This window comes from Mesorhizobium sp. M1066 (genome assembly GCF_040318635.1).
In the GTDB taxonomy this organism is placed as follows: domain Bacteria; phylum Pseudomonadota; class Alphaproteobacteria; order Rhizobiales; family Rhizobiaceae; genus Mesorhizobium.
The window spans coordinates 305001-417445 of the sequence record NZ_JAMYMR010000002.1; the positions used below are offsets into that span (position 1 = coordinate 305001).

Below are 112445 nucleotides of genomic sequence, written 5' to 3' on the forward strand. Positions count from 1 at the left end.
AGGAAGGAGCCCTATTGCCGCCGCATTGCCGTTCGACACCAAAGCCAACGAAAGTGGGCGCCGCCGACGGAGCAGCGCCTCTCTTATGAGCCCTCCTATATAGGAGTGTGCGATGGGCCTTGCAGAGAAGGAACACCGCCCCGCCTGGTAGAGCGCTCTATAAGAGAAGTGCTTGGGGGCAATTCGTTCGGAGCCTGGCGCTTCGTTGACTTCACCTGCCATGACAGGCAAATGTCACGGCCACAACAAAAGCGACAAGCCGTTCCGCCCGGGGAAGAAGCAGCCTTTCTGGATGCCAGACACGGAAGATGTCATAGCCGAACTCGGCAACGAGCCGCCGCTTATCGCGGATGGCCGCAGCGGCCCGCCCGACCGGCGCGAGGTTTCTGCACGCTGGCTGTCGGGAACATTTCTCACTGGCGTGACCTCGAGCGTGCTGATGGGCGTGGCGCTGTTCGCCGCCCTTGACGGCCGTCAGCAGCTGGCCACCCCACCCGAGATCGCCGAGTTGATCAGCCTTGCCGGCAACGGGGATTCCGGCGAAGTCGCCAAGACCACCAGGCTGGTGGCGCCGCGTCAGATCGCAAAGGCCAAGGACCGCCGCCGCATGGAAGTGTCGATGGTCACCAAGGTCGGCGACCGCGATGTCATCCACACCATGCCTTTCGTGCAGATCAAGATGGCCCTTGCCGCCGGCCACACCACCAGCCGCGCCTACCCACCCTTCGACCCGATGCAGGTGTTCGGCGACGACAGCGACGACAATGCCCAGCCGGCGACGGCCTCCGCCGCTTCCGGCCAGATCTACGGCGCCAAGGTCGAAAGCGAGATGAGCCTGAAGACCGTCGATTTTCCGATCGACACCGCTTCCTTCGACGAAAAGAGCGACCTCTCCGCCGACGAGGTGGAAAAGGTGGTGCGCGAAGCCGGCACCGACCTCAGCGACGGCGCGGTGCAGGTCGCTTCGCTCCATTATGTCGACCCGCAGCGATTCGGCGAAGCTTTTGCCGAGAGCATGGCCGGCTCCTACGACGTCAAGATCGTGCCGGAAAACGTCTCGGTGGCGCCCCGCGCCACTGTTGACGACCAGGCGCCTGCTTTTGCCGAGGAAATCATCCCCTTCACCAAGGATCTCGACGTCACCGAGGCTTTTGCCGATTCGGGCTACACAGGTGAAGATGCCACCGGAATGGCCGAAGCGATCGCCAAGTTGCTCAATGCGACGGCGCTCAAGGCTGGAACCGTACTGCGTGTCGGCCTCGAGGTTCACGGCGATGCCGCCAAGGTCGTGCGCACCAGCGTCTACGACCGGACCCAGCACATCGTCACCATCGCGCTCAACGATCGCGGCCAGTATGTGCCGGCGCAGGAACCGGATCCGAACCCCGAATTGCTGACGGCCTTCGATGATTCGTCGGCGCCGGTCGTGGTGCGCGGCAACCTGCCCAACGTCTATGACGGCATCTACCGCGCTGCCTATTCCTACGGCATGTCCAAGGCGATGACGCAGCGGTTGATCAAGCTGCTGGCGTCCGACGTCGACTTCCAGTCCCGCCTCAGCCCCGCCGACCGCATCGAAGTCCTGTTCTCGCAGCCCGACGGCGACGACCAGACCTCGGACAACTCCGAGCTTCTTTACGTCTCGGCGACGTTCGGCGGCCAGACCCGCAACTTCTACCGGTTCCAGATGCAGGACGGCGGCACCGACTATTTCGATGAGGACGGTTCGAGCGCCGAGCAGTTCCTGTTGCGCAATCCCCTGCCCGCCGGGAAATTCCGCTCCGGTTTCGGCGCCCGCAGGCATCCCATCCTCGGCTATGTCCGCATGCACACCGGCGTCGACTGGGCAGCCCCCATCGGCACGCCGATCATCGCCGCCGGCAACGGCACGGTCGAGAAGGTCGGCTGGGCGGGCGGTTACGGCAAGCAGATCATCATCCGCCACGCCAATGGCTACGAAACGTCCTACAATCACCAGAGCGCCTTTGCCAAAGGCATCGAACCGGGCGTGCACGTCCGCCAGGGCCAGACCATCGGCTTTCTCGGCCAGACCGGCCTCGCCACCGGCCCGCATCTTCACTACGAGCTGATCGTCAACGGCACCAAGGTTGATCCGATGCGTGTCCGCCTGCCGGTCGGCAAGGTGCTGAAGGGCGATGACCTCGTTGCCTTCAAGCGCGAGCGCGAGCGCATCGACGAACTGCTGAAGCAGGAAGACAGCGATTCGCTGAAGGTTGCGAGCGCCAAGATCGACGGTTGACCCGCTTCAGCCTGGCGTATCTTCGGCCTGTCGCGGCCATGGCAATCGCTCACCGGGAATGGTCGTCCAGGCGATGACAGCCGCAAGCAGGCAAAGCAGCGCGGTCACCGAAGAGACCGCGGCAAAAGCGGCGTCGCTGGCGGCGAGCCTCGCCGCATCGATGGCCGGCGCAAGCCCGGCTGGCGCCGGTTCACCAAATCCTGGGATGCCCAGCGTTGCGCTCGCGTCCAGCGCATTCGCGTAAACCCATGCGGCAAGCGAGCCCATCGCCGCCACCGCGATCAAACCGCCGATGCGTGAGACGGCATTGTTGATGCCGGAGGCCGCCCCCGTGTCCTTGTCTTCCACCGCCGTCATGATCGCGGTCGACAAAGGCGATACGACCAGAGCCATGCCGAGCCCCATCAGGCCCATCAGCGGGAATGTTCCGGTCCAGAAATTATGGATACCGGCGTAGGTGAGCAAGGCCAGCCCGGCAAACGCAAAAGCCACGACCAGGCTGCCGCAGGCGATCGGAAAACGCGGTCCGATCCGGTCCGACAGCTTGCCGACAGGTCCCGACAAAAGCGCGATCGCTGCCGACAAGGGCAGGAAGATGAAGCCGACCTCGGCCGTGCTCAGTCCCCAGCCGGCGATCAGCAGCATCGGCAGATAGAAAAGGTTGGCCGAAAGCGCGAAATAGAGGAAGAACGTCGCCACATTGGCACCGGCGAAAGCAGCGACACGAAACAGGCTGAGGTCGATCATCGGCTCACGCTGCCGAAGCTCGAAGAAGATGAAGACAGCCAGCAATACGACGCCTGCGGCAATGCTCGGCCCTGCCATGAGGCCCTCGCCGCTGGCGCTCATCGAGGTCAGCCCATAGGCAAGCGCGCCGAAGGCCAATGTCGCGAGCGCTGCACCGCCGAGATCCAGGCTGCGTTTCTCCGTCGGCGTATCGGCTGGAACCTTGGCCAGCAGAAGCCAGATCGAAATAAGCCCGAGCGGCAGGTTGATGGCGAAGATCGCCCGCCAGATGCCGTCGCCGAAGGCCGACAGCACGAAACCGCCGAACACCGGGCCAAGTGCCGTGGTCAGCGCTGAAGCCGCCGCCCAGATGCCGATAGCGCGGCCGCGTTCTTTCTTCGGGTAGGCCTTGGCGATGATGGCGAGGCTGCCGGGCACCATGATCGCTGCGCCAATGCCCTGGACGGCACGAAATGCGATCAGCACAATGGCATTCGGCGCCAGCGCACAGGCAAGCGAAGCGACGATGAACAGCGCAATGCCGGCCACGAAGGCGCGGCGTAGGCCGAATCGGTCGCCGGCGGCACCCCCGGCCAGGATCAGCGCCGAGAGCGTCAACGCATAGGCATTGGAAATCCACTGCGCCTCGGCAAGGCTGGCGCCGAGGTTGACGCGGATCGCCGGTGTGGCGATGGCCAGGATCGAGCCGTCTATGAAGCCAAGCGCCGAGGCCAGGATTGCCGCGATCAGCACAAATCGCCGCTGCGACTGCGGACAGAACGTCCCATTCCTGACCGGGCTGGTCAGCGGGACGGCGGCAGCTTTACTCGGTGAATGCATGAAATCTTGCTTAAACCCCTGGCTCACCGGCAACAACCAGCCAGTGGCTTGCAGTCGCTGAAACCAGCCGTTTGGCCAGGGTTGCACCCTGTCAGGGTGCAAACGGCACAGTCATGCCAGCCCCGTTACGTGCAGCCGGCGGGGATTTCGATGAGGCGACCACTTGAAAGCTCGGCTTCATCCTGATCATGCAGCTGGTCTATGCCGCCGCACTTCACAGTTCACTGCTGCGCAAGGCTATCGGCTGAAGGTCCGCCGACAAACTCCACCGTGACACCCGGTGAAACCAGCTTGGCCAACTCCCGCGCATCCCAGTTGGTCAGGCGTACGCAGCCATGGCTTTCGGTCTTGCCGATCTTCGACGGATCCGGCGTGCCGTGGATGCCATAGGTCGGCTTGTCCAGGGCGATCCAGACCGAGCCGACGGGACCGTTCGGCCCAGGCGGAATGGTCAGGACCTTGTCGTTTTGGCCCTGCTTGAAATTGATGCTGGGATTGTAGGTGTAGTTCGGATCGAGCGCGACGCGCGACACCGTGTGAATGCCGGACGGTGACGGCGTGTCCGATGAGCCGATAGTTGCGGGATAGGCCGCGACCAGTCTGCCGCCGGCATCATAGGCGAAAACCTCTTTCTTGTCCTTGTCCGCGACGATGCGGGCCACCGGCGTCGAAACCAGTTTTCCGAAATTGGCGACCTTGACGATCGTGCCGGGGCGATTGAAATCGACGTCCGGGTTGAGCGCTTTGAGATAATTCTCGTCCATGTGGAAGCGCTCCGCGAGCGCCTCGGTCACCGACGTGTAACCCATGCGGTCGAGTTGCGCCTTCTGGCTGTAGTCTTCCGGGATCGACGCGACATAGGGACCGGCCGCATCCTCCGCTGTGATCGTGTAGTTGGCGAAGGCATCGCCGCCGGATTGCGCAAGTGCCGCCTGGATGGCGACCGCGTCGGTCGATCGCAGATTGGCGCCGGTGATCTGGTTGTAGGCAGCGAGCGCCTTGTCGACATTCGAACCGAAACGCCCGTCGATGACGCCAGGCGAAGCGCCACCCCGGTCGAGCAGCACCTGAAGGGCGGCGACATCCTGGCGCGCTCCCAGCGAAAGTGCCGGGGCAACAGTGGTCTTGTCGCCAGCCTTTGGTGGCAGAGCCGCCTGATCGGCGGGTATCGCCGGCTGGGCAGGGTCTATCGAGGCCTCGTTCAGCGGCTGGCGCTTGATGGTGCCCGGCTTCGCCGGCTGCGGCGCGCCGGGATAATTGTCGTCGTAGCTGCCATTGTCCTGCGGTGGGGGAGGATAGGCTTCGACGGAATTGTCCCCATAGGGATCGTACTCGTCCGCCGGCGGTGGGATAACGCGGCCTTCCTCTTCCAACTGCTGGCGGCGGAACCGCGCCATGTCTTCCGGATCGTCGAGATAGTAGCGGTCGTCGCCGTCGGGGGCGCGGCCCAGTTCGCGCAGTCGTGTCTCCCGGCGCAGGGCACGGCGGTCGAGCCGGGTCTGCGGCGGCTGGATGGCGATGACCTTGCCGGTATCGGCATCGACGATGACGCGGTTGCCTCTAGCGTCGTAGTAGATGTCGAGATTGCCGTCCTGGGCGATAAGGATGCCCCCGGTATCGGCGGCACGGACAATCGGTGGTGCGCTGTCCTGCGTTGGGGCAGCGATTGCATTGGCAGACAAAAGCCCGCCGGCAAGTACCGAAAGGGTGAAGATCGTACGCAGCATAGTGGCGAAACTCTCCGGTCCGTAATTGCCGCCGCCCGGCATTGTTCTCTGGCGAAGCCCCTCGCCAGCAAACCAGTTACCCACCATATGGTTCCAACATGAACCGGGCATGAAGATGGCGGTTTTCCGGCGCCTCGAGGAATATAGACTAGCTTGCGGCAAGTCCCAATTCCTTGCGCGCCTGCCTGGTCAGTTTCAGGGCTACAAGGCGATGGCTCTCGCGCAAATAGTCCTTCAGCGCGGCATCATCCATGCTCTGGCTTGTCCGACGCTGGATCCATGTCATGCCGCGCGAGGCAAGATAGGGCGCGGGCCGCAGGCCCGGCTGCTCCTTGAGCACGTCATAGGCGATATCGGAGCATTTGAAGGTGACGAAGAGCTGCTGGCCCTGGTCCCAGCCGCCGATCGCGAAGACCTTGGCCCCGACTTTCCAGACATGGGCGCCGCCCCACTGGACGACATGGCTCGTCGCGGGCAGCGAGGCGCAGAAGCTGTTGTAATCGTCCAGTGTCATCCGCGCCCGCTTTTTTGCGCATGTCGCCCAAAAGTGGCCCCGGTTTTGGGAGAACGACATGCATATGACAAAGACCTAAAAAGCCGCGCGTCCGGGATGGACGCGCGGCTTTGGATCAGGCTGCCACTTCCGCCGCCACAATCGTTGGCTTCGAGCGGAAGTTCAGCCGGTCGGAACCGGCTGTCACCTTGACGGTCGAGCCGTCGAGGATGTCGCCGAGCAGGATCTTCTCCGCCAGCGGGTCCTGCAATTCCTTCTGCATCACTCGCTTCAGCGGTCGCGCGCCATAGGCAGGGTCGTAGCCCTTGGCCGCCAGCCAATCGACCGCCTCCTGGTCCAGCGAAAGTGTGATCTTGCGATCGACAAGCAGGCTCTCCAGCCGCTTGAGCTGGATCTCGACGATGCGGCCCATATCCTGCCGGCGCAGCCGGTGGAACAGGATCACCTCGTCGACGCGGTTGAGGAACTCCGGCCGGAACGACGCCCTGACGACACCCATCACCTCGTCGCGAACCAGATCGACGTCCTGATCCTCGGTGAGATTGACAAGATATTCGGCGCCCAGGTTCGACGTCATGATGATCAGCGTGTTGCGGAAATCGACCGTGCGGCCCTGCCCGTCGGTCAGGCGGCCGTCATCGAGCACCTGCAACAGCACGTTGAACACATCGGGATGCGCCTTCTCGATCTCGTCGAACAGCACGACCTGATAAGGCCGGCGCCGCACCGCTTCGGTCAGCGCGCCGCCTTCCTCATAGCCGACATAGCCGGGAGGTGCGCCGATCAGCCGGGCGACCGAGTGCTTTTCCATGAACTCCGACATGTCGATGCGCACCATCGCGCTCTCGTCGTCGAACAGGAAGCTCGCCAGCGCTTTGGTCAATTCGGTCTTGCCGACACCCGTCGGCCCGAGGAACATGAACGAGCCGATCGGCCGGTTCGGATCCTGCAGGCCCGCGCGGGCACGCCGCACGGCTTTCGAGACAGCTTGCACCGCCTCGCCCTGGCCGACGACGCGCTTGCCGATCTCATCTTCCATGCGCAGCAGCTTGTCGCGCTCGCCCTGCAGCATCTTGTCGACCGGAATGCCGGTCCAGCGCGAGACGATATGGGCGACATGATCGGGGGTGACCACCTCTTCGACCATGCCGGCTTTGCCGTCCTGGGCCTCGGCCTCCTTCAGCTTCTTTTCCAGCTCCGGGATCTTGCCATAGGCAAGCTCGCCGGCGCGCTGGAATTCACCCTTGCGCTGGGCAATGGCAAGGTCGTTGCGCGCCTCGTCGAGCTGCTTCTTCAGATCGGCGGCAAGCCCGAGCTTCTGCTTCTCGGCCTGCCATTTGGCGGTGATCTCGGTCGATTCTTCCTCAAGGCCGACGAGTTCCTTTTCCAGGCGGGCAAGCCGATCCTTCGAGGCGTCGTCCGTCTCGACCTTCAGCGCCTCGCGTTCGATCTTGAGCTGCATGATGCGACGATCGATCTCGTCCAGTGCCTCGGGCTTGGAATCGACCTGCATGCGCAGCCGCGATGCGGCTTCGTCGACTAGGTCGATCGCCTTGTCCGGCAGGAAGCGATCGGCGATGTAGCGGTTGGACAGCGTCGCCGCCGCCACCAGCGCCGAATCCGAAATGCGCACCTTATGGTGCTGCTCGTACTTCTCCTTCAGACCGCGCAGGATCGAGACGGTGTCTTCCACCGTCGGCTCGTCGACGAACACCGGCTGGAAGCGGCGGGCAAGCGCTGCATCCTTCTCGACATGCTTGCGATACTCATCGAGCGTAGTGGCGCCGACGCAGTGCAACTCGCCCCGAGCCAAAGCCGGCTTCAACAGGTTCGACGCATCCATGGCGCCATCTGCCTTGCCGGCGCCGACCAGCGTGTGCATCTCGTCGATGAACAGGATGATGTTGCCGTTGGCCGAGGTGACTTCGGAGAGCACGGCCTTCAGCCGCTCCTCGAACTCGCCGCGATATTTGGCGCCGGCAATCAGCGCGCCCATGTCGAGCGCCATCAGCTGCTTGTCCTTCAGCGATTCCGGTACGTCGCCATTGACGATGCGCAGCGCCAGGCCCTCGGCGATCGCCGTCTTGCCGACGCCGGGTTCGCCGATCAGCACGGGATTGTTCTTGGTGCGGCGCGACAGCACCTGGATGGTGCGGCGGATCTCGTCGTCACGGCCGATCACGGGGTCCAGCTTGCCGGCACGGGCATCCGCGGTCAGGTCGCGCGCGTATTTCTTCAGCGCGTCGTAGCCCTGTTCGGCACTCGCCGAATCGGCGGTGCGGCCCTTGCGGACATCGTTGATGACCTGGTTGAGCGCCTGCGCGGTGACGCCGGCCTTGGCCAGTATGTCGGCGGTCTTGGCCGATTTCTCCATGGCGAGCGCCTGCAAGAGCCGCTCCACCGTGACAAAGCTGTCGCCGGCATTCTTGGCCAGTTCCTCGGCGGTCGAAAACACTTTTGCCAGCGGCTGCGCCAGATAGAGCTGGCCATTGCCGCCCTCGACCTTGGGCATCGCTTCGAGCGCCGCCTCGACGCCAAGCTTGACGTCGCGGACGTTGCCGCCGGCGCGTTCGATCAGCGACGCGGCCAGGCCCTCATCGTCGTCGACGAGCACTTTCAGGATATGTTCAGGAGTGAATTGCTGATGGTTGCGGGAAAGCGCCATAGTCTGCGCGGACTGGATAAAGCCGCGCACGCGCTCTGAGTATTTCTCGAGGTTCATATCTGTCTCCTTCCATCACCGGCCCGCTTTGCGGCACCGGATCCGATTGCGGTGACGGACCCGCCCATTCGAGCCGGGTCCAGTTGAGGCTGATATGGTGCACAAGCTCCGAACCCTCAAGACGTCTCGATATCGGCAACTTCATAATATTGCACGGCCGCCCAAACGAAAACGGCGGAGATTTCTCCCCGCCGTTCCATGTCTTGAGGTGCCGTTCGATCAGTTGTCGATATCGACATTGACCGGCTGGGCATTGCCGCTTTCGACCGGGGCCGCCTCGGCACTTTCGCCACCGCCATCAACCTGATCGGCGTTGACGCGCGGGCGGCGCGGACGACGCGGACGACGGGCAGCCCCGCTTTCGGCGGCCGCCTCGTTGAGTTCGGCCTGGGCGGCAAGACCTGCCGGGGAAAGATTCTCGAACGACGGAGCCGGTTCGGCCGGCGCTACAGATTCGGTCGGCGAAACGGCTTCGCCCTGAACCGGGGTCTCGTTGCCCTGGGGCTGACCACCTTGTTCCACGGGTGAACCAAAGTCGCGCTGGCCGTTCTGGCCATAACCGCCATTGGGGCGACGATCGCGATGGCGCCCGCCATTGTTGTCGCGGCCACCATTGTTGCGCCCGCCATTGTTATCGCGGGCCTCGCGGCCACCTTCCCGGTTGAGCGCAACCTCGGCAGGCATCCCTTCGATGACCGGCTGCGGGCCGGCGCCATGGTTGATCACCGGGATCTGGACGTCGGAAACAGTGTTGCTGTTGTTGTTGCCGCCATTGTCGAAATCGTCGCGATCCTCGTCGCCGTCATCGTCGAAATCATCGCGATTCTGCTGCGCGTTCTGGATCGGCATCTGCGCCTGTGCGGCCGCGATGATGCGATTGTAGTGCTCGGCGTGCTGGAGATAGTTCTCCGCCATGACCCGGTCGCCGGAGCTGTGAGAATCGCGGGCAAGGGTGGCGTATTTTTCGGCGATCTGCTGAGCCGAACCGCGGATCTTCACATCCGGGCCATTGCTCTCGTAGTTGCGCGTCAGGGGATTAGGCCCCTTGCGGTTGTTGTTGTTATTGTTGTTGTTATTGTTACCACCGCCGCCGCCACTATTGTTGCGACCGCGCATGCGCCTGTTCTGCTGTTGTGGCCTCATCAAACTCTCTTCATTTTGAAATTTTCGAAAAACTCTTCACGAACGGAGGCGCTCATGCAGCCAGCCGTTTCGTCTCTTCACCGGCGTTCGCCCGCATCGATTGCGTTGGCGCCACGTGCCATCCTGTTCCGGTTACATCACTTGCCGGACGATTCCCGCACGAAGCTTGGGCATCGTTTGCGCAAGAAGGCAGCTATTTCCAAGGAAAACCGAATCGCTAAGAGCACTGCCTGCTTCGTCTCATCCGGTTAAGGCGACCCTAGCCGCATTCCCCGGCATTGCCAAGCGCTTTTTTGCACTGCGTCAAGGCTTTATCCTTTCAAAGACAACAACCCTGTCGTTTCCACCGAGGTCACGAAAAGCACCGCCCGGCACATAGCCGGCTGCAGCGAATATCTCGCAGACCTCGTTGCGTTGCGTATGGCCGATCTCGACCGCAATCTTGCCTTCAGTTTCCAAAAACCTTGCCGCTTCCGCAGCGATGGTTCTGTAGGGGTTCAGACCGTCCGCGCCGCCATCCAAGGCCAGGCGCGGGTCGAAATTGCGGACTTCGTCCTGCAGATTTCCAATGTCTTCCGTGGTTATATAGGGAGGGTTTGCGACAATTACATGGTACCGGCCAGAAACTTTTTCGAACCAGTCCGACTGCAGCGTCGTGAACCGGCCTGCAAGACCCAGTTGCCCGGCATTGCGCGCCGCCGTCGCCAGCGCACCCGCGGACAGATCGACGCCCGTGGCGTTAGCCGTCGGCACGACACTGAGCAGCGCCAGCGCAATGGCGCCGGTGCCGGTGCCGAGATCGAGGATGCGGCACTCGCCTTCCCGCGCCGCAACTGCCTTGACGAAGGGCAATATTGCCTCGACCAGCGTTTCGGTATCCGGCCGCGGCTCCAGCGTTTCCGGCGACAGCGACAGGCGCAAACCGTAGAATTCACGATAGCCGAGGATGCGATGCACCGGTTCGCCGCCAGCGCGGCGTCTCAAGGCGGCATCGATTTCGGCAACAACGCCGGCGCCGAGCTTGCGTTCGGGGTCCGCAATGGCTTGCGTGCGCGTGGTGCCGGAAAAATGCTCGACGATCAGCCTCGCATCGAGCGCCGGATCATCGATAGCGGCAGCGGCAAGCCGAGCCTGCGCTTCCCGCAGCAGCGGCCCGAGTGCATCGGGCAGGTCAGTCATCGATGCCGATGTCGGCGAGCAATTTCGACTGGTGATCGGCGATCAGCGCGTTGATGATCTCGTCGAGTTCGCCCATCATTACCCGGTCGAGCTTATAGAGCGTCAAATTGATGCGGTGGTCGGTGACGCGGCCTTGCGGGAAATTATATGTGCGGATGCGTTCCGAGCGGTCACCGGAACCGACCTGCGACTTGCGCGATTCGGAACGCTCCTCGTCAGCCTTGCCGCGCTCCAGATCATAGAGCCGGGCCCGCAGGATCTGCATGGCCTTGGCGCGGTTCTGATGCTGCGATTTCTCCGCCTGCACGACCATGATGCCGGTCGGCAGATGGGTGATGCGGACGGCCGAATCGGTGGTGTTGACGTGCTGGCCGCCCGAACCCGAGGCGCGCATCGTGTCGATGCGGATGTCTTCGGCCCTGATGTCGATGTCGACCTCTTCGGCTTCGGGCAGCACCGCGACGGTTGCCGCCGAAGTGTGGATGCGCCCGCTCGCCTCGGTTGCCGGCACGCGCTGCACCCGGTGCACGCCGGATTCGAACTTCAGATGCGCAAAGACGCCCTTGCCGGACACGGTGGCGATGATTTCCTTATAGCCGCCGGCATCGCCATCGCTGGCCGAGGCGGTCTCGAAACGCCAGCCGCGTTCGGCGGCGTAGCGCTCATACATGCGAAACAGGTCGCCGGCGAAAAGCGCGGCCTCGTCGCCGCCGGTGCCGGCGCGGATTTCGAGAATGGCGTTCTTGTCGTCGGCGGCATCCCTGGGCAACAGCAGGATCTGGATGTCCTTCTGCAACGCCTCGATACGGTCCTCGACCTCGGGCAGCTCGGCCTCGGCGAGCGCCCGCATCTCGGCATCGGTGCCCTTGTCTGCAAGCATGGCTTCGAGGTCGGCCTGCTCACGCTCGGCCAGGCGCAGTGCCCTGACCTTGGCAACCATGTCCTGGATTTCGGCATATTCGGACGCCATGCGCACATAGGCATCCGGCGCCGGGCCGGCTGACATCTGCGCTTCGAGCATCTCGAAACGCTTGACGACTTGATCCATACGATCGCGGGGCAAATTGACCATGATGAGGCTGCTATAACGGGATCGAACGGTCGTCGGCAAAGGCCTGCAGCAGCGCTCGCATCGGCAAGCCCTGTGCCGGAGCCATCAGATTGTCGTCGAAAAACGCCTTCAGCTCGTCCAGCGGCAGTTCCGTCAGCATCGCCTTGACCGGACCGATCGATGCCGGCGACATCGAGATCGAACGGAAGCCGAGTCCGATCAGCGCCATCGCCGAAATCGGCTTGCCTGCGAGTTCGCCGCACAGCGTCACCGGCGTATTGTTGCGGACGCCGGCATCGGCGATCTGCTTGAGCACCCGCAGGAACGGCGCCGACAGCGTGTCGAAGCGGTTGGCCAGTTGCGTGTTGCCGCGGTCAACGGCCATGACGAACTGGAACAGGTCGTTCGAACCGACCGAAACGAAATCGACCGCCTTCATCAGTTCATCGAGCTGGAACAGGAGCGACGGCACTTCCAACATCGCCCCCAACTTCAGGCTGGTCGGCAAATGATGGGCAAAGCGCGAGAGATGCCGCACCTCGCGGTCGATGATCTCGCGTGCCTGGGCGATCTCGCCAAGCTCGGTCACCATTGGCAGCATCAGCTTCAATTCGCGGCCGCCGCTGGCCTTGAGCAACGCGCGGATCTGGGTGCGCAGCAGGCCCGGCCGGTCGAGCGTCAGGCGGATCGCCCGCCAGCCAAGCGCGGGGTTCTCTTCCTGGATCGCGCCCTTGAAATAGGGCAGCACCTTGTCGCCGCCAATATCGATGGTGCGGAAGGTGACCGGCTTGCCGCGCGCCGCTTCGAGCACGTCGCGGTAAAGCTTTTCCTGGGCCTCGGCCCGGGGAAAAGTGGAAGCGACCATGAATTGCAGCTCGGTGCGGAACAGGCCGATGCCGGCCGCACCCGCTTCGGCAAGCTGCGGCAGGTCGACGGCAAGACCGGCATTCATCAACAGATCGACCTGGACCCCGTCCCTGGTCGTCGATGGCTTCTTGCGCAGCTCTCGATAGACCTCTTGCCGGCGCGCCCTGAAACGCACCTTTTCGGCGTAGGCGGCCTCGAGATCTGGCTGCGGCCGCAAATGGATCACGCCCTCTTCGCCGTCGACGATGATGGCATCGCCGTTTTCCGCCATGGAAACGGCGCCCTTCATCTGGCCGGCGACGGGAATGCCCATGGCACGCGCGACGATGACGACGTGGCTGGTCGCGGCACCATCCTCGAGCACCAGCCCGCGCATCTTGTCGCGGGGATAATCGAGCAGCTCGGCGGCCCCCATCGAACGGGCGACGATGATGGCGTCCTTCGGCAGCGATGCCGCGACATCTTCCGGCCCGCGCCCCATCAGCTGGCGCAGCAGGCGGTTGGCGAGGTCGTCGAAATCGCTCATCCGCTCGCGCAGATAGGGATCGGTCATGTGCAGCATGCGGGCGCGCATGTCGCTCTGCACCTTTTCCACCGCGGCTTCCGCCGTCAGGCCGTTGCGGATGGCCTCTTCCAGCCGTCGCACCCAGCCACGATCGTTGGCGAACATGCGATAGGCTTCCAGCACCTGGCGATGCTCGCCCTCGAAGGCGACGTCGCGGCGTTCCAGCATGTCGTCGATGGACAGCCTGAGCGAGCTGAGTGAGGTCTCGAGCCGGCGGACCTCTTCCTCGCTGTCTTCGTTGAACAGATTGGTGACGACGATGCGCGGCTCGTGCAGCACGACATGGCCAAGCCCGACGCCTTCATTGAAGGACAGGCCGGTGAAGCTGACAGGACGGCGCAGATCGAGTTCGAGGCCGGGCCGGGTCAGCCGCGCCAGATCGCCGGTGGCGATCATCTCGGCGATCACCATCGCCGTGGTTTCCAGCGCCTCGACTTCGTCGTCGCGGTAGTGGCGCATGGTCTTGTTTTGCACCACCAGCACGCCCAGCGTACGCCCTGCCCGCAGCACCGGCACGCCGAGGAACGAGTTGTAGATCTCTTCCCCGGTCTCCGGCAGATAGGCGAAGGCAGGGTGTTCCTGCGCATTGGACAGGTTGAGCGGCCGCGCGCTGGCGGCGATCGTGCCGACCAGGCCTTGGCCCAGCCGCAACTGCGCCAAATGGACGGCGTTCGGGTTCAGACCTTCGGTGGCGTAGAGTTCGAGCACCGAATCGGCGCGCAGCACATAGAGCGAGCAGACTTCCGCGACCATGTTGGAGGCGATGTCGCGCACAATCCGGTCAAGCCGCTCCTGCGGCTCCAGCGGCTCCTGCATGAGCTCGCGGAGCCGTTTGAGCAAAACGCGCGGGCCACTGGCCTGATCACGCATCGCGGCTTGTTCTCCAATGGGCATTCTGCCCGCCGCAGTTTCCACCGCGACCGGCGCACACGCAACAACTCAAATCGTTCTCGCTACTGCTTATCCAGACCGTAGACGGAATGCAAAGTACGAACCGCAAGTTCCGTATACGGACCGTCGATCAGGATCGAAATCTTGATCTCGGAGGTCGTGATGGCGCGGATGTTGATCGATTTGTCGGCCAGCGCCTTGAAAGCGGTGGCGGCGACGCCGGCATGGCTCCTCATGCCGATGCCGATGACCGAAACCTTCGACATGCCGGCTTCCGACTGCACGACGTCGTAGCCGATCTCGGCTTTTAGCCGTTCAAGCACGGCCAGCGCCTTGTCGACATCGCCCGACGGCACGGTGAAGGTCATGTCGGTGAACTTGCCGTCCTCGGAAATGTTTTGGACGATCATGTCGACATTGATGTTGGCCTCGGCCAGCGGCCCGAAGATGCCGGCGGCAACGCCCGGCCGGTCGCCGACCCGGCGCAGCGAAATCTGCGCTTCATCCTTGGCGTAGGCAATTCCGGTGACGACCTGCTGTTCCACGATCTCTTCCTCGTCGCAAATGAGCGTTCCGGGCGGATTGAGCAAATCCCCCATTCCGGGCGCGTCGGGATCGTCGAAGGACGACCGCACGAAGGTACGCACCCTGTGCACCATGGCAAGCTCGACCGAACGCACCTGCAGAACCTTGGCGCCGAGCGAGGCCATTTCAAGCATTTCCTCGAACGAGATCTTGGCGAGCCGCCGCGCCTTGGGCTCGATGCGCGGATCGGTGGTGTAGACCCCGTCGACGTCGGTATAGATGTCGCAGCGATCGGCCTTGACCGCCGCGGCGATGGCGACAGCACTGGTGTCGGAGCCGCCGCGGCCGAGCGTGGCGATACGATTGTCCGGGCCGATGCCCTGGAACCCGGCGATCACCGCCACCTGGCCCTCGCCGAAGCGCTTGATCAGGAACGCGCCGTCGATGTCGAGGATGCGCGCCGCTCCATGCGCATTGTCGGTCTTGATCGGGATCTGCCAGCCCTGCCAGGAGCGGGCATGCACGCCCATGTTCTGCAAGGTGATCGCCAGAAGGCCGGCCGTGACCTGCTCGCCGGAAGCGACGACCGCATCATATTCGCGTGCGTCATGCATCGGCGAGGCCTCACGCGTCCAGCCGACCAGTTCATTGGTCTTGCCGGCCATCGCCGAAACGACCACCGCCACCTCGTGGCCGGCGTCGACCTCGCGTTTGACGTGACGCGCCACGTTGCGGATGCGGGCGATGTCGGCGACCGAGGTTCCGCCGAATTTCATCACGATGCGCGCCATGGGAGCGAAATGCCTTTGCCTGAAGCCGGACCCGGCCAAAAGCCGGAATCCCGAAAAGCGGAAGGCCGGCTGACGCCGGCCGCTGAATGCGCGGCCTCCTTAGCCAAATGATGAAGGTTTCGCAAGGCTGGCGGCCGATTGCCGGTTCCAGAAGCCGGCATATTGCCTTCCGCCCCGCCTCCGCCTACGAAATGCTGCCTGCGGGGAATTCTTTTGGTTCGGCATAACAGATGATGATTGCTCGTCTTCGACGCGCCATGCGATGGCAATCGCTCCCGCTTGTCGCCGGCTTTGCCGTGCTGGCGCTGATTGTCGGCAGCCGTGCCATGCTGGTCGAGGAACAGCGGGCCAACCGCGCCGCCGCGCGCGAGGCAATCGAATATCAGCAATTGCTTTCGGGACTGCTTTCGCTGGCGCAAGATGCAGAGAGCGGCCAACGCGGCTATCTGCTGACCGGCGAGAAATCCTATCTCGATCCCTATCAGCGCGCTGTCGGCGCCATTCCGGGGCAACTTGCCCGCATCGACAGCTTGACTGCCCCTGACGACCAGCTCGTCCAGCAGATCAGCCATATGAAGGACGCGCTTTCGCAAAAGCAGGCTGAACTGGCCGAGACGATTGCCCTGTACGACCAGGGCAATGCGACGAATGCGCTGGATCTGGTTCGCAGCGGCCAGGGCAAGGCCCTCATGGAGGAAATCCGGACCAGCATGGATACGGTCCGACGCATCAGCGCCGCAGCCGTCGCCGCGCGCGATGCGCATACCGACCAGGTCGAGGCCTGGTTACGCATCGGTTCGGTGGCGGCGCTGCTGGCGATCTTCCTGCTTGCCGGCTACGCGATCAGGGAATCGCGCCGCCGCTTCCGTGAGGTTGCCGTTGCCCAAGATGAGTTGGTGCGCAAGAACGTCGCCCTCGGCAAGGAGATCGAGACACGCGAAAAGGCCGAATCCCAGATCCGCCAGATGCACAAGATGGAGGCTGTCGGCCAGCTTACAGGTGGCATCGCCCACGACTTCAACAACATGCTGGCGGTGATCATCAGCGCCATGAACCTCGCCCAGCGCAAGCTGGCGCGCGGCGAGCACGACATCGCACAATTGGTCGATGCGGCGATCGATGCCGCGACCCGTGCCGCCAATCTGACGGCCCGACTGCTCGCCTTCTCGCGCCAGCAGCCGCTGGCGCCGCAGATCGTCGATGCCAACCGTCTGCTGACCGGCATGTCCGACCTGATCCGTCGGGCACTCGGCGAAACCATCCGCATCGAAACGGTGCTGGCGGGAGGCTTGTGGAAAACCCATGCCGACCCGAGCCAGATCGAGAACGCCGTTCTCAACCTGGCCGTCAACGCGCGCGACGCCATGGGCGATGATGGCAAGCTGACCATCGAGACCGCCAACAGCCATCTCGATGAGAGCTACGCCGCCGCCCATGCCGAAGTCGCGGCCGGCCAGTATGTGATGATCGCCGTCAGCGACACCGGTTCGGGCATGACCCCCGATGTCATCGCCAAGGCCTTTGAACCCTTCTTCACCACCAAGCCGGTCAACAAGGGCACCGGCCTGGGATTGAGCCAGGTGTTCGGCTTCGTCAAACAGTCGGGCGGCCACGTCAATATCTATTCCGAACCCGGCGAAGGCACGACGATCAAGATCTACTTGCCGCGATATTTCGGCGCCGAAGAGCCGGCCGTGCCCGCCGGGCGGGGCGACAACCCCTCCGCACCGGTCACCGAAACGATCCTTGTCGTCGAGGATGATGCCCGCGTGAGGGTCTCCACCACCGAGGCCATACGCGAACTCGGATACACCGTCATTCATGCCGCGAGCGGCGAGGAAGCGTTGCAGAAACTGGCGGAGCGCCCGAACGTCGGCCTTCTGTTCACCGACATCGTCATGCCCGTCATGAACGGCCGCAAGCTGGCGGAAGAGGCCGTTGCCCGCATGCCGCAGCTGAAGGTGATCTTCACCACCGGCTTCACCAGGAACGCCGTGGTCCACAATGGCGTGCTGGATCACGACGTGCATTTCCTTGCCAAGCCCTTCACCATCGAGCAACTGGCGGCGAAACTGCGCGACGTGCTCGGCACGACGCAGGGCGCAGCGGATTGATCACAATCGCTTCAGTCTGACGCAGCCGCGCTTCTCCACAGGCCGGGATAGTCGACAACGAAGCCGTGCGGCGAGATGTTGAGGGTCTCGTCATAGCCGAATACCGGCGCGGCATAGGCGTAGCGAACCGTGTCGAGACGCCGATAGATCTGATCGAGGCGCACCAGGCTCAGTTCAGGGAAAGTCAGGTAGGCGGCCGGGGCAGGCGTCGCCTCGCCGATGCCGAGGCCATACCGGCGGATCGCCAGCAGGTTCGATGCCGGTGTGAAGCCAAGATCGACATCGACAAGGCCGTCGACGCCCTGCTGGACTTCGCCATTCAGCGTCCACTGGCCGTCCGAATCGCGTTCGATCGCATAATGCAGCTTGCGGGTGCCGAGAAAGCCGTCGATCCGCGCTGAACGCGTGCGCCAGCCGACATCGCAGATCACCTCGTAGGCAAGGAAGCACGGCTTGCCGTCCTGGATTAAGATGGCCTGTCCCTCGAGACTGTGCCCGACATTGGTCTGCGAAAGCAGGCAGGCATCATGGCCCTCCACGTCCAGCCGACGCCAAAGGATCGAAGCCGTCATTGTTGTCATCGTCACCTCCCTAGAATTCGAAACGATGCCTCGTCCTTCGCCCGCCAAGCCAACCGTGTTTCACCGCGGCGTTCGTCAGCTGACATGCCTTGACAGAATCCGGCTCCCTGCCGGCAGAGGAAAATTGTTGCCTTGACATTCGCAGTCTCACGCCCGACTTCCTAGCGCATGACCCCGAAATCGAAGTCGATTTCGGAAAGGATCATGCGCAGAATCTAAAGTGCTACAGCGTCCTTTGCGCGTCCAAGAGGACGCGCCGCGCTGTAGTGTCGAGGAGACCTATCGATGCCAGAGCCCCGACGATCGACGATCGATGCCGGAGAAGTGGAACGCTTTTCCGCCCTTGCCGCCGAATGGTGGAACCCGAACGGCAAATTCCGTCCCCTGCACAAATTCAATCCGGTCCGGCTGGCCTATATCCGCGACCAGATAGCGACGCGCTTCGGCCGTGACCCGCGCGCTGCAAGGCCTTTCGAGGGCCTGCGCATCCTCGACATCGGCTGCGGCGGCGGCCTTCTGTGCGAGCCGATGGCGCGGCTTGGCGCCGAGGTTGTGGGCGCGGATGCCTCCGAAACCAACATCGAAGTGGCCAAGCTGCACGCCGCCGAGGGCAATGTCAGCGTCGACTACCGCGCCACGACGGCCGAGGACCTTGCCGACGCCGGCGAGAAATTCGACGTCATCCTCAACATGGAAGTGGTCGAGCATGTCGCCGACATCGACCTGTTCGTCGCCAAATGCGGCGAGATGGTGCGGCCCGGCGGCATCATGTTCGTGGCCACCATCAACCGCACGCTGAAGGCGCTGGGCTTAGCCATCATCGGGGCCGAATATGTGCTGCGCTGGCTGCCGCGCGGCACCCACCAGTTCGGCAAGCTGGTGCGCCCGGAAGAACTCGAAAAGGCGCTTGGCGGCGCCGGCCTGACCATCGTCGACCGCACCGGCGTCACCTACAACCCGCTGGCCGACCGCTGGGCGCGGTCGAAGGACATGGACGTCAACTACATGGTCCTGGCGGAAAAAGGCTCGGTCTGACCTTGTTCTGAATTCAACGGCCTGTAGCCGCCGCGCCAGTAGATCAGCGCCTGGCCGGCATCGGACGTGCGCACGGCCTCGACCGAACCGATGACTATGGAATGCGTGCCGCGGTCGATCATCTCGTCGAGGCTGCAGTCGAAGGCAGCCACCGCGTTCGAAAGCAGTAAAGCTCCGGTCTTGAGCGTCATCCATTCGGCGCCCTCATAGCGGTCCTTGCCCTTGATGCCGCCAAAGCCGGAGAACCGCTCGGCCACGCGCTGATGCTGGGGGCCAAGCGAGTTGACGCCGAAATGCCGGTAGCGTTCGATCACCGGCCAGGTCGACGACGACCGGTTGACGCAGGCAATCACCTTGGGCGGTTTGGCCGACAGCGAGACGACCGAAATGACCACCAGGCCGGAGCGATCCTCGCCGGTGCCGGCCGTGATGACGCTGACATTGCCGACGATCAGCCGCATCGCGGCGCGAAAATCAGCGACATCGACAGGAGTTCCCTCGAGAACCTTTGCTTCGGTCATGGCTTGCTCCAAAAGCAATTCCAGGAAAAGTGTGAAACGGTTTTCCCGGGAAAAGCGCATAGCGCTTTCCCTAGGGAATTGCGACAAAACAAAAAGAAGTAGAGCGGTTCTGCGTTTCCGTGAAACGATGAATCGCTCTAGGCCGCCGACTGCATGGCGGCCGCTGCGATGCGGATGCCCCGCTGCTCGAGGATGGGCAGAACGGTGTCGCGAAAATATGGGAATTCCTCGACATAGTCGACAAAGGACAGCGTCGAACCGCGAAACCCGGCCTCGTGCAAGGCGGTGATCCCGTCGGCGACCTGTTCGGGCGTGCCGGTGAGCGGGAAGCCGCCATGGCCCGCCGCCATGCGGTCGCGGATGAGCGCAAGAAGGTCATGCGGGAACGACTGCGCATGGGCAAATTGCAGCCGCACCAGATTGTCGACCGCAGCCCAGTCGGCATTGGTGCGGCCGAAATGCTCGAGATAGTCCTTCGCTTCCTTCTCGATCGGCCGGCAGACGACATGGGCGAAGGTCAGCACGTCGACGGTGCTGCCCGAGGCGACCGCCTGTTGCTTCAGCGCCGCGATCTCGTCCCTGGAGCGTGACAGGTCGATTGCCGGCGTGAACAGGAAATCGGCGTTGCGGACCGCGAACTTGCGCCCTTCTTCCGAGCCGGCGGCGTTGAGGATCGGCAGGCGCGCCGACGGGCGCGGATCGCCAAGCACGTTCTTCAGCTTGAAATAGGTGCCGTCCCAGTCGAACGCCTCGGTGCGACCCCACAGCGCCCTGACGATGTCGAACCATTCCTGTGCATAGCCGTATCGGGTGATGTGATCGTCGGGCAGTGTCAGCCCGAGCGCTTCATATTCGGGTTTGTTCCAGCCGGCGACGATGTTGAGGCCGATACGGCCGCGGCTGATCTGGTCGATCGTCGCCAATTGCTTGGCGACGACGACGGGGTGATTGGCCGCGGTGTGGGTGGTGGCGAAAACCGTGATGTTGCGGGTCAGCGCCAGGAGACCGGCGGCCCAGGTGATCGTCTCCAGCACATTGCCGTGGAAATTCGTCTCACCGCCATAGCCGATCCAGCGGGCGATCGGCAGCATGAAATCGATGCCGGCCTCATCGAGCAGCTGCGCCAGCCGCAGATTGTTGTCCCAGGAACTGACCCATCGTTCGGGGATCTTGGTGACGGTCATGCCGCCGGAACAATTGGACGCGAAGGTTCCGAGAAGGAAGGGCTGCGCATTGGCCGCGATCTTGTCGAGCATGCTCATCGGCGGTGTTCTCCTCATTTTTTGATTATATTTTATAATAGAAAGTCTATCATAAAATCATATGGACGCAATCGGCCGGATCGGCGCATGCTGCCGGGCGGGGAGACAGGATGAACGACCGCCGTAAACCTTTGGAAACACAAGCCAAGCTGCTGGATCGCGGCTGGCATCTGGCGCGCACGCCGCTCGAAATCGACGTTGCCGAAATCGAATATGCGCTGATGCGCTCCTATGAGGCTTTCGGCCACTGGCAGGCCGAATGCCTGGCGACGGTGATCGAGTTTTCCGTCAGCGGCCCGGAAAACACGCTGCTCCACATCATCAGGATGAACGATCGGCCAAAGAGCGTCCGCGACCTGGCGCAGATGACCAACCGCGACGACATCCCCAACATCCAGTACAGCCTGCGCAAATTGCTCAAGGGCGGCCTAGTCAAGCGAACCGGCAGCGGCAGGGCCGGCGTCACCTACGAGGTCACGCCGCTTGGGTTTCGAGTGACCGAACGCTATGCCGACATCCGTTCCGTCCTGCTCATCGAAGCGGTGACGCGCGTCCCCGAGATGGCGGCCAAACTCGAGGAAGCGGCGCGGACGCTCGAACTGATGACCGGCATCTATGAGCAGGCGGCCCGTGCCGCGGCCACCCACCGTCGCAGGCACCCAAGGCCGGAACCCGGTGGCGAAGAGAATGAAACCGGCGACGGCTGAGGCGCCAAGGTGTTCACGCCGCCTGGCTTTGCGCCTTCAGGCTGGTCTGGCTTTGTGCCGTGGTGGTGATGAAAACGCCGGCGGTGATGATGACCGCACCCGCCCAGGTCAGCAGCTGATAGTGCTCGCCGAGGAAGATCGTGCCGGCAAACAAGCCGACGGCCGCCGCCACATAACCGATCTGGCTGAGATAGACCGGACCACCGACCGCCTGCAGTCTGAAGAAGAAGGCAAACATCGCCGACGCCGACGCAACCTGCGCGACCACCACCAGCGGCACGCCGCCGAGTGGCACGAAAGCCTCGCCGCCGAACAGGAGAAGAATGCCGGCAAACAGCATCGCCGCTGACGCCAGATGGCTGCCGACGGCAAGCTCGATCGGGCCGGTGCCGTTCGGCCAGTCGACCGTGCGGTAGATGTTGCCGACGGCAAGGCTGACCGGAATGAGCAACCCCATCGCCACCCAGAACAAATCGGCCGGCTGGCCGGCCTCGCCGCGCGTGACCGCCACCATGACGGCGCCGACAAAGCCGACGGCGATGCCGACAATACCCAGCATGTTGGGACGCCGGACGCGCTGCAGGATCGAGAACACCAGCGTGATGACAGGCGACAGCGTGAACATGATGCCGGTATAGCCGGCTCCCAGATGCGGGATGGCCGAGAACATCAAGAGATTGGGGACGGCATAGGACACCGCCGCGGTGACGAAGAAGTAGCGCAGTTTGTGCGCGGTGAGCCGGACACGCTGGCCGCAAGCCAAGAGCACGCACAGCAGGACGCCGCCGGCGCCGAGCGAGATGACGAAGGCCCAGACCATGGCCGGCACGCCGGCGGCCGTGGCGAGCTTGCCGAAGGGCAGTGTCAGGCCGAGCAGGCCGCCGGTGACGACCAGCAGGCCGAGCGCCGAATCCCAGAGAAGTTTCATTGACCGAATCCTGTAGCGCGGCTCTTGGCCGGCATTGCACGTTACGATAAGATAATGGAAAGATTCTTAACGTCAAGATAAATAATGGTGAGACAATTGGACAGGGCAGCAAGAGCGATTGAGCAATGGAAGCGGGAGCGGCCCGATCTGGACGTCTCGCCGATGGCTGTGCTCGGGCGGCTGAACGAGGCCGCCTCGCTGATCGCCCGCGAGCGCCTGGCGCCGCTGTTTGCCCGTTATGGATTGCAGCCCGGGGAATTTGATGTGCTGGCCACACTGCGCCGTTCAGGCTCTCCCTACGCGCTGACGCCGACCGCCCTCTATGAAGCGACGATGGTGACGTCAGGCGCCATGACCAACAGGCTCGACCGGCTCGAGACGTCCGGATTGATCCTGCGCGGGCCGCATCCCAACGATAGGCGCGGCATTGTCGTGAGGCTGACCGAAAAGGGCTTGGCGCTGGTCGACGAGGCCGTTACCGCCCACGTTGCCAACGAGCACGCGGTGCTTTCGGGCCTGACGCAGGCGGAACGCGAAACGCTATCTCGGCTGCTTGAGAAATTGATCGGCAGCGTCAGCTAGCCGGTCAATTGCGATCGTCCGGAAACACCGGGATCGGCATGAACTCGACGCCGTCCTCGGCCAGGCTCTTGGCCTCGTCCAGTGTCGCCTCGCCATAGATGCCGCGCGGATCGCTTTCGCCGAAATGGATTTTGCGCGCTTCCTCCGCGAATTTGTCGCCGACATAATCGGCATTCTCGCGCACCTTCTCGGCCATCGCCTTCAGCTGCGCCAAGGCCTGTTTCTGCGCCTCGCCCATGGCGAGCGCTATCGTTTCCTGCTTGCGCGCCGTTGAGACGGCCGGCGCCATCAGCGCTTTCCGCACCTTGTGCGAGCCGCAGGTCGGGCAATCGACGAAGCCGCGCTTCTTCTGCGTGTCGAAATCGTCATTGCTGCGAAACCAGCCTTCGAATTCGTGCTCGTGCTCGCAGATCAGGGCAAAACGGATCAAGAGGCTGCACCCCTGAGACGCGGCGCCTCGCCCAAGCCGGCATTGACGGCAAAATCCCGCGCATTCCTGAGATTGGGGATCTTCTTGCGTGCCGCAAGCGACTGCGCCGGGTCGATCTCGGCGACGATCACCGCCGGCTCGTCATGCGTGGCTTCCGCGATGATACGGCCCCACGGATCGACGATCAGCGAATGACCGTAGGTCTCTCGGCCATCCTCATGCAAGCCGCCCTGCGCGGCGGCAACGACATAGGCGCCATTCTCGATGGCGCGCGCCCTGAGCAGCACGTGCCAGTGCGCCTCGCCGGTCTGGCGGGTGAAGGCGGCGGGTACGGAAAGCAGGTCGGCGCCGGCCAGTGCCTCGGCGCGGAAGAGCTGCGGAAAGCGCAGATCGTAGCAAACGGCGAAGCCGAGCTTTGCACCCTCGATCTCGGTGACGACGGCCTCGGTGCCCGGTTCGTAGGCGGCGGATTCGCGCCACGACTCGCCATTGTCGAGGTCGACGTCGAACATGTGGATCTTGTCGTAGGTGGCGAGCGCGGCGCCGTCCGGCCCGAACAGCAGCGCCCGGTTGGCGAGCTTGCCGTCGGCGCGTAAAATGGCTGTCGAGCCGATATGCAGGAAGACGCCGAGTTCCTTGGCCAGCTTGCGCGCGGTCGAGACGACGATATCCTTGTCCTCGGAGGTGAAGGAGGCGGCGCGCGCTTGCCTGTCGCGGATCAGCGCGCCGGTCATTTCCGGCGTCTGGATGTAGGCGGCACCTTGGCCAGCTGCTTCACGCACCAGCCGTTCGAGATCGACGGCGTTGCGCTCGGGGCTCTCGCCTGAACGCATCTGGATCGCAGCGGCTTTGAAAACACCCATCGTCATTCCCTTAATTCGTCGCGCCGTTGGCGAGCAGTTTGTCGAGCCGGCCTTCGGCCTCCAGCTCGTGGAGATCGTCACAGCCGCCGACATGCGTATCGCCGATGAAAATCTGCGGAAAGGTCGAGCGGCCATGCGCCCGGGAGATCATCTCCTGGCGCAGTTCCGGCGAGAAGGAGGCATCGTGCTCGGTAAAGGCTATGCCCTTGCGCTCGAGCAGCCGCTTGGCTGCCGTGCAATAGCCGCACATCATGCGGGTGTAGATCGTGACATCGGCCATGACGAATTTCCGCGGTTCGTTGCCGACTTATATAGTCGCGGACTCGTCCGCCCGGAAGTCCCCCGGCAACACACGCGCAAAGGTCAGCACGTCGACGGCGGCCGCACCTCCCCTTTTCAGCGCCTTGGTGGCGGAACGCACCGTGGCGCCGGTGGTGTAGACATCATCGATCAAAAGCACCCTGCGGCCGGCGATCTCGATTTCCGCCTCGGCGGGTACCCGAAAGGCGGCCCGCACATTTTCCTCGCGTTCCCCGCGCTCCAGCCCGACCTGCTGGCGGGTGAGTTTCACGCGCCGCACCGCCGAGGGGGCGAAGGGCAATTCACTGAGCGCCGAGACCGCCCTTGCCAGCTCCGCCGACTGGTTGAAGCGCCGCCTGAAAAAGCGCCGCCAGTGCAGCGGCACCGGCACCACCACATCCGCGTCGGCGATGAGATCGGCACCGGCGCGAACCATCCAGCGCGCCATCCATGGTGCCAGATCCGTGCGATCCTGGTATTTCAGCCCCTGCACCATCTGTCGGGCAACGCCGGAATAGGCGACCGCCGCCCGCGCCCGCTCGAAAGGCGGCGGATCGGCAATCGCCTCGGCCGACAGAAAGCCTTCACCCATATGGTGGGTGAACGGCGTGCCCATGACCGCGCACCATGGCCGCTCCAGCAGCCTGAGCTTCGGCCAGCAGGCGCCGCACAGCACGCCCGGCTGCGAGACATGCCGGCGGCAACCGGCGCAGACCGGCGGAAACAGCATACGCGCCGGCCAGCCGACAACCGACCGGGCCAGGTTCGTGATTCCGATGGACTTGATCTTGGGCATCGGATCGGCCACGTGGTTGCTCCTGCACGCCACTATATCAACGATCTCGGAGCGTGGACAAACAAAGGATCTGCCCGTTGCAGCCGATAATGGATACCTCTCTGTGGCTGGCGCACAAGCGGCGCGCCCTTGCCCATCCGGTCGACGGCGCGGACTTCCTGATGCGCCGCACGGCCGAGGACCTTGCCGACCGGCTGGGCGCCGTCGAGCGCAGGTTCGGCAAGGCGGCTGTGCTGTTTTGCCAGACGCCGGCGGCGGCCGAAACGCTCGCCGAAAGCAGCAAGGTCGCCGACATTGTCCGCGTCGAGGCGGACACGGCTTTCCTGAGCGGTGGCGATGTTGGCTTGATCGCACCGCTCGAAACCGTGCCGTTCGAAGCGGAAAGCCTCGATCTGGCGGTGTCGCTTCTGTCGCTGCAGGCCATGAACGACATCCCCGGCATGCTGATCCAGATCCGCCGTGCGTTGCGGCCGGATGGGCTTTTCCTCGGCGCCTTTGCCGGCGCCGGCACGCTTTTCGAGTTGCGCGAAAGCCTGCTTTCGGCCGAGACCGAGCTTTACGGCGGCGCCAGCCCGCGTGTCGCCCCGTTCACCGACGTGCGCGATGCCGGTGCGCTGCTGCAGCGCGCCGGTCTCGCTCTGCCGGTCGCCGACGTCGAGACGGTGACGGTGCGCTATGCCAGCCTGTTTAATCTTATGGCGGATTTGCGGGCCATGGGCGAAACCAATGCGCTCACCGATCGCAGCCGGCGGCCAGGCTCGCGCAAGCTGTTTGCCCGTGCTGCGGAAATCTACGCCGAGCGGTTTTCCGACCCCGACGGGCGCGTGAGGGCAAGCTTCTCGATTGTCTGGATGTCCGGCTGGGCGCCCGACGCATCGCAGCAAAAACCGCTGAAGCCCGGGTCGGCCAAGGTCTCGCTGAAAACAATCCTGGAGGCGCCCGACGGGCAATGATCCTGCCCGCAGGCGCGGAAAAGCCGGATCAGGGAGTGGGTGCGAAAGCGTTCGCAAGCTTGCTGTTATTGTCGCTGAACAGCCAGATGATCCCGTCGCGGACCTCACCGATACCGCCGACGATGGCCAGCGACAGCACGGCGATGATCACGCCATATTCGACGGCCGTGGCGCCGGTCTCGTCGTTCAGAAAACCCTGCAGCACTGCTTTCATGGCCTCAACCCCTCTGTCCGGGAACTTACAGCCGACCTGTTAAGAAAGGTTAACGGCAAAGGCTTAACAGGCGATGAAACCGCCGCCTTTGCGAAATCTCTTAACCATGTCAGCAGTCGCCGCTGCTCCTGCCATTGGACCTGATGATGCAGACCGAACTCGGCTGCGGCTGCAGCACGCTGCGGCGCAGCGTGTAGGTTTCGCGATGGCCGATCGAGCCTGTGGCCGCCATGTCGAGCCCGCCGAAACCATCGCGGGCCGACAGCGATCGTGTCTGGCTGTCGAGGAAAGGGGTTGCGATCAGCGCCAGCGCCACCGCGGCCGAACCGAACAGCAGCGTGATGCGCAATATGCCCATGCCCGCATCGGCGGCGCGAAAGCTGCGCTCGGGCCGGATCGAGTCCCAATCCCTGTCTAGGCTCATGCTATCGCTCCCCGGCAAATCGACGGCGCGGCCGCGAACGGCCATGCTTCAATTTTTCACGACGAGATAAATCTTCCATTAACGCTGACTGATACAACGCCTCGGCCAGGAACCGGCCGGACGCGAGCCTCAGAGCAGATCGATGAGGAACGGGATCAGCGGCGCATCGGCCGGTGGCATCGGATAGTCGCGCATCTGCTTCGGCCGCACCCATTTCAGCGTCTGCCCTTCCCTGGGCTGGGCTATGCCCCGAAAGCGGCGACAGACGAACAGCGGCATCAGCAGGTGGAAATCGTCGTAGGAATGACTGGCGAAAGTGAGCGGCGCCAGGCACGGGATGTCGGTTTCGATGCCGATTTCCTCATGCAGTTCGCGAATGATGCATTGTTCGGGCGTCTCGCCGGGCTCGACCTTGCCGCCGGGGAACTCCCACAGCCCGGCAAGTTGCTTGCCCTGAGGCCGCTGCGCCAGAAGCACCCGGCCATCGGCATCGACCAGCGCGCAGGCGGCGACCAGGAGCAGGCGCTTGCCGGCGATCGTCCCGTCACTCATGCCATCACATCATTCATGCCATCACTTCATTCATGACCCGGCGGCCGGCGGTAGTGGTAGCGATAGACTTCCTCGAAGCCGAGCGAATGGTAGAGCGCCAGCGCCGGCACATTGTTGGCCTCGACCTGCAGCCAGGCTTCCCGTGCGCCCCGCAGCCGTGCCCATTTCAGTGCCGACAGGATCAGGTTGCGGCCGTGACCCTTGTTGCGTGCCGACTTGTCGGTGGCGACCTCGAACAGGCCGGCGAGATCGCCGTCATGCACGCAGATCAGCGTCGCCAGCGCTTCGGCCCCATCTTCGAGCGCGAACAGTCCGGCCTCGGGCTGGATGGCGCCGATGATCTCCGACAGGCCGGGCCGCAGCGAAACGTCCGAACCGCTGACCTTGAGCGACGCGCCGATGAAGCGGCTGATGTCCTTGAGCGGAATCTGGTCCATGGCGTCGTCGAGCTGCGCGTCGGCCAGCGGCAACCGCATGACCAGCGACTCGTCGAAGCGGCTCCAGCCCTCGCGGTCGAGATGGCCGGCGAGATCGGGACCAGACAGCGGCGACATGCGGAACGTCAGCGGCCTTCCATAGGCATCGAAACGGCGGCTGGCCCGGCCAATACGGTCGGCCATGTGCATGATATCGCCGGGATCGAGCGGATTGACCGAGTTCAGCCGCTTGGCCGGATGGCCGGCGGTCAGCCGCACCACCCAGGTGCCGTCATAGTGGACGGCGGCTGCCGGCCAGGCGCGAAAGCCGGCCGCCTCGTAGCGGCGTACGATCGCGAGCATGCTTGCCGGATGCCTGGAGCTCAAAACCGTCAGCTCCGATAATCGCCATTGATGGCGACATATTCCTTGGTGAGATCGCAGGTCCACACCGTCGCCTTGCCGCGGCCGATGCCGATATCGGCACGGATGCGGATGTCGTCGCGCTTCATGTAGGCTGACGTCGCGGCCTCGGAGTAGCCGGGGTCGCGCTCGCCTTCATGCGCCAGCCTGTTGTCGCCGAACCAGATCGACAGCCGGTCGCGATCGGCGGGTTCGCCGGCCTTGCCGACGGCCATGACGACGCGGCCCCAATTGGCGTCCTCGCCGGCGACCGCCGTCTTGACCAGCGGCGAATTGGCGATCGACAGCGCGATGCGCTTGGCCGAGCGCGCCGATTTGGCGCCGGTGACGGTGACTTCGACCTGCTTGCGGGCGCCCTCGCCGTCGCGCACCACTTGCAGCGCCAGCGATTTCAGCACCTTGCCGAGTGCCCGGCGGAATGCGCCAAGGCGGGCATCCTTTGCATCAGAGATTGCTGGCGCACCGCGCTTGGCGGCCTTGCCAGTGGCGAAGATCAGCAGCGTGTCGCTGGTTGACGTGTCACTGTCGACGGTAACCGCGTTGAAGGTCTTGGCCGTGCCACGCGACAACAGGTCCTGCAGGACAGGGGCGGCGATCGGCGCATCGGTGGCGATGAAGGAGAGCATCGTCGCCATGTCGGGCGCGATCATGCCGGCGCCCTTGGAAATGCCGTTGATGGTGACATCGGCGTCGCCGAGCTTGACGGTCGCAGTCGCCAGTTTCGGATAGGTATCCGTGGTCATGATCGCCTTTGCCGCCTCGGTCCACAGCCCGGGCTTGCCGTTGCTGACCAGTCCCGCGAGCAGATGGCTGAATTTGCTGGTGTCGAGCGGCTCGCCGATGACGCCGGTGGAGGCCAGGAAAACTTCGCTTGCCTTGCAGCCGGCCGCCTTCGCCGCCGCCTCGCCGGTCAGCGCGGTCGACTCGCGGCCTTTCTTGCCGGTGAAGGCGTTGGCGTTGCCGGAATTGACGACCAGCACCCGCGCCTTGCCTGCGCCGAGATTCTGCCGGCAGAAGTCGACCGGCGCCGAGGGGCATTTCGATTTCGTGAACACGCCGGCGACCGCGGTGCCTTCATCGAAGATCATGGTCAGCAGATCGGTGCGGCCCTTGTACTTTATCCCTGCCTCGGCGGTGGCGATGCGCACCCCCTCGATTTCTGGCATTTTCGGGTATTTCTTCGGCGCAAGCGGCGAAATCGTCGTGGACATGGAGGCCTCGGGCGGGAAAAATCGCAGGGGAAGGCCGGTTTGCCCGATAGACCGCGCGGGCGCAAGGGCGTTTTCGTCGCTCTTGCCCGGGAGCTCGAACCCGCTCGTGGTTAGGCCTGCATTTCAAATCCGATGGCGTCGCCGGGGCCGATGGCGTTATGATCTGCCCCATGGGCGGCTTGCGATCCTTGCATGGGCATTTCTGGGACTTTTGCTGCTGAGCGCGGATGCGCAGCCGCAACGGCGGGTAGCGCTTGTCATCGGCAACGGCACTTACGCCGAAGCCGGCACGCTGGCCAATCCTGTAAACGACGCCCTCGACATCGCCGACAAGCTGCGCTCGATCGGCTTCGAGGTCATCGAGGGCAATGATCTCGGCAAGCGTGAACTCGAACGCAGCATCGGCGCGTTTTCCGATGCGCTCCAGGGCGCCGGCGTCGGGCTTTTCTATTATGCCGGCCACGGCCTGCAGGTCGACGGGCGCAACTACATCGTGCCGGTCGACGCCAGGCTGGACGTACCGGTCAAGCTGCAGCTCGAGGCCGTGCCGATCGACGAAGTCCTCGACATCATGGAACAGCAGACCAAGGTCAGCCTGGTGTTTCTCGATGCCTGCCGCAACAATCCATTTGCCCGCAGTCTCAGCCGTACCGCCACCACGCGCTCGGCGAAGGCGCTGGCCGGGCTGGCGCAATTCGATTCGACGCGCGGCTCGTTCATCGCCTTCTCGACGGCACCTGGCGCTGTCGCCATGGACGGCAGCGGACGCAACTCGCCCTTCGCCGCCGCCCTGCTGCGCCACATCGCCGAGCCCGGCCAGAGCATCAACGACATGATGATCGCGGTGCGCCGCGACGTGGTTTCGCAAACCCGCGAAACCCAGCGCCCCTGGGAGCAGGGATCGCTGCTCGAACGCTTCGAATTCGTCTCGGACGGACAACCCGCAGAGCCACAAAGGCCGGCCGCGGCGCCGGCCCCTTCGACGGAAGTCGCCGCACTTGAACGCTCTGTCGGCGAAGACAAGGGATCGATCGAGAAATTCCTGCGCCAGGACTATCTGACGCCGGACACCAGGGCGATGAGCGAGACCGTCAAACGGCTCTACGGCCCATCCGCCATCATCTTCGGAACCCGTTACGACGCCGACGCCATCGTCAAGGTCAAGGCCGACTGGTTCGCGCAGTGGGCCTCCTGGTCGCTAAGCATGGAGGCCGGCAGCCTGGAAGTCGCTCCGCAGGGCGAAGATCGCGCCGAGGCAGTCTTTGCGATGCGCTACGACTATCTTCCAAAGGACACGTCGGCGGCACGCCTGACCGGCAAGGCGCGCGTCGCGCTTGGGCTGGTCAGGGCCGGCGGCGGCTGGCGTATCGAATCCGAGACATCGCAGGCGATGCAGTAGGCGCGATCCCACGGCCAGCCGGGCAAGTTAAGCCGGCAGCGTCTCATGGCGATAGGAATTTTTTCTTGACTCGGTGAGGGCAGCTATGCTACATTTTTGCCCATGGTGCTGATTTGCGCCAGTGACCCGCCGCCCGGCGGGTTTTTGCGTTTAGAGCTTCGCAACCGACACGCCGGTAGACTTCCAGAGAATAAACTTAACCCCTGCCGCTACCATCCCTTCCTGAAGCTTGAAACGCGCCGTTTCGTTTGAGCGTCGGGGCGCCTATATTGCCGGCGATAGTGTTGGCGAGGAGACAGAGATGGCCGAGGACGCCGATCCGGCGCGCAGATCGATCGGTGCGCGGCGCAACCCCGACAGCGCCGATGCCATTCTCGAAGCCGCCGAGGCCGTGCTGGTCGAAGCCGGTTATGCCGGTTTTTCCATCGAAGCCGTGGCGCGGCGGGCCCGCGCCGGCAAACCCACCATCTATCGCTGGTGGCCGAGCAAGGCGGCGTTGCTGCTTGAGGTCTACCAGCGCCAGAAGCGCGTCGATGTTCCCGATACGGGCCGGCTGGAGGAGGATCTCGTCGGCTTCCTGAAAAACCTGTTCGCCCACTGGCGCGAAACATCGTCGGGAAGCGTGTTCCGGTCGCTGATCGCCGAGGCACAGTCGGACGAGGCCGCTGCCGCGGCCCTTGCCGACTACTCACTGGGCCGACGCTCCCATACCGGCCAGATCATCGAACGCGCCAAGGCAAGGGGCGAAATCCCGGCCGACATCGATTCAGCTGTTGTCGCAGACCTCATCGCCTCCTTCGCCTGGAGACATCTGTTGACCAACCGGCTCGACGAGGACGAAGCCACCATCGGCAAGGCGGTCAACTACGTGATGCGAGGCATAGCGGCGCCCCGCCCCCTGAAAATACGGCAATGAAAAAGGGCGCGGCAACCCCTGGCTGCCGCGCCCTTTTTCAAGGAGCTATCAGTCTTACTTGGCGCTTTCCAGCGTATCGACCGTCTTTTTCAGGTTCGCGTCGGGGATCTCGATCTTGGCGCCGGCGCGCAGCGACTTGACCAGCGCGAAATACTTGTCACGGATGACCGCCTGCTTGGCCTGGTCCTTGACGTCGTCGAAGGCCGGCGGCTGCTTGGTGCGCTTGTCCTCGAGCTTGATGACATGCCAGCCGAACTGCGTTTGCACCGGCTGCTCGGTGTATTTGCCGACCTCGAGCGCGGAGGCCGCCTTGTCGAACTCCGGCACCATCTGGCCAGGTCCGAACCAGCCGAGATCGCCGCCGCTGGTCTTGCCCGAGGGATCGCTGGTGTGCTCGTTGGCGAGCTTCTGGAAGTCAGCGCCGCCATCGAGCTGCTTGATGATGGCCTCGGCCTCTTCCTTGGTCTTCACGAGGATGTGACGGGCATGCAGCTCATTGGTGGGCGGCGTGTTGGCGATTTCCTGGTCGTAACGGGCGCGGACCTCGGCGTCGGTGACCTTGTCGACGACGCCCTTCTCGACCATCTCGCCATGCAGCGCGCGCTGCTGCAGGAAAGCCATGCGGCGCTGGAAGTCGGGATCCTTGTCGAGCCCTGTGGTGACCGCCTCGGCGGCCATGACGCGGATCTCGATGGCAGCCGAAAGGGCGGCGGCACGGCGCTGCTCGGGCGGCAATTGCGCGAACTGCTGCGACAATTCCCCTTCGGCAAGCACCAGATCTGCTTCGGTCAGGGGCTGGCCGTTGACGGTGGCGATAACCTTATTCGGATCGACCGGTGCCGCGGCTGGCGCTGCTGCATCCGCCGGAGCGGGAGCGGTTTGCTGCGCCATCACAGGCGAGAGCGAAAGGGCCGACAGGCCGACGGCCAAGCCAAGGCTGGCGAGCGACGCGCGGCGGAACAACAGGGACATAGGGCGACTCCGGTGGGGATTGTTAAGAGGGGTGCTTCCAGATCGGCCAGATTGTGGCGGAATTTGGCGCAGCCAGCAGGGCCGGCGCGGCGTTGACATCAGTTGAGCCCCCTCTTATCTGTCCAACGACTTTGCGTCCAGAACCGTTTTCCGGGCGCTTTTTGTGTTTGCCAGTGTTCACTAATGTGTTTGCCGGTGTTCACGTGGAATTGATGGGGCCGGCCGGCGCTCATCTCAAGATTGAGAATTCTATCGAAAGGACCATCGGATGGTCAGTCTCGGCGGTCTCGCCCGTAAGGTTTTCGGTTCCTCCAATGACCGTCGGGTCAAATCGACCCGGCCTCGTGTCGAGGCGATCAACGCCATGGAAAACGAGATGCGGGCGCTTTCCGACGAGGAGTTGGTCGGCCGCACCGCGAAATTCCGCCAGGACATCGCCAACGGCGCCACGCTCGACGACCTGTTGGTGCCTGCCTTCGCCACCGCCCGCGAGGCGGCGCGCCGCGTGCTCGGCATGCGCCCCTTCGATGTCCAGCTGATCGGCGGCATGGTGCTGCACAATGGCGGCATTGCCGAGATGCGCACCGGCGAGGGCAAGACCCTGGTCGCGACGCTGCCGGTCTACCTCAACGCGCTCGCCGGCAAGGGCGTCCACGTCGTCACCGTCAACGACTATCTGGCCACCCGCGACTCCGAATGGATGGGCCGCGTCTACAAGTTCCTCGGCCTCTCGGTCGGCGTCATCGTCCACGGCCTTTCCGACGAGGAGCGCAGCGCCGCCTACGCCGCCGATGTCACCTACGCCACCAACAACGAGCTTGGCTTCGACTACCTGCGCGACAACATGAAATACGAGCGCGCCCAGATGGTGCAGCGCGGTCACAATTACGCGATCGTCGACGAAGTCGATTCCATCCTGGTCGACGAGGCGCGCACGCCGCTGATCATTTCCGGTCCGCTCGAGGACCGTTCGGAAATGTACAACACCATCGACACCTTCATCATCCAGCTGCAGCCGCAGGATTATGAGATCGACGAGAAGCAGAAGACCTCGATCTTCACCGAGGAAGGCACCGAGAAGCTCGAGAACCTTTTGCGCGACGCCGGCCTGCTCAAGGGCGAGTCGCTCTACGACGTCGAGAACGTCGCCATCGTCCACCACGTCAACAACGCGCTGAAGGCGCACCGGCTGTTCCAGAAGGACAAGGACTATATCGTGCGCAACGGCGAGATCGTCATCATCGACGAGTTCACCGGCCGCATGATGCCGGGCCGCCGCTATTCGGAAGGCCTGCACCAGGCGCTCGAAGCCAAGGAGCATGTGGCGATCCAGCCGGAGAACCAGACGCTGGCCTCCGTCACCTTCCAGAACTATTTCCGCCTCTACAAGAAGCTGTCCGGCATGACCGGCACCGCGCTGACCGAGGCTGAGGAATTCGGCAACATCTACGGCCTGGAAGTCACCGAAATCCCGACCAATCTGCCCGTCGTGCGCATCGACGAGGACGACGAGGTCTACCGGACGGTCGAGGAGAAATACAAGGCGATCGTCAGGGAGATCCGCGAAGCCAGCGCCAAGGGCCAGCCGACGCTGGTCGGCACCACTTCCATCGAAAAGTCCGAGCAGCTGGCCGAGCGCCTGCGCAAGGAAGGTTTTACCGATTTCGAAGTGCTGAACGCCCGTCATCACGAGCGCGAGGCGGCGATCGTCGCCCAGGCCGGCAAGCCAGGCGCTATCACCATCGCCACGAACATGGCCGGCCGCGGCACCGACATCAAGCTCGGCGGCAATGCCGAGATGCGCATCGAGGAAGAACTCGGCGACATGCCGGCCGGACCCGAGCGCGAGGCGCGGGAAAAGGAAATCATTGCCGACATCGAGCGGCTGAAGGAAAAGGCGCTGGCCGCCGGCGGCCTCTACGTGCTGGCCACCGAACGCCACGAATCGCGCCGCATCGACAACCAGTTGCGCGGCCGCTCCGGCCGTCAGGGCGACCCCGGCCGCTCGAAATTCTTCCTGTCGCTGCAGGACGATCTGATGCGCATCTTCGGCTCCGAGCGCATGGACGGCATGCTGCAGAAGCTCGGCCTCAAGGAAGACGAGGCGATCATCCATCCGTGGATCAACAAGGCGCTGGAAAAGGCGCAGAAGAAGGTCGAGGCGCGCAACTTCGACATCCGCAAGAACCTTTTGAAATATGATGACGTCTCCAACGACCAGCGCAAGGTGGTGTTCGAGCAGCGCATCGAGCTGATGGACGGCGAGGGCCTCTCCGAAACGATCGCCGAGATGCGCGAAGGCGTCATCGACGAGATCGTCGCCAAGGCCATTCCCGAAAATGCCTATGCCGAGCAGTGGAACGTTGCCGGGCTGAAGGCCGAGATCGCCGAGTTCCTGAACCTCGACCTGCCGGTCGAGGACTGGGCCAAGGAAGAGGGCATCGCCGAGGACGACATCCGCGAGCGCATCGCGCAGGCCGCCGAAGCCGCCGCCAAGGAGCGCGCCGAGCGTTTTGGCCCCGAGGTGATGAATTACGTCGAACGCTCGGTGGTGCTGCAGACGCTCGACCATCTGTGGCGCGAGCACATCGTCAATCTCGACCATCTGCGTTCGGTCGTCGGCTTCCGCGGCTACGCCCAGCGCGATCCGCTGCAGGAATACAAGGGCGAGGCGTTCGAGTTGTTCCAGGCCATGCTGGGCAATCTGCGCCAGGCCGTCACCGCGCAGCTGATGCGCGTCGAACTGGTCCGCCAGGCCGCTGAAGCACCGCCCCCGGAAGCCCCCGACATGTTCGGCACGCATATTGACGGCACAACCGGCGAGAACGACTTCGAAGGCGGCGAGACCGCCCTCCTGGTCCGCCCGGAGACAACCGCCATCGTCGCTCCCGAAGACCGAGATCCAAACAACCAGGCCACCTGGGGCAAGGTCGGCCGCAACGAGGCCTGCCCGTGTGGTTCGGGGAAGAAGTATAAGCACTGCCATGGGGCGTTTGCGTAAGGGACGCTTCCCTTCTCCCCGTCACTATACGGGGAGAAGGTGCCGGAAGGCGGATGAGGGGCGGCGCTGACGGTCGCGATTAGCCGATCTCCCCACCCGTGGGGGAGATGGCCGGCAGGCCAGAGGGGGGCGCTGTCCCGCCTGCGTTTAAAGGGTCGGTATCCCGATCGTCGTGGTCTTGAACTTTACCCGTAGTTCGCCGTCAGCCACGCTCACCAAAAACACCGATTTTGGTTCTTTGTAAGCGCCAAGCTTTTTGTATCTTTCGCATAGATCAAGCAACTTGCGCGCATCGGCCGATACCTTGACGCGCCACGCCGGCGATGAATTCACCAGAGAGCCCATAATCGGTGTCTCAACCATAATGCCGCCGGCAGCAGGCGAGAGGATCGTATCCTTCGGGATGCTGCCCTTAGCGCCAACAGGTGCACGCCGCATTTGCGGCAACTTCGATATAGCTTGATAGAAGTCGAGGGCGCTGACTTCGACCGGCGGATGGGCAAGCGTTGGGGACTTGACCGTCATCGTTTTGCACCCTTCATCGCTTCGGTGATTGCCACCGTTTCGACGCTCACGCGCGTTACCCGCATCAGCAGGTCGACCACCTTCTCCTTGTAATCAGAGAAACGATATGTGTTGAACTTCTCGCGGATGGTTGGGTCTTTCGGCGTCTTTTCCTTGTATTGGTCTAGAACCCAGTCCAGCGCCGAGCGGTTGCCGAGCCGATAATGCCACGCCTCCTTCGGAACGCTGGAAAGCTGCGTCTCACTGTCGAGACGAATGATGCCGCTGTCACGGTCGGCCTTGAGCAGCGCCTTAGGCGCAACGCCCGCCGCACGTGCCTTCTCATCCGACGTGTCCAGCCGCTCCAGCGGCCACGGCTCGACCGTCTCGTAGTCTATATGCAACTCCATCAACTTCTTGCCCCACTCGGCCCATCGCCAGAAATCAGGATAGAACGGGACGCGCGGAAACTCGCGCTTCAGATTCAGCACATACTTTTCCTGATACACCGGATCATGCAGCACGCCGTAGACGTAGTGGAATATGTCGTCCTTGGAGAGAGCGATGATCTTGCGCCCCTCAGGGGGCACGCCCCCTCCGTCCTTACCATACGCCTTCCGGAATTCCCTCAGCGCCCAGTCGGTGATGTTATCGACGCACTCGCCGGAGGCGCTGTAGCGGTAGCGGGGCATACCGAAACTACTTCCATTGCCGGTCTTCAATAGGCAAATATCGAATGGCGCCAATACAGCAAGAGCAGAGAAGGGCTGATTGGCCTGCATTCCGTGGAACGCGATTAGAGGAGGTCTCACTCCGCGCGCCAAACTGAAGGGCTTGAGGGCCGATGACTTGAACAAAATACTAATGAGGTCAGCGCTGTAGAGGAGTGATTTTCGAACGAATGGCCGAAAACTGGCGTCCTGAACGTTTTCTAGGTCAATCGATCTTAAACCCTCTGACTTGAATCGACGCTCGATTTCGCGATCCCACTTTAGTTCGTCGTAGTCAGCGGCACCTGAACGTATCCTTTCAATCTGGCGGACAAACCAATTGGTCTTTGTCAGCAACTCAGCGTCGCTGTGCGCGTACAGCCATTCGTCTTTCTTAGTTTGAATACCGTTTGTGAAAACACGGAAAATAGCCCCATCGCCGGCACCACGCTTACCGCTCTTCACATTCTTACTAACGGTCGGGATGAATTCGTCCCAGTCACCACTTGACTGATCGATCCAAACTGCCTTCTTGTCTGGCTCAATGCGCTCCATCGACATAGTCGAAAGGCGCGCGTTCGACAGAAAGCTAAGCTTCTCATCTGCGGTATCGAATTCCGGTCGCCGCGCATAGAAAATCTTGCAGCCCTTCTGCTTGTGGCGTTTTACCAGAAGCGAGATCGTCACGCCGGTCTGGATGCCGAAGACGTTGTTCTTGGTCCCCGACAGCTTCGGATTGGCGCGGACATCGCCACCGAGATCGACAAGGTAGACTTCGTTAAACTCCTCCACGACGGACCGTCGAAATCCGTCGAAGGCCGCCTTTTCGATGAAGTTGCGGTTGGTGATCAGCGCCAGCACACCGTCGTCATGCAACCGATCCGACGCCCAGCGGAAGAACCTAGTATACATGTCATAGACCGAGTTCTTGTTCTGCGCCGTGCCTTTTCGGATGTAAGTTTCCTTGATGCGCTCATCGATCCGGCGATAGGGGCGGTTTGGATTGCGGCTGTTGAAGCCTTCCTGCCACGCGTTGTAAGGCGGATTGCCGATGACGACGGAAATTTTCCGCGCATTCTGCCGTTTCACACGCGCGACGTTCTCGTCCGAAAGCCCGGCAAACATGTCGTGTTGATAGCCGGCCTTGATGCCAAGCCCGGCCACATTGTCCAGCGTGTCGACAAAGCAGAGGTTAGGGAACTCCGCGAATTGGCCCGAGATCGCGGCGTAGGTCGCCTCGATGTTCAGGTTCGCCACATAGTAGGGCAGGATTGCCACCTCGTTGGCGTGCAATTCGTTCTTGTATTTGTGCGCCAACTTTCGTGGCTGGCCGCGAAAATGCTCCAACAACTCGCAAATGAAGGTACCTGTACCGGTCGCCGGGTCGAGGATCTCGACGTGCTCGTCAATAAGCTGTCTGCCAAAATGCTTCTGTGTCAGCCAGTCAGCGCCCTCAATCATGAACTTCACGATCTCGTTCGGCGTGTAGACAACACCCAGCCTGTCGGCCTTCTTCTTGTCATAGACCTTATAGAAGTTCTCGTAGATCAGTTTCAGGAATTGCTGCTTTTCCTGATGGCTTGAAATCAGCGCCGCATTCGCACGGATCGTCGCGTAGTAGGTCTCCAAGCCCTTGAGTGTTTCGCGTTTCACCTGGCCAGTGAAGAATTTCGCCTCCAGCGCATATAGCTCTTTGGCGATGTTGTTCTCGTGATGGAAGTCACTGTTATCGAAGACGTGAGCAAAAATTTCCTCTGTCAGGATATGCTGGATCAGCATCTCCCGCACATCGGCTTCGCCGACCGACGGGTTGATCGTGTCCTTGGCATGCTGGAGGAACTTGTCAGCCGCCGTGCGGAAATCTGGATTTTTGTCATAGGCGGCGTCAATACGTTCGCGAAGTGCTGTCAATACAGCCGGAATGTCGTGCTTGAACTGTTCGACCGCCTTGCGGAAGTCGCGGATTTCCTCGCGCTCATACTTGAAGAACAGCGAAACCAGCTTCAGCAGTTTTTCGGTGTCCGTCATCGAACAGCGAAACACTTCCTGCCGATTCTGAATCAGGACCGCCGTGCCCGAATTCTCGAAGATGATGTTGTCTTGAGGATAGCCTTTCGCCAGCTTCTTTCGGATTTCGTCATCGAGATCATCCTCAGTGTCCTTGGCTTCCCAGTAGCCAAGCGGCACGCGGAGATCATGCAGGATCGTTCCATCGGGACGGATGCGGTTCTTCTGCGGAGATAGAAATTCGTACTGGCTAATAAAATGCAGATTGTTCTGCCGCGACCAAGCTTTCAACAAATCCTTGAAGGCTTCCGAGATCACACCCTCGGTAACTGATCCCGAGAACTTCCTTAGTCTGTCGATTTCGTTGAGATACTGCTGAATTAGAAGTTGCGACATGTTTCCCCCAAAGCGCGCGCATTAGAGCGGGTTTCGCGCTTTCGGGAAAGTGCTCGAATGCTCTTTGTGGCCTCGTACTTGCGTTTATCTTGCCACGCGCCGCTGGTGAGCGTGGCACAAAATCTCCCAATGCCGGCGCCGCCCCTCATCCGCCTGCCGGCACCTTCTCCCCGTATAGTGACGGGGAGAAGGGGAAGCTCACCCAACCGTTTCTTAATGTGTCTCCGCTACACCAAAGCGTGAAAAGAGGCGGAAAACGGAGAGAAATCGGGGTGCGCTTTTCCGCGGCCACGACAGCCGGGCGGTTCTTGCCGCAGCGTTTGGCGCTGCGCATGGAGCCGTTGCTTGGCCGCATCGACGCCGTGCTGTTCACCGCCGACGAGCGCGGCGAGGCCGGCCGCATGTCGGTCATCGCCTTCTCCATCCGCATCGTCAGCGCCGTCATCGCCTTCATCAGCCAGGTGCTGATGGCGCGCTGGATGGGCTCGTTCGAATACGGCATTTTCGTCCTCGTCTGGGTGACGATGGTCATCGTCGGCAACCTCGCCTGCCTCGGCTTCCACACATCGGTCATCCGCTTCATTCCCGAATACCGCGAGCGCGGCCTGATGGACGAACTGCGCGGCATCGTGCTGGCCAGCCGTCTGTTCGTGCTGATCGCCTCCACGCTCATCGCCGGGCTCGGCGCGCTCGGCGTTTGGCTGGCGGCGCCGTGGATCGAAAACTACTATGTGATCCCGTTCATCCTCGGCGTCATCTGCCTGCCGATGATCGCCATGTCCGACCTTCTGTCGGGCCTGGCACGCGCCAACAGCTGGGCGTTGTTTGCCCTGTCGCCGACCTATCTCGTGCGGCCCGTGCTGATCCTGCTGTTCATGGCGCTGATGCTGTTCGTGGGCTACGCACCCGATGCCAGGACCGCCATCTTCGCCTCGATCGCCGCCACCTACGCCACCACGCTGGGACAACTCGTCGGTGTCACCCAGCGCATGGAAAGGCAGATCCCGGCAGGGCCGATGAAGGTGCATTTCGCGCAATGGTTCATCGTCTCGCTGCCGATCTTCCTGGTCGAAAGCTTCTTCTTCCTGCTCACCAATGCCGATGTGCTGATGGTCGGCGCCTATATGGACCCCAACGACGTCGCCGTTTATTTCGCCACCGTGAAGACGCTGGCGCTGGTGCATTTCGTCTACTTCGCCGTCAAGGCCGGCGTTGCCCAGCGCTACGCCCAGTTCACCCATGGCGACCCGCAAAGGCTTGCCGCCTTTGCCCGCGAGACGGTGTCGTGGACGTTCTGGCCATCGCTGTTGATGGCGCTGCTGGTGCTGGCGCTCGGCGAGCCGATGCTGGTGCTGTTCGGCCCTGAATTCACATCAGGCTATCCGCTGCTGTTTCTGCTCGTCTTCGGCGTCGTGGCGCGGGCCGCCGTCGGCCCCTGCGAAAGCCTGCTGACGATGAGCGGCAACCAGAACATCTGCGCCGCTGTCTATGCCATGACGCTGGCCTTCAACATCGCCCTCAATGTGGTGCTCATCCCGATGTTCGGCCTGTGGGGCGCGGCGATGGCCACCGCCTTTGCCATGATCTTCGAAGCCGGCGCGCTCTCCTTCACGGTGTGGCGCAAGCTCGGCATCGTCATGCTCATCTTCGTGCCTGCCAAAGGAGCCGCGTGATGGCTGCCATCCCGTTGCTTGAGGAAACCAGCGGCGGCACCGCCGGCGCCATGGTGTCCGGCCTTGCCGGGCTGACCCGCGACGCCGACCCCGCCCATATCGAGATCCTCGCCAACAACCGGCCCGAGCGCAAGCTCGCCATCTACCCGGCATCGGCAGGTTTCGACCTGGTGGAGGAGCTGGATTATCTCTGCGCCCGCACGGTCGAACCCAACGTGTTCTTCAACCCGCGCTTCCTGGCGCCCGCCATGCCGCGGCTGGAGGATCGCGAGGTGCGGCTGGCGGTCATCCGCGACGGCGACGAATACCGCAACCGGCTGCGCCTTCTGGTGCCGTTCTCGGTGGAGCGGCCGGTGGTGCCGCTCGGCGTTCCGGTCATGCGCACATGGTCGAGCCCGTTCGGTCCGCTCGGCACGCCGCTGGTCGACCGCGACGACCCGGTCGGCGTCGTCGAGGACTTCTTTGCGATGCTGTCGCGCCCGCATCTCAAGCTGCCGAAAGTGTTCGTCCTGCCCGACATCCGGCTCGATGGCCCGGTGGCGAGCCTGCTTGCCACCGTGGCCGAGGCGCGCGGCCTGACGCTGGTCACCACCGGCCAGAGCCAGCGCCCGGCGCTGGAGAGCGAGCTCGATGGAGACGATTATCTGAAGGCCTCGCTGCGCTCGCACCATTATCGCGAGTTCCGCCGCCTGAAGCGGCGCCTTGGCGACCTTGGCAAGCTTGAGCATGTCGTGGCGCGCGGCCCCGAAGACATCCGCCATGCCATCGAAGGCTTCCTGTCGCTGGAAGCGGCCGGCTGGAAAGGCCGCGAACGCACCGCCATGGCCATCGACCGCTTCCGCGCCGCCTTCGCCCGCGAAGCCGTGCACCGGCTGGCCGAACAGGACATGTGCCGCATCCACTCGCTGACGCTCGACGGCCGCACCATCGCCTGCCTGATCGTCTTCGTCGAAGCCGGCATCGCCTACACCTGGAAGACGGCCTATGACGAGACGCTGGCCAGCTATTCGCCCGGCACGCTGCTCATGATCGAGGTGACCAGGCAGCATCTCGACGATCCCAACATCATGATGACCGATTCCTGCGCGGTGCCCGACCATCCGGTGATGAGCCGGCTATGGGCCGAGCGCAAGCCGATGGGCACCCTGGTGATTGGCCTGGCGCCGGACGCCGACCGCCTCACCCGCCAGGCGGCCTCGCAACTGCACCTCTACCGCGAGACCCGCAACATGGCCCGCCTGCTGCGCAACCGCATGAAGAGCTTGCTGGGACGGCGGTGAGAAAAGGCAGGGTGCGGTTCTGGAGAATGGCACATCTTCGCTGCAATATTTGACGGGTGGGTGACCGGGAATTTACTTCGGTTGCCAGCAGGCAAACGCGAATATTGATCTCTGCTTATAAAAAACGAGATTTCTCGCAGAAATTTCCAGTGAAAGCTGATAAGACCTACTCGCATTCTTGTTCTTAATTCACGATAATCTAGTGATTCGGTAGCGATGAGAGAGAAATGTCGCTGAATCATGAGGCCAACGGCGCCCGGCACATCAGTGCGGAGGACAGCGCCGTTGTCCGAAGGGCCGACGAAGACTTCGAAGAACTGATTCGAAGCATTCGAGCCGCAACGCATCAAGCTTTGCCTCTCTTCGAAGAGGAGCCCGTGACCGGATTGGCCCAGTCAGACACGCTGGCCGCCTCCCTCGGCTCGACTTCGGCCCGGACGGGCTCGAGCCAGGCCCGCGCCATGCGCGGCTCCTCGCTCTTGTCCAACGATAGGCTGGATCCACGTGCCGATGACGACTTGGCGTGGTCGTTGGTTGACCACGATGCCGACGCTCCCGATACCGACAAATGGGAATTGCAGGAAGAGGTGGCGAAGCTGCAGCGCTTGCAGGATCGCACCTCGAAAGAGCTTGGGCGAAAATCGCGCGAACTATCGATCGCGAGTAAGACAATCGCCGACCTGGAGGTCCAACTCAACAAGGCATGGCAGACCATTGCGCAAGCGGACAGGCATGCCGGCCAGCGCGCAACGCGGTTCCTCGAAGCGAATGTCGAGGTCGAGCGTCTGGGCCGGAACCTGGCGCGCGTGTCGGGGCAACTTCGCGACGAGATCATCGCCAGGCAAGCCGCCGAGCAGGCGCGTGAGGACGTTGCATCGCGGCTCGCCAGCTTGCAACAGGCCGCCATGCTGCTTCGTTCAAAGATCGCGGATTACCAGCTCCACAACGAAGGACTGACCGGCAAACTGTCTGCGCAGATGCTGGTGCAGCAGGACCTGCAGGTGCGGCTGTCCACGGTCGAGCATCAGCGCGGCGTTCTCGGCGATTGCGCCGCCACCGCGCAGGTACGGGCCGCCGAACTTGAAAAGAGGTTGCGCTCGCTCCAGCGCAGCGCCGCCGATCAAAGCGTGGTCCGCGCAACGCCGAGCGTGGGGCAGCGCGCCGAGGACGTGGCCGAGCATCGGCGCCAAACCTCGGAAACCGAGATTGCGACGTTGCGCCAGGAGCGCGACGCGGCGCGCCGAGACTATGGCGCGGTGAAGGTTCAACTCGCCGATCTCCGCTTGCGCGACATGACCGACGAACTCGCGCATGCCCGTTGCCGCGACGAGAACCGCCAGCTTCACCACAGGCTGGAAACGCTGACACGCCAGGATCGGCCCAGCGAACCAGCAGCCGGTGACGATCTCGAACGGGCATTCGACGAATTGCTGGCGGCTGGCGAGCTTGGCGCGGCCAATGACGGCGATCCCACCGCGACGCGCAAGGCGTCTTGATCGCGTTCGGGATTTGCCACCCACAGCTCGAAGAGTGAAGGGTGGTGCCCCTAGCCGGAATCGAACCAGCACTCCTTGCGGAACTCGATTTTGAGTCGAGCGCGTCTACCAATTCCGCCATAGGGGCTCAGGCCGGGCGGCCTGGATGGCGCGGGACTATACGGTTGGAGGGCTGTTCGTCAACTGGCCAATTCTCCAGTGCCTCCAAGATGCGACCAAACTGCGCCTTTCGATTTCGTGACGGGGCTGCCATTGTGCAGCGCGGAAAATCTTTCTAGACAGGCGGCGCATCAAAAGCGCGGCACGTCTGCGGGGACGGATGGCGTGCTCTGGGTCTTTGTTCGGTGCATGCCGTTACACCCCAACCTGCCTGCGCAATGGAACGACACGCATTAGGAGTGCCGATGCTTCGCGGACTTTACGACTGGACCTTGTCGCTGGCGGCCCGCAAATCCGCCGAATGGTGGCTGGCCTTCATCGCTTTCGTCGAGAGCTCGGTGTTCCTGGTGCCGGCCGACGTGCTCTATCTGCCGATGGCGCTGTCGCGGCCGGACCGCGCCTACCGCTATGCATTGATCGCCACCGTCGCCTCGGTGCTGGGCGGCATCGCCGGCTGGTTCATCGGCCACTACGCCTATGACGCGGTGGCGAGGCCGATCCTCGAATTCTACGGCAAGTACGACGAGTTCGAGCAGCTGCGCGCGGGGGCAGGTGTAGGCTTCATCGTCCTGATGCTGATCACGTCGGGCGCTGCCCACCTGCCGCCGATCAAGGTGGTGACGATCCTGTCCGGCGTCATCGGCGTCAATTTGCTGTTGTTCGTGGTGCTGGCGATCGTGGCCCGCGGTGGCCGTTTCCTGCTGCTCGCCTGGCTGCTGCGCCATTATGGCGAACCGATCCGCGAATTCATCGAAAAGCGCCTCGGCCTCATCGCCGGCGCCGGCGCGGCTGCCCTGATTTTGCTCTATATCCTGGTCAAATACGCGTTCTGAACAGAACCATTGCGAGCCGGACGGACCGATTGAAATGACAGCGACCATGAATGCCGACACCGGACGCCAGCGCACGCTAACCGCCTTGTTCCTCGCCGTTGCCATGGCCGCCACCGTTGGTTCGGCGCTCGGCTTCCAGTATCTCGGCGGCTACATCCCCTGCCACCTCTGCCTCGAACAGCGCACGCCCTACTATATCGGCGTGCCGCTGATGGTGCTGGCGGTGATTGCGTCGATGCTGCACGCACCCAGCTGGCTGACGCGCGGCCTGCTGGCCGTCGGCGGCATCCTGATGCTCTACGGCCTCTATCTCGGCGTCTACCACTCCGGCGTCGAATGGCAGTGGTGGGCCGGCCCGACCGATTGCACGGCGGGCGCCGGACCGGTCGACACCGGCGGCAAGGGCGTGCTCGACGCGCTCGACAAATTCGTGCCGCCGTCCTGCGACAAGGCCGCCTTGCGCATCCTCGGCCTGTCGCTGGCCGGCTGGAACGCCATCGCCAGCCTGATCCTCGCCGCCGTAGCCTTCCGCGGCGCCCTCACCCGCGACTAAGCCAATTCGATTGAACGGCGCGACGCAGAGTTCGAGCAAAAATTCGCCAGGCTGAGTCGGATGGCGCGGCGTTCGACGTCCGAGCAAGATCGACCCCCACTCCGTCTCGGCTTCGCCGAGCCACCTCTCCCCCGATCGACGGGGTAGAGGAAAGGCGCGAGCCTATTGAGCCAGCGCGCCTTACGCTGGGCTCCCTTCCTCTCCCTCCGGAGGGGGAGAGGTGGCTCTGCGAAGCAGAGACGGAGTGGGGGAAGCCGGTCCTTAAGCGCGAAGCCGCTGATAGGTGAGCGCCACCGTGCTGGCCCGATACCGGGGAGTGGTAGGCATGTGAATCGCTCCAGACGGCCAGCCGCCCGAATTCTCGAACGATCTCAAGGCTCCAGTTCGACATCCCAGTAGAGATAATCCATCCAGCTCTCATGCAGATGGTTGGGCGGGAACAGGCGGCCATTGTTGTGCAGATCGTGCACCGTCGGCTGGAAAGGCTTCTGCAGCGGCCACATCTTGGCATGCGCCGGCATCATGCCGCCCTTCCTCAAATTGCAGGGCGAACAGGCGGCAACGACATTCTCCCATGTCGTCGCGCCGCCGCGATGGCGGGGGATGACGTGATCGAAGGTCAGATCCTCCGGCGTGCCGCAATACTGGCACTGGAAGCGATCGCGCAGGAAGACGTTGAAGCGGGTGAAGGCCGGGTGCCTGGAGGGCTTCACATAGGCCTTCAGGCTGACCACGCTCGGCAGCTTCATCGAGAAGGTCGGCGAGGAGACGGCGTGCTCGTATTCGGCGACGATGTTCACCCGGTCGAGGAACACCGCCTTGATCGCATCCTGCCACGACCAGAGCGACAAGGGGTAATAGCTGAGCGGACGGTAATCCGCATTCAGCACCAGTGCTGGAAGCCCATCCGGAGATACGGCAACCGTCACGTGTTCACCTCCTTGGTTCCAGACCCGAACGGCGCGGATACTGTAAGCCCGACATGACAGGGATGTGAAGCGGATTGTCGCGTCGCTGAAGCGCCAAAAATGCGTGATTTTTATGATTTTTTGCGGATTCAGGCCGGCGGCGCGGCGTCCCGCCCTCTGGTTTCACGATAATAGGACCAGAAAAGCCGCGATGCGACACCTCGCCACGGGCTCCATGATTCGGCCAGTGCGATCAGGGTTTTCTCCGGCGGACGCGGCTCGATGCCGAGCGCGTGGCCGACCGCGCTCTGCAGCGCGACGTCGCGCGCGGGGAAGATGTCGGGATGCCCGGCGGCGAATAAGAGATACACTTCCGCCGTCCATGGGCCGATGCCGGACACCGCCGTCATCGTCGTGATCGCCTCCTGGGCATCGAGCGAACAGAGGTGATGAAGGTCGAGGCCATCGACCACGGCCTGGGCAATTGCGATCAGGCCGCGCTGCTTGGGCCGCGACAGGCCGGCCTCGCGAAACATGTCCTCGCCGGCGGCCAGGATCGCTTGCGGCGTCAGCGGATCGACGAGCTTGGTCAGCCGGCCGAAGATCGCATCGGCACTGGCGCGGGACACTTGCTGCGAGACGACGATCGACGCCAGGCTTCGAAACCCCGGCTCGGACAGCCGCAGCGGCACCTCGCCGGCCATGCCGCGCACCTTTTCGAGGCGCGGGTCGATCACGCAAAGCGCATCGAGCCCCCGGGCAATGTCGTCTGATGTCACGATACGCTGCATGCTTTCTTGTTCCTCGACCGTCGACAGGGTAGCAATTGGCGAAGCGCCGCAAAACACGATTGCCGCCTGAGAGATGACACTCCTGACATTCCGCTTCGCGCCCAGCCCCAACGGCGACCTGCATCTCGGCCACGCCTATTCGGCGCTGCTCAACCAGAAGCTGGCGGCACGGGCGGACGGACGCCTGCTGCTGCGCATCGAGGATATCGACACGACGCGCTGCACGCCCCAATTCGAGGCCGGCGTGCTTGCCGACCTCAAATGGCTGGGGCTTGGCTGGGAAGAGCCGGTGCGGCGCCAGTCCGAGCATTTCGCCGAATACCAGGCGGTGCTCGAGCGGTTGATCGCGGACGAATTCGTCTACCCCGCCTTCATGAGCCGTGGCGAGATCCGCGCCTTCATCACCGACAGCGAAAAGCGTGGGCGCGATTGGCCGCGCGATCCCGATGGCGTGCCGCTCTATCCCGCCGCCGACAAGGCGCTGCCGGTCAAGGAACGCCAGCGGCGGATAGCCGAGAATGCACCCTTCGCCTGGCGGCTGGATGTCGATGCCGCCATGGCGCGTGTCGGCAAGGATTTGTCATGGGTCGAGTTCGTCGATAACAGCCTTTCCGCGACGCGTTCCGTCGAAGCTCGCCCGCGAGACTGGGGCGACGTGATCGTGGCGCGCCGCGACATCCCAACCAGCTACCACCTCGCGGTCGTCTTGGACGATGCGCTGCAAGGCGTCAGCCATGTCGTGCGCGGGCAGGATCTGTTTTCCGCCACCGGCGTCCAGCGCCTGCTGCAGCAACTCCTCGGACTGCCGCAACCGGCCTATTTCCATCATCGTCTGATCCTCGGGACGGACGGACGAAAACTGTCCAAAAGCCTCGGCGACACCAGCCTTGCCGCCTTGCGCCATGCCGGCGCATCGCCTGACGACATCAGGCGGATGGTCGGGTTTTGAGCCCGCGAGATCAGACAAACCACCTGCCAAATGCGCCGGCCGTTGAATTTCAGTGATGTATGGATCAATGGTTTCGCTTTGCGCGTCGGGTTGAAGCGCATTAGAGCAGCGCCACGGTCAACTCCCCCCAACACGGCGGTCTCCGGAACATGCACAGCATCAAGCGGTTCATCCCCGCCACCTTCGTCGTCCTGTGGGCGACCGGCTTTATCGGCGCGCGCTACGCCATGCCGTGGGCGGAGCCGTTCACCTTCCTCGCCGCGCGGTTCGTCATCGCCGCCATCCTGCTGGCCGTCCTGATGCTTGTGCTTGGCTCGAAGAGAGCCACCCGCGAGGAGGCGCTGCATGCCACCGGCGCCGGCATCCTGATGCACGGCGTCTATCTCGGCGCCGTGTTCTGGGCCATCCACAGGGGCATGCCGGCCGGATTTTCGGCCCTCATCGTCGGCCTGCAGCCGCTGATCACGGCGGTGCTTGCCGGTAAGTTTCTCGGCGAGGCGATCCTGCCGCGCCACTGGCTTGGCCTTGGCATCGGCCTCATCGGCATCGTCATCGTGCTGTGGCCGAAGCTCGGCGCGCTCGGCGGCGGCGTGACCGCGGCGACACTGACCGCCTCGCTGGTCTCGGTGCTCGGCATGAGCGCCGGCACCATCTGGCAGAAGCGCTTCGCCTCCGGCGGCGACCTCGTCGCGGCGACCATGTGGCAATATGTCGGCGGTGGTTCGCTGATGCTCCTCGCCTCGCTCGCCTTCGAAACCCACACGGTCATCATCAATGGCGAACTGATCTTCGCCATGGCCTGGCTGGTGCTGGTGCTGTCGCTCGGCGCCATTTTCCTGCTGATGGTGATGATCCGCGACGGCGAGATGTCGAAGGTGGCGTCGCTGTTCTACCTGGTGCCGGCGGTGACGGCGGTCATCGCCTGGGCACTCTTCGACGAGCAGCTCAACGCGCTGCAGATCGTCGGCATGGCGATCACGACCTTCGGCGTTGGCCTGGCAACGGCTCGGCAGGCCAAGGGAATTGGGGAAGTGAGGAAGTGAGGAAGTGAGGAAGTGAGGAAGTGAGGAAAATGGGGCCATCTGGCGCTGAGTGCTTCTTCTTCAATTCTTCAATTCTTCAATTCTTCTAATTCGGCCTGTCATCCCACCCGCGCACGCGCCTCCAGATAGCGACTGATCGCGGCGTTGAGCTCGCCGCCGAGGATGAAGATCGCCGAGACCATGTAGAGGAAGACCACGGCGATCATGATCGAGGCCAGGCCGGCATAGGTCGTCACATAGGACGAGAAGTGGTCGAGATAGGTGGCGAAGATGGTCGAGCCGATAAGCCATGCCGCCAGCGTGAAGACGATGCCCGGCACCAGCGAGACGAAGCGGCGCTTGCCCGCCGGCAGCCAGAAATGCACGGCAAACAATCCGCCGACGATGACCGCTGAGGCGATGACGTAACGCCACAGGGTGATGGTGCCCATATAGGGCTTGATCCAGTCGATATGGGCTTCGGCGAGCCGCGCCAGCAGCGGCGCGAACACCAGGAGCACGCTGATCGCCAGGAAACCGGCCGTGGCGATGAGAACGAAGATGATGCTCTGCACCCGGCGGTAGATGATGCCGCGCGTTTCCGAAACGCGATAGGCTCGGTTGAGCGACGTGCGCAGCGCCTCGATGCCGTTCGACGCAAAATAGGCCGCAAGCACCACACCATAGGTCAAGAGGTCGGTGCGCCTGACGGTCAGCACATTGAGCACTTCGCGCGCGATCGGCTTGGCGATCTGTTCGGGCCAGGTGTCGAAGACCAGATGCACGGCCGTGTCGGAGAACGCCTGCGCGCCCAGGAAGCTCGCCAGCGTCGTCGCGAAGATCAGGAACGGGAACAGCGCCATCAGCGATGTGATCGCCAGATGGCTGGCCATGGCCCAGCCGTCATCGGTGTTGAAATGGCCAAGCGCGTCGTAGAGAACCCGCTTGAGGGCTACGATCTTCCGCAACAAGAACCGCGCCCTCCAATTGTCTCCACGCCGGGAATATGGGAAGGGATTGCGGCAAATGGCAACCCTTGGCGAAACCACGAACAGTCCGGCGCAGAAGTTGCGCTCGATTATCATCACCGGTGCGTCTTCGGGAATAGGCGCGTACTGCGCCCGCGCGTTGAAGGCGGAAGGCTGGCGGGTGTTCGCAACGGCGCGCAAGCCGCAGGACATCGCCGCACTCGAAGCCGACGGCATCGAGGCCTTCTATCTCGATTATTGCGAGCCGGACTCCATCGCCGCGCTGGTGGCGGCGGTGCTCGACCGCACCGGCGGCCGGCTCGACGCCCTGTTCAACAACGGCGCCTATGCGCAGCCGGGCGCCGTCGAGGATCTGCCCGTTGCGGCGCTCAAGCAGCAGTTCGAGGCGAATTTCTTCGGCTGGCATGATTTGACCCGCCGGCTGGTGCCGGTGATGCGCCGCCAGGGTCAGGGCCGCATCGTCCACTGCTCGTCGATCCTTGGCCTCGTCCCGGTGCGCTTCCGCGGCGCCTATTCCGCGTCGAAGCATGCACTGGAGGCCTTGATGCTCTGCCAGCGCCAGGAACTGGCCGGCAGCGGCGTCCACGTTTCGCTGATCGAGCCGGGGCCGGTGAAGTCGAAGATCGCCAGCAATGGCCTCATTTGGTTTCTCAGCAACATCGACCACGAAGATTCCGTGCACCGCGTGGACTATGCGGCGCAACTCGAGCGGTTGCGGGCCGGCGGCAGCCAATCGGCCTTGAAGCCAGGGCCGGAAGTCGTTCATGCGGCGCTGCGCCATGCACTTCTGTCGCGGCGCCCGCGCCCGCACTATGTGGTAACAGTGCCGGCCAGGATCGGTGCGGTGCTCAAACGCATCCTGCCGGCATCGATGCTCTACCGCCTGATGGCCAAACGCGCCTGAACGCCAAACAACTGGAACGAAACAATGGCAACCGTCTTCAACATTCTCGCCATTCTGGTCATGGTCGCCGTTGCGGTCGTGCTTGTTCGCGGCCTCATCAACATGATGCGCGGCGGTTCCGGCGTCACCTCGAACAAGCTGATGCAGGCGCGCGTCATGCTGCAGGCCGTGGCGCTGGTGCTGATCCTGCTGGCGGTGTATTTCACCCGCAAGTGAGGATGCCGGCGGCCGGGGAGGCGAAATGGTCAAGCTCAACAAGATCTACACCCGCACCGGCGATGATGGCACCACGGGTCTCGGCACCGGCGAGAGGCGGCTGAAATCCGATCTGCGGGTAGACGCTTACGGCACGGTCGACGAGGCCAATGCCTGCATCGGCATCGCCCGGGTCCACACGGCCGCGACCCATCCCGCGATCGATGCCATGCTTTCCCGCATCCAGAACGATCTGTTCGACCTCGGCGCCGATCTCGCCGTCCCCGACGACGGCAAGCCGCTCGGCTATGAGCCGCTTCGCATCGTCGCCGTGCAGACCGACCGGGTCGAGAAGGACATCGACCTGCTCAACAAGGAGCTTCAGCCGCTCAAATCCTTCGTGCTCAATGGCGGCACGCCGGCAGCGGCGGCACTTCACCTTGCCCGCACCGTGGCGCGGCGGGCCGAAAGGCTGATCGTGGCCCTTGCCCAGGACCCGGACGAACACGTCAACCGCGACGGTCTGAAGTACATCAACCGCGTCTCGGATTTCCTGTTTGTCGCCGCCCGGGCGGTCAATGACAACGGAAACGCCGACGTGCTATGGGTTCCCGGCAAGAACCGCTGATCGTCGAAAGCGGAAGAGGGCCTGGGGCATGTTCATCCCGCTTTACGACACCAACAGGCTGCGCCACATCCGCCTGCAATATGTGACCATCGGGCTGATCGTGGTCAACGCCCTGGTCTACCTTGCCACCGCGCTCGGCGGCGAGAGTTTCTCCAATGCCGCCGTGCTTGGTCTCGGCTTCATCCCGTCGGTCGTCCATGACACCGCCGAGCTCGATCCCCGTTTCATCGTCATCCCCGAAAGCCTGAGCTATCTCACCTATTCCTTCCTGCATGCAGACATCTTCCATCTCGGCGGCAACATGCTGTTCCTGTGGGTGTTCGGCGACAATGTCGAGGATGCGCTCGGCCACATCCGCTACCTCATCTTCTACCTGTTGTGCGCGATCGCCGGCGCCGCTTTCCAGGGCCTCGTCGCCTGGGATTCGCAAGTGCCGCTGATCGGTGCCTCCGGCGCCATCGCCGGCGTGGTCGTCGCCTATCTGATCCTTTATCCCAGGGTGAAGGTCTGGGTGCTGGCCTTTGCCCGCATCCCGCTGCGGATTCCGGCCTTCATCCCGCTCATCTTGTGGGTGCTGTTCCAGGTGGTGATGTTTGCCGCCGGCGGCGAGGACCAGATTTCGTGGGCCTGCCATATCGGCGGCATCATTGCCGGCGCCGTTCTGGTGCTCGTCTTGCGCAGCCGCGGCGTGCCGCTGTTTGCCGGCGCCGACGAGGACGTCGCGCCCACCGCTCCCGACCAACCGCCGGTTGCCACGGAACCGCTGATCCCCGACCCGCCCGCCGCGACACCGCGCTGGGGGCGAGGAAACGCTTCCAGTTCGGACTGAACCGATTTGAGCGGCTTGCAGCGTATTGACGTGCAGGGTTGCCCCAACTACGGAAACGTCACCGCCGCAACCTAAGGCGGGCAAAGACCAGAATTTCCATCCGGCCAGAATTCCATCCGGCCAAAATTCAGTCAGGAATGTCGGCTTTCGACAACTCAGAAAGGGCGCAGGCTGTTATAGCGCGCCCAACTAGCGTGAAGAGGTGACAGGCAAATGAAGATCCTTGTACCCGTGAAGCGGGTTGTGGATGCGAACGTCAAAGTTCGCGTGAAGGCTGATGGTTCGGCGGTGGAGCTCGCCAACGTCAAGATGGCGATGAACCCGTTCGACGAAATCGCGGTGGAAGAAGCAATCCGGCTGAAGGAAGCCGGCAAGGCGGAAGAAATCATCGTCGTCTCAATCGGCCCGCAGCAGGCGCAGGAAACACTGCGTACCGCACTCGCCATGGGCGCCGACCGCGCCATCCTGGTCAAGACCGATGAACAAACAGAGCCGCTCGGCGTCGCCAAGGTGCTGAAGGGCGTCGTCGACGCCGAGCAGCCCGGCCTCGTCATTCTCGGCAAGCAGGCGATCGACGACGACTCGAACCAGACCGGCCAGATGCTGGCGGCACTGCTTGGCTGGGCGCAGGGCACCTTCGCTTCCAAGATCGTGCTCGACGGCGACAAGGCCAAGGTGACGCGCGAAGTCGATGGCGGCCTGCAGACCGTGGAACTGAAGATGCCGGTGATCGTCACCGCCGACCTTCGCCTCAACCAGCCGCGCTATGCCTCCTTGCCCAACATCATGAAGGCCAAGAAGAAGCAGCTCGACGAAAAGACCCCGGCCGACTACGGCGCCGACGTCAAGCCGCGGTTGAAGGTCATCAAGACCGAGGAGCCGAGTGGCCGCAAGGCAGGCGTCAAGGTCAAGAGCGTCGCTGAGCTGGTCGACAAGCTCAAGAACGAAGCCGGCGTGCTGTAAGCGATCGGGAAAGGAACAAGAAAAATGGCTATTCTCCTCATCGCAGAACACGACAACGCAACGCTTTCCGACCAGACCGCCAAGGCGCTGTCGGCCGCCCTGCAGATCGGCTCGGACGTGCATGTGCTGGTTGCCGGCAAGGGCGCCAAGCCGGCAGCGGACGCTGCCGCCAAGCTCAAGGGCGTGAGCAAGGTGCTGCTGGCCGAAGCCGACGAACTCGCCGAGCGCCTCGCCGAGCCGACGGCAGCACTGGTTGTGTCGCTGGCGGGCGCTTACGACACCATCATCGCGCCGGCGACCTCGTCGGGCAAGAATGTCGCGCCGCGCGTGGCTGCGCTCCTCGATGTCGCGCAGGTGTCCGAGATCATCGAAGTCGTATCTCCCGACACCTTCAAGCGGCCGATCTATGCCGGCAACGCCATCCAGACGGTGCAGTCGAGCGACGCCAAGAAGGTGATCACGGTCCGCACCGCCTCCTTCCAGGCAGCCCCCGAAGGCGGCTCGGCGGCGGTCGAGGCTGTCAAGGCAGCAGCCAACCCCGGCCTCTCCACCTTCGTCGAGAACAAGCTTTCCGAGACCGACCGTCCGGAACTGACCTCGGCCAAGATCATCATCTCGGGTGGTCGTGCGCTGGGTTCGGCGGAGAAGTTCCAGGAGGTCATCCTGCCGGTCGCCGACAAGCTCGGTGCCGCCGTCGGCGCCTCCCGCGCCGCGGTCGATGCCGGCTATGCGCCGAATGACTGGCAGGTCGGCCAGACCGGCAAGGTCGTCGCCCCTGATCTCTACATTGCGGTGGGCATCTCCGGTGCCATCCAGCACCTCGCCGGCATGAAGGATTCGAAGGTCATCGTCGCCATCAACAAGGACGAGGAGGCGCCAATTTTCCAGGTTGCCGACTACGGCCTCGTCGGCGATCTCTTCGTCATTCTGCCGGAGCTGCAAAAGGCGCTTTGACGCTTTCTGCCAAAGCGTATTAAATGGTGAGGGTGGGGTAGACGAAGTCGCCCCGCCCTTTTAGTTTGCACCGCACAAAAAGCAGGCCGCAAAGGCTAAAAGCAATTCCAGCAAAAGTGCGCAGCGGTTTTCCCGGGAAAAGCGCGTAGCGCTTTCCCTAGGGAATTGCGGTAAAATAAAAAGGTGGAGCGCTTTCGCAGTTCAAGCGGAAGGGCTCAGGACGGGATCGGTGTAATGAGCAAGATCGAGACGATCGGCATCATCGGCGCGGGCCAGATGGGCGGCGGCATCGCCCATGTCTCCGCGCTTTCGGGCTACAAGGTGCTGATCTACGATATATCGCCCGACCGCATCGAGAAGGGCATCGCCACCATCAGCGGCAACATGGCCCGCCAGGTGGGGTCCGGCAAGCTCGACGAAAAGGTTCGCAACGACGCGATGGGCCGCATTTCGGCCGCCCCGGCGATGGCCGATCTTGCCGGCGCGGATCTGGTGATCGAAGCGGCGACCGAGGACGAGACGGTCAAGCGCAAGATCTACGCCCAGCTCTGCCCACAGCTCAATCCCGAAGCCATCCTGGCGACCAACACCTCGTCGATCTCGATCACGCGGCTTGCCGCGCAGACCGACCGGCCGGAGCGGTTCATCGGCATACATTTCATGAACCCGGTGCCGCTGATGAAGCTGGTCGAGCTGGTGCGCGGCATCGCCACCGAGGACCAGACCTTCGAGGCAGCCAAGACCTATGTGAAGCAACTCGACAAGACGATCACGGTCTCGGAGGATTTTCCGGCCTTCATCGTCAACCGCATCCTGCTGCCGATGATCAACGAGGCGATCTACACGCTCTATGAGGGTGTCGGCTCGGTCGACGCCATCGACACCGCCATGCGGCTCGGCGCCAACCATCCGATGGGGCCGCTGCAGCTGGCGGATTTCATCGGGCTCGATACATGCCTGTCCATCATGCAGGTGCTGCATGATGGCCTGTCGGACTCGAAATACCGCCCTTGCCCGCTGCTGGTGAAATATGTCGAGGCCGGCTGGCTCGGCCGCAAGACCGGGCGCGGCTTCTACGACTATCGCGGCGAGCATCCCGTTCCGACGCGCTGAGCCCATCGTCGGCGCAAATCAGGGACAAGCCTTTCGGCGGTGACAGGCTCGATCAGGAGGCCGCTGCCAGCGGCTCTGTCAGGCCATCCACGATCTGTGCGTCGGGCGCCACGGAGACACAGCCACGGCCGGCCGCCTTGGCCGCATAGCAGGCCGCATCGGCTCTCGCGATGATCTCGTCGACCTCGCCGCAATTGGCATTGATCGCAGCCAATCCGATGCTGGCGCCGATCACGTGAGGACGGCCGTCCCAGGTGAAATCCAGGCCGCCGATCGCATCGATGATGGAGCGCGCCGCGATCTTGGCGCCGGCTGCCGAACCCGATTTCAGAATGACAGCGAATTCGTCGCCGCCGAGGCGAGCGACGATGTCGTCTGGACCAAGCACGCCGCGAACCGCCTCGGCAACCCGCTTCAGCAGCGCGTCTCCCGCCGCGTGGCCACCCGTATCGTTGACCAGTTTGAAGTGATCGAGATCGATGAACATGAACTGGTGCCCGCTGGCTCCGACCGACTCTGTCGTGTCGCCGGTCGACTTCCTCGTGTCGGCGGTGCCATCCTTGCGGGCCTGACCGACCAGTTCCTCCATGGCTCGGATGAAGCTCGAGCGGTTGGCAAGGCCGGTCAGCGCATCGTGTGCCGCGGCGTGCGCCAGTTGGCGCTGCAGCGCGCGCGCATCGGTAAAGTCCTGGAAGACGATGACCAGCCCGCAGAATTCGTTCCGTTCGTTGATGATCGGCGACACGACCTGACGGATGCTGCAGCGCGTGTCGTCGCGCCGGATCAGGACGGCGCGGCTGTTCTGGTCGGCCGGCGCCTGAACGCCAACCGCGGGCCGGGTCACGCCGATCCTGTGCCCCGTCTCCTCGTCGACCGCCCAGTAGACATGGCCAAGCATCTTGCCGAGGGCCTCGCCGCCGGCAATCCCGGTCAGCTTTTCGGCGACCGGGTTCATGAAGGTGATGCGGTTTGCGGCATCGGTGCAGATGACGGCATCGCCGATCGATTGCAGCGTCACCCTCAGCCGCTCCTTTTCATCGGCAAGCATTGCCGCCGACACAGTGAGGCGCTCTTCGGCCTCCTTGCGGCGGGTGATGTCGGTCAGGCTGCCAATGGCCCTGATCAGCCGTCCATCCTCGTCGCGTTCGATAGCCTTGCCGCGGTCGAGTATCCACATCCAGTGGCCATCCTTGTGGCGCATCCTGAACTCGGCCTCAAAGAACGGTGTCTTGCCCTCGAGATGAGCGCGATCCGCTTCGGCGACAATCTCGCCATCGTCGGGATGGATCATCGTCAGCCAGCGGTCGGTGTCGCCATCCAGCTCGCCATCCGCATAGCCCAGCATCTTGACCCAGGTCGAGGAATAGGTCGTGCCGCCCTTGCGCATGTCGAGGTCCCAGACCCCTTGGCCGGCGCCGGCCAGGGCGAAATTCCAACGCGTTTCCGCCTCGGCAATGCGCGCCTCGGCCTGCTTGCGCGCGTCGATGTTCTCGATTTGGGAGACGAGATAGAGCGGACGGCCGCTGTTTTCATCGCGAATGACCGAGCCGGCAAGATGGGCCCAGACGGGCGTTCCGTCCTTCCTGAGATAGCGCTTCTCGAAATGGAAGGAATTGACCGTGCCCGCCTTCAGATCGTCCATCGTCTCCCGCCCGATCTGCAGATCGTCGGGATGCGTGATCTGGAAGAAAGTCAGCGCCTCGATCTCTTCGCTTGTGTAGCCAAGCATGGCGGCGAAGGCCGGATTGGTCTGGCGGATGCGCCCGTCAAGACCGACAACCACGATACCGATCGCCGAATCCTCCATGGCGCGGCGGAAGCGCAGCTCGCTCTCGGCGATCTGCTGGCGATCCCTGCTGATCCTGCGGATGGACAGGGCGGCGAGGAACAGCGCGCCCACCGCCACCGCCACAGCGATCTGCAGACAGAGCTTCAAGGCTTCGGTGCCGAAATCCAGGCGCGACAGCAGGATTGAGGTCGCCAGCACGCCCAGGCCGGCGACGAGCAACGCCAGCCCTGCATGCCCAAGAGATTTTCGGCTGGCCAATCCTCGCCACATCACGATACGTGCCACCCCCGTGCGCAAACGCATGTCAGACATCAACCTTGACGGATCGATTTTAAGGAAAGGTTGCGTCCGGCCTGCCGGCGCCATCGCTAACCGGCAAACAATTGCCGGCATGATTAAGGATCGGTGTGCATGGGCTCGCGATCGTGGCGGAACGCTACCAGCGCACGAAAAACCGTCCGCCGAGCGCGCCGAGCAATGCGAGCGCTGCAATGGCTATCGTGTACCAGGTGGCGACGAAAAGCGGCGAGTCGTCGAAGCAGTGCGCGGCATAGAAGGTTGCCGCCAGCCCGCCGGCTAGCAGGCCTGCCACCGCGCCGGCAAGCATCGGCCGTGTCGGCGCCCCGTAGCGCAGCATCCACAGGAAAATGGCAAGCGGGCCGAGGCCGATCAACGGGATGAAGCCCATGCAGATCATCATGTTGGAGCCGACCATTTTGGTTCCCCACAGCGCCTCCGGCACCATGAAAAGCTCCAGAAGCACCGCCACGGCTACCAGCACTGGCGCCGCAGCCATCCAGGCCATCGCCCGGCCCGTAGAGGCACCCGGCGTCGACAAGGCGCGGATCAGGGCAAAGGCGCTGACGGCAAGCACGATGGTGAAAACAAATTTGGAGAGGAAGCGCATCGTGTGCGCGGCTGCCATGAAGTCCGGGCGCGGGCCGATGGTCAGCAGGAAAACGACGGCCGCGATCACCGCTGCCGCGCCGGCGGCCATCCACCAGGCCGATTGCAGCGGCATCGCCTTGCTGCCTGCATCGGCGTCCAGCGCCTTGATGAGATTTTCCGTCCTCATGTCATTCCCGCCCGAACCGCCCCTGCCCGAATCGCTTGGCTATCGCGGCAAGTCCGCGATGCAGCGACACACGCACCGCCGTCTCGCTGATGCCGAACTTTGCCGCCGTCTCGCCGATGGACCGCCCTTCCACCGATACGGCCGAGACCACGGAGCGTTGTGCCGGCGACAGGCCGTCCAATGCACGGTTGATGTCGCGCTCGCTGACGGTCTCGGTTTCCGGCTCGGCGAACGTCTCGGCGATATCATCGACGTCGATCTCGATGCGTCGTCCGCGCCGCCGGAACGCATCGATCAGCTTGAAGCTGGCGATCGCATAGATCCACGGCAACACCGGCGCATCCTGGCGCCAGGTATGCCGTTTCACATGAATGGCCAGCAAGGTTTCCTGCACGATATCCTCGGGATCGACCCCGCCCTGCACGATCTTGCGCCGGGCAAAACCGCGGACCATCGCGGCAATCCGGTGCAGAAAGTCGGCGTAAGCCCTTTCATCTCCCGCGATCGCGGCCCGCATCAGCCGGGAAAGTTCGGCCTCGTCCTTGCCGCTCACAAGAGTTCACTCCCCGATTTTCGCGTCTCGGCGCTGATTTGTTACGTGGCCGGCGAAATAATGTCCAAGCCAAACTGTCGGCAAATCACGAAAGTTTGCGGCACCGCCGAACCGGGAGCATCACGCGGAATTGTCCGTCCGGCACCGACCTTTGCACGTCAGCGACCGATTGAAGCACATCGACAATGTTGACTACTGCTGTCAGGTATCGATAGGTGCAGCCGTGACAGACCAAAGCCCCGAAATCGAGGACAATGCCATGAAATATGCTCTTTCCACCCTCGCCGGCGCCACCGCGCTGGCAATCAGCCTCGTCGCCGGTCCGGCAAAGGCGGAAGAGGATGGCATCATTGTCTACAACGCTCAGCACGAAAGCCTGACCAAGGCGTGGGCCGAAGGCTTCACCAAGGAGACCGGCATCAAGGTCACCGTGCGCAATGGCGGCGACAGCGACTTCTCCAACCAGATCGTCGCTGAGGGCACGGCTTCGCCGGCCGACGTGTTCCTGACGGAAAACTCGCCGGCCATGGTGCTGGTCGAGACGGCCGGCCTGTTCGCGCCGGTCGACGCCGACACGTTGGCACAGGTTCCCCAGGACTATCAGCCGGCCAGCGGCAAATGGGTCGGCGTCGCAGCGCGCAGCACGGTCTTTGCCTATAACAAGACCAAGCTGACCGCCGACCAGTTGCCCAAGTCGATGCTTGACCTCGCCGATCCGAGCTGGAAGGGCCGTTGGGCCGCCTCCCCGTCAGGCGCCGATTTCCAGGCCATCGTCAGTGCCCTGCTCCAGATCAAGGGCGAAGCCGCTACCGCCGACTGGCTGAAGGCGATGAAAACCAATTTCACCGCCTACAAGGGCAACAGCACGGTGATGAAGGCGGTCAATGCCGGCGAGATCGAAGGCGGCGTCATCTATCACTATTACTACTTCGGCGATCAGGCCAAGACCGGCGAAAACAGCGGGAATGTCGAGCTGCACTATTTCAAGAACCAGGATCCGGGCGCCTTCGTCTCGATCTCCGGCGGCGGCGTGCTGGCTTCGAGCAAGCATCCCAAGGAAGCCCAGGCATTCCTGAAATGGCTGACCGGCAAGGGCGGCCAGGACGTGCTGAAAACCGGCGATTCCTTCGAATACGCTGTCGGCAAGGGTGCGGCCTCCAACCCGAAGCTGGTGCCGCTCGCCGATCTGCAGGCGCCGAAGGTCGACGCCACGACGCTGAACTCCAAGAAGGTCACCGACCTGATGACGGCAGCCGGCTTGCTTTAGTTGCCATTCGTCCTAAAAGGACACCCGACCACGCTCCCGCGGGAATTCGCCTTCCGCGGGAGTGATTTTGTTTTTCGAGATGGCATTCGTCGATGACGACACGCTGTGTTCCCGACCGTGATCGCGGTCCTTCAATTGCTGCCGCTGGACGGCAGCGGCACGGCGTCTGACCTGATGCAGTCCGCGGTCGATCTCGCGCGTTCGGGCCTGCCTTCGGGCACAGGCCGAAGGGCCCGGCGACGCGCACCGCTTTGGCTGGTCCTCGCCGCCATCTTCGTTGCGCTGCTGGCGCTGGTGCCGCTCGCCTTCATCATCTGGATCGCGGTGCAGACCGGCTGGGAAACCGTCTCGGCGCTGGTCTTCCGGCCGCGTGTCGGCGAGCTTCTGGTCAACACCGTCCTGCTGGTCGCGCTCTCCGTGCCGATCACCATCGTGCTGTCGGTTGCGCTGGCCTGGTTGACCGAGCGCAGCGACCTGCCGGGCGCCCGCCTCTGGGCCTGGCTGTGCGTGGCGCCGCTCGCCATCCCGGCTTTCGTGCACAGCTATGCCTGGGTCACCATGGTGCCGGGACTGCACGGCCTGTGGGCCGGCGTGCTGGTTTCCGTGATCGCCTATTTCCCGTTCCTGTATCTGCCGGTGTCGGCGGCATTGCGCCGTCTCGATCCCGCCCTCGAGGACGCTGCCGCCGCACTCGGCCTTGGACCCCGGCGCGTGTTCTGGCGGGTCGTGCTGCCGCAATTGCGGCTCGCCATCTGCGGCGGCTCGCTGCTGGTCGGCCTGCACCTGCTGGCTGAGTACGGCCTCTATGTCTTCATCCGCTTCGACACCTTCACCACGGCGATCGTCGACCAGTTCCAGTCGACCTTCAACGGACCGGCCGCCAACATGCTGGCCGGCGTGCTGGTCAGTTGCTGCTTCGTGCTGCTCGGCCTCGAAGTGCTGGTGCGCGGCGAGGAGCGCTATGCCCGCGTCGGCTCAGGTGCGGCGCGCCATCAGCAACGCACGAGCCTCGGACGCGCCACCCTGCCTAGCCTGCTCTTGCTTGTCGTCACCACGCTTTTGGCGCTCGGTGTGCCGTTCGTCACCATCGGCGGCTGGCTTACCGCCGGCGGCGCCGCTGTCTGGCGCTTGGACGAAATCGGCCTGGCGCTTGGGCAGACGCTGTTCCTGGCGCTCGCCGGCGCCTTGCTCGCCACCGTCGCCGCCATGCCGATGGCCTGGATCTCGATCCGCGCGCCGGGGCCATTGCAGCGCCTGCTGGAGGGCTGCAACTACATTGTCGGCTCGTTGCCGGGGGTTGTCATTGCACTGGCGCTGGTCACCATCACGGTGCGCATCGCGCTGCCGCTCTACCAGACCCTGTTCACGATCCTGGTGGCCTATGCGCTGATGTTCCTGCCGCGCGCGCTGGTCAGCCTGCGCGCGTCGATCGCGCAGGCGCCGGTCGAACTCGAACGCGCCGCTTCCAGCCTCGGCCGGCCGCCGCTGCAGGCGTTGTGGTCGACGACGATCCGCCTGTCGGCGCCTGGTGCCGCGGCCGGCATGGCGCTGGTGGCGCTCGGCATCATGAACGAACTGACCGCCACCCAGATGCTGGCGCCCAACGGTACCCGCACGCTGGCGATGGCGTTCTGGTCCTACAGCGGTGAGATTGATTATGCCTCCGCGGCACCCTACGCCTTCATCATGGTGGCGATGTCGCTGCCCTTGACCTGGCTGCTCTATGTCCAGTCGAAACGGATGGCCGGACGATGAGCTTTCTCGAAATCAGCGGCCTGCACAAGCAATACGGCCCGGTGGCGGCCCTTGCCGGCGTCGACCTGAGCGTTGCCAGCGGCAGCCGCACGGCGATTGTCGGTCCTTCCGGCTGCGGCAAGACGACCTTGCTGCGGCTGATTGCCGGCTTCGAGGCGCCGGACCAGGGGCACATCACGCTCGACGGTACGATATTGGCCAATGGCGGCGCTGCGGTGCCGGCATATCGTCGAGGCATCGGCGTGGTGGCGCAGGATGGTGCCCTGTTTCCGCATCTGACCATTGGCGACAATATCGGTTTCGGCATGGACCGCGGCGCGGACAAGCGCTCTGAGCGCATCGTCGAGCTCGCCTATATCGTCGGGCTCGACAAGGCGATCCTCAAACGCCGCCCGCACGAGCTTTCCGGCGGCCAGCAGCAGCGCGTGGCGCTGGCCCGCGCCATGGCGATGAAGCCCAGGCTGATGCTTCTCGACGAGCCGTTCTCGGCGCTCGATACCGGCCTGCGCGCCTCGATGCGCAAGGCGGTAGCCGAGCTGCTGGAAGCCGCCGGCATCACCACCATCCTGGTGACGCACGACCAGGCCGAGGCGCTGTCCTTTGCCAGCCAGGTCGCGGTGATGCGCGACGGCAAGTTCTCGCAAATCGGCACGCCGCGCGAGCTCTATCTCAAGCCGAAGGACAGGATGATCGCCGAATTCCTGGGCGACGCCATCATCCTGCCGGCAAAGATATCGGGTGGCTTCGCCAATTCGCCGCTCGGCCGCATCGCGGTCGACACCAATGACAGCCGCGATATCGCCCGCATCATGCTTCGCCCGGAGCAGATCGCGCTGAAGAGAACCTCGCGCGAGGGCATGTCCGGCACCTCGGACATGCTGTTCGGAGAAGTGACGGAATCCGAATTCGCCGGCTCGATGTGCACGGTCGCGGTGCGGCTCTTGAACAATGCCGATCCGCCCGATGCGGCCGCGATCGGCAACACGCCGCTGGTCCTGCGCAAACCGGGCATGGACGCGCCGGCGGTCGGCGAGATCGTCCGGCTGACCGTATCGGGAAAGGCGCATGTCTTCGCCTGATTGGTCGAAGGCTTTGCCACATTGCGCTTCAACGCGGCGGAGCCCGTTCACGCCGTGATGCGTTCGCCGGTTTCACCGGAATAGATCGGCCATTGTTCGAGAAAGTCGCAGCCATGCACGACCACGTGCTCGTTGGCGCTGTCGATGAGGACGACCGCGTAGGAAGGCGGAGCCTGCTCGACAATCTCGCTCGATCTGTCGAGGGTAAGCTCGAACCTGGCATGCAGGCCGCGCTGCGCCGAGAACGGAATGCCGGCGACCGTGCCGGCAATGTCGCGATGGACGTGACCGAAGAAGATGTGACGGACATTGCCATGGCGCCGCAGCAGGCCCAGCAGCCGTTCCGGCCGCCCAAGCGCCAGCGGATCGAGCTGCGGCAGGCCGAGCGCGACCGGCGGATGATGCATGAAGACGTAGGCGGGCCTGCCGGCCGCATCTCTGAGCCGGGCTTCGAGCCAGGCTAGCCGCCTGTCGCACAATTCGCCTTCGATGCGCCCTTCCGCCAGACAGTCGAGGAACAGCAGCACCTCGTCGGCCGTTTGATGAGCCGACTGCACGAAGCCGTTCTCATCGAGCGGAATCTCGGGAAACGCGGCGGCAAGATTGGCTCGCCGGTCGTGGTTCCCCGGCAGTAGCCGCCAGGGCACCGACAGCGTGCTCAGGGCCGTCCGGAGATCGGCGTAGCTCTCGGGCGCGCCAGTCTCCGTCAGGTCGCCGGTGAAGACGCAAAGCGCGACATCGGCGTGATGCGCATTGATGTGCGCGATGCATGAAGCCAGCCGCTGATGCAGGTCGGCGCCATAGCGGCGCTCGCCTTGCCGGCCAAGATGCACATCGGTGACCTGGATAATTTTCATTGCGTGCTTCTTCCACTCAGAGCAATTCCAGGAAAAGTGTGAACGGTTTTCCGTTCGGAATTGTGTCAAAACAAAGAGTTAGAACAGTTCCCGTGTCCGTGAAACGGGAACTGCTCTAACGGCGGCGCCTGCCCCATCATCGACGGTAATGGCTGGCTTCAGAAATCAGAGGGCCGGTTCCGGGACGGAGGCCTTGAAGACTTCGAGACGGCTTCCTGTCTCCGACGAGAAGAAATGCATATCGTCCGGCGAAATCTTCAGGCCGACCGCGCTGCCCGGTTCAGGGTGGACAGGCTCCGACGTCATCACCGAAAACGGCGCGCCGTCGAGATCGACATAGATGACGCGGCCCGCGCCCAGCTCCTCGACCAGGTCGACGGTGGCATTGAGCGCGCCTGCCGTGCCCGGCGCCACTAGCCGGACGGCTTCTGGCCGGATGCCCATCGCTACCTTCGTGCCGACCGGCAGCCCCGCGCGGGCCATGGCCAGGCGTCGGCTGCCGCCGAGCAGCGACAGCCCGTCGAGCTCAACCGTGCCTTCAAGGATGTTCATGGCCGGCGCGCCGACGAAGGTGGCGACGAAACGGCTGGCCGGACGGCTGTAGATCTGGGCCGGCGTGCCGACCTGCTCGACGCGTCCGCCATTCATCACCACCAGCCGGTCGGCCAGCGTCATCGCCTCGACCTGGTCATGGGTGACGAAGACCGAGGTGGCGTTCAGCCGGCGATGCAGCTTGCGGATTTCCGAGCGCATCTGGACGCGCAGCTTGGCGTCGAGGTTGGACAGCGGCTCATCGAACAGGAACACCTTGGGTTCGCGGATCATCGCCCGGCCCATGGCGACGCGTTGCCTTTGGCCGCCAGACAGCGCCATCGGCTTGCGGTCGAGCAGATGTTCGAGCTCCAGCGTGCGGGCAACCGCCTGGATGCGCAGCTGGCGCTCGGCGGCCGGAACACCCGCCACCTTGAGCGAATAGCCGATGTTCTGCGCCACGCTCATATGCGGATAGAGCGCGTAGTTCTGGAACACCATGGCGCAGCCGCGCTCGCGCGGTTCCAGTTTGTTGACGACGGTGCCATCGATGGCGATCTCACCGCCGGATATGTCCTCCAGTCCGGCGATCATCCGCAGCAGCGTGGACTTGCCGCAGCCCGATGGCCCGAGGATGACGACGAACTCGCCCGATGCGATGTCGAGGTCGACGCCGTGCACGACCTGCATCTTGGCGTAACTTTTCTTGACGTCCCGAATGGTGATGGAGGCCATCTTTCGTCTCCTTTCCAGGTCACTTTTCGGTGGCGATCAGGCCGCGCACGAACCAGCGTTGCATCAGCACCACGACAATCAGCGGCGGCAGCATGACGATAAGGGTCCCGGCCATGGCGATGTTCCATTCCGGAATGCCGCCGACATTGGGGATGAGCTGCTTGAGTTCCGTGACCGCGGTCGCATGCGACTGGTCGGTGGTGATGAGCAGCGGCCACAGATATTGGTTCCACGCCCACAGGAACATAATGGTCCCAAGTGCGGCCATGTTGTTGCGCGACAGCGGCAGCAGGATATCGATGAAGAAACGCAGGGCGCCGGCGCCATCCATGCGCGCGGCCTCGGTCAGTTCATCGGGAACAGTGAGGAAGAACTGCCTGTAGAGGAAGGTGCCGGTGGCGGTTGCGATCAGCGGCAGGATCAGCCCTGAATAGGAATTGAGCAGCCCGAGGCTGAGCGAAACCTGGACGCCCGAGACTTTTTCGATGAGCCAGCTCAGACCGGTCACGTCGAGGATGGCCTGATAGGGCGACAGCACGTTGGCGACGACCGCGTAGGTTGGCACGATGCGCACTTCCAGCGGCAGCATCAAGGTTACGAAGATCAGCCAGAAGATGAAGGTGCGGCCGGGGTAGCGGAAATAGACGATCGAGAAGGCGGTGAGCGCCGAGGTGATCACTTTGCCCGCCGCGACGCCCGCGGCCATGATGAAACTGTTCAGAAGTTTGGGGCCGAGATCGGCCGTCGTCCATGCGGTCTTGATGTTGAGCCAGAAGTCGCTGCCCGGCAGCAGCGACATCGGCACATCGTTGACATCCCTGAGATTGTGCGACGCGGCGATGGCGACGACCACGAACGGCGCGATGCAAAGCACGAAGCCGACGAACAGGATCACATGCGTGAAGAAATTGAGGAACGGGGTGCGCTCTACCATGTCGGCCTCACCTGTAGTGCACACGCCGCTCGATGAAGCGGAACTGGAAGATGGTCAGCACGACGATGAGCACCATCAGGATGATGCTCTGTGCGGCGGCACCCGAATAGTCGAGGCCTTTGAAACCGTCGGAATAGATCTTATAGACCATCAGATTGGTGGCGTTCGCCGGTCCGCCCGAAGTCATGATGTCGACGATGCCGAAGGAATCCTGGAAGCTCTCGGTGATGTTGATGACCAGCAGGAAGAAGATCGTCGGCGTGATCAGAGGGAACTGGATGTCCCAGAAGCGTCTGACGACGCCCGAGCCGTCCATCGCCGCCGCCTCGATCAGCGAACGCGGGATGGCCTGGAACGCGGCAAGGAAGAAGATGAAGTTGTAGCCGACATATTTCCAGGAAAAGGCGATTATGATCGAGGCCATGGCGTCAGTGCCGTCAAGGCCAGGATCCCAGAAGCCGGGCCAAACCTGGTTGACGACGGCCATGAAGCCGGCTTCCGGCGCCAAGATGAAGCGGAACGCCATAGCCAGCGCCGGCGCCGCGATGCCGTAGGGCCAGATCAGCACCACGCGGTAGAAGCGCGACCCGGTAAGTTGCCGATCGGTCAAGGCGGCCAGCACAAGGCCGACGAACATCGCAAGCCCGGTGCTGATGCCGGCAAAGACAAGGCTGGCGGTGATCGAGTTCCAGTAGTCGGCGTTGGCCAGGATCGAGCGGAAATTGTCCAGCCCGACCCAGATGTTGCCGCCGCCCCAGGGCTGCTGCAGCGTCAGTGACCAGTACACGGCCTGACCGGCGGGCCAGTAAAAGAACGTGAAGATCAAGAGGAGCTGAGGCACCGCGAAAAGGATGCCGATCGTCCAGCTGCTGAAAGTGACGCGTTTTTCCATCGGTCCGCCGATGCCGCTGAACGGCCAGTCACGTGCGCATTAATACGCGAAACGGCTGCCCGTCGACTCGGAGCGTGAGAGTCGACGGGCAGCCTGAGAATTTCCAGTGGTCAGGGCAGTGTCTTGCCCGGATAGGTCTGCTGGAAGCGGTCGAGGATGGCGTCCCCATTCTTGACCAGCGTATCGAGGCCTTCCTGAACGCTGACCTTGTTGGCGAAGATCGCTTGCATCTGCGTGCCGAACTCGGCGCGGATCTGGGTGAAATTGCCCAGCCGCACACCGCGGGTGATCTCGGTCGGTTCGGACGCCGTCAGACTGGCGATCGCCACTTCACGACCCTTGAAGGGCGCCTTGTCATAGAAACCCTGCGCCTTCAGGTAGTCGAAGCCCGACTTGGTCACCGGGATGTAGCCGGTGTTCGTCGACCAGAACAAAGCGGTCTTGGGGTCGTGGATGAAGTTGAGGAACGCGGCAGCGCCCTTGTACTCCGCATCCGACTTGCCGGAGAGCACCCACAGCGAAGCGCCCCCGACGAGCGAATTCTTGCGCTCGGTGCCGGCATAGACCGGCAGCTCGGCGACATCCCAGTTCATGCCCGCCTTCTGCGTCTTGCCGACAGTGCCGTGATCGCCGACCGAGGTCAGGACGACCTGACAGGTACCGGAAGCGAAGGCCTGGACCATGTCCTGGCCGAGGTCCTTGGACTTGATCTTGATCAGGCCGGCATCATACCACTTCTTGAGATCGGTGACGTACTGGACGAACCTGGTCTTGTTGACTTCCAGACGCGCGTTGAGGCCATCATAGCCGTTGTTCTTGGTGGCGATCGGCTGGTTGTGGAGAGCCGAGAACTGCTCCATCAGCTGCCAGCTTTCATTGGCCGAGATGTTGATCGCCATTGGGCATTCATAGCCGGCGTCTTTCAGTGCCTTGAGGTCGGCCGCGACATCTTCCCAGGTCTTCGGCGCTTCGGTCTTGCCGATCTTGGCGAAGGCGTCCTTGTTCCAATACATCAGTGGGGTCGACGAGTTGAACGGGAAGGACAGCATCTCGCCCTTCGACGTCGCATAGTAGCGCGCGATGCCGGGGAAATAGTCGGCGTAGTCGATCTTGTAGCCGTTTTCTTCCATCAGCTTGTCAGCCGGCTTATAGGCGCCCGACAGCATCATGGTGGCGGTGCCGACATCATAGACCTGGACGACAGCGGGCTGCTTGCCGGCGCGGAAGGCGGCGATCGTGTTCTGCAGCGTGGCGTCGTAATTGCCCTGGCTGGTGCAGACGACTTCATAGTCGGTCTGCGAGGCGTTGAAGTTCTTGCACAGCGTGTCGACGACGCGGGCCAGATCGCCCGAAAGGCCGAACCAGAAATCGAATTTTACCGGCTCTGCGACAGCAGGCATGGCAAGCGCTGCGCTGAGCGCGCCAGCGGCAAGGGCAGCAAAGCCCCGCTTGATGATGGTCATGATTTCTTCCCTCTTGAGTGGCTGTTGACAAGGGTCTTGCGCAAATCCTTGCCCGCTCTCTTAGAGAAGGTATGTGACAGTTCTGTTGTGGCCCTTCAGGCCTGTGGACAGCCCGTCTCTCCTCCCCTCCGGCGGTTGCGCCGGCATGAAAATGTCATGCCGGCGCTCTAGGTAGCCAGGGCGGCTGCCGAGGACGTAAAGACCCTGAGGGGCAGCCATGATTATCCGGCTAAGGGGATGAATGAAATGCTGGTGCCACAGCTGACGCATGTTCCACTCGCGGAGCGCCAGGCGATGCGCGACGGACCGCGCGACAGCGCCACCCATCTGCGCCTGGCAGCCGACACGCCTGCACTTGGCCAGATCGAAATCGGCGGCAAGGCTTCACGCGAAAGCGCCGGCGAAACGCTTACCGTCATGGCCTGGAACGTCGAACGGCTGCGCCATGGTGATGCCATCGCGGCCACGCTTACTGGCCAGTTACCGGATGTCGTGTTGCTGTCCGAGGTCGACGAAGGCATGGCGCGCTCAGGCAACGGCCATCCCTTGCGCGTCCTTGCCGGCCGGCTCGGCCATGCCTTCGCCTATGGCGTTGAATTCGTCGAGCTCGGCGGCGGCAACGAGACTGAGCAGGCCGCAACCGGCACGGTCCAGAATACAGAAGGCTTCCATGGCAATGCCGTAACCAGCACCATCCCGCTGCTTCGCCCTTTCCTCGTGCGCCTCGACGCGGCTGGCGGCTGGTTCCGGCCGGAACGCGGCCAGCCGCGCATCGGCGGACGCATGGCCATCGGTGGCCAGGTGCAGATCGGCGACCGCGGGGTGACAGTGGTCTCGGTGCATCTCGAAAACCGCACGGATCCCGCCGGCCGGGCCATCCAGACCAGCCATCTCCTCGATGCCATCGACAAATACGATCCGCAGGCGCCGGTTCTGCTTGGCGGCGACTTCAACACGCTGACATCAACCCATGAGGAGCGTAATGACGATCCCGATGCCTGGGCGGCGCGTATCGCTGCCGAACCCGACCGGCTGATCGATGTCGAACGCCATGAACCGCTGTTCGCGGTCCTCGCCGGGCGCGGTTACGACTGGAAGGCCGCCAACAAGCTCGACTGACCACGCAGCGGCGCGAGGCCGGCGATCCCACCCCGCTCGGCCACATCGACTGGTTCTTCACGCGCGGCCTCATCGCAACGGCTCCTGCCGTTCTTCCGGCTGTGCTGGCGGACGGCAGCCCGAGCTCCGATCACGAGGCACTCGTCGTGACGGTCCGCATCGCCTGACGGGCACCCTCCTCCGGAAAACACGCCAGGGTTGCAAGCGGCTTAATCGATCCTTCAACGGCAAAGCGCTACTCAATTCTGCTGCCTTGTTTATTCTCGATAGATCAGGTGAAATAAAATGCTGACGGTCTACAATTGTATCGTCAACGAACACGATCTGAGACTGGTCGCACTCGCCGCGCTGATCTGCGGAATTTCCTGTTTCTCTGCCGTCAACCTGCTTCACCACATCAGCCGCTCTGCAGATCGGAACCGGCTTGCCTGGCTGATGATCGCGTCCACTTCGACCGGCTTCGGCATCTGGGCAACGCATTTCATCGCCATGCTTGCGTTCACACCGGGTATACCCAGTGCTTATGATCCCGCACTCTCCGTGCTTTCGCTCGCTGCTTCGGTCGCGCTGACGGCGGCCGGCATGTGGATCGCCACCTTGCGGGACGAGTTCGATTATCATCTCGTCGGCGGCGCCGTCCTGGGCGGCGGCATCGCAGCCATGCACTACATCGGCATGGCGGCATTCGAAGTCCAGGGCCGGATCGAATGGAACCTGTTGCTTGTCGCCGTTTCCCTGCTGGCCGGCATAACGCTTGGGGCGCTGGCGCTGCGTGTCGTGTTGCGCCGCCCCTCCCTGCCGGCGACATCCGCCGGCGCGGTGCTGCTGACACTGGCGATCTGTACCTTGCATTTCATCGGCATGGGTGCAGTCTCGATCTTCCCCGATCCCTCGATCGTCATATCCGAATACACGATCGAGCCGACCTCGCAGGCTTTCGCGGCCGCCGCCGCCACGCTGGTGATCCTGGTTCTGTCGGCATCGGCGCTGTGGATCGATTTGCGCTTCCGTCGCCAGAAGCTCGAGGTCGATCGCATGCACGGCCTGGCCAATGCCGCCGTGGAGGGGCTGATCGTCTGCGACGGCAACCGCATCATCAGTGCCAATGACAGCATTGCGACACTGACGGGCATCGCAACAGCGACGCTGAACGGAATGCAGCTTGGCGATCTCTTCGGATCCGATATGTCGGGCTTCGGCGAACAGCCGCAGGAGGCCGAATTGAGCGGCCGCGATGGCACGAGCATTCCTGTCGAGTTGATCGCCAGGAGCATCGACTACTGCGGCAAACCGCACAACGTGGTCGCGGTCCGCGACATTCGCGAGCGCAAGAAGGCTGAACAGGAGATCCTGCGGCTTGCCCATTTCGATCCATTGACCGGACTGGCCAATCGCCGCAGCTTTTCCGGCCGGCTGGAGACGGAAATTGCTGCGATGGGCCGGACCAGAAAAGGCGGCCAGCTTGCGCTTCTGCTGCTTGATCTCGATCGGTTCAAGGAGGTCAACGACCTGTATGGGCACGGCGCCGGGGACGCCATGCTGCAGAAGGTTGCGCATTGCATTACCGGCATCCTTCGCCAGGGACAGATGGTGGCGCGGCTGGGCGGCGACGAATTCGCCATCATCGTCCCGAACCTGACCGACCCGTTGGAGGCCGGCCGTATCGCCGACGCCGTGCTGGCCGCCATGCGCGAGGAAAACCGGCTCTCGGTCGGCGGCGGCCTCGTGTCGGCCAGCATCGGCATTGCGCTTTACCCGTCGGATGCCGAAAACCAGGCCAGCCTGATAAGTCACGCCGATACGGCACTCTACCGGGCCAAGACCGAAGGCAAGGACACCTACCGTTATTTCGAGGCTTCGATGGGGGCCGAGGCCCGCGACAAGCGCGTGATGGAGCACGAACTGCGCCAGGCGGTCGCACGCCAGGAGTTCTACCTCGTCTACCAGCCGCAGAAAGAGATCAGCAGCGGAAAGATGGTCGGCTTCGAAGCGCTGGTCCGCTGGCGGCATCCGACGCGCGGCGACGTGTCCCCGGGCATATTCATCCCGGTCGCCGAAGACAGCGGCGCCATTGGCCAGATTGGCGAATGGGTGCTGACGGCTGCCTGCGAGGAAGCCGCCCGCTGGGAAAATCCGCTGACGGTGGCCGTCAACGTTTCGGCGGTGCAGCTCCACAACACGAATTTCAGCCGCAAGGTCCACGAAACATTGCTGAATACCGGCCTGGTGCCCGGCAGGCTCGAGCTTGAGATCACCGAGACGGCGCTTGTCAAGGACATGCCGCGGGCGCTGGCCACTTTGCGGCAGGTCAAGGCACTGGGCGTGCGCGTCGCCATGGACGATTTTGGAACCGGCTATTCCTCGCTCTCCAACCTTCGCGCCTTCCCCTTCGACAAGATCAAGATCGATGGTTCCTTCATCAAGTCCGTCGACAAGAACGGCCAGGTCGCGGCGATCGTGCGCGCCGTCCTGGGACTTGGACGCGGTCTCGGCCTGCCGGTCCTGGCGGAGGGTGTAGAGACGCTCGGCGAACTGAAATTCCTGGACGCCGAAGCCTGCGAGATCGGCCAGGGCTACTATATCGGCAGGCCAGCTCTCATCGAGGAATTCGGCGAGCTGACCGGTGTCGTCGCACCCGCTGTCGGCAGCAAACCCGCCACCTTGCGCGACAGAAGCGTTCTGGCCTTCGCACCCGCGCCCGCACTCGGTCTGAACAGGGCCTGACCGCCCGAAAAGGGCGTAGCGGACAACGACGCGCTTTTAGAGACTTTCGGGCTTGAGTGCCGTCTCGACCAGCCGCCTGGCGTCCGGCCCCGACCATTCGGCCGGGCCGTTCATATGGGCGATCAGACAGCCTTCGCCGTCGATCAGCATGGTAACGGGAAGGCCTAGCGCCAGGCCGCGCTTCTTGAGGTCGTTGAACAGCGCCATCGTCGAATCCCGGTAATAACCGAGCGTCGCGACGCCGGTATCGCTGAGGAACTTCTTCGGCTTCACATCGTCGCCGGCATCGACATTGACGGCGACCACTTCAAAGGAGTCGCTGCCCTTTTCCTTCTCCAGCGCATCGAGCGCCGGCATTTCGGCACGGCACGGCGCGCACCATGTCGCCCACAGATTGAGCAGCACCGTCTTGCCGGCATGATCGGCAAGCGTCATCGGCTTGCCGTCCGGGCCATTGAAGGCAAGGCTCTTCAGGGATTGTGGCGGATCCGCCGGCAAAAGTGCCGCAACCTCACCGGTGGCCGACGCCGCGACTTTCTTGGCGCGGTCGCTCTTGGCCGCGCAGGCGACATCGTCCTTGCTCTCACCCACGGCAGCTTGTGCCGGTGCATTGTTGCCAGACCGGCTCTCGCTGACATATACCGCGACCGCACCGGCCAGCGCGCCCGCCACCAAGGCGGCGAGGATCAGGCGCGAGGCCGGGAAGAATCTACTACCGTCTGCCATTTTCTCAAAACTGCTCCGAAGCACGGGTTATAGCCATGAGCGACAAGAAAACCAGCAACCAGATGTGGGGCGGACGTTTTGCCTCGGGTCCGGCCGCGATCATGGAAGCGATCAACGCGTCTATCTCCTTCGACCGCAAACTCTATGCGCAGGACATCAAAGGCTCGATCGCCCACAGCGAGATGCTCGCGCAAACGGGCATTATTTCGGCGGCCGACCAAGAAAAAATTGCTGACGGGCTGAACACGATCCTGAAAGAGATCGAGGCCGGCAGCTTCGAGTTTTCGACACGGCTCGAAGACATCCACATGAACATTGAGGCGCGCCTCGCCGATCTGATCGGCCCGGCGGCCGGCCGGCTGCACACCGCCCGCTCGCGCAATGATCAAGTCGCAGTCGATTTGAGGCTGTGGGTCAAGGATGAGTGCTTTCGCGTCGCCGAGGCGTTGAAAGGGCTGATCGAGGCGCTGCTGGAGCGGGCCGAGGAGCATGCCGCGACCGTGATGCCGGGCTTTACCCATATGCAGGCGGCACAACCGGTGACCTTCGGCCATCACTGCATGGCCTATGTCGAGATGTTTTCGCGCGACCTGTCGCGTGTGCGCGATGCGATCGAGCGGATGGACGAAAGCCCGCTCGGTGCCGCGGCCCTCGCCGGCACCAGCTTCCCGATCGACCGTCACCGGACCGCCAAGGCGCTCGGCTTCCGCGAGCCGATGCGCAATTCGCTCGACAGCGTCTCGGATCGCGATTTCGCGCTCGAGTTCCTCGCTCTTGCCGCGATCTGCGCCACGCATCTGTCACGGCTGGCCGAAGAGATCATCATCTGGTCGACGCCGCAGTTCGGCTTCGTCAGGCTGTCGGACTCGTTTTCCACCGGCTCCTCGATCATGCCGCAGAAGAAGAACCCCGATGCCGCCGAACTGGTGCGCGGCAAGACCGGCCGCGTCACCGGTCATCTGGTCGGCCTGCTAACGGTGATGAAGGGCATGCCTTTGACCTATGGCAAGGATATGCAGGAAGACAAGGAATCGGTGTTCGACGCCGCCGAGACTCTCGACCTGATGCTGGCGGCGATGACCGGCATGGTTTCGGACATGACGGTCAACGCTGCCGCGATGAAGAAGGCCGCCGGCTCCGGCCACGCGACAGCAACCGACCTTGCCGACTGGCTGGTGCGCACGCTCGGCCTGCCGTTCCGCGAAGCGCATCATGTCACCGGCCGGGCGGTGGCGCTGGCCGAAGACAAGAAGGTGGGGCTGGAGAGGCTTTCACTGGAGGATTTGCAGTCGATCGATCCCGGCATCACGGCCGACATATTTTCGGTGCTGGCGGTGCAGAACTCGGTCAAGAGCCGCACCAGTTTCGGCGGCACCGCGCCGTCGGAAGTTAGGAAGCAGATCCGCGCCTGGAAAAAGCGGCTGGCGAAGGCGTAATGCCGGATATTGCGAGCAGTAATATCCCGGATATTGCGACGGGCGATATCTCGGGGTGCAATGCACCGAGAACTCGGCTAAAAGCGGCGGCTGACAACGTTTCGGACGGATGGATCGATGACCGGAAGCAGGATTTTGGTGACGCTGACGCTGCTGGTTGCGATCGCGGCCGTTTCGGCCTGCGGCAGGAGGGGCGCTCTCGACACGCCCTATGAGGCGGCCGTGCAGGCGCGCAAGGATGCCTCGAAGGCCCACCAGCCCGTGCCGCCGGAGCCGGAAAAACCGGTCAAGGACAAGAAATTCATCCTCGACCCGCTGATCTAGAGCCGACGAGAGCCGGGCCTTCCAACCCGATCTCATCGCGCCCCAACTTCTGGAATCACTCTCGTGAACCATTTCGACTACCGCGACGGCGTGCTCCATGCCGAGGACGTGGCGATACCAGATATCGCCGCACAGATCGGCACGCCATTCTACTGCTATTCGACGGCCACACTGACCAGGCACTACCGGGTGTTTGCCCAGTCGTTTGCCGGGCTCGACACGCTGGTCTGCTACGCCATGAAGGCCAATTCCAACCAGGCCGTCCTGCGGACGCTGGCGAAGCTCGGCGCCGGCGCCGACGTGGTTTCGGAAGGTGAATTGCGCCGGGCGCTGGCCGCCGGCATTCCGGCCGGCAAGATCCTGTTTTCGGGCGTCGGCAAGACCGCGCGCGAAATGGACTTTGCCCTTGTCGCCGGCATCCTCTGCTTCAACGTCGAATCCGAGCCTGAACTCGAACTGCTGTCGGCGCGAGCCGCAGCGCTGGGCAAGGTGGCGTCGATTTCGCTGCGCATCAATCCCGACGTCGACGCCAAGACCCACAAGAAGATCTCCACCGGCAAGGCCGAGAACAAGTTCGGCATCCCATGGCAGCGGGCGCGGCAGGTTTATGCCTGCGCGGCAAAGCTTCCCGGCATCAGGATCACCGGCATCGATACCCATATCGGCAGCCAGATCACCGAGCTGCAGCCCTTCGACGATGCCTTCGCCCTGCTTGTCGATCTGGTCGGCGCGCTGCGGGCGGACGGCCATGCCATCGAGCATATCGATGTCGGCGGCGGGCTCGGCATTCCCTACCGCATCGACAACAACCCGCCGCCGCTGCCCGACGCCTATGCCCAGATCGTCAGGAAGCATGTCACCAAGCTCGGGCTGAAGGTGATGTTCGAGCCTGGCCGGCTGATATCAGGCAATGCCGGCATCCTCGTCTCAGAAGTGATCTTCGTGAAGGAAGGCGACGCCAAGAACTTCCTCGTCGTCGACGCCGCAATGAACGATCTCATCCGGCCGACGCTCTACGACGCCTTCCACGACATCCGTCCGGTCGTGCAGCCGCCGGCCGACACGCCGCGCATGATGGTCGACGTGGTCGGCCCGGTCTGCGAGACCGGCGATTATATCGGCCTGGACCGCGATCTGCCCAGGCTGAAGGCCGGCGATCTGATTGCCGTCTCCACCGCGGGCGCCTATGGCGCGGTGCAGGCCGGCACCTACAACACCCGCCTGCTGGTGCCGGAGGTGCTGGTCGACGGCGACCGGTTCCACGTCGTGCGCCCACGCCCGACCTATGACGACCTGATTGGGTTGGATTCCATGCCCGACTGGCTTGCATAGAAGCGCCGGAAACAAACCTACCCGTCACAGGGAGCAAGTCATGACGAACGGCATCACCGTCACACGCGAGCGCATTGCCGCGATGGAACCGCGCATCCGCTCCTATATCAGGCACACGCCGGTGCTGCGCGTCGACATGGCCGACTTCGATCAGCCGCCGCTGGCCGTCGACCTGAAGCTCGAATGCCTGCAGCATTCCGGCTCGTTCAAGGCGCGCGGCGCCTTCACCAATCTCCTGGAGCGGCCGGTTCCCGACGCCGGTGTCGTCGCGGCATCGGGCGGCAACCATGGCGCGGCCGTCGCCTATGCCGCCATGCGGCTTGGCCACAAGGCGACCATCTTCGTTCCCGAAGTGAGCCCGCCAGCCAAACTGGAGCGAATCCGCTCCTACGGCGCCGAACTGATCGTCGGCGGCGCCCGCTATGCAGAGGCGCTGGCGGCCAGCGAACGGTTCGCCGAGGAGACCGGCGCCTTGCAGATCCATGCCTTCAACCAGGAGGAAACGCTCGTCGGCCAGGGCACGCTCGGGCTCGAAATCGAGAGCGATTTGCCTGAGATCGACACGCTGCTGGTCGCTGTCGGCGGCGGCGGCCTGATCGGCGGCATCGCTGCCTGGTTCGGCGGCCGCATTCGGATCATCGCCGTCGAGCCGGAAGGGGCGCCGACGCTTCATCGCGCCTTCGAGGCCGGACACCCCGTCGACGCACCGGCCGAGGGCATCGCCGCCGATTCGCTGGCGCCAAAGCGCGTCGGCGAAATGATGTTCCCGATCGCCGAAGCCTTTGTCGAACGCTCGATCCTGGTCAGCGACGACGACATCATCGCCGCGCAGAAGGCGCTGTGGAACCGGGCCCGCATCATCTCCGAGCCGGGAGGTGCGGCCGCCTTTGCCGCGGTCCTGTCGGGCCGCTATACGCCGGCGGCGGGCGAACGGGTCGCCGTGCTGGTCTGCGGGGCGAATGCGGACCCCGCTACCTTCTAATGGCCTGCTGCCTTCTAAAGGGTATGCAGGATGGAACTATAACGGTCCACTTCACGTTTTTCCGAACTGCCTCGCCTTTGCCGTGTTTGCTGGTATTCTTTGAGTCGTGAGGCGTCGGGCTATCCTGCCCGCTCCACAGCATGATCCCGAAAAGTGAAATCCCTTTCGGAACAGATCATGCTCAAAGGGATAGGGCCGCATCCCGGTTTTCGGGATGCAATAGGCTCAAGGAAGGGCCGATGACGCAACGACCCACCTTCAGCAGCGATCGCGGCCTCGCCGGGCGCCTGGCCATGAGCCGGCTGGCGACGCGGGTCTCGATGATGGTCGAGCGCGGCTGGCCGTTGCTGCTTCCGCTCGTCATAGTCGCCAGCCTGTTCCTCAGCATCTCCTGGCTCGGGCTGTTCTCCCGGCTGCCGGATATGGCGCGCATCGGCCTGATCGCTGCTTTTGCCATAGCGGCACTGGCCGCGCTCTATCCGCTGCGCTTCTTCCGCCTGCCGGGCGCCGCCGAAATCGACCGCCGCATCGAGGCCGCCAATCAACTGTTGCACAGCCCGGTGCTGGTGCAGACCGACCGGCCCAGCGGCAGGGAAAGCAGCTTCTCGCAGGCGCTGTGGCGCGAACACCAGAAGCGCATGGCTGGAAAGCTCGACAACCTTGGCGCCGACCTGCCGCGCACACGCGTGCCGGAGCGCGACCCCTGGGGGCTGCGCGCGGTGGCGGCCCTTTTGCTCGTTACCGCCTTCGCCTTCTCCTTCGGACCGACGGGCGGCAGGATCAGCGACGGCTTCAATGCCCATGGGACGCGCGATATCGTGCCGCCGCGCATCGATGCATGGGTGACGCCACCGGCCTATACCGGCAAGCCGCCGATCTTCTTGACCGCCGACGCAAACCAGGCGATCCCGACCTTTACGGTTCCCGAAGGCAGCGACGTTTCGCTGCGCGTGACGGGCGGCTCGGGCGAGGAAACGCTCGGCTATGCCGACAAGAATGGCAACGCCCGCGTCATCGACCCCGCTGCGCCGCAGACCGCCGCCAAGCCGGCTGCAAGCCCGGCGACGCCGTCCAAGGTGCGCCAGTTCACCAGCAAGCTGACCGGCGACGGCACGCTGACGCTGACGTCGGGCGAAGAACAGCTCGGCCGCTGGGCCTTCGCGGTCGTATCGGACAAGCCGCCACAGATTCGCTTCGTCGGCGAGCCCAAGCGCGCCGCCAACGGCGCCTTCGAGCTAAACTACCAGATCGACGACGACTATGGCGCCGCCACCGCCAGGGCGGTGTTCGCGCTTGCCGATCCGCAGGCGCCGAATGCGCGTCCGCTGTACGGTGCACCTGAAATGCCGCTGACGCTGCCGCGCCGCGGCGGCAAGTCGAACGCCGCCAGGACCTCCAAGGACCTGACCGAGCATGTCTGGGCCGGCAGCAGCATCAAGCTGACGCTGGTCGCCACCGACGATGCCGGGCACACCGCATCGAGCCAAACCAAGACGCTGCTGATGCCGGAGCGGCCTTTCGCCAATCCGCTGGCACGCGCCGTGATCGAACAGCGCCGCCTGCTGGCGCTCGACGCCAACGCCAAGCCGCGCGTGCTCGACCTGATGGACGCCATCACGCTGCGGCCGGAAGACACGTTCGACAATATGTCCCACTACCTCGCCATCATGAGTGCCCGCACCCGGCTAAAGATGGCCGAGAGCGACGATCAATTGCGCAGCGAGGTCTCCTATCTCTGGGAAATCGCGCTCGGCATCGAGGAAGGCAATCTTTCGGCCGCCGAAAAGCGGCTGCGCCAGGCGCAACAGGCGCTGCAGGACGCCATCAAGAATGGCGCCAGCGACGCTGAAATCGAAAAGGCGATGAAGGAACTGCGCGAGGCGATGAACCAGTTCCTGCAGGAATTCGCGGAGCGCGCCACGCAGAATCCCAACGCCCCGCAGATGCAGCAGAACGGCCAGGAACTGCGCCAGAGCGACATCGATCGCATGATGGACCAGATCGAAAACCTGGCGAAGTCCGGAGATCGCGACAAGGCCCAGCAACTGCTGTCGCAACTGCAGGACATGATGAACAATCTGCAAGCCGGCCGTCAGCAGCAAGGCGGCCAGCAGGACAGCGAGATGCGCCAGCAGATGGACAAGCTGGGCGAGATCCTGCGACGTCAGCAGGAGATGATGAACGACACCTTCCGCATGGATCAGATGCAGCGTGGCGAGCGCCAGCGCGGGCAGAACCGTGACGAGCAGCTCGGCGAAGGCGGCCAGGATGAGGACAGACCCGGCGTCGGCGAAGACCGCGATCCGCTCGCCCGGCAAAAGCCGATGACACCCCAGGAATTCGCCGATGCGCTGAAACAGCTGCAGCAGGGCCAGGGCCAACTGCAAAGCGACCTCGAGCAGCTGAAGAAAGGCCTCGAAGGCATGGGTATGGAGCCCAATGAAGGATTTGGCGAGGCCGGCAAGTCCATGGGCAATGCCGAACAGGCACTCGGCGAGGGCGAAGGCGATGCGGCCGTCGGTCATCAGGGCCGGGCGCTGGAAGCGCTGCGCAAGGGCGCCAAGGACATGATGAAGCAGATGCAGGCCATGCAAGGCGACCAGGGCGGCGGCGAGGAAGGCGGCCGCCAGCAGAACGCCGATCGTGATCCGCTCGGCCGGCCACGCGCCAGCACGGGTCCCGACTTCGGCGATTCGGTGAAGGTGCCCGACGAGATCGACGTGCAGCGTGCCCGCCAGATACTGGAAGCGATCCGCAAGCGGCTCGGCAATGCGCTCAGCCCTGACATTGAACGCAGCTATCTGGAACGGCTGCTCGAGCTGAAATAGAGCAATTCCACGAAAATTATGAAGCGGTTTTCCGTCCGGAATTGCTATAAAACAAAGGGATTGCCGTCCGCCATCCCACCTGAAAACCCTCTCGCACGGTTGCACCACCATGCCCAGACTTGGCGCCGTCACACCCATCCTGCGCATCTTCGACATTGCCAAGGCACGTGAATTCTACGTCGGCTTCCTCGGCTTCGAGGTGCAGTGGGAACATCGCTTCGCCGACGACGCGCCGCTTTACATGGCGGTCGGCCGCGACGGCTGTGTTCTGCATCTCAGCGAACATCACGGCGACGGTGCACCCGGCATCGCCCTGCGCATCGAGGTCGAGGACATCACGGCTCTTCATGGCGAACTGATCGGCAAAAACTACCGCTTCGCCAGGCCGGGCGTGGAAGAGACGCCTTGGAAGACCCGCGAGATATCGGTCGCCGATCCGTTCGGCAACAGGCTGCATTTCTACGAGGATGCCGGCTGACTGAGCCTGTTGACGAAGGCTTCGCGGATCGCATCCTGCATGCCGTCGATCGCCTCGCCTGACGCATTCGGGTTGCGGTGCATCACCACGTTCGAGGAATCGATGGCGCCGAATCCGTCTGCCGTGGTCAGTTCACGACAGCCGTCCGGAATGTTACTGCGCGAAATCGGCGCGATCGCCAGTCCGGAGGTGACGGCGAGCTTGAGGCCGCCGGTGGTGTCGCTGGTATAGGCGACACGATAGGCAAGATCGCGCTGCTCCAACGATTTGATGGCAAAGTCCTTGCACCAGCCGGCCCGGTTGTAGAGCGCGATCGGCACCGGCTGTTCCTCATGCATATGGTGCAGGGTCGACGTCACCCACACGGTCGGGTCGTGCATCAGCACTTCGCCGCCGGCAGGATCCTGCCATTCGAACACCACGCACAGATCGAGCTCGCCGGCGGCGAGCGCCGCCATCTGTGCCCCGGAATGGGCATAGCGCACAGTGACTTCGACCTGCGTATGACGCTTCGAGAAGGCGCCGAGCGCGCGCGACAGGATGGCGTGGCCATATTCCTCCGGAATGCCGATGCGCACCGGCCCGCCAAGCGGCGCTGCCGCCATCGATGCCGACGTCTCGTCGAGCAGCGAGACAATGCGGCGGGCGTTGACGATGAGTTCGCCGCCGCGCCGCGTCAACGCGACGCCGCGCGAACCGCGCTCGAACAGGCTGGCGCCGATCAGCTCTTCGAGCTTCTTCATCTGCATCGACACCGCGGATTGGGTGCGGCCGGCCTGCTCCGCCGCCTTGGTGAAATTGCCGGTCTCGGCAATGGCCACGAAGGTGCGCAGGAGATCGCTGTCGAGGGTCGGCCGCATGAAATCCGCCATAAGGGAATTTGATTGCTGGCATCATTCCAATTCGTTTGCAACATGTCAAATGGCGGACGATAGTCGCCTCACCCATTGGATATGTGGCTGCGAAATCAGCCGCGGACCAATCAAGAGTCCTCACTCGTGCCCGCTGCCCGAAACGGTGGCGGGTTCTTTTTACCCCGCAGGCGACAGCTTCGGACCGTACGCGCAGGAGCCTGGATGCAGATGCAGAATCGGATGGTGGGCGGCATCCTGAGCCTGTGCCTCGGCGTGCTGATCTTTTCGCTGCAGGATCCGCTCGTCAAAGCCGTGTCCAGCGGTTATCCAGTGACCGAGGTGATGGCGATCCGCTCGATCGTCGCCCTGCCGATCCTGATCGTTCTGGTCCATGCCGATGTCGGCCTGCAGGCGATCCTGTCGAAGCGATTCGGCATGCTGACGATGCGCGCCTTCATCCAGTTCACCTCCTATACGATGTACTACCTGGCCATCGCCGCCTTGCCGCTTGCCGATGCGGTGGCGCTCTATTTCATGGCGCCGCTGTTCATCATGGTGCTGGCCGGGCCGTACCTTGGCGAGCGCGTCTCCTGGCAGACACTGGCAACCGTGCTGATCGGCTTGTTCGGCGTCCTCGTGATGCTGCGTCCCGGCGCAGGGCTGTTCGACTGGGCAGCGCTGCTGTCGCTGGGCTCGGCGGCGCTCTATGGTTTTTCGCAGCTGATGGCCCGCAAGATCGGCGATACTGAATCGTCCACCGTCATGGCCTTCTATCAGAACGGCGCCTATCTGGTCGGCGCCGCCGTGGTTGCCGGGGCATTTCACCTGGCCGGCATCACCCACGCCGTCCACCCGAGCCTGGAATTCCTGGTACGGCCCTGGCTGTGGCCGACGCTGCCCGATTTTCTCAAGATGGCGGCCTGCGGTTTCGTCGCCTCCGCCGGCATGATCCTGCTGTCGCAGGCCTACCGGATGGCGCCGGCCAACCGCGTTGCCACTTTCGAATACACCGGCATCCTGTGGTCGCCGCTGTGGGGTTTCCTGTTCTTCGCCGAGGTGCCGCGGTCGACGACCGTAATCGGTGCCGCCTTGATCATCGGCGCCGGCCTGCTGGCGCTCAACACCGAACGGCGTAAAAGCCCCCCACCCGTGCTCGCTGCCACCGATCCAGCCTGATCAGGCGAAGCAGATCAGCGCCCGTTCGACGCGCGAGCGGATTTCGGCCAGCGTGAAGGGCTTCTGCACGACATCGAGGATGATGCCGTTCAACTCCTCGGCGCGCTCGCGCTGGTCGGCATAGCCGGTCATCAGCACGATCTTCATCGCCGGAAACAATGCTGCCGCCGCGATCGCCATCTCGATGCCGTCCATTTCCGGCATGCGGATATCGGAGACGACCAGATCATAGCCGCCACGCGCTGCCTTGATCTGCGCAAGCCCCTGCGCGCCGTCCGCCGCGATATCGATTGTGTGCCCGGCACGTTCAAGCGCGCGGGCGGCCAGGGTGCGGACGGACTCATCGTCCTCGACGATCAGAAGCTTTGCCATGGCCGGCATATTTGGCCGCCAAAAGTTGACTTTTCCTGAAAGCCCAGAGCAATTCAGGAAAAGTGTGAGACGGTTTTCCCGGGAAAAGCGCAAAGCGCTTTCCCTTGGGAATTGCGTCAAAACAAAAAACTAGAGCGGTTCGACGTTTTCGTGAAGCGGCGAACCGCTCTAAGCGTCAGGAAACCTTTCTGGTGCCGCTCAGACATCCCCTTTGACGACACCGACAAACGGCAACTCGCGAAAAGCATGGGCTACATCCATGCCGTAGCCGACGACGAAATAGTCGGGGCAGTCGAAGCCGACATAATCGGCATTGAGCTCGGTCTGGCGGCGCATGCGCTTGTCGAGCAGCACGGCGATCGAACAGCTCTTGGCGCCCCGCGACAACATCAGCTCGCGGGTAAAGCTCAGCGTCTTGCCCGATTCGAGAATGTCGTCGATCAGCAGCACGTCGCGGCCGGCGACCTCATTGTCGATGTCGCGCAGCACCCTCACCTCGCCGCTGCTGGTGCCGGCGCCATAGCTGGAGATGAAGATGAATTCGACCTCCGGCGACAGGCCGACATCGTGCATGGCCCGGATAAGATCGGCGGCGAAGATAAACGAGCCCTTCAGCACCGAGATCACCAGCAGATCGTGATAATCGTGTCCGGCGATTTCCTTGGCGAGCTCGAGATTGCGCCGCGCGATCGCCGATGCCGAAAACAGAACCTCGATGTCCTTGCCGCGCACAACTGGCATTTTTCGCCCCCTGGAATTTTTTGCCTAAACGCCTTCACGCCTAGCGTGTGTTGAGATTCAGGTCAGGCTGAGTCGAAAACGGTGTTTTCCGAGAACCGGAGCGGAGCGTACTTGAAGTACGTGAGCACCGGAAGCGCAGGAAACCGCCGTTTGCAGGCCAGCCTCACCTGAATATCAGCACACGCTATTGGGCGAAGGTGACCGATACAGTCCTTACGCCGTTCTTAGGCACGTCGAGCCGGCTGGCAAAGCCGAATCTTTCGCCCGACGCCAGCGAACGGCCGGATGTCCCCAACGTATAGCGGGTGGTCTGCCCGTCATTGCCGGTCACCCGGATTTCAAGCCGCGGCAGCTGCGTCGGTTTCGCGCCATCATTGACGGCCTCGCCATCGACGAACAGTGCGGCGTTCGGCCCGGAGGCGTCGACGCGTGACGTGACGCCAGAAATGCTGAGCGCCGACGCTTGCGCGCTGGACAGGAACGGCGCCTGGCGCACCAGCGCGTGCCCGCCGGAGACCCAGAACGCGGCCAAGGCAGCGCCGATACCAGCGACCCAGAAGATCGGCCCGCCACGCGAGGCCAGTAGCCGCTCCGGTGGGGCTTCGGGCTTGCGCAGCATGTCCATGCCTTCGATGGGCGGCGTGACGATCGGGAGCGGCAGCGGCGAAACGCTTTCCACCGCAGGCGCAAGGCGCGGCATCACCACGTAGTCGGCATCGACGATGTCGCCGGCCGAACCACGCATGAACCTGTCCGCTGCGGCAATTGCCGCCGGATCGGTCATGATTTCGCCGGAAACCGGGCGCGCGGTTCGATCGTCAGCCATCATGGCCCCAGCATTGCAGCACGTGTTCGCTTTTCGTTTCTTTTGCGTAAACACAAATGGTTAACGCTTCCCCACCGGAGCCCTCGTGACGAGCCGAAAGAGCCCAGAAATTAACCGCCGGTTAACCATGCCGGCCGATGGTCTTTACCCAGAACAGGCCGGCTCGCCGCCGTGCCGAAATTCAGGTCGTCGAAATTGATTCGTTTCGAAAATGTCGGCCTCCGCTATGGCATGGGTCCGGAAATCCTCCGCGACATCTCCCTGCACATCCCGGAGCGCTCCTTCCAGTTCCTCAGCGGGCCTTCGGGCGCCGGCAAGACGACCTTGCTGCGCTTGCTGTTCATGTCGCTGAAGCCGACGCGCGGGCTGATCACCATCTTCGGCAAGGACCGTTCGCGCATCTCGCGCACCGAATTGCCGCATCTGCGCCGCCGCATCGGCGTGGTGTTCCAGGATTTTCGCCTGCTCGACCATATGACCACCTACGAGAACGTCGCGCTGCCGCTGCGCGTGCGCGGGCGCGAGGAGGCGAGCTACCGCACCGATGTCACCGAGCTGTTGAAGTGGGTCGGGCTGGGCGAGCGCATGCACGTGCTGCCGCCGGTTCTGTCCGGCGGCGAGAAGCAGCGCGCGGCGATCGCGCGGGCGCTGATCGAGCAGCCCGAAATCCTGCTCGCCGACGAGCCGACAGGCAATGTCGATCCGCCGCTGGCGCGACGCCTGCTGCGGCTGTTCATCGAGCTCAACCGTCTCGGCACCGCGGTGGTGATCGCCACCCACGACCTTGGCCTGATGGAACAGGTCGACGCGCGCCGCATGATCCTGGCCGGCGGAAGGCTGGACATCTATGACTGAACTGTCCGCCGAACATTTTGTGGAACGGGAGCAGGACGCCGAGGCGACCGAGGCAAAGCCCCGCGCCCAGCGCAGGATGGCGCCGATCGTGCCGGCGCAGAACATCGCCGGCCGGGCACTGGTCCTGGTGATCGCCATCATGACCTTCCTGTCCTGCCTGACTTTCGGCGCGGTGACGCTGGTGCGCGACACAGCGTCCGTCTGGGAGAACCAGATTTCGCGCGAGGCGACCATCCAGATCAAACCGGTCGACGGCCTCGACATGGAAGCAGCCCTTACCCAGGCCTCCCAGATCGCCGGTGAATTCCCTGGCGTCAAGACGACCCGGATCATCGACCGCGAGGCGACCGCGAGGCTCCTTGAGCCCTGGCTGGGCTCGGGGCTCAACATCGACGAATTACCCGTGCCGCGACTGATCATCGTCACCATCGACGAGAACAGCCCGCCCGATTTCGCCGCCATGCGCGCCGCGATCACGCCGAAACTGCCGAGCGCATCGCTCGACGATCACCGCACCTGGGTCGACCGGCTGGTAGCGATGGCCCGCACGACGGTGACCATCGGCATTGCCGTGCTGGCGCTGATGCTGTCGGCGACCGTGCTGACCGTGGTGTTCGCGACGCGCGGCGCCATGGCCGGCAACGGTCACATCATCGAGGTGCTGCATTTCGTCGGCGCCGAGGCACGCTTCATCGCGCGCGAATTCCGCCGGCATTTCCTGGTCACCGGCATGAAGGGAGCAGCGGCCGGCGGTGCCGCCGCAGTGCTCGTCTTCATCGTCTTTTCCTGGTGGTCGTCGCGCAATATGGCGACGCCGCAGGCCGATCAGGCGACCGCCCTGTTCGGCAATTTCGCCATCGGTTCGGCAGGCTATCTCGGTGTCGTGTTGATGGTGCTGGTGATCGGCGGACTGACGGCTGCCACGTCCCACGCCACCGTCGTTGCCTATCTCAGCGACATCGATGTCCGCCAGCCGGATGCAGGCTAATTCATGTCGCTCAAAAGTGGGAACCGGTTGGGGGACAACGCCATGGATAAAACAGGGTGATCACGGATGGAGAATTCACGTAACGCAAAGTGCGTCTTTTACCTACCCAAAGCCGCATTTCAGGATTAACCATATGGCGATGGACGCGCGGGATTCGACCGGTACGGCTGGGCAGATGCCAGTGGTGGTTGCCCGTTCGCATGACCGTCGCGCTGTGAGCCGTCTAAGAGCCGCGTTGCGCCTGTCCGCTCTCTCCGTTCTCATCCTCGCAACCCTGTTCGCCGGCGGCTTCGGTTGGTTCGCCAACAAGGTCAGCCATCTGACTACGCCCGCCAATCCGGCCAAGGCAGACGCGATCATCGTCTTGACCGGCGGCCAGTCCCGCCTCGATGCGGCGATGGAGCTGCTGGCGTCCGGCAAGGGCGAACGGCTGCTGATCAGCGGCGTCCATCCTTCGGCCAGCCGCCGCCAGCTGCAGGCGGCGACCGGCGGCGACAAGAATCTGTTTTCCTGTTGCGTCGACATCGACCGCGCCGCGCTCGACACGATCGGCAACGCCGAGGAAAGCGCCAAATGGGTTGAGAGCCACGCCTATGGCACGGTGATCCTTGTCACCAACAATTATCACATGCCCCGCAGCCTGCTGGAAATGGGCAGGCTGCTGCATGGCGCCAAGCTCGAGCCCTATCCGGTGGTCAATTCCAACCTCGACAATGGCGGCTGGCTGACCAAGCCGCGGGCCTTGCGCGTGCTGTTCACCGAATACAACAAATATCTGCTGGCGCTGGCGCGCGGCATCGTGCCGGTCAAGCCGACACCCAACGGCATCGCGCTGGCCGAAACCGCGGCCGGCGGCTGATTATTCCCCTGCGGCCGTGCCCGAATTTCCCCTGAGCCGTGCGATCTCCTGCTCAAGGCGTTCGATACGCTTGTCCCGCTCGCCGAGTGCCGCCGCCACGTCGGCCGCCTCGAACCGTTGCGGAATATGCTGCGGACAATTGGCATCCCAGGCCGAGACGGTGAACAGGATGACCTGCTCGGGGCGCGCTCTGTAGTCTTGCGGCATCAGTTTCGCCATCAGCTCGGCGTCACTCTCGACGACCCGCGCCGTGCCCCAGATCTTGATGCGCTGGCGGTGCATATAGTCGATCAGGAACAGGAACGCCCTTGGATTGTCGGCCAGATTGCCTTGCGTGATGAACTGCCGGTTGCCGGAAAAATCCGCGAAGCCGATCGTATGTTCATCCAGCACCTTGAGGAAGCCGGCCGGCCCGCCGCGATGCTGGACATAGGGCTGCCCCTCGCCGTTGGCGGTCGACAGGAAGACGCTGGTCTGCATTTCGATGAAGGCGGCAAGCTCCGGGGTGATGCCGGCCTGCCAGCCGCCACGCTCCTCGACACGGGCATAGGACTGACGTGAGCCCTTGCGGGCCTGGATCGCCTTGACGGTCGGCGTGAAGGCGACGTCGCTGGTGAAAGCATGCGCGTTCATGGAAAGCTTCCTTGCGGGCAAGATGCTAAAGTCCGAGCTCCGACAGTGTCGGGTGGTCGTCCGGCCGCCGGCCGAGCGGCCAGTGATATTTACGATCGGCCTCGCCGATCGGCAGGTCGTTGATGCTGGCGATGCGCAGGCGCATCAGCCCGTATTCGTCGAATTCCCAGTTCTCGTTGCCGTAGCTGCGGAACCATGAACCGCTGTCGTCGCGCCATTCGTAAGCGAAACGCACGGCGATGCGGTTGCCGTGGAAGGCCCAGACCTCCTTGATCAGCCGGTAGTCGAGCTCGCGGCTCCATTTGCGCGTCAGGAAGTCCTGGATGGCGTCGCGGCCTTGCAGGAATTCGGCGCGGTTGCGCCAGCGGCTGTCCTTCGTATAGGCGAGCGCGACCCGTCCCGGATCGCGCGAATTCCAGGCATCCTCGGCCATGCGCGCCTTCTGTGCTGATGTCTCGGCGGTAAACGGCGGCAGCGGCGGGCGGGCTTCGGACATGGCAACTCCTTTGCGAGGCCATGCTGCAGGCAGGCCGACAGACCCAATATAAAGCCTTCCATCATTCAAATGCAGATGCCATATTCGTAACCCGTCCTTCCATTTTTCGGAAGAAGCTATGGATCGTCTCGAAGCCATGTCGCTCTTTGTCGCCGCGGTGGAGGCCGGCAGCCTTTCCGCGGCCAGCCGCCGTTTCGGCATTCCGCTGGCGACGGTCAGCCGCAAGATTTCCGATCTCGAGCGCCATCTGAACACGCGCCTCCTGAACCGCTCGACGCGTCGGCTGACACCGACCGATGCCGGCCAGGCCTACCTTGCCGCCTGCCGCCGCATCCTGGACGACGTCGGCGAGGCCGAACGCACGGCAGCCGGCGAATACAGCGCTCCGACCGGCGAACTGGCCATCACCGCGCCGGTCGTCTTTGGCCGGCTGCATGTGCTGCCGATCGTCACCGGCTTTCTCGCGGCCTATCCCGACGTCAACATCCGACTGACATTGGCCGACCGCATAACCCAGTTGGCCGAGGACCATTTCGATCTCGCCATCCGCATCGGCCAGTTACCCGATTCGAGCCTGGTCGCCATCGGCGTCGGCGCGATCCGCCGCGTCGTTTGCGCCAGCCCGGCCTATCTGGCCGAACACGGCACGCCAACGACCCCGGAGGATCTGGAGACGCACGATTGCATCACTTTCGAGGGACTTGCCTCCGCCGCCAGTTGGAGCTTCATCAAGGGCAGGGCCGAAATCCCGGTTCGGGTCCGCTCGCGGCTTCAGGTCAACACCGCCGAGGCGGCCATCGATGCGGCGATTGCCGGCGTCGGGCTGACACGAGTGCTTTCCTACCAGATCGAAGCCGCGCTGCGGTCCGGCGCGCTGCGCATCCTCCTGCAGGAATTCGAGCCGGCGCCATGGCCGGTAAGCCTGGTGCATGCGGGCCACGGCCTGCTGCCGGTCAAGCTGCGCGCATTCCTCGATTTTGCCGCCCCGCGCCTGAAGGAGCGGCTGGCGCGGCTGATGTAGCGGAACCAGGCCAATCCCCCATTGGCGACCGTTCTTCGTCGCCAATCAAAGCGCCCTGCGGCCATTTCCTTTTTTCCCGCGCTTGGTGTAACCAACGCTCACCTCCTCACCGGGCTCCCCCCAAATGCTCTACATCAGATCGCTGACGTTCAATTTCGTCTTCTACGTCAATCTGATCGTCCAGATGATCCTCTGGACCCCCTACTATTTCCTGTCGCCCCGTCACCGCGCCTGGTTCGTGCCGAAATTCTGGTCGCGCACCTCGATGTGGCTCTATGACAAGATCGCCGGAACGAAGAACGAGATCACCGGCCGGGAAAACCTGCCCGAAGGCTCCTTCATCCTGGCACCAAAGCACCAGTCGTTCTGGGACGCGATCGCCTTCTTCCCCTTCCTTCACGACCCGCTCTACATCCTGAAGCGCGAGCTGACCTGGATCCCGTTCTTCGGCTGGTACATCATGAAGATGCGCATGATCCCGGTTCATCGCGGCAGCCGTTCGAAAGCGCTAAAGGCCGTGGTCGCCGCGACCAAGGAGGAGATGGCGCGCAACCCTCGCCAGCTCATCATCTACCCCGAAGGGACAAGACGCGCGCCGGGCGACGAGCCGGCCTATAAATACGGCATCGTCGAAATCTATGCACAGCTTGGCGTTCCGGTGGTGCCGGTTGCCCATGTCGCCGGCCTTTATTGGCCGCGGCGGAAATTCCTGCGCTATCCCGGCACCATCAAGGCGCGTTTCCTGCCGCCGATCCCACCGGGACTGAGCAAGGACGAATTCATGGCCCGCCTGATCGGCGAGACCGAGGCTGCCTGCGACCAATTCCTGATTGATGTGGCGCGCGGTCCGAGCCCGCCTGCCTTGCCTCCGACAGCGGTGAAAAGGCTGCAAGAGCTGGACGCGGCTGAAAGAACCAAAGCCTGAATCGGAAGTCTCCGGCCGACAGTGCTCAGCCGAACATCGCCAGCGCGGTGGTCAACGCCAGCGTCGCGGCAAAGACCAGATTGATGATCCGCGAGGCTGCCGGTCGGCGCAGGAAGCGCGCGAACCCAGCCCCCGCGACAAGCCACAGAGCGTGGATGGCAACGATCATCAGGGCGAGAGCCGTCAGCTTCAGCCATGGACCAAGCTCAGTGGCGCCCTGTTTGGACGAAGCACCGGCGAACACGGCGGCGATCGCCACATAGGCCTTTGGATTGGCGACCGCGAGAAGGAATCCAGCCAGCCATGTTGGACACGAAGCCTCGGCGCCGCGTGCTGCCATGGGCGGCGCCGTGGCGATCTTGAAGGCGAGATAGAGGATGTAGGCCGCGGAAGCGAAAGCCAGCAACGGCGCCAGCCTCGGCATCGCGGTGAGCACCGCCACGACCCCGGTCGCGACAACCAGAAGCACGGCGATCGTGCCCAGTATGATTCCCCAGGCATAACCCAGCGAGCGGCGCAAACCGAAGGCAGCGCCAACGGCGGTAACGCTTATCGTCGCCGGTCCCGGGCTGCCCATGATCACCAGGGCGGCAAGCATCAGCGCGAGAAGTTGTCCCCAAAAATCCGGCTGCGAAAGAAGCGGCTCAGCCATTTTATCCTCTGTCCTGCCTTGCGCGAAGAGACGGTATGGCAGGACCAGAGGGGCGTCTTGGACGTTCGTGCGAGGCGTCGCGACTGAGCTTCAGCCGCTCGCTCTGTCGAGTTCGGCCATGTCGTCGGCGGTCAGTTTCAGCGACGCTGCCCTGATCAGGCTGTTCATCTGTTCAGGCTTGGTGGCGCTGGCGATCGGCGCGGTGACGCCCGGCCGAGCGATAACCCAGGCAAGCGCCACTTCCGCCTGCTTGGCCGAATGCCTTGATGAAACCGCGTCGAGTGCCGCAAGGATCCGCATGCCGCGCGCATTGAGATAATCCTTCACCCCGCCGCCACGCGGGCTTTGACCGAGATCGGCTTCGCTGCGGTATTTGCCGCTGAGGAAACCCTTGGCCAGGCTGAAATAGGTGATGACGCCGATGTCCTCAGCCACGCATAGATCGCGCAACGGCCCATCGAAGGACGAGCGATCGTAAAGATTGTATTCCGGCTGCAGCACCTCGTAGCGCGGCAGGCTGCGCAAGCTCGCCACATCGAGTGCGGCACGCAACTGGCCGGCGTCGAGATTGGAGCAGCCGGCATAGCGGATCTTGCCCTTGGCGAGCAGCTTCTCGTAGGCGCCAAGCGTTTCTTCATAGGGCGTTGCAGGGTCCGGCCAATGCGACAGATAGAGATCGATAAACTCGGTCTGCAGCCGCTTCAGCGATGCATCGACGGCCTTTTCGATGTATGCGGCGGACAGGTCCTTGTGCCCCTGCCCCATATCCGAACCGACCTTGGTGATCACCACGACTTTGTCGCGATTGCCACGGTCTTTAATCCATTTGCCGATGATGGTTTCCGATTCACCGCCTTTGTGGCCGGGAACCCAGCGCGAATAGGCATCCGCCGTATCGATGGCGTTGAGGCCGGCGCCGACGAAGCGGTCGAGCAGGTCGAACGAGGTTTTCTCGTCGGCGGTCCAGCCGAAGACGTTGCCGCCCAGAACCAGCGGCGCGATGGACAGGTCGGTGCGACCGAGACGACGTTTCTGCAAGGCGGATCTCCGGGATGATTGGGGCGGGCAAATGGCGCCCGCGGGCTGAGGGTCGGAGCCTAACCTAGGTCTTGCCTGAACGAGGTCAAAGGCCTGGCCGCCTTTTTCCGCAGAGCCAGCTTCACAAAGGCGCGACCTGCCTGGCGACATCCTCCAGCCAGTGGTCGCGGATGCCCAACGCCTCGAGATGCTCAAGCGTGCTCAGCACATAGTCCTCGTTGTTGCCGGACTGGCCGACCGCGCCGCGCACCACGGCCGCCGCATCCGCCGCGTCGAGCGCTCCGGCATATTGCTCGTGGTGGCGGTCGACAATGTAGACCACCGCGTCGACCGTACCGCCCCCGTCGAGGCGAATCTTGAGCATGCGCTCCAGATAGACATTGGTGACCAGTTCGCGCTCGCGAAGATAGGCCATGACCTCGTCGTGCAAGTCACCGGGAACGCGGAATGCGAGGCCGACGCAGGACCCGCCACGGTCGAGGCCGAGCACCAGCCCCGGCCGCTCGCGCGTTCCGCGATGCACGAAGGAATAGACGCAGAGCGAGCGCCGGTAGCCATGCAGGCGGGCACGCTGTGTTTCGACATGCGCGAACCCCGGCCGCCAGATCAGCGAGCCATAGCCAAACACCCAAAAATCGCCCATATCGCCGCGCCTGATTGCAAAAGATGCCAACACCGCACCCGGACCGGTGTTTTTTCCGCCCGTCCCGTCTAACTATTCGTCTGTCTACCTGGCGGAATCGACTACCCGTCCGCAACACCCATGCGTTAACGAGAGCCAAAGCATGACGTCAAGTGACGAACGCCAGCCGAACAAACGTCGCCGTGTGGTCTGGCTTGCAGCATTCATCGTCGTGCTGTTCGCCCTCTACAGCGGCGGCTGGTTCTATCTGGCTGACCGCGTCAGGAGCGAAGCCGACAAGGCGGTTGCCACGCTCAACAAGAATGGCGTCGAGGCCGGCTGCGGCAATCTCCAGGTCAGCGGCTATCCCTTGAGCTTTACCGTCTCCTGCGACAACCTCGCCTATGAGGACGATGCCAAGAACATTGCGGCTTCAGCCGGCAGTTTCAACGCAGCCGCCCAGATCATCCAGCCTCTGTCGCCGGTTGCCAATCTGCGCGGCCCGCTCAGGACCTCCGTTCCGGACATGGTGCCGCTGTGGATAGACTGGGACAATCTGCAGGCCAATTTCAAATTGTGGTGGCCGCTGCCGCAGCGGATTTCGCTGCAGGCGGAGGGTCTTTCCGGCCAGACCGATCCCGCCGACGACACCGATCCGGTGCAATTGTTCAGCGCCGGCAAGGCGGCCGGCCAACTGCAACCCAACGGTGAGGATATCGACTATCTCGGCAGTTTCGGCGATCTCGAGATCGACCCCGACGCGATTGGCGGGCGCGTGCTTCCGGCACTCGACGCCAGTGGCGACGTGACATTGAAGAACGGTGTCGCACTGATCGGCACGCAGGTGAAGAGCCTCCGTGGCCAAGCGATCGAAATCCGCAACCTTGACCTGTCGTCGGGGACGGCGCGCATCACCGTGTCGGGACCGCTGTCGGTCGATGCCGAGGGCCTGGTCAACGCCGACCTGATGATCAGGCTGAAGGACCCGAAGGCGGTGGCGGTCATCCTCGGCGCCGCCATACCCGAGCAGAAAAGCCAGATCGAGCAGGGCTTTGCCGCCCTGGCGGTGCTCGGCAACGAACCCTCGATGCCGCTCAAGGTGGTCAGGGGCAAGGCCTCGCTCGGCTTCATTCCGCTGGGTAAGATCAAGCCTGTGGAATAGCGCTGCGATGGCAAGACCCGTGAAGCTGCTGAGCGTTGGCGCTTTGACGCTGGACACCATCCTGCGCGTCGAGACGCTGCCCGTGCATCAAGGCAAGTTCATTGCCTCCGACGGCGTCCAGATCGCCTCGGGCATGGCCACGAGTGCTGCCTGCGCCGCGCATCGCCTGGGGGCCGAGGTATCGCTGTGGGCGAGTGCGGGTGACGATGCCGTCGCCGACCAGCTCATCGCCGGCATCGAGGCCGAAGGCGTCGATTGCACCTTTGTGCGCCGCGTCAAAGGCGCCCGCTCGGCGCTGGCCTCGATCCTGGTCGACGCGTATGGCGAGCGCATCATCGTGCCGTTCTATGACGGGCTTGCCCAGGCCGATCCCGAAGCCTTGCCGGTCGCCGACCTCACGGCATTCGACGCTGTGCTGGTCGATGTCCGCTGGCCGGGCGCGGCAGCGTTGGCACTCAAGGCGGCACGCGCCGTTGGGAGTCCGGCGATCCTCGATGCCGACACCGCGCCGCTGGAAGTTCTGGAACAGCTGTTGCCGCTCGCTACGCACATCGTCGCTTCGGAAACGGCGGCACGCATCGTCTGCGGCCAGGCGCTCGATCCGGAAACGGCTTGCGCCGATCTCGCCAGGCGTACCGACGCCTTTGTCGCGGTAACCGCCGGCGCGGCGGGCTGTTGGTGGCACGACCGTCGCGCAGGCTGTGTGCGCCATGTCGCGGCGCCAAGGGTCAAGGCGGTTGACACACTGGCCGCCGGCGATGTGTTTCACGGCGCCTTCGCCGTCGGGCTGGCGGAAGCCATGCCGGTCGAGCAGGCTTTGCGCTTTGCCAGTGCGGCCGCCGCGCTCAAATGCCAGCGCTTCGGCGGCAGGCTTGGTGCGCCGAACCGGGCCGAGACGCTGGCCATGGTTGCGCAGACCTGGCCAGCCTGAAACTGACTTAGCCCTTCGCGGGATGCTCGACGGCCTGGCGGCCAAAATCGGGCACGTCGATGTCCTGGCCGGCCTCGATGATCGAGCGGCGCACGGCACGGGTGCGGGTGAACAGGTCGAAGAGTTTTTCGCCATCGCCCCAGCGGATCGCGCGTTGCAGCGACGCCAGATCTTCCGAGAACCGCGCCAGCATTTCGAGGATGGCGTCCTTGTTGTGCAGGCAGACATCGCGCCACATGGTGGGGTCGGAGGCCGCGAGACGCGTGAAGTCGCGAAAACCCGAAGCCGAATATTTGATCACTTCGGATTTGGTCACCGACTGCAGATCATCGGCGGTGCCGACGATGTTGTAGGCGATGATGTGCGGCAAATGCGAGACGATGGCGAGCGTCATGTCGTGATGCTGCGGGTCCATCGTGTCGATGTTGGCGCCGCAGCGGCGCCAGAATTCCGACAGCCTCTCCAGCGCGTCCGGGTCAGTGTCGGGCACCGGCGTGAAGATGCACCAGCGATTGTCGAACAGGTCGGCGAAACCGGCGTCGGGGCCGGATTTTTCCGTGCCCGCCAGCGGGTGGCCGGGAATGAAATGGACGCCTTCAGGCACATAAGGCTGCATCTGCGCGATGACAGACGCCTTGGTCGAGCCGACATCGGTGAGGATCGCACCCGGCTTCAGCGCCGGCGCGATTTCCTCGGCCACGGCGCCGGACGAGCCGACCGGCACCGAGACGATGACCAGGTCGGCATCGCGAACCGCCTCTTTCGCATCGGTGGTATAGCTATCGCCGAGTCCAAGTTCTTCCGCCCGCGCCAGCGTCGCCGCGCTGCGGGTCGAGATGGCAACGTGACGGGCCAGCCCCTCGCGGCGGATGACGCGGGCCAGCGACGAGCCTATCAGGCCGATGCCGACCAGCGCGATCTTTTCAAACATCGGTGATGTCATGGCGTTCTAGCTTTTCAGGAATGTCGTGAGAGCGGCGACAACGCCGCGATTGGCCTCTTCGGTGCCGACGGTCATGCGCAACGCGTTGGGAAAGCCATAGCCCGAAACGCGCCGCAATATATAGCCGCGCGCCGTCAGATAGTCGTCCGCCGCCGCCGCCGAATGCTTCTGATCGTCAGGAAAATGAACGAGAACGAAATTGCCGACGCTCGGCGTTACCCGCAGCCCAAGCTTTGTGAATTCCTCGCTCAGCCAGGCAAGCCAGGTCTCGTTGTGCGCCACACTGCGCTCGACATGGGCGCGGTCGCGGATGGCTGCGATACCGGCCTCGATCGCCGTCGCATTGACGTTGAAGGGACCGCGCACGCGGTTGATGGCGTCGACGATATGCATCGGCGCATACATCCAGCCGATCCGCGCGCCACCGAGGCCGATCTTGGAGAAGGTGCGGGTCATCACCACGTTCTGGGCAGCACCGACCAGCTCGATGCCGGCCTCATAGTCGTTGCGACGGACATATTCGGCATAGGCCGCGTCGAGCACCAGAAGCACGTTCTTCGGCAGCGCGGCATGCAGCCGGCGCACCTCCTGGAACGGCACATAGGTGCCGGTCGGGTTGTTGGGATTGGCCAGGAACACGATCTTGGTGCGCGGCGTGACCGCGGCCAGGATGGCGTCGATGTCGGCGCGCTCATCTCTTTCCTTGATCGTCACCGGAACGGCACCCGCCGACTGGATGTAGATCTTGTAGACCATGAAGGCGTGTTCGGTGATGACGGCCTCGTCGCCGGGCGCCAGATAGGTCTGCGCCAGCAGGCCGAGAATCTCGTCGGAACCGTTCGAGCAGATGATGTTCTGCGGGTTGAGGCCGTGCACCTCGGCGATCGCTTCGCGCAGCCGCCTGGCGGTGCCGTCGGGATAGATGTCGAGCTTGCCGGCAATCTCGCGCGCGGCTTCGATCGCTTTCGGCGAGGGCCCTAGCGGATTCTCGTTTGATGACAGCTTGTGGACCTTGGCGACGCCGGCGGGCGCCGTGCTCTTGCCCGGCACATAGGCGTCGATGTCCATGATGCCCGCACGCGGGGTTGGACGTGCCTGGTCCGGTGTCTGGCTCATGTCGCAAAATCCGTCGAGAACGCTTCCTGAGGGAAGCCGCAGCGGAAATACAAGCCGTGGCCCGCAATGTCGAGAGGCGACAGCCATTGGGACCAGGCGGCCCGTTGACGCCGGCGCGCCACAGCCCTAGAAGGGGTGCGAACTTCCGTGGTGATTTGGCCGGTCGGCTTGCAGCCACGTTAAACAACTTGCTAAAGGGCCGTTTGCATCCTGTAACCGGCTTTGCGACCGCAATGCCGGTTTTTTGTTGTCCGCGCCGGCCGGACACCCGTATCGGCATCTTTCGACAAGATGCGTGGGCTCAAAGTGTGAGATGGATGTCATGGCCGTTCTGCGTGCCCGCAAAACCAACAACGAGGTCGATCAACCGTCGAGCCCGGTTTTGCGTTTTGGATCCGACAAGCCGCTCAAGCTGGACGCCGGCACGCTGCTGTCACCGTTCCAGATCGCCTACCAGACCTACGGCACGCTGAACGATGCCCGCTCCAACGCCATCCTCGTCTGCCATGCACTGACCGGAGACCAGCACGTCGCCAGCACCAATCCGGTGACCGGCAAGCCTGGCTGGTGGGAAGTGTTGATCGGCCCCGGCAAGATCATCGACACCAATCGCTTCTTCGTCATCTGCTCCAACGTCATCGGCGGTTGCCTTGGGTCCACCGGTCCGGCCTCGACCAATCCCGCCACCGGCAAGCCCTATGGGCTCGACCTGCCCATTATCACCATTCGCGACATGGTGCGGGCGCAGCAGATGCTGATCGACCATTTCGGCATCGAAAGGCTGTTCTGTGTGCTCGGCGGCTCTATGGGCGGCATGCAGGTGCTGGAATGGGCATCGAGCTATCCGGAGCGCGTCTTCTCGGCGCTGCCGATCGCCACCGGCGCGCGCCATTCCTCGCAGAACATCGCCTTTCATGAGGTTGGCCGGCAGGCTGTCATGGCCGATCCGGACTGGCATGGCGGCAAATATTTCGAGCACGGCAAACGCCCGGAAAAGGGCTTGGCGGTGGCGCGCATGGCGGCCCACATCACTTACCTGTCGGAAGCCGCCCTGCACCGGAAATTCGGCCGCAATTTGCAGGACCGCACCGCGCTGACCTTCGGCTTCGACGCCGACTTCCAGATCGAAAGCTATCTGCGCCATCAGGGCATGACCTTCGTCGATCGCTTCGACGCCAATTCCTACCTCTACATGACGCGATCGATGGACTATTTCGACCTCGCCGCCGACCATGGCGGCCGGCTGGCCGACGCCTTTGCCGGCACCAAGACCCGCTTCTGCCTGGTGTCGTTCACCTCGGACTGGCTTTTTCCGACCGAGGAGAGCCGCTCGATCGTGCATGCGCTCAACGCCGCCGGAGCATCGGTATCCTTCGTAGAGATCGAAACCGACCGCGGCCACGACGCATTCCTGCTCGACGAGCCGGAACTGTTTGCCGCCATCAACGGCTTCATCGGCTCGGCGGCCAGGGCGAGAGGGCTGAGCCAATGAGCGTCAACCGCGACCAGCGCGTCGACCTCGAGGTCGTCGCCAACCTTATCCCGCCACAGTCGCGCGTGCTTGATGTCGGCTCGGGCGACGGCTCGCTGCTCGAATTGCTGCAGGACAGCAAGCAGGTCGACGGCCGTGGGCTCGAGCTGTCGCAGCGCGGCGTCAATGAATGCGTGGCGCGCGGCCTCTCGGTCATCCAGGGCGATGCCGACAAGGATCTCGAATTCTATCCCGACAAGGGCTTTGACTTCGTCGTCCTCTCGCAGACGCTGCAGGCCACCCGCAACCCGAAGCTGGTGCTCGACGAACTGCTCAGGATCGGCAATCGCGCCATCGTCTCCTTCCCCAATTTCGGCCATTGGCGGGTGCGTCTGTCACTGTTCGTCAACGGCCGCATGCCAGTGACCAAGGACCTGCCCTACTCCTGGTACGACACGCCCAACATCCACTTCTGCACCATCCGCGACTTCGTCAATCTGTGCGACGAACTCGGCGCGACCGTCGAGAAGGCAACCGCTCTCGACGCTGCCGGCCAGAAGATCGGCCTGTCGATGCCGTGGTGGTTCTGGAACTTCTTCGGCCAGCAGGCAGTGTTCTTGCTGAAACGGTAATATTGATCGCCATGTATCTCTTTCGTAGGCGCCCTCTGCCAGTTGAAATCCCACCGGACATGCTGGCTGGGTTGAAAGCCGGAATTCTCATCTGCACCTCACCGCGCAGCGGCAGCAACCACCTAGCCGGATTGATGGCAGCCACCGGGCTTGGCAACCCACTCGAGTGGTTCGGGGGCCGCCGTGTTCTAGAAATGCCGAACTATCCCCGCGACCCCCGTGCCCAGGTTTTGCGTGCACTGAAGGACGGGCGGTCTCCCTCCGGGATTTACGCGGTCAAACTGTTTGCCAGCCAGTTTTCACAGGTTGCCAAAACCGTGGATCTCCCCGCAAGCCTTCCAAAGCTGCGCTATATGCGGTTGACGCGTGGGGACCTCGTTGGTCAAGCAGTTTCGTGGACCCGCGCTCGTCAGAGTGGTCGGTTCCGCTCTACCGAGGCCGATCAGAAGAGACCATGCTACGACGGCAAAGCAATCGCGGACTCGCTTGAAAAAATCATCCTGGAAAATCTGGCCTGGGATGTCTGGTTTGCAAAAAACGGATTGTCCTTCCTATCACTGACATACGAAGAACTCCTTGAACATCCACGGACCTGCCTTGAAAGGGCTGCATCTCTGGTCGACGCCAAGCTTGTCTTGAAACCCGGGTCTGATCTCGATTCGGGCCTCGATATTCAACGAGACACCATCAATGAGGAGTGGAGAGAGCGGTTCTTGGCGGAATATTCTGACACGTCGAACTTCCATGCCAACAATTGCCGTCGCGGTTTTCTTAAAAAGAGGAGCTCAAGGTTCTCGATCTGATCGAACGGCATTGTACAAGAACACGAAGCATCCAGGGGCGCCAGAGATGCGATGTTATTGATCAAAGCGCATCGCCGTCCATGGCGATCACGAGCACAAATTCTTATTGCACGCTGGTTTGACAGCCCGCCGAGAGCGTTATAGCCACATCGGCACTAATAACTTGATCGGTTCAGATATGGCTCAAGAGCGTCCAACGTATTCACTCGTCGTCGAAATGGAGAATGCAAAATCGATCGACTGGGACGAGATCGGCGTTGGGATGAAGGCCTTGGCTCGGGAAATCACATCGGTTTCAGCAACCGGTTTAGTGCGACCAAGGATCGTTATTTCTCACGGGGGAGCAGAGTCGGACGAGGATGCGTTGCGTCGTGAGATTTCGAATGAGGCCCCGCAGCTCGGTCAGGTTGCCGAACTCGTCTTCACGGCTTTCCCTGGCGGCCGATATTACGACCTGAAGAACAACGGCATGCTGGCATCGGACGGAGATATCGTCATCTTTATGGATTCCGACGTGGTCGCGGAACCAGGATGGCTACCAGGACTGCTTGAGCCCTTTGAAAACTCTGAAGTTATCTGCGCAAACGGATATACATACCTCTCATACGACGATTTCTTTTCAAGAACGTTTGCGTTGATCTGGTTTTTCCCGATGGCCCGTGGAGACGGGCGATTTGCCTCGAAGCGAGCGATCAACGCTAACAATGTAGCGTTTCGACGCGAGTGGATCGTCAGCCATCCTTTTCCAAAACATAACGGCTTCAAGGTTTCCTGCACTTTGCTGATGCGCGAACTGCTGCGGGAGGGCCACAAAATTCTTAATGTCGACGCACGCGTTTATCACTATTCGCCGCGGGGCTGGCGGTTCTTTTACTGGCGCGCCCTGGTTACAGGTCGCGACGCCGACCGGAAGTTCGTTGCGCTCAATTCGCCGAGCCGCGCGCGACGGATAGTCAAGTCTTTCAGCCGGTGGCTCACCATGTCATGGCGCACGACACGACGGATCGTAGGCCATGCCCGGGAAACGGGGATGCCGCTTTGGCAGGTTCCCTTTTCTCTGATTGTCGGTCAGGCATTTTATGGTTTGGCGTTTTGGGGCCAGTTCAGTTTTGCGACTGGCATGGTTCGTGACAAAATTGAAACTGTGCCCGACTATGTTGGGCACAGCTAGACGCTTTACCGCCATTCCTTGAACCGCGGTTCAGCGTCCAATTGATCCTTGACCCGTCGATTGTTCCAGAATATCCGTGGCCTTGTGCGGATGTTCGACGCCGTCGACGAACACGACATCGGCCTCCGAATTGTCCGTGCGCAGCGCCAGTATCGCCCGGTAGGCGGGCGAATTGTACCAGCCACGCACATGCTGCCTGTCGGGAAATTCTATGATGATTAGATGGCCAGGCCAGTCGTTCTCGATCACCTCGACATCGCCGCCATGAACCAGAAAACGGCCGCCGAAAGGTTCCAGCGTGGCATCGATCTTGTGCAGATATTCGACGATCTGCGGACCCATTGCGGCTTGGCGCATATGGGCGACGGCGTAAGCGGCCATGACTGGACTCCCTTGTCATCGAAGCCGAGTTGCCGGCCTCGCATGGGCAATCTGACCAAACGCCGAGCGCTAAGCGATTACGTCTGAGGTAATGAGATGTATGCTACCTGTCATGATGGGTTGCTTCCATGGTGATTCGCAATGCTATGTGCGGCGGTGCTGTTGCAATTGGAACGCTAGCAGCGGGGATTCGTTGTCTCGCGCGGATTGAGTACCGGCACGGTGGGTGACAGGGGCAGTCGTTTTTTGTAGCGTCGCGCCGACTGTGATGCGGTGTAGAGGAAGGGAAGTCCAATCCATTCGACCGTTCTGAAAATCGAAAAGTCCTGGACAGACGCGCAACCCTGCGCAGGAAACAGCTGACAGACATGGCCGGGATCCAACCGACACCTCTCATCACGGTCATTACGCCGACCCACAACCGACGCGAAACGGTGTTGCGCGCCGTGGACAGCGTACTCTCCCAGAGCATGTCGAGGCTTGAGCACATTGTCGTCGACGATGGTTCGACTGATGGAACCGAAGCGGCGCTGGCCCGTATCCAGGACCCGCGGCTGATCTATGTCGGGGCGAAATGGCGAGGCGCCAACGCTGCCAGGAATGCCGGCATCGAGCGCGCGCGGGCACCGTTGGTGACGTTCCTCGATTCCGACGACATCTACATGCCGCACCGGCTTGAACGAACCCTGACCTGGTTCGATGAGAATCCTGCACTGCAAGTGCTGATCAGTTCGTTCGTGTCCCTGAAAGGCAATCGCATCACAAACTGCGTCAACCCCGAGGCGTTCGCGAGCCCCGCAATGCTGGAGCGGGCGCTGGTTGGGCAGACCATCTTCATTGCCGGCTCCGCGATCACCGCTCGCCGCGAAGCCTTGCTGGCCATCGGCGGCTACGACAGCGACATCACCCGCATGCAGGATCGCGAATTGCTGCTGCGCCTTGCCCGGCGCTTCGGTGCGCAGTTATCCAGGGATCTGGACTGGACGAAATACAATTCGGAGAACTCGATTTCCGGCCGCCGTGACGGCTATGTCGAGGCCTATGCGAACCTGATGGGCAAACATCCGCATATTGCCCATGCCTACCCGCACATTCCGCCTTACATGATCTCGCGGCAGCTCATCGCCGACATCCTGCGAGGCAGGATACCGGAGGCATTTCAGGGCTACATGGCCAACCGTTCATCCAAAACGCTTGGCTATTCGCTGCCGGAATTGATGCAAGGCTATGTCCATGGCCGGCGCTGGCGCCGCGATCTCTCCAACGAGTTTCGCAATCAATTTGGTGCCCGGCCCGCTTAAACCGATAGGGATTCCGGGAAATTGTGGAACGGTTTTTCCTCCGGATCGCGTTAACCCCTCTGTCGAGAGCTCAACGGTCAAGTTCGGGAAAATACGGATCCGATAGAAACCGCCTGTCCCGTTCGCCTTGCAGGCAGTCTATCGGCGTCGCCGCGTCGACGGGGATGCTTCTCACCTCGTCCTGAATGCCGCTCACTTCCAGGATCAGCTTGCGCCGGATGGCTGTCGAAAACTCGGCGGCGGCATAGATAGGCAGCACGAAGGAACCGGGTCCGCCGGTCACGCACTGCGCGTAATACTGGTCGAGATGGCTGAAGGTGGGCGACGGGCTGATCAGGATCGGCAGGCCGTTGACGACGATGCCTTTGGCAGTCGCCGCATCGCGCGTCGCGGTGACCGGCGGCCCGATATTGTTCGGTCCGTCGCCCGAAATGTCGATGACGCTGCGTTCGCCCTGGAAAGACGTGCGGTCGAAAAGCTCGGTGCCGAAGGCCAGCGCGCCGGAAATCGAAGTGCCGCGAAAGCTGCGGAACGGACGAGCCGCGACCTTGTCGGCAAAGCTGTTCGCGCTCTCGGCACTATCGATAATCTGCCAGCCGATAACCGCGTCGTCGCGCACCGTGCCGGCCCATTCGAAATAGGTCAGCGCTATGCGGCCCTTGGCGCCGGCGCGGACAGCCTTGATGAAGTCGGGATGCCGCAGCGCCTCGACATAACCGGCCCGCTGCAGGGCGAACTCCTTCTCGTCCATCGACAGCGAGATGTCGACCGCCAGCACCAGCTCGACGTCGACGGCGAGCGCATCCGGCGGCGAGGCGGCCGGGGCAGCCTGGGCAGCCTGGGCGCAGGCAAGACAGGCAAGCAGGCGCAGAGCATCAAGCATGGCCGTCGCCAAGATTGTTTCTCCCGAGGAGCTTCCCTCGCGATCGCGGCAAAATAAAGCTTTGCTTCCCTCGCCCGGAAATCAGCTCATTTCTTGCGACGAGCGGCGGCTGGCGGCGGTTCGATCGCGCCGGCCCTGACGCGGGCGGGCTTCAGGGCTGGCGCACCGGAATCCTTGACGATCGTCAAAGCGCGCGGGAAGAAGTGGTTGTTGTGCTGGCCGCGCCCGATGTTGAGGATTGCTGTCCTCGGCAAACGCTTCTCGAGCATCGACAGCACGCGTCTTAGCGATGGGCCGTCGAACGCATCCAGCGCTTCATCGATGATCACCCATTTCGGCTGCCGCAACGCGAGCCTGGCGAAGGCCAGCGAGCGTTGTTCGTCATCGCCCAACTCATGGTCCCAACGCCCGGCGCGGTCGAGCGACGAGGATAGCCGTCCCAGACCGACCTCGGCCAGCACCGCCGAAATGTCGGCATCGTTCGCCGGCGCGGGCCCGTTCGGGTGATCGAGGACCTCGCGCAACGTGCCGACCGGAAAATAAGGCACGCGCGGCACGAATATGGGGGTTTCTCCCGCCGGCAGGCCGATCCGGCCGCTTCCCCATGGCCACAGGCCGGCAATGGCACGAAAGAACAGCGTCTTGCCCGCACCGGGGTCGCCGGTGATCATCACGCGCTCGCCGGGGCGGATTTCGACATGCGGGTCGGCGAGTCTGGTGCAACCCTCCGGCGAGGCCACTTCGAGCTTCTCGAAAGTCAGGCTGCCATTGACGTTTTGGCCGAAGGCGATGCGCTTTTCGGTGTCATGCAGCGCATCGGTTTCATCGAGCGCGATGCGGAAATCGGCCACGCGCATCAGCGTGGCGCGCCAATCGGCGATACTGCCGATGTTGTTGATGAACCAGCGCAAGGAGGAGTGGACCTGGTTGAAGGCGCCGACCGCCATCATCAGCCCGCCAAAGCTGATATCACCTGAGAAATAGACCGGCGAAGCGACCAGTATGGGCGCCACGACGGTGATCCAGCCATAGGTGTCGGTCACCCAGGACAGGTTGATCTGGGCGGTGTAGATGCGCCGCATGGCGCCCAGCACCGTGCCGAGATCGAGTTCGAGCCGCCGCCTGGCGTCGGCCTCGCCATGATACAACGCAATGGCATCGACATTCTCGTTGACGCGCACCATCGAGGAGCGCAGCTCGGCTTCGCGTGTATAGCGGTCGCTGTTCAGGCGGATGAGCGGGCGCCCGACCAGCCAGCTCAGCCAGGAGGCGATGCCGGCGTAAAGGATGGCGGCCCAGACCATGTAGCCCGGTATGGCCAGCGAGGTCCCGCCGATGTGGAACACGAAGCCCGAGGACAGCTCCCACAGCACCCCGACGAAGGACACCAGCAGGATGCACGACTGCAGCAGGCCGACGCCGAGATCGGTTGACAGGTCGGACAGATGCGCGGCGTCCTGCTGCATGCGCTGGTCGGGATTGACGCCGATGGCGCCGGCATTGGCCAGCCGGAAGGCGCGCGCCGGCCGCATCCACTGATCGATCAGATCCAGCGTCAGCGCCTCGCGCAGTTTGAGCCTGATCATCTGGTTGAGCCAGGTCTGGCCGATATTGAGCACCAGCAGCCCGCCGGCGATCATCGCGAAGACGAAGAGCTGGTGCAGGAAGGCCGCCATGTCGCGGCGCGCAAGCGCATCGTAGAAAGGCTGGTTCCAGCGGTTGAGCAGAACTTGGCCGATCGACGTTGCGATGATCACGGCCATGATGCCGACCAATGTCCACTGCAACCATTTGCGAACCGGCGATCCCGCCAGCGCCCGCCGGATCGTCATCACCTGATCGCGCAGGCTGCTGGCTTCGACCGCCACGGCAACCGGCTGAACGGCGGCGGCATTGTCCGGTTGATCAGCCATGGCCGAGGTCCTCGCGTCAGTGCTGAAACCGGATGGAGAAACTTGACAGGCGTTCGTATGGGCTGCCGGATGGGCTGTCGGTCCGCTTGCGACAGATAGGCAGGGAAACGACGTCAGGCACGCTTGCCGTGATCACGAAGCCGTCACCTGCGCAGCCGAGGGCTTGGCATCGGCATTGTGACGGCCAAGCCGGGTGGCGCCATGCGGCGACAGCACCGGCACGAAGACGCGGCGCGAGGCGCGCTGGACGACAGGCACGCCTTGATAGAGCCGTTTCTGCGCCTCGACGACGATGACGCCGGAAAAGATCGGCCACAGCCGCCGGCCGGCGCGCTCCAGCACATTGTGGAAGCGCATCATGAAACGGCGCCGTGACGGCGGAAAGAACAGCGCATCGGACCAGGCGGCGGGCGTGAAATTGGCCTCGCGCAGCAGTTCCGTAAGCTGGTCGCGCGAAAAAGGCCGGCCATTGCCGAACGGGGTGTGCTCGAAGCGCGCCCAGACACCGCGCCGGTTGGGCACGACGATGACCACGCGGCCAGCCGGCGACAGCACGCGCCAGATCTCGTTCAGCGTCTCACGCGGGTTCTCGACATGTTCGAGCGAATGGACGAGCAGCATGCGGTCGATGCAGGAATCGACCAGCGGCAGTTCCTCGTCGAAGACCAGTGCCGTCGCCGTCGGCCCTGTCGCCGGCCACACCACCGCGCCCTGCGTCGCCGGCATGAAGGCGAAGACCCGCTCGGCGTCGGTGCCGAACCGCTCCAGCCACGGCAAGGTGTAGCCCAGACCAACCAGCCGCTCGTTGGGCACGACCGCCCATATCGACGACAACGCCATGGTGATCGAACGCTCGGCGAAACGGCCGAGTGTTGTCGAATAGAAGGAGCGAAGATCGACGATGTCGGAATGCATGGCAGGGATGTAGCCGCGATATCGGCGGGTTTCAACAACAGGCCGCGACGACCTGGCATTCCGGGAATGTCACTAGACATTGCGGGACGTCGTTCAACGTCCCGGAATGTTGCTCAACATCCAGGATGTCTTCAACATCCAGGATGACATCCACGCGCCGGCGCCCTATGTCTGCGGCCATAAACGGAGAGATGCGATGCCGGTCGAAATCGAACAGTTCATGTGCCGCAGCGACAATTTCGGCGTGCTGGTGCATGATCCCAAAAGCGGCCAGACCGCGATCATCGACGCGCCCGAGGAAGCGCCTATCCTGGCCGCGCTCAAGCGCACCGGCTGGACGCCGACGATGATCCTGACCACGCATCATCACATGGATCACGTTGAGGCCAATCTGGCGCTGAAAGAGCGCTTCAAGCTGCGCATCGTCGGCCCGGAAGCGGAAAAGGCCAAGATCCCCGGCATCGACGAGACCGTCGAAGACGGCTCGGTTCTCCATCTTGGCGATGAAAAGATCGAAGTCATCGCCACGCCCGGCCACACCGCCGGCCACGTTTCCTACTATTTGCCGGCTTCGGGTGTGGCGTTCACCGCCGACACGCTGTTTGCGCTGGGTTGCGGACGGCTGTTCGAATGCAAGCCGCCGGTGATGTACGATTCGCTGAAGAAGCTGGCCGCGCTTCCGGCCGAAACGATTATTTATTGCGGTCATGAATACACGCTCGCCAACGCCCGTTTCGCACTGACCGTCGACCCGACGAATTCGGCATTGAAGGAACGCGCCGCCAAGATCGAAAAGCTGTGCGCCGACAATAAGCCGACGCTGCCGACGACGATCGGCGAGGAGCTGTCGACCAATCCCTTCCTGCGCTGGCACGATCCGGCGATCCGCAAGCATCTGGGGCTGGAGAAAGCTTCGGACGCCGAGGTCTTTGCCGAAATCCGCAAGCGCAAGGACAATTTCTAGGCCCGGTGGTATCGTCGCCATGACCAGCTCCGCAGAAGTCATCGCGACGCTCGGGCTGAAGCCGCATCCGGAAGGCGGCTGGTATGCCGAGACCTTTCGCGATGGCACCGGCGGCGCGCGCGGCCATTCGACTGCCATCTATTTCCTGCTTGAGGACCATCAGGTTTCGGCCTGGCACCGGGTCAAGGACGCCGCCGAGGTCTGGCATTTCCATGCCGGCGCCCCGCTGGCGCTGGCGATGTGGGAGGAAGGCAGTGCCGTTGTGGAGCAGGTCCTCGGCATCGATCTCGCAGCCGGTGAGCGGCCGCAGATCGTCGTGCCGGCGGAATGGTGGCAATCGGCGCGCAGCCTGGGCGAATGGACACTGGTCGGCTGCACCGTCGCGCCGGGCTTCGAGTTTGCAGCTTTTGAGCTGGCGGCACCCGGCTGGCAGCCTGGACAGTCCTAACTCAATAAGAAGCCTGATTTAGCAGGAAGCCTAGCGTGATCGCGAGTTGGGCGGCGTAGTACAGCGCCCAGACGGCGAAACGCATCCAGGCACGATGCGGCGAGATGGCGGCCACAAGGAATTTCTCCGTGGCGAGCAGCCCGTCCGACGCCATGAACAGCACGGCGCCCCCGATCACCCACATATTGCTTGTTGTCAGCGCCGAGATGCCCATTGCCAGGATCGCCGCGATATAGACGGTGATCGGGATACGCAGGCTGGGACCGACACGACGCCACAGCGCCGCCAGCACGATGACCACGAACACCGCCATGGCGAGCGCGATCGCTCCGCGCCACGGCTCGGCGCCAAGCACTCCCAACCCGCCACCGCTGCGCAGGAACAGCGCGACATAGACGATGTGAGCGACGAGAAAACTGGCCAGCCCGCCGAGAAAGGACTTTTCGCCGTCGCGCGACAGGAAGGCGTCGCCAACGGCGCTGAGTGCGAGCGCGGCGACCAGCAGCAGCGGGCCGCCCTGCAGCCCCGCCAGAACGGCAAGCATCGCCACGGCAAGCGTCTTTGCCGCCGAGCGGGCGAGCGTCGGCGGCATGCCAAGCGTGAAGGCGTAGATGACCGCCGCCGCCAGCGAAAAAATCAGTGTCGCATTGGCATTGGCGTCGATGCCGCCCGCAAACGGCATCGTCATGCCTTGGCTCCGCCTTCGGATGCCCGGGCTCCGTCTTCGGATGCCCCGGCTCCGCTTTCGGATGCCTCGGCTCCGCTCTCGACCGCAGCCGGCTTGCGCAGGAACAGGGATTTTGCGGCGAGCACCGCGCCACCGGTGATGAGCACGCAGGCGGCGAGGATGCGCAGCGACGGCTCGGCGACGCCGGCCGCGATCAGCACCAGCGTCGACAACAGCGGCGCCGCATAGCTTGCAGCACCCAGCACCTGGATGTTGCCGCGCTTGACGCCGATGTCCCAGGCATAGAAGGCGGCACCCACCGGCATCAGGCCAAGGCCGAGCACGGCCAGCCACTGGCCGACACCGTCAGGCAGAATCGTCTGTTCCAGCGCCAGGTGGCAGGCGAGCGACAGCACCGCGGTCGCCGCGCAGAACCAGGTGACGATGCTGGTCGGCACCGACGGGAAGCGCCGCGACAACAACGAATAGGACGACCACAGCACGGCACAAACGGCGGCCATGGCATAGCCGAAGGCGTAGCGGGCATCGAAAGCGAGGCCACCGCCCTTGGTGACGATCAGCACGGTGCCGGCAAGGCCGAGCAGCGCACCGACGACATGGTTCCAGGCCAGGTTTTCGCCCGGCATCAGCGCCGAGCCGAGCACGATCAGCAGCGGCCACAGATAGGCGATCAGGCTCGCCTCCACCGCCGGCGCATTGCGCAGCGCGGTGAAATAGAAAAAATGGTAGCCGAACAGGCCGGCAATGCCGATCAGCCACACCTGCTGCGGTATCTTCTGGCTCTTGTCGGGTGCCGGCATGAACAGCCGCGCGACGAGCCCGACGCCGGTGCCGATCGAGAAGGTGATCGCCGACAAGAGGAACGGCGGCACCTGGCCCGATGCGTCGGTGAGCAGTGCGAGGAGCGCCCACATGGCGACCGCCGAAAAGCCGATCAGTGTTGCGCGCCCCATTCTGTCTCCAGTGGCGCGCCAATTCCGCGCCTGGCTATTGTACGGCTTCGAAACGCCCGGCGCTGATGGTCAAGGTGCCGATCTGCGTGCCCACCGTGGCATGGATCGGCGCATATACGCCGGTTTGGCCGAGCGGTGCAAACGTCACCATCATGCGGCTTTTGTTCTTGAGATAGTTCAGCGCCTTGCGGCCCTTGCGATAGCCCGCCACCGGCTCGAACCCCATCTGGCAGGTGACGGTGTCGCCCTTGTAACCTGGGACCGAGATCGTGCCTTTCGACGCGTAGGTCAACGTCAGGTCGGCACGCATCTCGCCGTCATAGAACTTCACCGTGCGGCCGCAGACCTGGTCGAGACTGTCGGCATGAATGACGGTGGCGGCCATAGGATCAAGCACCGAGGCCAAGTCGCCGGCACCGAGCGGCACCCAGTTCTTAGGGTCGCGTTTGCCCGGTGCCGGTATGACCTTCGTCGAGGTGACCCTGCCATTGGCAAAGCGGATATCGACCACCGATGCCTTCTTGCCGGAGGTGTAGTCGGCGCGGAATGCCTGCGGCACCATTTTCTTGCCCGCGATCGTGCCTTTGGATGAGATCGTGCCGCGCGTGTCGTCGAACAGCTTGGCCAGCCCTGCCGCGGTGACACTGCCTTGGATCGCGTAGGCGCCGTTCTCATAGCGGCTGGAAAACGTTGATTTCGCTATCGAAAGACCAAGAAACGACACCGTGTACTCGCCCTTGAACGACTGCGGCGAGGCAGCAGACGCGGCGGACGGCAAAGCTATGGCAAGCATGGCAACAAGGGCATGTGGCGAACGAAGCATGGCGGGATCGGGTCCTTGATTTTCGGCCGGAGGCGGGCAACTCCGGTCTGGCATGTCCCTATGGAACCGCTTATAGGATGAATTCCGGCCTTAATATGAAAATGCCGGGCGCGCCGTGGGCAATGCAGGGGCTGGGCAAGCCGGAGCTTGACGCCTCGGCGAAATGCAACTATGGAACGCCAACTTTTTCCATAAGGCCGCCTGACCAGAACCGCGCGCCACCCGGCGTGGGCTTGAGTGTTTGGCAGACCCCGAGAACTGAAGGTTAGAACAATGTCCCGCACCTGCGAACTCACTGCCAAGGCAGTCATGTCCGGCAACAATGTGAGCCACGCCAACAACAAAACCAAGCGTCGCTTCCTGCCGAACCTCGTCAATGTGACGCTGATTTCGGAAGCGCTGAACCAGAACGTGCGCCTGCGCATTTCGGCCAACGCGCTGCGTTCGGTCGAACATCGCGGCGGCCTCGACGCCTTCCTGGCCAAGGCCGACGTCAAGGAATTGTCGCAGCGCGCCCGTTTGCTGAAAAAGCAGATCGCCAAGAAGACCGCCGAGCAGGCTGCCGCTTAAAACAGTTCAAAGGCGGGGGACGACCGCCCTGGCCGACCTCTTGTTGGCCTCTGGCCAACATCTTGTTGGCCTGAGCATCGGATCGAAGCCGCAAGGTTTTGGCAATCCGGTGCCCACATACGAAGGCAAGCATCGCCCGCATGGGCATGGTGCTTGGCTGGTTCCATTACCCAGGATAAAAAAATGACTTCCTTCTCGCGGTATTTGCCATTCGTGGCCGCCATGGCGCTTGTCGTCGTGGCATCGAACATTCTCGTGCAATTCCCGATGCAGGGCCAGATCGGCGGCCTCTCGCTGGCCGACATTCTGACCTGGGGGGCCTTCACCTATCCCTTCTCGTTCCTGGTCACCGACCTCGCCAACCGCCGCTACGGCCCCACTGTGGCGCGCCGGATCGTCTTTGTCGGCTTCATGACGGCGGTGATCTGCTCGATCCTTGTCCCGCCCTTCCTGTTCCGCCACGGCCTGATCGAATTCGAGACCGCCGCCGACCGGCTGGTCCGCATCGCGGCCGCGTCCGGAGCGGCGTTCCTCAGCGCGCAATTGCTCGATGTCACCGTCTTCAACCGGCTGCGCCGGCAGAGTTGGTGGCGCGCGCCGATCATCGGCACGCTGGTCGGGTCGGTGTTCGACACCGCCGTGTTCTTCACCGTCGCTTTCTCGGCTGCCTTTGCCTTCGCCGGACCAAACGACGGCTTTGCGTTGGAAAACGCACCTTTGATGGGCGTCTTCCACGTCGAGGCGATGCGCTGGATTTCTTGGGCGCTTGGTGATCTCTCGGTGAAACTGATCATCGCCGTCGTGGCGTTGATCCCCTACCGTCTGCTCGCCGCCCGCTGGAGCCAGCCGGCGGTTGCGGCTTAAGCCATGATCCCGAAGAGTGGGACCCGGTTTTCGGAAAAGATCATGGTCGGACAAAGATCATGATCCCGTGGGTCCAGCTCGATTCGGCCAAGATCCCGGATGGCGCACAAGAACTTCGCCTCAAGCGGCGCGGCACCGAATTCTCGATCATGCTGGGCACCAACGAACTGATGAACAGCCGCCTCAGCGGTTCCGAGAAAGCGCTGGCAAAACTGTCCTGCGAGCGGATTGCCGGCCATAGCCGGCCCACAATCCTGATCGGTGGGCTTGGCATGGGTTTTACCTTGCGCGCCGCACTCACAGAATTGGCCAATGATGC

General features: G+C 63.2%; 107 protein-coding genes, 1 tRNA gene and 1 riboswitch (1 of these 109 only partly in view). Of the genes, 52 read left to right on the plus strand and 56 right to left on the minus strand.

Annotated elements, in window-relative coordinates; genetic code table 11:
• Positions 1–292: 292 nt before the first annotated feature.
• Positions 293–2260 carry a M23 family metallopeptidase gene (locus NKH52_RS04500; RefSeq protein ID WP_023811173.1) on the plus strand — a complete coding sequence of 656 codons (1968 nt, stop codon included), beginning with the start codon at positions 293–295 and terminating at the stop codon, positions 2258–2260.
• A gap of 6 nt (positions 2261–2266) precedes the next feature.
• Here NKH52_RS04500 and NKH52_RS04505 read toward each other — a convergent pair whose 3' ends face one another.
• The 9 genes from NKH52_RS04505 to NKH52_RS04545 form a co-directional block, all read right to left on the minus strand.
• Entirely contained in the window at positions 2267–3826 is a 1560-nt protein-coding gene (locus NKH52_RS04505) for an MFS transporter (RefSeq protein WP_352727959.1), read from the minus strand.
• Between the two features lie 221 nt (positions 3827–4047).
• The gene (locus tag NKH52_RS04510) at positions 4048–5553 is read right to left on the minus strand and encodes a L,D-transpeptidase family protein (protein ID WP_352727957.1); all 1506 of its coding nucleotides are present in this window, start codon (positions 5551–5553) and stop codon (positions 4048–4050) included.
• A 148-nt stretch (positions 5554–5701) separates the two neighbouring features.
• The gene (locus NKH52_RS04515) at positions 5702–6067 is read right to left on the minus strand and encodes an MmcQ/YjbR family DNA-binding protein (protein ID WP_352727955.1); all 366 of its coding nucleotides are present in this window, start codon (positions 6065–6067) and stop codon (positions 5702–5704) included.
• A gap of 115 nt (positions 6068–6182) precedes the next feature.
• On the minus strand, positions 6183–8789 hold the full coding sequence (gene clpB / locus NKH52_RS04520) for an ATP-dependent chaperone ClpB (RefSeq protein ID WP_352727953.1): 2607 nt from the start codon (positions 8787–8789) through the stop codon (positions 6183–6185).
• 219 nt (positions 8790–9008) lie between these two features.
• Positions 9009–9932, minus strand: a complete 924-nt coding sequence (locus NKH52_RS04525) for a DUF4167 domain-containing protein (protein WP_352727951.1) — start codon at positions 9930–9932, stop codon at positions 9009–9011.
• Positions 9933–10235: 303 nt separating this feature from the next.
• Positions 10236–11111 (minus strand): peptide chain release factor N(5)-glutamine methyltransferase, encoded by an 876-nt coding sequence (prmC, locus tag NKH52_RS04530; protein WP_352727949.1) that lies wholly within the window; start codon positions 11109–11111, stop codon positions 10236–10238.
• Positions 11104–12183, minus strand: a complete 1080-nt coding sequence (gene prfA, locus NKH52_RS04535; protein ID WP_352727947.1) for a peptide chain release factor 1 — start codon at positions 12181–12183, stop codon at positions 11104–11106. The genes prmC and prfA overlap by 8 nt, the downstream gene beginning before the upstream one ends.
• A gap of 10 nt (positions 12184–12193) precedes the next feature.
• Complete coding sequence (gene ptsP, locus NKH52_RS04540; RefSeq protein ID WP_027038177.1) at positions 12194–14464, minus strand: phosphoenolpyruvate--protein phosphotransferase; 2271 nt, start codon at positions 14462–14464, stop codon at positions 12194–12196.
• A gap of 83 nt (positions 14465–14547) precedes the next feature.
• A complete protein-coding gene (locus NKH52_RS04545; RefSeq protein WP_023811164.1) occupies positions 14548–15801 on the minus strand; it encodes an aspartate kinase in 1254 nt (417 codons plus the stop codon).
• Between the two features lie 257 nt (positions 15802–16058).
• Here NKH52_RS04545 and NKH52_RS04550 point away from each other — a divergent pair, with 257 nt between their 5' ends.
• Positions 16059–17915: a CHASE3 domain-containing protein gene (locus tag NKH52_RS04550; RefSeq protein ID WP_352727944.1), complete on the plus strand. Its 1857-nt coding sequence runs from the start codon at positions 16059–16061 to the stop codon at positions 17913–17915.
• An 11-nt stretch (positions 17916–17926) separates the two neighbouring features.
• On the opposite strand, the gene NKH52_RS04555 is transcribed toward NKH52_RS04550, so the two are convergent.
• Positions 17927–18496 (minus strand): putative glycolipid-binding domain-containing protein, encoded by a 570-nt coding sequence (locus tag NKH52_RS04555; protein ID WP_352727942.1) that lies wholly within the window; start codon positions 18494–18496, stop codon positions 17927–17929.
• A gap of 285 nt (positions 18497–18781) precedes the next feature.
• On the opposite strand from NKH52_RS04555, the gene ubiG reads away from it, so the two are divergent.
• Positions 18782–19531: a bifunctional 2-polyprenyl-6-hydroxyphenol methylase/3-demethylubiquinol 3-O-methyltransferase UbiG gene (gene ubiG, locus NKH52_RS04560; RefSeq protein WP_352727940.1), complete on the plus strand. Its 750-nt coding sequence runs from the start codon at positions 18782–18784 to the stop codon at positions 19529–19531.
• On the opposite strand, the gene NKH52_RS04565 is transcribed toward ubiG, so the two are convergent.
• Together NKH52_RS04565 and NKH52_RS04570 are read right to left on the minus strand one after the other, a co-directional pair.
• Positions 19498–20052 (minus strand): flavin reductase family protein, encoded by a 555-nt coding sequence (locus NKH52_RS04565; RefSeq protein WP_352727939.1) that lies wholly within the window; start codon positions 20050–20052, stop codon positions 19498–19500. The genes ubiG and NKH52_RS04565 overlap by 34 nt on opposite strands.
• 137 nt (positions 20053–20189) lie before the next feature.
• A complete protein-coding gene (locus NKH52_RS04570; protein ID WP_352966556.1) occupies positions 20190–21314 on the minus strand; it encodes an LLM class flavin-dependent oxidoreductase in 1125 nt (374 codons plus the stop codon).
• 110 nt (positions 21315–21424) lie between these two features.
• Between NKH52_RS04570 and NKH52_RS04575 the strand changes: the two genes are divergently transcribed.
• Positions 21425–22021, plus strand: coding sequence for a winged helix DNA-binding protein (locus NKH52_RS04575; RefSeq protein WP_352727935.1), 597 nt, complete (start codon positions 21425–21427; stop codon positions 22019–22021).
• Positions 22022–22034: 13 nt separating this feature from the next.
• Here NKH52_RS04575 and NKH52_RS04580 read toward each other — a convergent pair whose 3' ends face one another.
• Positions 22035–22949: a DMT family transporter gene (locus NKH52_RS04580; RefSeq protein ID WP_352727933.1), complete on the minus strand. Its 915-nt coding sequence runs from the start codon at positions 22947–22949 to the stop codon at positions 22035–22037.
• Positions 22950–23045: 96 nt separating this feature from the next.
• On the opposite strand from NKH52_RS04580, the gene NKH52_RS04585 reads away from it, so the two are divergent.
• Positions 23046–23531 carry a MarR family winged helix-turn-helix transcriptional regulator gene (locus NKH52_RS04585; RefSeq protein WP_352728346.1) on the plus strand — a complete coding sequence of 162 codons (486 nt, stop codon included), beginning with the start codon at positions 23046–23048 and terminating at the stop codon, positions 23529–23531.
• 4 nt (positions 23532–23535) lie between these two features.
• Here the strand turns inward: NKH52_RS04585 and NKH52_RS04590 are convergent, their stop codons facing one another.
• Genes NKH52_RS04590 through NKH52_RS04605 form a run of 4 tightly spaced genes read right to left on the minus strand, consistent with a single transcriptional unit; the run spans position 23536 to position 25932 of the window.
• Entirely contained in the window at positions 23536–23961 is a 426-nt protein-coding gene (locus NKH52_RS04590; protein WP_352727932.1) for a DUF1178 family protein, read from the minus strand.
• The gene (locus NKH52_RS04595; RefSeq protein ID WP_352727930.1) at positions 23958–24824 is read right to left on the minus strand and encodes a carbon-nitrogen hydrolase family protein; all 867 of its coding nucleotides are present in this window, start codon (positions 24822–24824) and stop codon (positions 23958–23960) included. The genes NKH52_RS04590 and NKH52_RS04595 overlap by 4 nt, the downstream gene beginning before the upstream one ends.
• A 10-nt stretch (positions 24825–24834) precedes the next feature.
• Complete coding sequence (gene grxC, locus NKH52_RS04600) at positions 24835–25104, minus strand: glutaredoxin 3 (RefSeq protein ID WP_352727928.1); 270 nt, start codon at positions 25102–25104, stop codon at positions 24835–24837.
• Between the two features lie 27 nt (positions 25105–25131).
• Positions 25132–25932 (minus strand): ComF family protein, encoded by an 801-nt coding sequence (locus NKH52_RS04605; protein WP_352727926.1) that lies wholly within the window; start codon positions 25930–25932, stop codon positions 25132–25134.
• A gap of 65 nt (positions 25933–25997) precedes the next feature.
• Between NKH52_RS04605 and NKH52_RS04610 the strand changes: the two genes are divergently transcribed.
• Positions 25998–26873 carry a methyltransferase domain-containing protein gene (locus NKH52_RS04610; RefSeq protein WP_352727924.1) on the plus strand — a complete coding sequence of 292 codons (876 nt, stop codon included), beginning with the start codon at positions 25998–26000 and terminating at the stop codon, positions 26871–26873.
• Positions 26874–26901: 28 nt separating this feature from the next.
• Here the strand turns inward: NKH52_RS04610 and NKH52_RS04615 are convergent, their stop codons facing one another.
• From NKH52_RS04615 to argJ, 5 genes are all read right to left on the minus strand, one after another.
• Positions 26902–27087, minus strand: a complete 186-nt coding sequence (locus NKH52_RS04615) for a Flp family type IVb pilin (RefSeq protein WP_352727922.1) — start codon at positions 27085–27087, stop codon at positions 26902–26904.
• A 109-nt stretch (positions 27088–27196) separates the two neighbouring features.
• Positions 27197–27511 (minus strand): hypothetical protein, encoded by a 315-nt coding sequence (locus NKH52_RS04620; protein WP_352727920.1) that lies wholly within the window; start codon positions 27509–27511, stop codon positions 27197–27199.
• Positions 27512–27640: 129 nt separating this feature from the next.
• Positions 27641–28063, minus strand: coding sequence for a (deoxy)nucleoside triphosphate pyrophosphohydrolase (locus NKH52_RS04625; RefSeq protein WP_352727918.1), 423 nt, complete (start codon positions 28061–28063; stop codon positions 27641–27643).
• Between the two features lie 26 nt (positions 28064–28089).
• A complete protein-coding gene (locus tag NKH52_RS04630; protein ID WP_352727916.1) occupies positions 28090–28842 on the minus strand; it encodes a GNAT family N-acetyltransferase in 753 nt (250 codons plus the stop codon).
• A 29-nt stretch (positions 28843–28871) separates the two neighbouring features.
• A complete protein-coding gene (gene argJ, locus NKH52_RS04635) occupies positions 28872–30113 on the minus strand; it encodes a bifunctional glutamate N-acetyltransferase/amino-acid acetyltransferase ArgJ (protein ID WP_352727914.1) in 1242 nt (413 codons plus the stop codon).
• Positions 30114–30324: 211 nt separating this feature from the next.
• Between argJ and NKH52_RS04640 the strand changes: the two genes are divergently transcribed.
• Together NKH52_RS04640 and NKH52_RS04645 are read left to right on the plus strand one after the other, a co-directional pair.
• Positions 30325–31512 carry a caspase family protein gene (locus tag NKH52_RS04640; RefSeq protein ID WP_352727912.1) on the plus strand — a complete coding sequence of 396 codons (1188 nt, stop codon included), beginning with the start codon at positions 30325–30327 and terminating at the stop codon, positions 31510–31512.
• Positions 31513–31813: 301 nt separating this feature from the next.
• Positions 31814–32428 carry a TetR/AcrR family transcriptional regulator gene (locus tag NKH52_RS04645; protein WP_352727910.1) on the plus strand — a complete coding sequence of 205 codons (615 nt, stop codon included), beginning with the start codon at positions 31814–31816 and terminating at the stop codon, positions 32426–32428.
• 54 nt (positions 32429–32482) lie between these two features.
• Here the strand turns inward: NKH52_RS04645 and NKH52_RS04650 are convergent, their stop codons facing one another.
• Positions 32483–33400, minus strand: a complete 918-nt coding sequence (locus NKH52_RS04650) for a peptidylprolyl isomerase (RefSeq protein ID WP_127293635.1) — start codon at positions 33398–33400, stop codon at positions 32483–32485.
• Between the two features lie 268 nt (positions 33401–33668).
• On the opposite strand from NKH52_RS04650, the gene secA reads away from it, so the two are divergent.
• A complete protein-coding gene (gene secA, locus NKH52_RS04655) occupies positions 33669–36401 on the plus strand; it encodes a preprotein translocase subunit SecA (RefSeq protein ID WP_352554404.1) in 2733 nt (910 codons plus the stop codon).
• A 147-nt stretch (positions 36402–36548) separates the two neighbouring features.
• Here secA and NKH52_RS04660 read toward each other — a convergent pair whose 3' ends face one another.
• Together NKH52_RS04660 and NKH52_RS04665 are read right to left on the minus strand one after the other, a co-directional pair.
• Positions 36549–36926, minus strand: a complete 378-nt coding sequence (locus tag NKH52_RS04660) for a hypothetical protein (RefSeq protein ID WP_352727907.1) — start codon at positions 36924–36926, stop codon at positions 36549–36551.
• Positions 36923–40018 carry a type ISP restriction/modification enzyme gene (locus NKH52_RS04665; RefSeq protein WP_352727905.1) on the minus strand — a complete coding sequence of 1032 codons (3096 nt, stop codon included), beginning with the start codon at positions 40016–40018 and terminating at the stop codon, positions 36923–36925. Before NKH52_RS04665 ends, NKH52_RS04660 begins: the two co-directional genes overlap by 4 nt.
• A gap of 272 nt (positions 40019–40290) precedes the next feature.
• Here NKH52_RS04665 and NKH52_RS04670 point away from each other — a divergent pair, with 272 nt between their 5' ends.
• The 3 genes from NKH52_RS04670 to NKH52_RS04680 all read left to right on the plus strand — a co-directional run bounded on the left by NKH52_RS04670 (position 40291) and on the right by NKH52_RS04680 (position 44467).
• Positions 40291–41691 carry a lipopolysaccharide biosynthesis protein gene (locus tag NKH52_RS04670; RefSeq protein ID WP_352727903.1) on the plus strand — a complete coding sequence of 467 codons (1401 nt, stop codon included), beginning with the start codon at positions 40291–40293 and terminating at the stop codon, positions 41689–41691.
• Positions 41691–42971, plus strand: coding sequence for a GNAT family N-acetyltransferase (locus tag NKH52_RS04675; RefSeq protein WP_128304568.1), 1281 nt, complete (start codon positions 41691–41693; stop codon positions 42969–42971). The genes NKH52_RS04670 and NKH52_RS04675 overlap by 1 nt, the downstream gene beginning before the upstream one ends.
• Before the next feature lie 377 nt (positions 42972–43348).
• On the plus strand, positions 43349–44467 hold the full coding sequence (locus NKH52_RS04680) for a coiled-coil domain-containing protein (RefSeq protein WP_352727901.1): 1119 nt from the start codon (positions 43349–43351) through the stop codon (positions 44465–44467).
• A gap of 42 nt (positions 44468–44509) precedes the next feature.
• Here the strand turns inward: NKH52_RS04680 and NKH52_RS04685 are convergent.
• A tRNA-Leu gene (locus NKH52_RS04685) sits at positions 44510–44594 on the minus strand.
• 277 nt (positions 44595–44871) lie between these two features.
• Between NKH52_RS04685 and NKH52_RS04690 the strand changes: the two genes are divergently transcribed.
• Entirely contained in the window at positions 44872–45459 is a 588-nt protein-coding gene (locus NKH52_RS04690) for a YqaA family protein (RefSeq protein ID WP_027038155.1), read from the plus strand.
• 34 nt (positions 45460–45493) lie between these two features.
• Positions 45494–46012 carry a disulfide bond formation protein B gene (locus tag NKH52_RS04695; RefSeq protein WP_013529434.1) on the plus strand — a complete coding sequence of 173 codons (519 nt, stop codon included), beginning with the start codon at positions 45494–45496 and terminating at the stop codon, positions 46010–46012.
• A gap of 371 nt (positions 46013–46383) precedes the next feature.
• On the opposite strand, the gene NKH52_RS04700 is transcribed toward NKH52_RS04695, so the two are convergent.
• The gene (locus tag NKH52_RS04700; protein ID WP_006328497.1) at positions 46384–46941 is read right to left on the minus strand and encodes an HNH endonuclease; all 558 of its coding nucleotides are present in this window, start codon (positions 46939–46941) and stop codon (positions 46384–46386) included.
• A gap of 128 nt (positions 46942–47069) precedes the next feature.
• The gene (locus tag NKH52_RS04705; RefSeq protein ID WP_352727898.1) at positions 47070–47711 is read right to left on the minus strand and encodes a DNA-3-methyladenine glycosylase family protein; all 642 of its coding nucleotides are present in this window, start codon (positions 47709–47711) and stop codon (positions 47070–47072) included.
• A gap of 73 nt (positions 47712–47784) precedes the next feature.
• Between NKH52_RS04705 and gluQRS the strand changes: the two genes are divergently transcribed.
• Complete coding sequence (gluQRS, locus tag NKH52_RS04710; protein ID WP_352727896.1) at positions 47785–48660, plus strand: tRNA glutamyl-Q(34) synthetase GluQRS; 876 nt, start codon at positions 47785–47787, stop codon at positions 48658–48660.
• Between the two features lie 149 nt (positions 48661–48809).
• Entirely contained in the window at positions 48810–49703 is an 894-nt protein-coding gene (locus NKH52_RS04715; protein ID WP_352727894.1) for a DMT family transporter, read from the plus strand.
• Positions 49704–49801: 98 nt separating this feature from the next.
• On the opposite strand, the gene NKH52_RS04720 is transcribed toward NKH52_RS04715, so the two are convergent.
• On the minus strand, positions 49802–50653 hold the full coding sequence (locus tag NKH52_RS04720) for a YihY/virulence factor BrkB family protein (RefSeq protein ID WP_013529430.1): 852 nt from the start codon (positions 50651–50653) through the stop codon (positions 49802–49804).
• A gap of 55 nt (positions 50654–50708) precedes the next feature.
• Here NKH52_RS04720 and NKH52_RS04725 point away from each other — a divergent pair, with 55 nt between their 5' ends.
• From NKH52_RS04725 to NKH52_RS04755, 7 genes are all read left to right on the plus strand, one after another.
• On the plus strand, positions 50709–51575 hold the full coding sequence (locus NKH52_RS04725; RefSeq protein WP_352727892.1) for an SDR family oxidoreductase: 867 nt from the start codon (positions 50709–50711) through the stop codon (positions 51573–51575).
• Between the two features lie 24 nt (positions 51576–51599).
• Positions 51600–51791: a twin transmembrane helix small protein gene (locus tag NKH52_RS04730; protein WP_013529428.1), complete on the plus strand. Its 192-nt coding sequence runs from the start codon at positions 51600–51602 to the stop codon at positions 51789–51791.
• Between the two features lie 25 nt (positions 51792–51816).
• Complete coding sequence (locus NKH52_RS04735) at positions 51817–52398, plus strand: cob(I)yrinic acid a,c-diamide adenosyltransferase (RefSeq protein ID WP_352727890.1); 582 nt, start codon at positions 51817–51819, stop codon at positions 52396–52398.
• Between the two features lie 28 nt (positions 52399–52426).
• Positions 52427–53227, plus strand: coding sequence for a rhomboid family intramembrane serine protease (locus NKH52_RS04740; protein WP_023811131.1), 801 nt, complete (start codon positions 52427–52429; stop codon positions 53225–53227).
• A gap of 213 nt (positions 53228–53440) precedes the next feature.
• Positions 53441–54190 carry an electron transfer flavoprotein subunit beta/FixA family protein gene (locus NKH52_RS04745; protein ID WP_027038146.1) on the plus strand — a complete coding sequence of 250 codons (750 nt, stop codon included), beginning with the start codon at positions 53441–53443 and terminating at the stop codon, positions 54188–54190.
• 24 nt (positions 54191–54214) lie between these two features.
• On the plus strand, positions 54215–55144 hold the full coding sequence (locus tag NKH52_RS04750) for an electron transfer flavoprotein subunit alpha/FixB family protein (protein WP_352727887.1): 930 nt from the start codon (positions 54215–54217) through the stop codon (positions 55142–55144).
• A 234-nt stretch (positions 55145–55378) separates the two neighbouring features.
• Positions 55379–56257 carry a 3-hydroxybutyryl-CoA dehydrogenase gene (locus NKH52_RS04755; RefSeq protein ID WP_013529423.1) on the plus strand — a complete coding sequence of 293 codons (879 nt, stop codon included), beginning with the start codon at positions 55379–55381 and terminating at the stop codon, positions 56255–56257.
• Between the two features lie 52 nt (positions 56258–56309).
• Here NKH52_RS04755 and NKH52_RS04760 read toward each other — a convergent pair whose 3' ends face one another.
• The 3 genes from NKH52_RS04760 to NKH52_RS04770 form a co-directional block, all read right to left on the minus strand.
• Positions 56310–58349 carry a PAS domain S-box protein gene (locus tag NKH52_RS04760; RefSeq protein WP_352727885.1) on the minus strand — a complete coding sequence of 680 codons (2040 nt, stop codon included), beginning with the start codon at positions 58347–58349 and terminating at the stop codon, positions 56310–56312.
• 133 nt (positions 58350–58482) lie between these two features.
• Positions 58483–59121, minus strand: a complete 639-nt coding sequence (locus tag NKH52_RS04765) for an NrsF family protein (protein WP_127293665.1) — start codon at positions 59119–59121, stop codon at positions 58483–58485.
• A 1-nt stretch (position 59122) separates the two neighbouring features.
• A complete protein-coding gene (locus tag NKH52_RS04770) occupies positions 59123–59674 on the minus strand; it encodes a sigma-70 family RNA polymerase sigma factor (RefSeq protein WP_127293667.1) in 552 nt (183 codons plus the stop codon).
• 259 nt (positions 59675–59933) lie between these two features.
• Between NKH52_RS04770 and NKH52_RS04775 the strand changes: the two genes are divergently transcribed.
• The 3 genes from NKH52_RS04775 (at position 59934) to NKH52_RS04785 (ending at position 63775) form a co-directional block, all read left to right on the plus strand.
• Positions 59934–60941 carry an iron ABC transporter substrate-binding protein gene (locus tag NKH52_RS04775; protein ID WP_352728345.1) on the plus strand — a complete coding sequence of 336 codons (1008 nt, stop codon included), beginning with the start codon at positions 59934–59936 and terminating at the stop codon, positions 60939–60941.
• 174 nt (positions 60942–61115) lie between these two features.
• The gene (locus NKH52_RS04780) at positions 61116–62696 is read left to right on the plus strand and encodes an ABC transporter permease (RefSeq protein ID WP_352728343.1); all 1581 of its coding nucleotides are present in this window, start codon (positions 61116–61118) and stop codon (positions 62694–62696) included.
• Complete coding sequence (locus NKH52_RS04785) at positions 62693–63775, plus strand: ABC transporter ATP-binding protein (protein WP_127293673.1); 1083 nt, start codon at positions 62693–62695, stop codon at positions 63773–63775. Before NKH52_RS04780 ends, NKH52_RS04785 begins: the two co-directional genes overlap by 4 nt.
• 47 nt (positions 63776–63822) lie before the next feature.
• Here NKH52_RS04785 and NKH52_RS04790 read toward each other — a convergent pair whose 3' ends face one another.
• The 5 genes from NKH52_RS04790 to NKH52_RS04810 form a co-directional block, all read right to left on the minus strand.
• A complete protein-coding gene (locus NKH52_RS04790; protein ID WP_352727882.1) occupies positions 63823–64632 on the minus strand; it encodes a phosphodiesterase in 810 nt (269 codons plus the stop codon).
• Between the two features lie 165 nt (positions 64633–64797).
• A complete protein-coding gene (locus tag NKH52_RS04795) occupies positions 64798–65898 on the minus strand; it encodes a sn-glycerol-3-phosphate import ATP-binding protein UgpC (RefSeq protein ID WP_352727880.1) in 1101 nt (366 codons plus the stop codon).
• Between the two features lie 19 nt (positions 65899–65917).
• Complete coding sequence (locus tag NKH52_RS04800; RefSeq protein WP_352727879.1) at positions 65918–66832, minus strand: ABC transporter permease subunit; 915 nt, start codon at positions 66830–66832, stop codon at positions 65918–65920.
• A gap of 7 nt (positions 66833–66839) precedes the next feature.
• Positions 66840–67724 carry a carbohydrate ABC transporter permease gene (locus NKH52_RS04805; protein WP_136619744.1) on the minus strand — a complete coding sequence of 295 codons (885 nt, stop codon included), beginning with the start codon at positions 67722–67724 and terminating at the stop codon, positions 66840–66842.
• Between the two features lie 110 nt (positions 67725–67834).
• Complete coding sequence (locus NKH52_RS04810) at positions 67835–69187, minus strand: extracellular solute-binding protein (protein ID WP_352727876.1); 1353 nt, start codon at positions 69185–69187, stop codon at positions 67835–67837.
• 246 nt (positions 69188–69433) lie between these two features.
• Between NKH52_RS04810 and NKH52_RS04815 the strand changes: the two genes are divergently transcribed.
• Together NKH52_RS04815 and NKH52_RS04820 are read left to right on the plus strand one after the other, a co-directional pair.
• Positions 69434–70306 (plus strand): endonuclease/exonuclease/phosphatase family protein, encoded by an 873-nt coding sequence (locus NKH52_RS04815; RefSeq protein WP_352727875.1) that lies wholly within the window; start codon positions 69434–69436, stop codon positions 70304–70306.
• Positions 70307–70591: 285 nt separating this feature from the next.
• Positions 70592–73030: an EAL domain-containing protein gene (locus NKH52_RS04820; protein ID WP_352727873.1), complete on the plus strand. Its 2439-nt coding sequence runs from the start codon at positions 70592–70594 to the stop codon at positions 73028–73030.
• 36 nt (positions 73031–73066) lie between these two features.
• On the opposite strand, the gene tlpA is transcribed toward NKH52_RS04820, so the two are convergent.
• Positions 73067–73756 (minus strand): thiol:disulfide interchange protein TlpA, encoded by a 690-nt coding sequence (tlpA, locus tag NKH52_RS04825; protein WP_352727871.1) that lies wholly within the window; start codon positions 73754–73756, stop codon positions 73067–73069.
• Between the two features lie 35 nt (positions 73757–73791).
• Between tlpA and argH the strand changes: the two genes are divergently transcribed.
• From argH to NKH52_RS04855, 6 genes are all read left to right on the plus strand, one after another.
• Positions 73792–75192, plus strand: a complete 1401-nt coding sequence (gene argH / locus NKH52_RS04830; RefSeq protein ID WP_352727869.1) for an argininosuccinate lyase — start codon at positions 73792–73794, stop codon at positions 75190–75192.
• A gap of 117 nt (positions 75193–75309) precedes the next feature.
• Positions 75310–75516: an LPS translocon maturation chaperone LptM gene (lptM, locus tag NKH52_RS04835; RefSeq protein WP_023811112.1), complete on the plus strand. Its 207-nt coding sequence runs from the start codon at positions 75310–75312 to the stop codon at positions 75514–75516.
• Between the two features lie 63 nt (positions 75517–75579).
• Positions 75580–76848 (plus strand): diaminopimelate decarboxylase, encoded by a 1269-nt coding sequence (lysA, locus tag NKH52_RS04840; protein WP_352727867.1) that lies wholly within the window; start codon positions 75580–75582, stop codon positions 76846–76848.
• 40 nt (positions 76849–76888) lie between these two features.
• Positions 76889–77830, plus strand: a complete 942-nt coding sequence (locus tag NKH52_RS04845) for a threonine/serine dehydratase (protein ID WP_352727865.1) — start codon at positions 76889–76891, stop codon at positions 77828–77830.
• A gap of 239 nt (positions 77831–78069) precedes the next feature.
• The gene (locus NKH52_RS04850; RefSeq protein WP_352727863.1) at positions 78070–80658 is read left to right on the plus strand and encodes a TIGR02302 family protein; all 2589 of its coding nucleotides are present in this window, start codon (positions 78070–78072) and stop codon (positions 80656–80658) included.
• 109 nt (positions 80659–80767) lie between these two features.
• Positions 80768–81136, plus strand: a complete 369-nt coding sequence (locus NKH52_RS04855; RefSeq protein ID WP_127295991.1) for a glyoxalase superfamily protein — start codon at positions 80768–80770, stop codon at positions 81134–81136.
• Here NKH52_RS04855 and NKH52_RS04860 read toward each other — a convergent pair.
• Positions 81118–81996 (minus strand): LysR family transcriptional regulator, encoded by an 879-nt coding sequence (locus tag NKH52_RS04860; RefSeq protein WP_352727861.1) that lies wholly within the window; start codon positions 81994–81996, stop codon positions 81118–81120. The two genes, NKH52_RS04855 and NKH52_RS04860, sit on opposite strands and share 19 nt — an antisense overlap.
• 222 nt (positions 81997–82218) lie before the next feature.
• Between NKH52_RS04860 and NKH52_RS04865 the strand changes: the two genes are divergently transcribed.
• Entirely contained in the window at positions 82219–83166 is a 948-nt protein-coding gene (locus NKH52_RS04865; RefSeq protein WP_352728341.1) for a DMT family transporter, read from the plus strand.
• Here the strand turns inward: NKH52_RS04865 and NKH52_RS04870 are convergent, their stop codons facing one another.
• The 3 genes from NKH52_RS04870 to NKH52_RS04880 all read right to left on the minus strand — a co-directional run bounded on the left by NKH52_RS04870 (position 83167) and on the right by NKH52_RS04880 (position 85108).
• Complete coding sequence (locus tag NKH52_RS04870) at positions 83167–83538, minus strand: response regulator (protein ID WP_352441731.1); 372 nt, start codon at positions 83536–83538, stop codon at positions 83167–83169.
• A gap of 198 nt (positions 83539–83736) precedes the next feature.
• Positions 83737–84279, minus strand: coding sequence for a hypoxanthine phosphoribosyltransferase (gene hpt, locus NKH52_RS04875; RefSeq protein ID WP_352727859.1), 543 nt, complete (start codon positions 84277–84279; stop codon positions 83737–83739).
• Between the two features lie 184 nt (positions 84280–84463).
• Positions 84464–85108, minus strand: a complete 645-nt coding sequence (locus NKH52_RS04880; RefSeq protein ID WP_352727857.1) for a hypothetical protein — start codon at positions 85106–85108, stop codon at positions 84464–84466.
• A gap of 192 nt (positions 85109–85300) precedes the next feature.
• Here NKH52_RS04880 and ftsE point away from each other — a divergent pair, with 192 nt between their 5' ends.
• The 3 genes from ftsE (at position 85301) to NKH52_RS04895 (ending at position 87807) form a co-directional block, all read left to right on the plus strand.
• Positions 85301–85960, plus strand: a complete 660-nt coding sequence (gene ftsE / locus NKH52_RS04885; protein ID WP_010911739.1) for a cell division ATP-binding protein FtsE — start codon at positions 85301–85303, stop codon at positions 85958–85960.
• Positions 85953–86948 (plus strand): cell division protein FtsX, encoded by a 996-nt coding sequence (locus tag NKH52_RS04890; RefSeq protein ID WP_027038121.1) that lies wholly within the window; start codon positions 85953–85955, stop codon positions 86946–86948. Before ftsE ends, NKH52_RS04890 begins: the two co-directional genes overlap by 8 nt.
• A gap of 133 nt (positions 86949–87081) precedes the next feature.
• A complete protein-coding gene (locus tag NKH52_RS04895) occupies positions 87082–87807 on the plus strand; it encodes a YdcF family protein (protein WP_352727855.1) in 726 nt (241 codons plus the stop codon).
• On the opposite strand, the gene NKH52_RS04900 is transcribed toward NKH52_RS04895, so the two are convergent.
• Together NKH52_RS04900 and NKH52_RS04905 are read right to left on the minus strand one after the other, a co-directional pair.
• Positions 87808–88440 (minus strand): pyridoxamine 5'-phosphate oxidase family protein, encoded by a 633-nt coding sequence (locus tag NKH52_RS04900; protein WP_352727854.1) that lies wholly within the window; start codon positions 88438–88440, stop codon positions 87808–87810.
• 25 nt (positions 88441–88465) lie between these two features.
• Positions 88466–88936, minus strand: a complete 471-nt coding sequence (locus tag NKH52_RS04905; RefSeq protein WP_352727852.1) for a nuclear transport factor 2 family protein — start codon at positions 88934–88936, stop codon at positions 88466–88468.
• Positions 88937–89054: 118 nt separating this feature from the next.
• Here NKH52_RS04905 and NKH52_RS04910 point away from each other — a divergent pair, with 118 nt between their 5' ends.
• Positions 89055–89957: a LysR family transcriptional regulator gene (locus tag NKH52_RS04910; protein ID WP_352727850.1), complete on the plus strand. Its 903-nt coding sequence runs from the start codon at positions 89055–89057 to the stop codon at positions 89955–89957.
• Between the two features lie 124 nt (positions 89958–90081).
• Positions 90082–90882, plus strand: coding sequence for a lysophospholipid acyltransferase family protein (locus NKH52_RS04915; protein ID WP_352727848.1), 801 nt, complete (start codon positions 90082–90084; stop codon positions 90880–90882).
• Positions 90883–90907: 25 nt separating this feature from the next.
• Here the strand turns inward: NKH52_RS04915 and NKH52_RS04920 are convergent, their stop codons facing one another.
• The 3 genes from NKH52_RS04920 to NKH52_RS04930 form a co-directional block, all read right to left on the minus strand.
• A complete protein-coding gene (locus NKH52_RS04920) occupies positions 90908–91534 on the minus strand; it encodes a LysE family translocator (protein WP_352727846.1) in 627 nt (208 codons plus the stop codon).
• A gap of 90 nt (positions 91535–91624) precedes the next feature.
• On the minus strand, positions 91625–92572 hold the full coding sequence (locus NKH52_RS04925) for an aldo/keto reductase (protein ID WP_352727844.1): 948 nt from the start codon (positions 92570–92572) through the stop codon (positions 91625–91627).
• A 121-nt stretch (positions 92573–92693) separates the two neighbouring features.
• Positions 92694–93215, minus strand: coding sequence for a gamma-glutamylcyclotransferase (locus tag NKH52_RS04930; RefSeq protein WP_127295979.1), 522 nt, complete (start codon positions 93213–93215; stop codon positions 92694–92696).
• A 142-nt stretch (positions 93216–93357) separates the two neighbouring features.
• On the opposite strand from NKH52_RS04930, the gene NKH52_RS04935 reads away from it, so the two are divergent.
• Positions 93358–94356, plus strand: a complete 999-nt coding sequence (locus NKH52_RS04935; protein WP_127295978.1) for a DUF2125 domain-containing protein — start codon at positions 93358–93360, stop codon at positions 94354–94356.
• Between the two features lie 7 nt (positions 94357–94363).
• Positions 94364–95287 (plus strand): sugar kinase, encoded by a 924-nt coding sequence (locus NKH52_RS04940; RefSeq protein WP_352727842.1) that lies wholly within the window; start codon positions 94364–94366, stop codon positions 95285–95287.
• Between the two features lie 7 nt (positions 95288–95294).
• On the opposite strand, the gene NKH52_RS04945 is transcribed toward NKH52_RS04940, so the two are convergent.
• Entirely contained in the window at positions 95295–96230 is a 936-nt protein-coding gene (locus NKH52_RS04945) for a prephenate/arogenate dehydrogenase family protein (RefSeq protein ID WP_352727840.1), read from the minus strand.
• A gap of 6 nt (positions 96231–96236) precedes the next feature.
• Complete coding sequence (hisC, locus tag NKH52_RS04950; protein WP_352727838.1) at positions 96237–97346, minus strand: histidinol-phosphate transaminase; 1110 nt, start codon at positions 97344–97346, stop codon at positions 96237–96239.
• A gap of 137 nt (positions 97347–97483) precedes the next feature.
• Positions 97484–97561, plus strand: a riboswitch (SAM riboswitch).
• Positions 97562–97668: 107 nt separating this feature from the next.
• Between hisC and metX the strand changes: the two genes are divergently transcribed.
• The 4 genes from metX to NKH52_RS04970 all read left to right on the plus strand — a co-directional run bounded on the left by metX (position 97669) and on the right by NKH52_RS04970 (position 101423).
• Positions 97669–98838 (plus strand): homoserine O-acetyltransferase MetX, encoded by a 1170-nt coding sequence (metX, locus tag NKH52_RS04955; protein ID WP_352727836.1) that lies wholly within the window; start codon positions 97669–97671, stop codon positions 98836–98838.
• Positions 98835–99449, plus strand: a complete 615-nt coding sequence (metW, locus tag NKH52_RS04960; protein ID WP_352727834.1) for a methionine biosynthesis protein MetW — start codon at positions 98835–98837, stop codon at positions 99447–99449. The genes metX and metW overlap by 4 nt, the downstream gene beginning before the upstream one ends.
• On the plus strand, positions 99398–100252 hold the full coding sequence (locus tag NKH52_RS04965) for a Stf0 family sulfotransferase (RefSeq protein WP_352727832.1): 855 nt from the start codon (positions 99398–99400) through the stop codon (positions 100250–100252). The genes metW and NKH52_RS04965 overlap by 52 nt, the downstream gene beginning before the upstream one ends.
• Positions 100253–100415: 163 nt before the next feature.
• Positions 100416–101423 carry a glycosyltransferase family 2 protein gene (locus tag NKH52_RS04970; RefSeq protein WP_352727830.1) on the plus strand — a complete coding sequence of 336 codons (1008 nt, stop codon included), beginning with the start codon at positions 100416–100418 and terminating at the stop codon, positions 101421–101423.
• Between the two features lie 30 nt (positions 101424–101453).
• On the opposite strand, the gene NKH52_RS04975 is transcribed toward NKH52_RS04970, so the two are convergent.
• On the minus strand, positions 101454–101804 hold the full coding sequence (locus NKH52_RS04975; RefSeq protein WP_352727828.1) for a DUF1330 domain-containing protein: 351 nt from the start codon (positions 101802–101804) through the stop codon (positions 101454–101456).
• A 368-nt stretch (positions 101805–102172) separates the two neighbouring features.
• Here NKH52_RS04975 and NKH52_RS04980 point away from each other — a divergent pair, with 368 nt between their 5' ends.
• Positions 102173–103105, plus strand: a complete 933-nt coding sequence (locus NKH52_RS04980; protein WP_352727826.1) for a glycosyltransferase family 2 protein — start codon at positions 102173–102175, stop codon at positions 103103–103105.
• 70 nt (positions 103106–103175) lie between these two features.
• On the opposite strand, the gene NKH52_RS04985 is transcribed toward NKH52_RS04980, so the two are convergent.
• The 3 genes from NKH52_RS04985 to NKH52_RS04995 form a co-directional block, all read right to left on the minus strand.
• Complete coding sequence (locus NKH52_RS04985) at positions 103176–103988, minus strand: DUF1194 domain-containing protein (protein ID WP_352727824.1); 813 nt, start codon at positions 103986–103988, stop codon at positions 103176–103178.
• Between the two features lie 86 nt (positions 103989–104074).
• Entirely contained in the window at positions 104075–105901 is a 1827-nt protein-coding gene (locus tag NKH52_RS04990; RefSeq protein ID WP_352727822.1) for an ABC transporter ATP-binding protein/permease, read from the minus strand.
• 132 nt (positions 105902–106033) lie between these two features.
• Positions 106034–106816, minus strand: a complete 783-nt coding sequence (locus tag NKH52_RS04995; RefSeq protein ID WP_352727820.1) for a class I SAM-dependent methyltransferase — start codon at positions 106814–106816, stop codon at positions 106034–106036.
• 196 nt (positions 106817–107012) lie between these two features.
• Between NKH52_RS04995 and gloB the strand changes: the two genes are divergently transcribed.
• Positions 107013–107780 carry a hydroxyacylglutathione hydrolase gene (gloB, locus tag NKH52_RS05000; protein ID WP_352675630.1) on the plus strand — a complete coding sequence of 256 codons (768 nt, stop codon included), beginning with the start codon at positions 107013–107015 and terminating at the stop codon, positions 107778–107780.
• A 19-nt stretch (positions 107781–107799) separates the two neighbouring features.
• A complete protein-coding gene (locus NKH52_RS05005) occupies positions 107800–108228 on the plus strand; it encodes a cupin domain-containing protein (protein WP_352727818.1) in 429 nt (142 codons plus the stop codon).
• 1 nt (position 108229) lies between these two features.
• Here the strand turns inward: NKH52_RS05005 and NKH52_RS05010 are convergent, their stop codons facing one another.
• From NKH52_RS05010 to NKH52_RS05020, 3 genes are read right to left on the minus strand one after another with little or no spacing between them, the layout of a single operon-like run.
• Positions 108230–108916 (minus strand): lysoplasmalogenase, encoded by a 687-nt coding sequence (locus NKH52_RS05010; protein ID WP_352727816.1) that lies wholly within the window; start codon positions 108914–108916, stop codon positions 108230–108232.
• On the minus strand, positions 108913–109869 hold the full coding sequence (gene yddG / locus NKH52_RS05015; protein ID WP_352727814.1) for an aromatic amino acid exporter YddG: 957 nt from the start codon (positions 109867–109869) through the stop codon (positions 108913–108915). The genes NKH52_RS05010 and yddG overlap by 4 nt, the downstream gene beginning before the upstream one ends.
• 34 nt (positions 109870–109903) lie before the next feature.
• Positions 109904–110692 carry a DUF3108 domain-containing protein gene (locus tag NKH52_RS05020; protein WP_352727812.1) on the minus strand — a complete coding sequence of 263 codons (789 nt, stop codon included), beginning with the start codon at positions 110690–110692 and terminating at the stop codon, positions 109904–109906.
• Positions 110693–110965: 273 nt separating this feature from the next.
• Here NKH52_RS05020 and rpmB point away from each other — a divergent pair, with 273 nt between their 5' ends.
• The 3 genes from rpmB to NKH52_RS05035 form a co-directional block, all read left to right on the plus strand.
• Entirely contained in the window at positions 110966–111262 is a 297-nt protein-coding gene (gene rpmB / locus NKH52_RS05025) for a 50S ribosomal protein L28 (protein ID WP_013529373.1), read from the plus strand.
• Between the two features lie 183 nt (positions 111263–111445).
• Complete coding sequence (locus NKH52_RS05030) at positions 111446–112126, plus strand: queuosine precursor transporter (protein WP_352727810.1); 681 nt, start codon at positions 111446–111448, stop codon at positions 112124–112126.
• A gap of 59 nt (positions 112127–112185) precedes the next feature.
• A protein-coding gene (locus NKH52_RS05035) for a spermidine synthase (RefSeq protein ID WP_352727808.1) crosses the window boundary here: on the plus strand, positions 112186–112445 show its start. 421 nt of this gene lie beyond the right edge of the window; 260 of the gene's 681 nt are visible here — the first part of the coding sequence; the start codon lies at positions 112186–112188; the stop codon falls past the right edge of the window.

What these genes read in the sequence shown, in the direction of transcription:
- NKH52_RS05020 (WP_352727812.1), bottom strand. Translation starts at nt 110,692, where the DNA reads ATGCTTCGTTCGCCACATGCCCTTGTTGCCATGCTTGCCATAGCTTTG.
- NKH52_RS04630 (WP_352727916.1), bottom strand. Translation starts at nt 28,842, where the DNA reads ATGCTCGCGATCGTACGCCGCTACGAGGCGGCCGGCTTTCGCGCCTGG.
- NKH52_RS04565 (WP_352727939.1), bottom strand. Translation starts at nt 20,052, where the DNA reads ATGACCGAAGCAAAGGTTCTCGAGGGAACTCCTGTCGATGTCGCTGAT.
- NKH52_RS04500 (WP_023811173.1), top strand. Translation starts at nt 293, where the DNA reads ATGCCAGACACGGAAGATGTCATAGCCGAACTCGGCAACGAGCCGCCG.
- NKH52_RS04735 (WP_352727890.1), top strand. Translation starts at nt 51,817, where the DNA reads ATGGTCAAGCTCAACAAGATCTACACCCGCACCGGCGATGATGGCACC.
- NKH52_RS04750 (WP_352727887.1), top strand. Translation starts at nt 54,215, where the DNA reads ATGGCTATTCTCCTCATCGCAGAACACGACAACGCAACGCTTTCCGAC.
- NKH52_RS04525 (WP_352727951.1), bottom strand. Translation starts at nt 9,932, where the DNA reads ATGAGGCCACAACAGCAGAACAGGCGCATGCGCGGTCGCAACAATAGT.
- ptsP (WP_027038177.1), bottom strand. Translation starts at nt 14,464, where the DNA reads ATGCGTGATCAGGCCAGTGGCCCGCGCGTTTTGCTCAAACGGCTCCGC.
- NKH52_RS04865 (WP_352728341.1), top strand. Translation starts at nt 82,219, where the DNA reads ATGCAGAATCGGATGGTGGGCGGCATCCTGAGCCTGTGCCTCGGCGTG.
- NKH52_RS04980 (WP_352727826.1), top strand. Translation starts at nt 102,173, where the DNA reads ATGGCCGGGATCCAACCGACACCTCTCATCACGGTCATTACGCCGACC.
- NKH52_RS04995 (WP_352727820.1), bottom strand. Translation starts at nt 106,816, where the DNA reads ATGCATTCCGACATCGTCGATCTTCGCTCCTTCTATTCGACAACACTC.
- NKH52_RS04890 (WP_027038121.1), top strand. Translation starts at nt 85,953, where the DNA reads ATGACTGAACTGTCCGCCGAACATTTTGTGGAACGGGAGCAGGACGCC.
- NKH52_RS04545 (WP_023811164.1), bottom strand. Translation starts at nt 15,801, where the DNA reads ATGGCGCGCATCGTGATGAAATTCGGCGGAACCTCGGTCGCCGACATC.
- NKH52_RS04985 (WP_352727824.1), bottom strand. Translation starts at nt 103,988, where the DNA reads ATGCTTGATGCTCTGCGCCTGCTTGCCTGTCTTGCCTGCGCCCAGGCT.
- tlpA (WP_352727871.1), bottom strand. Translation starts at nt 73,756, where the DNA reads ATGGCAGACGGTAGTAGATTCTTCCCGGCCTCGCGCCTGATCCTCGCC.
- NKH52_RS04690 (WP_027038155.1), top strand. Translation starts at nt 44,872, where the DNA reads ATGCTTCGCGGACTTTACGACTGGACCTTGTCGCTGGCGGCCCGCAAA.
- NKH52_RS04515 (WP_352727955.1), bottom strand. Translation starts at nt 6,067, where the DNA reads ATGACACTGGACGATTACAACAGCTTCTGCGCCTCGCTGCCCGCGACG.
- hisC (WP_352727838.1), bottom strand. Translation starts at nt 97,346, where the DNA reads ATGAGCCAGACACCGGACCAGGCACGTCCAACCCCGCGTGCGGGCATC.
- NKH52_RS04660 (WP_352727907.1), bottom strand. Translation starts at nt 36,926, where the DNA reads ATGACGGTCAAGTCCCCAACGCTTGCCCATCCGCCGGTCGAAGTCAGC.
- lptM (WP_023811112.1), top strand. Translation starts at nt 75,310, where the DNA reads ATGACCGGAAGCAGGATTTTGGTGACGCTGACGCTGCTGGTTGCGATC.
- yddG (WP_352727814.1), bottom strand. Translation starts at nt 109,869, where the DNA reads ATGGGGCGCGCAACACTGATCGGCTTTTCGGCGGTCGCCATGTGGGCG.
- rpmB (WP_013529373.1), top strand. Translation starts at nt 110,966, where the DNA reads ATGTCCCGCACCTGCGAACTCACTGCCAAGGCAGTCATGTCCGGCAAC.
- NKH52_RS04755 (WP_013529423.1), top strand. Translation starts at nt 55,379, where the DNA reads ATGAGCAAGATCGAGACGATCGGCATCATCGGCGCGGGCCAGATGGGC.
- NKH52_RS04745 (WP_027038146.1), top strand. Translation starts at nt 53,441, where the DNA reads ATGAAGATCCTTGTACCCGTGAAGCGGGTTGTGGATGCGAACGTCAAA.
- NKH52_RS04580 (WP_352727933.1), bottom strand. Translation starts at nt 22,949, where the DNA reads ATGAAACTTCTCTGGGATTCGGCGCTCGGCCTGCTGGTCGTCACCGGC.
- clpB (WP_352727953.1), bottom strand. Translation starts at nt 8,789, where the DNA reads ATGAACCTCGAGAAATACTCAGAGCGCGTGCGCGGCTTTATCCAGTCC.
- NKH52_RS04975 (WP_352727828.1), bottom strand. Translation starts at nt 101,804, where the DNA reads ATGGCCGCTTACGCCGTCGCCCATATGCGCCAAGCCGCAATGGGTCCG.
- NKH52_RS04505 (WP_352727959.1), bottom strand. Translation starts at nt 3,826, where the DNA reads ATGCATTCACCGAGTAAAGCTGCCGCCGTCCCGCTGACCAGCCCGGTC.
- metW (WP_352727834.1), top strand. Translation starts at nt 98,835, where the DNA reads ATGAGCGTCAACCGCGACCAGCGCGTCGACCTCGAGGTCGTCGCCAAC.
- NKH52_RS04790 (WP_352727882.1), bottom strand. Translation starts at nt 64,632, where the DNA reads ATGAAAATTATCCAGGTCACCGATGTGCATCTTGGCCGGCAAGGCGAG.
- NKH52_RS04905 (WP_352727852.1), bottom strand. Translation starts at nt 88,936, where the DNA reads ATGTCCGAAGCCCGCCCGCCGCTGCCGCCGTTTACCGCCGAGACATCA.
- NKH52_RS04715 (WP_352727894.1), top strand. Translation starts at nt 48,810, where the DNA reads ATGCACAGCATCAAGCGGTTCATCCCCGCCACCTTCGTCGTCCTGTGG.
- NKH52_RS04915 (WP_352727848.1), top strand. Translation starts at nt 90,082, where the DNA reads ATGCTCTACATCAGATCGCTGACGTTCAATTTCGTCTTCTACGTCAAT.
- NKH52_RS04855 (WP_127295991.1), top strand. Translation starts at nt 80,768, where the DNA reads ATGCCCAGACTTGGCGCCGTCACACCCATCCTGCGCATCTTCGACATT.
- NKH52_RS04870 (WP_352441731.1), bottom strand. Translation starts at nt 83,538, where the DNA reads ATGGCAAAGCTTCTGATCGTCGAGGACGATGAGTCCGTCCGCACCCTG.
- NKH52_RS04665 (WP_352727905.1), bottom strand. Translation starts at nt 40,018, where the DNA reads ATGTCGCAACTTCTAATTCAGCAGTATCTCAACGAAATCGACAGACTA.
- NKH52_RS04815 (WP_352727875.1), top strand. Translation starts at nt 69,434, where the DNA reads ATGCTGGTGCCACAGCTGACGCATGTTCCACTCGCGGAGCGCCAGGCG.
- NKH52_RS04725 (WP_352727892.1), top strand. Translation starts at nt 50,709, where the DNA reads ATGGCAACCCTTGGCGAAACCACGAACAGTCCGGCGCAGAAGTTGCGC.
- NKH52_RS04645 (WP_352727910.1), top strand. Translation starts at nt 31,814, where the DNA reads ATGGCCGAGGACGCCGATCCGGCGCGCAGATCGATCGGTGCGCGGCGC.
- NKH52_RS04510 (WP_352727957.1), bottom strand. Translation starts at nt 5,553, where the DNA reads ATGCTGCGTACGATCTTCACCCTTTCGGTACTTGCCGGCGGGCTTTTG.
- NKH52_RS05005 (WP_352727818.1), top strand. Translation starts at nt 107,800, where the DNA reads ATGACCAGCTCCGCAGAAGTCATCGCGACGCTCGGGCTGAAGCCGCAT.
- NKH52_RS04775 (WP_352728345.1), top strand. Translation starts at nt 59,934, where the DNA reads ATGAAATATGCTCTTTCCACCCTCGCCGGCGCCACCGCGCTGGCAATC.
- NKH52_RS04845 (WP_352727865.1), top strand. Translation starts at nt 76,889, where the DNA reads ATGACGAACGGCATCACCGTCACACGCGAGCGCATTGCCGCGATGGAA.
- NKH52_RS04695 (WP_013529434.1), top strand. Translation starts at nt 45,494, where the DNA reads ATGACAGCGACCATGAATGCCGACACCGGACGCCAGCGCACGCTAACC.
- NKH52_RS04570 (WP_352966556.1), bottom strand. Translation starts at nt 21,314, where the DNA reads ATGAGCATGCTCGACAAGATCGCGGCCAATGCGCAGCCCTTCCTTCTC.
- metX (WP_352727836.1), top strand. Translation starts at nt 97,669, where the DNA reads ATGGCCGTTCTGCGTGCCCGCAAAACCAACAACGAGGTCGATCAACCG.
- ubiG (WP_352727940.1), top strand. Translation starts at nt 18,782, where the DNA reads ATGCCAGAGCCCCGACGATCGACGATCGATGCCGGAGAAGTGGAACGC.
- NKH52_RS04740 (WP_023811131.1), top strand. Translation starts at nt 52,427, where the DNA reads ATGTTCATCCCGCTTTACGACACCAACAGGCTGCGCCACATCCGCCTG.
- NKH52_RS04675 (WP_128304568.1), top strand. Translation starts at nt 41,691, where the DNA reads ATGGCTGCCATCCCGTTGCTTGAGGAAACCAGCGGCGGCACCGCCGGC.
- gluQRS (WP_352727896.1), top strand. Translation starts at nt 47,785, where the DNA reads ATGACACTCCTGACATTCCGCTTCGCGCCCAGCCCCAACGGCGACCTG.
- NKH52_RS04945 (WP_352727840.1), bottom strand. Translation starts at nt 96,230, where the DNA reads ATGACATCACCGATGTTTGAAAAGATCGCGCTGGTCGGCATCGGCCTG.
- NKH52_RS04805 (WP_136619744.1), bottom strand. Translation starts at nt 67,724, where the DNA reads ATGGAAAAACGCGTCACTTTCAGCAGCTGGACGATCGGCATCCTTTTC.
- NKH52_RS04810 (WP_352727876.1), bottom strand. Translation starts at nt 69,187, where the DNA reads ATGACCATCATCAAGCGGGGCTTTGCTGCCCTTGCCGCTGGCGCGCTC.
- NKH52_RS04820 (WP_352727873.1), top strand. Translation starts at nt 70,592, where the DNA reads ATGCTGACGGTCTACAATTGTATCGTCAACGAACACGATCTGAGACTG.
- NKH52_RS04595 (WP_352727930.1), bottom strand. Translation starts at nt 24,824, where the DNA reads ATGGGTGTTTTCAAAGCCGCTGCGATCCAGATGCGTTCAGGCGAGAGC.
- NKH52_RS04555 (WP_352727942.1), bottom strand. Translation starts at nt 18,496, where the DNA reads ATGACAACAATGACGGCTTCGATCCTTTGGCGTCGGCTGGACGTGGAG.
- NKH52_RS04780 (WP_352728343.1), top strand. Translation starts at nt 61,116, where the DNA reads ATGCAGTCCGCGGTCGATCTCGCGCGTTCGGGCCTGCCTTCGGGCACA.
- NKH52_RS04620 (WP_352727920.1), bottom strand. Translation starts at nt 27,511, where the DNA reads ATGAGCCTAGACAGGGATTGGGACTCGATCCGGCCCGAGCGCAGCTTT.
- argH (WP_352727869.1), top strand. Translation starts at nt 73,792, where the DNA reads ATGAGCGACAAGAAAACCAGCAACCAGATGTGGGGCGGACGTTTTGCC.
- NKH52_RS04900 (WP_352727854.1), bottom strand. Translation starts at nt 88,440, where the DNA reads ATGAACGCGCATGCTTTCACCAGCGACGTCGCCTTCACGCCGACCGTC.
- NKH52_RS04795 (WP_352727880.1), bottom strand. Translation starts at nt 65,898, where the DNA reads ATGGCCTCCATCACCATTCGGGACGTCAAGAAAAGTTACGCCAAGATG.
- NKH52_RS04760 (WP_352727885.1), bottom strand. Translation starts at nt 58,349, where the DNA reads ATGCGTTTGCGCACGGGGGTGGCACGTATCGTGATGTGGCGAGGATTG.
- NKH52_RS05010 (WP_352727816.1), bottom strand. Translation starts at nt 108,916, where the DNA reads ATGACGATGCCGTTTGCGGGCGGCATCGACGCCAATGCCAATGCGACA.
- NKH52_RS04930 (WP_127295979.1), bottom strand. Translation starts at nt 93,215, where the DNA reads ATGGGCGATTTTTGGGTGTTTGGCTATGGCTCGCTGATCTGGCGGCCG.
- NKH52_RS04575 (WP_352727935.1), top strand. Translation starts at nt 21,425, where the DNA reads ATGAACGACCGCCGTAAACCTTTGGAAACACAAGCCAAGCTGCTGGAT.
- NKH52_RS04730 (WP_013529428.1), top strand. Translation starts at nt 51,600, where the DNA reads ATGGCAACCGTCTTCAACATTCTCGCCATTCTGGTCATGGTCGCCGTT.
- NKH52_RS04705 (WP_352727898.1), bottom strand. Translation starts at nt 47,711, where the DNA reads ATGCAGCGTATCGTGACATCAGACGACATTGCCCGGGGGCTCGATGCG.
- NKH52_RS04910 (WP_352727850.1), top strand. Translation starts at nt 89,055, where the DNA reads ATGGATCGTCTCGAAGCCATGTCGCTCTTTGTCGCCGCGGTGGAGGCC.
- NKH52_RS04625 (WP_352727918.1), bottom strand. Translation starts at nt 28,063, where the DNA reads ATGAGTGACGGGACGATCGCCGGCAAGCGCCTGCTCCTGGTCGCCGCC.
- NKH52_RS04850 (WP_352727863.1), top strand. Translation starts at nt 78,070, where the DNA reads ATGACGCAACGACCCACCTTCAGCAGCGATCGCGGCCTCGCCGGGCGC.
- NKH52_RS04935 (WP_127295978.1), top strand. Translation starts at nt 93,358, where the DNA reads ATGACGTCAAGTGACGAACGCCAGCCGAACAAACGTCGCCGTGTGGTC.
- NKH52_RS04920 (WP_352727846.1), bottom strand. Translation starts at nt 91,534, where the DNA reads ATGGCTGAGCCGCTTCTTTCGCAGCCGGATTTTTGGGGACAACTTCTC.
- NKH52_RS04990 (WP_352727822.1), bottom strand. Translation starts at nt 105,901, where the DNA reads ATGGCTGATCAACCGGACAATGCCGCCGCCGTTCAGCCGGTTGCCGTG.
- NKH52_RS04650 (WP_127293635.1), bottom strand. Translation starts at nt 33,400, where the DNA reads ATGTCCCTGTTGTTCCGCCGCGCGTCGCTCGCCAGCCTTGGCTTGGCC.
- NKH52_RS04800 (WP_352727879.1), bottom strand. Translation starts at nt 66,832, where the DNA reads ATGGTAGAGCGCACCCCGTTCCTCAATTTCTTCACGCATGTGATCCTG.
- gloB (WP_352675630.1), top strand. Translation starts at nt 107,013, where the DNA reads ATGCCGGTCGAAATCGAACAGTTCATGTGCCGCAGCGACAATTTCGGC.
- NKH52_RS04940 (WP_352727842.1), top strand. Translation starts at nt 94,364, where the DNA reads ATGGCAAGACCCGTGAAGCTGCTGAGCGTTGGCGCTTTGACGCTGGAC.
- NKH52_RS04880 (WP_352727857.1), bottom strand. Translation starts at nt 85,108, where the DNA reads ATGATGGCTGACGATCGAACCGCGCGCCCGGTTTCCGGCGAAATCATG.
- NKH52_RS04615 (WP_352727922.1), bottom strand. Translation starts at nt 27,087, where the DNA reads ATGAAAGCAGTGCTGCAGGGTTTTCTGAACGACGAGACCGGCGCCACG.
- secA (WP_352554404.1), top strand. Translation starts at nt 33,669, where the DNA reads ATGGTCAGTCTCGGCGGTCTCGCCCGTAAGGTTTTCGGTTCCTCCAAT.
- hpt (WP_352727859.1), bottom strand. Translation starts at nt 84,279, where the DNA reads ATGCCAGTTGTGCGCGGCAAGGACATCGAGGTTCTGTTTTCGGCATCG.
- NKH52_RS04550 (WP_352727944.1), top strand. Translation starts at nt 16,059, where the DNA reads ATGCGATGGCAATCGCTCCCGCTTGTCGCCGGCTTTGCCGTGCTGGCG.
- NKH52_RS05030 (WP_352727810.1), top strand. Translation starts at nt 111,446, where the DNA reads ATGACTTCCTTCTCGCGGTATTTGCCATTCGTGGCCGCCATGGCGCTT.
- NKH52_RS04860 (WP_352727861.1), bottom strand. Translation starts at nt 81,996, where the DNA reads ATGCGGCCGACCCTCGACAGCGATCTCCTGCGCACCTTCGTGGCCATT.
- NKH52_RS04785 (WP_127293673.1), top strand. Translation starts at nt 62,693, where the DNA reads ATGAGCTTTCTCGAAATCAGCGGCCTGCACAAGCAATACGGCCCGGTG.
- NKH52_RS04895 (WP_352727855.1), top strand. Translation starts at nt 87,082, where the DNA reads ATGGCGATGGACGCGCGGGATTCGACCGGTACGGCTGGGCAGATGCCA.
- prfA (WP_352727947.1), bottom strand. Translation starts at nt 12,183, where the DNA reads ATGGTCAATTTGCCCCGCGATCGTATGGATCAAGTCGTCAAGCGTTTC.
- NKH52_RS04765 (WP_127293665.1), bottom strand. Translation starts at nt 59,121, where the DNA reads ATGAGGACGGAAAATCTCATCAAGGCGCTGGACGCCGATGCAGGCAGC.
- prmC (WP_352727949.1), bottom strand. Translation starts at nt 11,111, where the DNA reads ATGACTGACCTGCCCGATGCACTCGGGCCGCTGCTGCGGGAAGCGCAG.
- grxC (WP_352727928.1), bottom strand. Translation starts at nt 25,104, where the DNA reads ATGGCCGATGTCACGATCTACACCCGCATGATGTGCGGCTATTGCACG.
- argJ (WP_352727914.1), bottom strand. Translation starts at nt 30,113, where the DNA reads ATGTCCACGACGATTTCGCCGCTTGCGCCGAAGAAATACCCGAAAATG.